Genomic DNA, 114,455 nt, shown 5'->3' with positions numbered 1-114,455 from the left:
CGATATCGAGGACGACGCCGTCGACGTGGCGATCCGCTTCGGTCCCGTGCGCGACGGCGACCCGGCGCTGCTGTTCCACGAACGGCTGGTGCCCGTCTACAGCCCGGACCTGCTCGCGCCGGGCGAGCCGGAACTGGGCCTGGCGGACCTGGCGCGCTTTCCGCTGCTGTGCGAGCGCAGCCCGGAAGCCTGGTTGCAGCTGCTGCAGGAGAACCGCGCGCTGAAGGGCAGATACGACAAGGGCAAATACGATTTCTCGCGCGTGTTCACGCACTGGGGCGTGCTGGCCCAGGCCGCCGTGGCGGGGCAGGGCATCGCGCTGGTCCCGTACGGCATCGCGTTCCAGGACATCCTGGCCGGCAGCCTGCGCGTGCTGCCCTGCCGCAGCGCGCCGTACGGCAGCGGCTACAAGCTGCTCGTCAATCCGCACAAGGAGGCGATGACGAAGGTGCGGTACTTCCGCGACTGGATCCGCGCCGAGATGGACGAGATGCGCCACACGCTGGAACAATGAAAAACGGCAGCCCGCGGGCTGCCGTCGTCGTTTGCGCGAAGCGCGAGGATTACTTCACGCCGTGCATCAGCTTCTGGATCAGCGGCGCGATCAGGAACAGGATCACGCCCGAGCCGATCAGGGCCCAGAAGCCGAAGGTGTAGCCCGACAGCGCGGACGCCGTCGTCATGCCCGACTCGCCCGACACGTGGCTGGCGAAGATGCCGGACAGGTTGTTGCCGATGCCGGTCGACAGGAACCAGCCGCCCATGCCCAGGCCCACCAGGCGCGTCGGCGCCAGCTTGGTCACCATCGACAGGCCGATCGGCGACAGGCACAGTTCGCCGATCGACTGGATCACGTAGACCATGAACAGGGTCCAGAACGGGATCTTGCTGTCCGGTCCCACGAGGCTCGTCAGCGCGAACATCAGCAGCAGGAAGGCCAGGCCGTTGAACAGCAGGCCCAGGCCGAACTTGCGCGGGATCGACGGATTCTTGCGGCCCATCGCGACCCAGACGGCGGCGACGATCGGCGCGCATACGATGATGGCGATCGAGTTCACGGACTGGAACCAGCCGGTCGGGAAGACCCAGCCGCCGAAGTCGCGGCGCACGATGTTCTCGGCCAGGAAGGTGAACGAGCTGCCCGCCTGTTCGAAGAAGCACCAGAACATCACGTTGAAGAAGAAGATGATCAGCATGGCGATGGTCTTGTCGCGCGCGACCTTGCCGTTGCGGATGCCTTCGACCAGCAGCATCAGCGCCAGGCCGATGAACAGCACCGTCAGGATGCCCTGCAGCGTGTTGGCGCCCAGCTTGAGCAGGAAGTACACGACGGGGATCACGACCAGCGAACCGATCACGACGCCCGCGAGGCGCGTCGGGCTGGCCAGCTCGCCGACGGGGGCGCCGATGCCCTTCAGGCCGCGGCGGCCGATCTGGAACCAGACCAGCGACAGGATCATGCCGATGCCGGCGGCGAAGAACACGGCCTTGTAGGCCGGCACGCCGGTGCTGCCGGCCATGCTCTCGGCCAGCCAGCCCGTCAGGATCGGCGCGAAGAAGGCGCCCGTGTTGATGCCCATGTAGAAGATGGTGAAGCCGGAATCGCGGCGCTGGTCGTTGATGCCGTACAGCTGGCCGACCATGGTCGAGATGTTCGGCTTGAACATGCCGTTGCCGACGATGATCGTGGCCAGGCCGAGCTTGAAGACATCCGGGTTCGGCACCGTGATGGCGAACAGACCGGCCGCCATGAACACGGCGCCGACGAGGATCGCGCGCTGGTAGCCGATCACGCGGTCGGCGATGTAGCCGCCGAAGACGGCGCCGGCGTACACCAGCGCGAGGTAGGAACCGTAGGTCAGGTTGGCGTCGGCCTGGCCCACGCCGCTGCCGCCGTAGAACTGGGCGACGATGTAGAGCACGAGGGCCCAGCGGATGCCGTAGAAGGCGAAACGTTCCCAGAACTCCGTCATGAACAGCATCCACAGGGGCGCGGGATGGCCCATGATCTGCTTGAATTCCGGGATCGCCTTTTCCCCGGCGGTTGTCGTAGCTGCACCGCTCATGCGGTTCCTCCCCAAATCGTTTTATAAGAATGGTCTCGTCGGCTCACCCGCCCCGGGTAGGGACGGCTTGCCGATAGCGACGCATTTTAGTGGAAATCACTCAACAGAAGGCAAGTTTTTCCTGCCCAGCCGTATGGGTGCACGCCATGTCCCAAAAGGGGACGCAAACTCGGGCGACTTGTCGTATATTGGTGCGGTAGTTGCTTCTATAGACAGTAGAGAAAGGTACGCAAACCATGAATTACGACGTCGTCGACACCTTAATATCCCCGGAGGGACGCCTCGAGATCCTGTCCAAGGCCGAGGTGGCGAAGCTGCTGGACACGAGCCAGGGCGGCCTGTATCAGATCTTCCGCAAGTGCGCGCTGGCCGTGCTGAATTCGGGCAGCTCGATCGACGACGGCAAGGAACTGCTGGAGCGCTACAAGGATTTCGAGATCCGCGTGATCCAGCGCGAGCGGGGCATCAAGCTCGATATCCGCAGCGCGCCCGCCCACGCCTTCGTCGACGGCAAGATGATCAAGGGTATCCACGAGCACCTGTTCGCCGTCCTGCGCGACATCGTCTACGTGAACTTCGAGGTGACCGACAACCCGCGCTTCGACCTGTCCCGTCCCGAAGGCATCACCGACGCCGTCTTCCACATCCTGCGCAATGCCAACGTGATCCGGCCGCAGAACAACCCGAACCTCGTCGTGTGCTGGGGCGGCCACTCGATCAATTCCGTCGAATACGACTACTCGAAGAAGGTCGGCTACCAGCTCGGCCTGCGCGAACTCGATATCTGCACGGGCTGCGGCCCGGGCGCGATGAAGGGCCCGATGAAGGGCGCCAACATCGGCCACGCCAAGCAGCGCCTGCAGAACGGCCGCTACCTGGGCATCTCGGAACCGGGCATCATCGCGGCCGAGTCGCCGAACCCGATCGTCAACGACCTCGTGATCATGCCGGACATCGAGAAGCGCCTGGAAGCCTTTGTGCGCGTGGGCCACGGCATCGTCGTGTTCCCGGGCGGCGCTGGCACGGCCGAGGAAATCCTGTACATCCTCGGCATCCTGCTCCATCCGGACAACGCCGAGCTGCCGTTCCCGCTCGTGTTCACGGGCCCGTCGACGTCGCGCGAATACTTCGAGCGCATCGATGGCTTCATCCGCGCCACGCTGGGCGAGGCGGCGACCAAGCGCTACCAGATCATCGTCGACGACCCGGCCGAGGTGGCGAAGGTCATGCACACGGGGATCCGCCAGGTGCGCGAATTCCGCAAGTCGCGCAGCGACGCCTACTACTTCAACTGGGGCTTGCGCATCGACCCGGAATTCCAGCGCCCGTTCAAGCCGAGCCACGAGAACATGCGTGGCCTGTCGCTGCACAAGGAACAGCCGGTGCACCTGCTGGCGGCCCAGCTGCGGCGCGCGTTCTCCGGCATCGTGGCCGGCAACGTCAAGGAAGAGGGCATCCGCGCGATCGAGCAGCACGGCAAGTTCGAGATCCACGGCGAGAGCGAGATGATGGCCCACCTCGATGCGCTGCTGCAATCCTTCGTGGAGCAGAGCCGCATGAAGTTGCCGGGCAAGGTGTATGTGCCTTGCTATCGCGTGGTGCGGTAGCAAGGACCACGTCGCCCCCGCGCAGGCGGGGGCCCGATTTGCTCGCGCAGCCGGAACGCGTGCCGAAATCGGTTCCCCGCCTGCGCGAGACGACGCGCATTAAAAAGGGGCGCCGCGGCGCCCCTCGTCACATCCGCGGACGGACGATCAATCTTCCTTGCGCAGGTGCGGGAACAGCAGCACGTCGCGGATGTTCGGCGAGTCGGTGATGATCATCATCAGGCGGTCGATGCCGATGCCGCAGCCGCCGGCCGGCGGCATGCCGTATTCCAGCGCGCGGATGTAGTCGGCGTCGTAGTACATCGCCTCGTCGTCGCCGGCTTCCTTGGCGTCGACCTGGGCCAGGAAGCGGGCCGACTGGTCTTCCGGATCGTTCAGCTCGGAGAAGCCGTTGGCGATCTCGCGGCCGACCATGAACAGCTCGAAGCGCTCGGTGATGCCTTCGCGGGTGTCCGAGGCGCGCGCCAGCGGCGACACTTCGACGGGGTAGTCGATGATGAAGGTCGGTTCCCACAGCTGGGCCTCGGCCGTCTCTTCGAACAGGGCCAGCTGCAGCGCGCCCAGGCCGACGTGGGCCAGCGGCTTGACGCCGAACTTCAGCAGTTCCTCGCGGATGAAGGCGGCGTCGTTCAGCTGCGCTTCCGTGTAGCCCGGCGCGTACTTGTCGATGGCCTGGACGATGGTCAGGCGCTGGAACGGCTTGGACAGGTCCAGCGCGCGGCCGCCGTAGGTCAGTTCGGCGGTGCCGTGGGCGTCCACGGCGGCCTGGCGAATCACGGCTTCCGTGAAGTCCATGATCCACTTGTAGTCGGTATAGGCCGCGTAGAACTCCATCATCGTGAATTCCGGATTGTGGCGGATCGACACGCCCTCGTTGCGGAAGTTACGGTTGATTTCGAACACGCGGTCGAAGCCGCCGACGACGAGGCGCTTCAGGTACAGCTCGGGGGCGATGCGCAGGTACATCTGCATGTCGAGCGCATTGTGGTGCGTGATGAACGGCTTGGCCGCGGCGCCGCCCGGGATCGGGTGCAGCATCGGGGTCTCGACTTCCATGAACTGGTGTTCCTGCATGAAGCGGCGGATCGAGGCCATGGCGGCGGTACGGGCCTTGAACGTGCGGCGCGTCTCTTCGCTGACGATCAGGTCGACGTAGCGCTGGCGGTACTTGGTCTCCTGGTCGGCCAGGCCGTGGAACTTGTCCGGCAGCGGGCGCAGCGACTTGGTGACGAGGCGCAGCCTGGTGACCTTGACGGTCAGCTCGTCCGTCTTGGTCTTGAACAGGGTGCCTTCCACGCCCAGGATGTCGCCCAGGTCGTAGGTGCGCAGCGCTTCCATCGTCTCCTCGCCCGTGTTGTCGAGGGTGACGTAGATCTGGATGCGGCCGTCGGCGCGCGGGCCCGACGAATCCTGCAGCGTGGCGAAGACGGCCTTCTTGCCGGCTTCGCGGCGCAGCATCATGCGGCCGGCGATGACGACGGCCTGCGGCTCGGCTTCCAGCTGCTCGCGGGTCCAGCCCGTGAACTGCTCGGCCAGGTCGGCCGCCTTGTGCTGCGGGACGAAGTCGTTCGGGAACGGCTGGCCTTTTTCGCGCAGGGCTGCCAGCTTGGCGCGGCGCTCGGCGATGATCTTGTTGTCGTCGGCGACGAGGCTGGCGTGCTCTTGCTGGGTGTTACCCTGTTCTTGGTTTTCGGTGCTCATGGTGTCTATTTCAGGTAGGGGGATTACCGGCTGTTGCTGCAGAGGTCATCAACGGACAGGTCGGCGTAATCGTTGACGACGCGGATCACGTTGTCGTACTCGGCGAATGCTTCGGCGGGCAGCGTGGTGGTGATGACGACGGCGCGCATGCCGGCCCGGCGTGCCGCTTCCACGCCCATCGGCGCGTCCTCGAACACGATGCAGTCGGCGGGATCGACGCCGAGGCGCTCAGCCGCCTTCAGGAACACGTCCGGGTGCGGCTTGCCATGGGCGACGTCGGCCGCGCCGACGACCGTGTCGAAGCGCGCGCGCAGGTCCAGTTCGTCGAGCGTGAACACGATGTTCAGCGGCGGCGCCGAGGTGGCGACGGCGAGCTTGATGCCGCGGTTGCGCGCGCCCGTCACCAGCCCGTCCAGGCCTTCGATGGCACGGCGGTAGGGACCATACATCTCGCGGTACAGCGCATCCTTCTCCAGCGCCAGTTCACGGATCTCTTCGTCGGAGACCTCCGGGCCGAGGCGCGCGCGCAGGATCTCGCGGCCCTGGGCGCCGGCCGTCTCGCGGAAGAAGGCATCCGCTTCGTACAGCTTGCCGCGGCGGGCGAAGAATTCCAGCCACGACTTGGTGTGGTAGGCCATGTTGTCGACGATGGTACCGTCCATGTCGAAGATGAATGCGCGCGCGTTCGTGGTCATCGTGTTGCTTTCCTCTGATAGGTGTCGTTTACACGCCCTGTTTCAGGGACGCGGAAATGAAGTCGTCGAGGTCGCCGTCCAGCACGTTCTTGGTGTTGCCCGTCTCGAAGCCGGTGCGCAAGTCCTTGATGCGCGACTGGTCCAGGACGTAGGAACGGATCTGGTGGCCCCAGCCGACGTCGGTCTTGGAGTCTTCCAGCTTCTGCTGCTCGCTCATGCGTTTGCGGAGCTCCAGCTCGTACAGCTTGGCGCGCAGCATGTCGAAGGCCTCGGCCTTGTTGCGGTGCTGCGAGCGGTCGTTCTGGCACTGCACCACGATACCGGAAGGCGCGTGCGTCAGGCGCACGGCGGAGTCGGTCTTGTTGATGTGCTGTCCACCAGCGCCCGATGCGCGGTAGGTGTCGATGCGCACGTCGGCCGGGTTGATCTCGATTTCGATCGATTCGTCGACTTCCGGGTACACGAACAGCGACGTGAACGAGGTGTGGCGGCCGTTGGCCGAGTCGAACGGCGACTTGCGCACCAGGCGGTGCACGCCCGTTTCGGTACGCAGGTGGCCGTAGGCGTACTCGCCCTCGACCTTGATGGTGGCCGTCTTGATGCCGGCAACCTCGCCCTCGGACATTTCCATGACCTCGGCCTTGAAACCCTTGCGTTCGCAGTAGCGCAGGTACTGGCGCATCAGCATCGACGCCCAGTCCTGGGCTTCGGTGCCGCCGGCGCCGGCCTGGATGTCGATGAAGCAGTTCGCATGGTCCATCGGGTTGCTGAACATGCGACGGAATTCCATCGCCTCGATGACCTTCTTGATCTCGTCGGCATCGCCCTCGACGGCCTCGATGGTGGCGTCGTCGCCTTCCTCGCGGGCCATCTCGAACAGGTCGGATGCGTCGGTCAGGTCCGCGCGCGCTTTTTCCAGCGTCAGGACGACGCCTTCCAGGGCTTTCTTTTCGCGGCCCATGTCTTGCGCCCGCTTCTGGTCGTTCCAGATCGCGGGGTCTTCCATTTCCTGATTGACCTGCTCTAGTTTCTCCGACTTCTTATCGAAGTCAAAGATACCTCCGAAGTTCGGCTTCACGGCTGCTCAGGTCATTCAGCAGGGCGGAGAGGGCGTTGATGCGTTCAGCTTCCATGGTTTCTAGCGTATTCTCAGTGGTTGAATCGAACCCTCGATTATACCCGAGAGCGTCCGATCTCCCCATGAAAGCGTGATCGTCCTGCACGCATCGCGTCCGAATCTTGCTCGATTACATCGCACTCCCGTATCATCGGCCCCTGTTTCCACCGTTTTCAGCCATCTTTACGCCTCCATGACGCCTTTTCGCCCGCCACTGCGCCTCGCCCTCATTCCCGCCCTGCTGCTGGCCGCCTCCACCCACGCGGCAGCGCCGAAAGCAGGCAGCACGGCCACGCTGGCGCTGCTGGAGACGACGGACGTGCATCAGAACGTGCTCGGCTACGACTATTTCAAGCTGGCCGACGACGCCTCGCTGGGCCTGGACCGCACGGCGACGCTGATCGCCCAGGCGCGCCGCGACTTCCCGAACACGATGCTTTTCGATAATGGCGACACCATCCAGGGCACGGCGCTGGGCGACTACCAGGCGCAGGTGAAGCCGGTGGCCTGCGGCGAACTGCTGGGCATCTACAAGGTCATGCAGAAGCTGGGCTACGACGGCGCAGGCATCGGCAACCACGATTTCAACTACGGCCTGCAATTCCTCGGCCAGGTCAGCGGCAACGATTTCGGCGCCGACGGCACCAGCACGGGCAAGCACTGCGCCGGGCCGGGCTTCCCGCAGGTGCTGGCGAACGTCTACAGCGTCAAGACGAAGCGGACGATCTTCGCCCCGTACCGCATCCTCGACAAGAAGATCGAGGCCGTCGGTGCCGACGGCAAGCCCGTCGAGGCCACCGTCAGGGTCGGCATCATCGGCTTCACGCCGCCCACGATCCTGTCCTGGGACAAGCGCTGGCTCGAAGGGAAGGTCTACACGGAAGGGCTGGTGGAGACGGCCAAGCGCTACATCCCGGAGATGCGCGCCAAGGGCGCCGATGTCGTCGTCGTGATCTCGCACGGCGGCCTGGACGACAGTCCCTACCGCCCGGACATGGAAAACGGCAACTGGCACCTGGCCCAGGTGCCCGGCATCGACGCCATGCTGCTGGGCCATTCGCACCAGCTGTTCCCGAACCCGGCCAGCACGGTCCCGCAATTCAACCTGCCGCACGTCGACAAGGCGAAGGGCACCGTGTTCGGCGTGCCGACCGTGATGGCCAACCTGTGGGGCAAGAACCTGGGCGTGGTCAAGCTGGCCCTGCGCTACGACGGCAAGCGCTGGGTGTCGCAACGGGAGGCGAGCAGCGTCGAGACCCGCTCCACCCAGCAGGCCGACAAGTCCTTCGTCGCCGCCGATCCGCAGGTGGCCGCGCTGGTAAAGGCAGAGCACGAGGCCACGATCCGGTACGTGAAGACGCCGGTGGGCAGCACCTCGTTCCGCATGTCGACGTATTTCGCCGACGTGGGCGACGTGTCGGCGCTGCAGGTCGTGAACGAGGCGCAGACGGACTACGTGCGCAAGTACGTGGCCGCCAACCTGCCGCAGTACGCCGGCCTGCCCGTGCTGTCGATGACGGCCCCGTTCAAGACGGGCTTCGGCGGCGCCGCCGACTACACGGACGTGGCGCCGGGCAGCCTGGCGCTGAACAACGCGGCCGACCTGTACCTGTACCCGAACGCGCTGTACGTCGTGAAGGTCGACGGCAAGGGTCTCAAGGCCTGGCTGGAAAAGTCGGCCACGCGCTTCAACACCATCGACCCGGCGCGGACGGAAGCACAGGAGCTGATCAACCCGCAGTACCCGGCCTTCAACGTCGACACGCCGACGGCCGCGGAACTGCAGTACGAGATCGACGTGACGCAGCCGCCGGGCCAGCGCATCCGCAACCTGCAGCTGCACGGCAAGCCGGTGGCGGACGGCCAGGAATTCCTCGTCGCCACCAATAACTACCGCGCCAGCGGCGGCGGCAATTTCCCGGGCCTGGACGGCAGCAAGACCGTGTTCGCGTCGCCGGACACCAACCGCGACGTGCTGATCGCGTTCGTCCGCGCGCGCAAGGAATTGTCGCTGAAGGCGGACGGCGCCCAGCGCAGCTGGCGCTTCGTGCCCGTGAAGACGGCCGGTCCCGTCGTGTTCCATTCCGCGCCCGGCAAGATCGCGCTGGCGCGCGCGGCGGGCCTGGACAACGTGACCGAGCTGCGTGCCGACGACGGCCAGGGCAAGGGGTTCGCGCTGTACGGCATCGACCTCGCCAAATGAGGAAAGGCTTGCTGGCCGCGACGCTGCTGGTCGCCGCCTCGCTGGCGCATGCGGCCGACGGCTTGCCGCCGCGGGCGCTGGCCGACTGGGAGCTGGGTCTGAAGCAGCGCAATGGCCTGGGCATGCCGGCGGATGCCGCCGCGGCGCGCGCCGCATTCGCCCGTGCCGCCGCGGGCGGCGTGCCGGCGGCCATGTTCACGCTGGCGCAGATGCAGATGGCGGGCGAGGGCGGGGCGCGCGACGAAGCGGCCGCGCAGCGCTGGATCGCGCTGGCGGCGCAGCTGGAGTATCCGGAAGCCTTGCAGGAACTGGCGCTGTGCGAACCCGATCCCGTGCGCGCGGCCCAGTTGCTGCGCGAAGCGGCGCATGCGCTGCAGCACCGGGTGCGCGAGGGGCGCGGACCGGGTTATTGATCAGGTGGCGGTAAAGGGGGCGGCGGGCATCGCGTGCCCGCCGTCACGGCAAGTTCAAGGACGCTGCTTGCCGGCGCCGGCCGCGATCTCCGCCGCCGCGATATCGGCCAGGTCCATCAGGCTCTGGACTTCGGCGGCGCGCAGGCGGCGCGGTTCACGGTCGATCACGCACAGGCTGCCCAGCGGCTGGCCCGACTTGTCGCGCAACGGAATGCCGGCGTAGAAGCGGATGTGCGGTTCCTGCAGCACGAGGGGGTTGGTGCGGAAGCGCTCGTCCTCGAGCGCATCTTCCACGACGAACAGCTCGTTCTTCAGGATCGTGTGCGAGCAGAACGCCCAGTCGCGCGGCGTCTCGCGCGCCGATAGCCCGACGCGGGCCTTGAACCACTGGCGCGTGGAGGTCAGCAGCGAGATCAGCGCGATCGGCGAGCCGGTCACCATGGCGGCCAGGCGCACCACGCGGTCGAAGCGCGGTTCGTCCTCGGTGTCGACCAGGCCGGATGCCGCGAGCGCCGCCAGGCGGGTACGCTCGTTGGCCGGCATCGGATAGTTCGCCAGCGGGGCCGGCTGGTACTCCTTGTCCGTGCTCGGGTTCGGGGTGGCGCGTGCCTGGTCGTCCCCGTGCATGAGGCCCTGCACCAGGCTCAGGCGCGTACGGCGGTGTCCGCCCGGAGTTTTCCAGGATTCGATCGCCCCGCTTTCCATCCAGATCTGCACCGTGCTCGTCGCCACGCCGAGGAGGCGGGCGACTTCGCTCGTGGTCAGGATCGGATCGTCGTCGTGTAAGTTGCTCAGCATAAACTTCCTCGTATTCCGCCAGTATAACGGATTTGCGCGTCCAGAATCTCTCCAACTATTACATCTTGTTCGATAGTTGCTTTAACAACATTCTCACGAATTGTTGCAAAATGGCACGTTCGAATCTCCCCATGTTCAATCGTGCTTCCTCAAGGAAATATATATGGCAGAATTTCATCAATACTGTCATTTTTGGGGAAATGCTGAATTTTTCCCGCCAACCTGAGGAAAAAGTGAGCAAACATAACAAAGGTCCGGGAATCGCTGCCCGGCTGACCATGGCGTTCGCGCTGGTCGTCGGCGTCACGCTCGTGCTGGCGCTCTTCGCCGTCCTGCGCGTGAACGACATCGAGCGGGCGCTGGCCGGCGCCGACCGCCTGCGCGCGACCCAGCTCGAGCCCCTGTACGAAGTGCGCGAGGCGCTCGACCAGACGGGCATCTCGGCCCGCAACGCCTATGTCTTCAAGGACGGGGCCGAGGTGGCGCGCGAACTGGACCTCATCGACCGCCATGCCGCCACCTATATGGCGGCGCTGGAGCGCCTCGACACCGTCCTCGGCAAGGACGCGCAATACCGCAAGACGCGCGAAGAGCTGGTGGCCATGGCGAACGAGCTGCGCCGTCCGCGCGGCTACCGGGCGTCGGGCGACATGGACGGCTACAGCGCCTTCCTGGCCAACGAATGCACGCCGCTGCGCCGCCGCATCGTCGCCGACATCGACGTCCTGCTGAAGGACCTGCAGGCCGGCAGCGCCAAGGCCAGCGCGGACGCGGAAGCCACGGCCTCGTCGGCGCGCCTGACGATCGGCGCGCTGGCGGTGCTGTGCGTGCTGCTGGCCGCCGGCGTCGGCATCGCCATCGTGCGCCAGCTGGTGCGCCAGCTGGGCGGCGAGCCCGCATATGCGGCGGGGGTCGCGCAGGCGATCGCCCACGGCCAGCTGCACGTCGACGTCGACACGCGCCGCGCGGCGCCGGCCAGCCTGCTGGCGGCGATGAGCGAAATGCGGCGCAGCCTGTCCGGCATCGTCGGCCGGGTGCGCACGGGGACCGAGGCGATCGCGGCGGCGTCGAGCGAAATCGCCACCGGCAACGTCGACCTGTCGCAGCGCACCGAGAGCCAGGCCGCGGAACTGGCGCGCGTGGCGGGCGCGATGAAGGACCTGATCGAGTCGGTGCGCAGCAACGCCGGCTATGCGCAGGAGGCGAGCAAGCTGGCCGCCGACGCGTCGAGCGTATCGCGCCAGGGCGCCACCACGGTGGACGACGTCGTCGCCACGATGACCCTGATCAGCGACGCGTCGGCACGCATCGTGGACATCATTTCCGTCATCGACGGCATCGCCTTCCAGACGAACATCCTGGCCCTGAACGCCGCCGTCGAGGCGGCGCGCGCGGGCGAGCAGGGCCGCGGCTTCGCCGTGGTGGCCGCCGAGGTACGCGGCCTGGCCCAGCGCTCGGCGGCCGCGGCCAAGGAAATCAAGGCATTGATCGAGGATTCCGTCGGCAAGGTCGGCGCCGGGACCCAGCTGGTCGGCCAGGCCGGCGAGACGATGCGCGCCGTGGTCGAGCGGATCGGCCGCGTGACGGCCATCATGGCAGAGATCTCGGCGGCGACCCAGGTCCAGAGCCAGGAGATCGAGCAGGTCGACGGCGCCATCGTCAAGCTGGACGAGATGACGATCCAGAACGCGGCCCTCGTCGAGGAAGCGGCGGCGGCGGCGCAATCGCTGCAGCAGCAGGCCGGCGAGCTGGCGGGGCTGGTGAACGTGTTCCAGCTGGAGGATGCGGGGCAGGCGGCGCGTCGCCCCGGAGCGGGGCAGCCGCGACTGGCGTACGCGGCCTGAATCCTTCGTCGTCCCTGCGCAGGCAGGGACCCGATGTTGCATGCGCGACGGCTGCGCCGGGATTGGACCCCTGCCTGCGCAGGGGCGACGTCGTGTGGCGTTATCTCTTTAATGCAGCTGCTTCTTCTCCGGCTGCACCAGCACGAAGGGGCTGACCACGGACGCCCACAGCTGGGCGCCGGCCGCCTGCCAGGTCTGCGCCTGCAGGTCGGACACCTTGGCCAGCTTGCCTTCGCTCATCCAGCGGCCGATGCTGTCCTTGTCGTCATGGGCCACGCGCAGCGCCACCTCGACCAGGTCGAGTTCCTCGCTCACGTACACCACGACCCCGTGGGCGAAGTGGCGTTCCAGTTCGGACCAGGCGATGCGCGCGGTCTCGCGGTTGATCTTGTCGTGCAGCTCGCTGTCTTTCAGCGGATCCAGTTTTAGTGATTCGTTTGTCATGCTCGTCTATCGGATGGGTTCGACCTGCGGAATCGGCGAACCCGCCCATGTTAACCGATACGCGGGGCCCTTGCGGACATTCCCCACCAGTGCGGGCCGGAAGCAGGCCAGGTTCGTTCCCCCCGCGTGGCGCACGCTGGGGTAGATCACGCCCATCGAGCCGGCATCCAGCAGCCGCGCCGCCAGGCCTTGCGACGCCACGTAGCTGCCCGCGTCCAGGCAGGGCGTCCAGGCGTCGTCGTCGCGCAGGTCGTGAAAGCCCGCGCTGAAGTCCGCCAGCAGCGCCTGATAGGTCACGCTGTCGTCGAAACGGCCGATCTCCTGGTACTCGACGGTCTTGTGGAACGCCACCTCGGCCAGCGCCGTCTCCGCCTCGAAGGCGCAGTACCAGGCGCCGCGCTCGCCATCGTTGAAGCGGCTGCCTTCCGGCCGGGCATAGGTGTAGGCCGCATTGATCATGCGGAAGTTCGGCACGCCGAACACCAGTTCGTCCACGCCGATGCCCGGCAGCAGGCCGGACTCGCCGCGCAGGCGGTCGTTGGTCGCGTTGTCGAGGTCGAACAGGTCGCGCAGCAGCGCATCGTCGCCGCCGGCCAGCGGCGCCAGCACGGAATCCTCGGCATCGGCGAAGCGCGACGGAATCAGGCGGCAGGTGTCGAAGCGGCGCAGCGCCGTCAGGCGCGGCAGCGCGGCCATCTACAGTCCTCCGCGCCGGGCATCGAGCAGCCGGCGCACGGTCTGCATGGCCAGCAGGCCGCCGCCCAGCATCGTCGCCAGCGGCGTGCGCCCCTGGAAGACGGGGTTCGCGTTCGGCAGGTGGACCCACTCGTCGGCCAGCTTGTCTCCATACAAAATGTGCAGGGATTTATAGATGCCCAACAGGTAGGATATGCGCGTGATGCGGTCGACCTCGAGCACCCGTTGCGGTTTCTTCTTCCACTCGTAGAACGAGGACGAGGACAGGCCGCCCAGCAGTTCGCGCGCATCGTCGTCGCGCACGTGCCAGGCATCCATCAGGCGGAAGAAACCGGCGAGGGCGGAGGCCGACAGGCGCTCGCGCTCGGCGCGCGCGTTCAGGTCGACGAGGTGGACGGGTTCGAAACGGCTTTTCGGATAGGCGTAGGCAAGACTCATGGATTCCTCCAGTTCTGGTCTCTTTATACTCCGGTTTCAGATGGCGTGCAAGCGGCCCTGGCGCGAGGGCGGCCCCGGGCGCCCGACGAGCGGGTGGGCGGCCTCCTGCGGCCCGCGATGCGCTTCGCTACAATCGAAGGAGCAATCACAGCACATGCGATGCCGTGACACGATCAATACGCACCGGTAAATACGCCCCAGCGACGTTCCGGCGCGACAAGAACAGGAGTGTTCCATGACCCAGGCCCCCCAGGCGCCATCGCCGCTCGCTACCGTCATCCGCGTCACCAGCGGCAATTTCCTCGAGATGTACGACTTCTTCCTGTACGGCTTCTACGCCACCTATATCGCCAGCACTTTCTTCCCCTCGGGGAACGAGTACGTGTCGCTGATGGCGACCTTCGTCGCATTCGGCGCGGGCTTCCTGATGCGGCCGCTCGGCGCCGTCGTGCTGGGCGGGGTGATCGACCGCATCGGCCGCCGCAAGGGCCTGATCCTGACACTGGTGATCATGTCCTGCGGCACCATCCTGATCGCCTTCGTGCCCGGCTATGCGACCATCGGCATCTTCGCCCCCATCCTGGTCGTGCTCGGGCGCCTGCTGCAGGGCTTCTCGGCGGGCGTCGAGCTGGGCGGCGTCTCCGTGTACCTGGCCGAGATGGCGCCGCCGGGCCGCAAGGGTTTCTACGTGAGCTGGCAGTCGGCCAGCCAGCAGGCCGCCATCATGGCGGCGGCGGCGCTGGGTTTCGCGCTCAACCGCTCGCTCTCGACGGCCGAGGTGAGCGAGTGGGGCTGGCGGATTCCCTTCTTCATCGGCTGCATGATCATCCCGATCGTGTTCGTCATCCGCCGCCACCTGCAGGAAACCGAGGAATTCAAGGCGCGCAAGCACCGTCCGGAATTCCGCGAGATCCTGCATTCGATCGCCGCCAACTGGCGCCTCGTCGTGCTGGGGATGATGCTGGTCGTGATGACGACCGTGTCGTTCTACCTGATCACCGTGTACGCGCCGACGTTCGGCAAGAGCGTATTGAAACTGTCTGCCGCGGACAGCCTGCTGGCCACCTTCTGCGTCGGCCTGTCGAACTTCATCTGGCTGCCCGTCATGGGCGCGCTGTCGGACCGCATCGGGCGCTGGCCGCTGCTGGTGACCTTCACCGTGCTGCCCCTGCTGACGGCGCATCCCGTGCTGTCCTGGCTCGTGCACGACACGACGTTCGCCCACATGCTGGAAGCGGAGCTGTGGCTGTCCTTCATATACGCCAGCTACAACGGCGCGACCGTCGTCGCCCTCACGGAAATCATGCCGGCGCACGTGCGCACGGTGGGGTTCTCGCTGGCCTACAGCCTGGCGACGGCCATCTTCGGCGGCTTCACGCCCGTGATCTCGACCTGGCTGATCCAGGAGACGGGCGACAAGGCGGCGCCGGGGTACTGGATGGCGGCGGCTGCCGCGTGCGGCCTGATCGCGGCGCTGGCGCTGTACCAGCCGTGGAAGGGAAAAAGGGTGGAGGCGCAGGCCGTCTGATACGTCGTCCCTGCGCAGGCAGGGACCCAATGTTTGCTTGCGTCGCCGCAGCACGAGCAAACATTCGGCCCCTGCCTGCGCAGGGGCGACGCTCTGATTTTCTGCGTTATGCCGGTTCAGCGTGCTCCACGAGCAGCTGCACCTTGGTCACGCCGTTGTACTCGTTGGCATCGAGCCGGAACGCCACCCGGGCCTGGTCGCCCAGCGCGTCCGTATGGCCGAACCAGATCGCGTCGTAGCGGCGGCCGTTCCGTTCCAGCAGCAGCTTGAGGTGCTTGTCCTTCAGGATGCGCTGGCTCACCACGCGGAATTCGTCGCAGAACACGGGCGGGGCGAAGCCCTGGCCCCAGACCTGGCCGTCGAGCAGCTCGATGAACTGGGTCGAGTAGAAATCGTCTTCCAGCGGCCCGTCGGTTTCCACCACACGCTCCAGCTGCGCCTCCGTCAGCCAGGCGCGGCCCACGGCCTCGAAGGCCTGGGTGAAGGTGTCGAAGTGCTCGCTGCGGATCGTGAGGCCGGCCGCCATCGCGTGGCCGCCGAACTTGTCGATCAGGCCGGGCACGCGCTTGGACACGAGGTCGAGCGCGTCGCGCAGGTGGAAGCCCGGGATCGAGCGCCCGGAACCCTTGATCCAGCCGTCGCCCGCGGGCGCGAAGGTGATCGTCGGGCGGTAGAATTTTTCCTTCAGGCGCGAGGCGACGATGCCGATCACGCCCTGGTGCCAGCCGTCGTCGAACACGGCGATGGTGCTGGCGTCGGCCGGATTGAACTCGTCCAGGTGCAGCAGGGCCGTCCCCTGCATGTCGGCCTCGATCTCGCGGCGCTTCAGGTTGATGTCGTTGAGCTCCTGGGCGATGGCCCAGGCGCGGCCCTCGTCGTCCGTCGTCAGGCACTCGATCCCGAGCGACATGTCTTCCAGCCTTCCGGCGGCGTTCAGGCGCGGGCCCAGCGCGAAGCCAAGGTCGAACGGCGAGGCATTGCGCGCCTCCCGTCCCGCCACCCGGAATAGCGCCGCCACGCCCGCGTGCATGCGGCCGGCGCGCATCCGCTTCAAGCCCTGCGCCACCAGGATGCGGTTGTTGGTGTCCAGCTTGACCACGTCGGCCACCGTGCCCAGCGCCACCAGGTCGAGCAGGTTGTCGAGCTTGGGCTGGGTCTGGGCGTCGAACACGCCGCGCCGGCGCAGCTCCGCGCGCAGCGCCAGCAGCACGTAGAACACGACGCCCACGCCGGCCAGGTGCTTGCTGGGGAAGCCGCATTCGGGCTGGTTCGGGTTGACGATCACGCGCGCATCCGGCAGCGTGTCGCCCGGCAGGTGGTGGTCGGTGACGACGACGTCGATGCCGCGCCCCTTGGCCGCTTCCACGCCATCGATGCTGGCGATGCCGTTGTCGACGGTGATGATGACGTCGGGGTTCTTCTCGCGCGCCGTCAATTCGACGATCTCGGGGGTGAGGCCGTAGCCGTACTCGAAGCGGTTGGGAACGATGTAGTCGACCGTCGCCCCCATCGCGCGCAGGCCGCGCAGGGCCACGGCGCAGGCGGTGGCGCCGTCGCAGTCGTAGTCGGCGACGATGGTCATCTTCTTGCCCGCGCCAATCGCGTCGGCCAGGTAGACGGCGGCGGCGTCGATGCAGCGCAGCTGGGCGGGCGGCAGCAGGGCCTGCAGTTCGCTGGCCAGCTCGCGCGCGTCGGTCAGGCCGCGCGCGGCGTACACGCGCGCCAGCACGGGGTGGATCCCGCCCTGGCGCAGTATTTCGCTGTTGCGCACGGGGCAGGGGCGGATCGAGATACGGGTCTTCACGTCAGTGCTTCCAGGGTCGGACGGCGCCAGAACTTGCGCTGGGCCATCGGGGTCGTCGTGGTGTCCAGGTGGCCGTCGCGGTGGCTCAGCACCAGGCGCAGGTCCTTGACCGTGCCGGTGCGGACCAGGTCGAGCGCGGGCGCGAACAGTTCGGTTTCCAGCAGCTGCATCTGTTCCAGCCATCCGCCCCAGTCGGCGGCGATGGCGGGTGCTGCCACGTTGCCGCACACGAGCAGCAGCGCGCCATCCTGCTTGCCGAGCACGTCGGCCGGCCGCGCGGGACGCTCGTGCGCCAGCGCGCCCAGCCAGCCGGGCACCGACCATGCGGCTAGGCGCGGCGGATGGAAGCTGCGCAGGCCGGCGTTCGCGACCAGCTTGTGCGCATGCTCGGTGGCCATGCTCGCTTCTCCCCACGGCCAGAAGGAATTGATGGCGGACTGGCCGCGCGCCTCGCGCTCGGCATTGACGGGGTGGGTGTACCAGGTCACCTGCACCTCGTTCTGCAGCTTGCGGAATGCGCGCGCCGGCGGGCCGGACGGCATCCAGTCCGTCAGGTTCATGCCGACGGCCGCGTCCGGGGTCGACGTGCTGATCTCGTCCCAGGCGTCGGCGCGCATGAACCAGGTGTCGGCGGCGCCGTATTCGAGCGCATGGCCCGCTTCCTCGAAGCAGGGGCGGGCGCTGTCGAACAGGGCGCGGCCCTCGTCCTCGCGCAGGTCGAGCTGGCGCATGTCGCCCATCAGCAGGTGGGTGCGGGCGATCTGGATATGCGTGGGATTGACGACGAACCAGCGGCCGTCGTCCGGGTCGAGGCCGTAGCCGCGCATCGCCGCGGCGGCCACGCCGGGCACCAGGCCATCGCTGCCGTGCGACAGCCCCAGCGCGTCGGCGATCCACAGTTCGTGCGGCAGCGCGCGGGCTGTGCCCGGCAACGGCACGCGGCGTGACGACGACGACTTCGATAATAGCGCGGCCAGGGCCGGCGCCTGCAGGGCGCGGACCAGTTCGGGCGCGAATTCGGGAGCGGGGAGGGCGAACGGCAGGACGAGCGTAAGTTGGGCCATACCGCTATTTTAAGCGAAACGGACCGGCAGCGAGCACTCGGCCAAGCGCCGCCACGCTGCGCCCGCCCCATGGTCGGGCAGGCATTTTTGTCAACGTGAAGAAAATGTTATTCCAATTGTGACAAGCCCCCACACGGATGAGCGTTGTGTGGCACACTGCGGGTCCGGAAAGATTTACATGGGCCATGAGCATCATCCACAAATTGCCGTACGAATGGCTGGTCGGGCTGCGCTACACGCGGGCCGGCAAGCGCAGCAGCCGTAACAGCTTCATTTCCTTCATTTCCCTGATCTCGGTGTCCGGCATCGCGCTCGGGGTGGCGGCGCTGATCGTGGTGCTGTCCGTCATGAACGGCTTCCAGAAAGAGGTGACGGACCGCATGCTGTCCGTGCTCGCCCACATCGAGGTGTTCGACGCCAGCGGCGCCATGCCCGACTGGCAGCAGGCCGAGAAGGACGCGCGGCGCAACCCGGCCGTGCGCGGTGCCGCGCCCTTCGTCGAGACCCAGGGCCTGCTGGTGAAGGACGACACGATGAAGCCGGCCGTGATCCGCGGGATCCTGCCGTCCAAGGAAGGCGAGGTGTCGAGCGTCGCGAAGCAGATCCGCCAGGGCAGCATCGAGAGCCTGCAGAGCGGCCGATTCAACATCGTGCTGGGCTATGCGCTGGCGCGCTCGCTGGGCGTGGGCATCGGCGACAAGGTCAACATGCTGCTGGCGCAGGGCACGATGACGCCGGCCGGCCTGGTGCCGCGCTCGCGCCTGTTCACCGTGTCCGGCATCTTCGAGGCGGGCCACTACGAATTCGATTCCAGCATGGCCTTCGTCGACATCGAGGACGCCCAGCGCATGGTGCGCCAGCAGGCGCCGTCCGGGCTGCGCCTGCGCATCGCCGACATGCACCAGGCGCCGCAGGTGGCCCAGCAGCTGAAGGCGTCGATGCCGGGCGACCTCGTGGTGCGCGACTGGTCCAAGCTCAACGCCAACTGGTTCGCGGCCGTGCAGACGGAAAAGCGCATGATGTTCATCATCCTCACGCTGATCATCGCCGTGGCCGCGTTCAACCTCGTCTCGACGCTGGTGATGACGGTGACGGACAAGCAGGCCGACATCGCGATCCTGCGCACGCTCGGCGCATCGCCGCCGTCGATCATGAAGATCTTCATGGTCCAGGGCGCGCTGGTGGGCATCATCGGCACGGTCGTGGGCGTCGCCCTGGGCGTGCTGGTCGCGCTGAACATCGACGTCATCGTGCCCTTCATCGAACACCTGCTCGGCATCCAGTTCCTGTCCAAGGACATCTACTTGATCAGCGAGATCCCGTCGGACATGCGCTGGCCCGACGTCATCAAGATCGGCGGCGTCTCCGTGCTGCTGGCCTTCGTCGCGACGATCTACCCGAGCTTCACGGCATCCCGTGTCAAACCGGCCCAGGCCCTGCGTTATGAGTGAAACCATGAACCAATCGACTGCCGGCATGCCGGTCCTTACCGCCCGCGGCGTGGGCAAGACCTTCCGCCAGGGCGACTATGCCGTCCAGGTGCTGGACCACATCGACTTCTCGATCGCGCGCGGCGAGCGCGTCGCCATCGTCGGGGCGTCCGGCTCGGGCAAGTCGACGCTGCTGCACATCCTGGGCGGCCTGGACACCCCCAGCACGGGCACGGTGGCGCTGCAGGGCGAGGATTTCGCTACGCTGTCGGAAACCCGGCGCGGCGAGCTGCGCAACTCCTCGCTGGGCTTCGTCTACCAGTTCCACCACCTGCTGCCGGAATTCTCGGCGCTCGACAACGTCGCCATGCCCCTGCTGATACGCCGCGTCGAACGCGAGGAAGCGGTGCGCCGCGCCGAGGCGATGCTGGCCCGTGTGGGCCTGACCAAGCGCGCCGTGCACCGTCCGGGCGAACTGTCGGGCGGGGAACGCCAGCGCGTGGCGCTGGCGCGCGCACTGGTGACGGAGCCGGCCTGCGTGCTGGCCGACGAACCGACGGGCAACCTGGACCAGGGCACCGCGCAGGCGATCTTCGACCTGATGCTGGAGCTGTCGAAGACCCTCGGCACCGCCTTCGTCATCGTCACCCACGACCCGGAACTGGCACGCCGCTGCGACCGCATGCTGCGGCTGACGGACCAGGGCCTGCAGCCGGCCCAGGCCTGACCAGCGCGGGACCGCAGGCCATGTGGATTGATACCCACTGCCACCTCGACGCCCATGAATTCGGCGCCGAATCGCTGGACGTCGCGCGCCGTTCGGCCGCGCTGGGCGTCGGGATGATCGTGATCCCGGCGGTGGAGGCGGCCGCGTTCGACGGCGTGCGCGACCTGGCGGCGCAGGCGCCCAACGCCAGCTATGCGCTGGGGATCCATCCGATCTTCGTGCCGCGCGCCACCGACGCGGACCTGGAATTCCTGCGCGAGCGCGTGGAAGCGTCGCTGTCCGACCCGCGCTTCGTGGCGATCGGCGAGATCGGCCTCGACTACTTCATCCCCATGCTGTGCGAACCGGACATGCGCGCCAAGCAGGAGCGCTTCTTCCGCGAGCAGCTGCGCATCGCGCGCGATTTCGGCCTGCCCGTGCTGACCCACGTGCGCCGCTCGCAGGACCAGGTGCTCAAGCACGTGCGCCAGATCCGCCCGCCTGGCGGCATCGCCCACGCGTTCAACGGCAGCTTCCAGCAGGCGCAGAACTTCATCGACCTGGGATTCCACCTCGGCTTCGGCGGCGCCATGACCTTTACGCGCGCGCTGCAAATCCGGCGCCTCGCGGTCGACCTGCCGCTCGAGTCCATCGTGCTCGAGACGGATGCGCCCGACATTGCTCCCGCCTGGGTGCACCCGGGCCGCAACAGCCCGGAGCAGCTGCCCCAGATCGGGCGCACATTGGCCGAACTGCGCGGCATGCCGGAGGACGCCGTGCGCGCCGCGTCGTTCCGCGCCGCGCTGGCCTGCATGCCGCGACTGGTTCCCCTCGTCGGCGCCTGACGCCACCCGGCGCGCATGCGCGCCATCCTGCCCGCATTGGTGAGAGTGCCGAAAGGTGGTTCGGGTTCCGCCGTATTGCGCCGGCGCGAGCGGCGCGGCCGGACGGGGCACCGCTCGCGACCATGCCACACACGTAAAGTTCGCGCCGGAGCCTTCTGAGCCAAGCCAATTCCGCCTCCGGCGAAGCGTGAAAAAATTCCCTCTCGTGCCGCATCGCGGCGAACGGCGAGGAGAGACAGTGGACATCGGCGGCGAATTCCAGCGCGTGTTACAGCACGAGAAATCCCTGAGCACGGCGCACCGGCCGCTGCGCCTGCGCCTGGCCCACGGCAGCGGCCCGCTCGACGACGTGCTGCTGCCGCAGCGCGTGCGGGGCAGCGAAGCCGTGTGCGGCGGCATCGACTACCGCGTCGCCTGCCTGTGCGGCAATCCGGCGCTGCCGCTCAAGGAGCTGATCGCGCTGCCGGCCGAGATCCAGTTCGTCACCGACCGCGGACAGCTGCGCAGCGTGTGCGGCATCGTCACCGAGGCGCGCGCCGGCGACGCCGACGGCGGCCTGGCCGCCTACGAGCTGGTGCTGCGCGACGTGTTCGCCGTCATGGACAAGCGCACCAACAGCCGCGTGTTCCGGTTCCAGAACGAACTGGAGATCGTGCAGGCGCTGTGCGACGAATGGCGCCACGCGAATACGGTGCTGGGCGCCGCCTTCGAACTGGAGCTCGATCCCCTGTTCGACCTGCGCCAGTTCCCGCCGCGCGAACAGACGATGCAGCACAACGAATCGGATGCCGCCTTCGTGCGGCGCCTGCTGCGCCGGCGCGGCATCGCCTGGCTGTTCCGCCCCGGCCGCAGCCGCGACACGGCCGTCGATCCGGCCGGGGACGGCACGCCAGCCCACACGCTGGTGCTGTTCGGCGACGCGAACGGGCTGCCGCGCAGCAGCGCCGGGGGCGTGCGCTACCACCGCGACGCCGCCGCCGGCGGCCGCGACACCATCACTTCCTGGACCGCCGCGCGCCGCCTGCAGCCGGGCGTCACCACGCGCCACAGCTGGGACTACAAGCATCCGGGCGGCCCGCAGTTCATGACGGCCAGCGCCACCAGCAGCGCCGACCAGGGCCCCAGCGGCAACCGCCTCGCGGCCACGCTGGACGACTACCTGGTCGAGATGCCGCATGCGGGCAACGACGTCGACGACCACTGGCGCCTGGGCCAGGTGCGCATGGACCGCCACGCGTTCGAGAGCAAATGCTTCCATGGCGAAGGCAGCGTGCGCGATTTCCGTGCCGGCGAGTACTTTACATTGGAAGACCACCCGGAGATCGACCTGCACCCGGCGCCGGAGCGCGAGTTCGTGATCACGGAGCTGCGCGTCACGGCCGACAGCAACCTGCCGCGCGAACTCGAGATGCGCGCCCGGCGCCTGCTGGCATCGCTGGATGCAGGCGGCGCGTGGCGCCTGGCGCAGCCGGGCCACCCTGGCACGCCGGGCGTCCCGGGGGTCCACATCGCCTTCACGGCGGTGCGGCGCGGCATCCCGATCGTTCCCGCATTCGATCCGCGCACCGACCTGCCGCATCCGCAGCTGCAGAGCGCCATCGTCGTCGGCCCGCCCGGCGAGGACGTCCATTGCGATGCGCTGGGCCGCGTCAAGATCCGCTTTCCCGGCATGCGCGCCGGCGACCACGATCGTGCGCCCGGCGTTGGCGCGGCCGGAGCGGCGTCCGCATGGGCTGGGAATACGGCAGGGAATGTGGCAGGGAATGTGGCAGGGAGCGCGGGGGCGAATATGGCGGCGGATGCGGCGGCGGATTCGGCCTGGGTGCGCGTCGCCTCCAATTGGGCGGGCAACGGCAGCGGCAGCCGCCACCAGTCAGGTGCCATCGGGCTGCCGCGCGTGGGCACCGAGGTGCTCGTCGCCTTCCTGGGCGGCGATCCGGACCGGCCCATCGTGCTGGCCCAGCTCTACAACGGCCGCGCCGCGCCGCCCGCGTTCGCCGGCGCCGGCGATTTGCCGGCCAACCGCTACGTCTCCGGCACGCGCTCGCGCGAGGTGCAGGGAGCACGCGGCAGCCAGCTGCGCTTCGACGATACGCGCGGCGAGATCAGCGCCCAGCTGGCCAGCGACCACGGCAGCTCGGAGCTCAACCTGGGGTGGCTGGCGCAGCCGCGCGGGAGCGCCGGCGCCGTGGCGCGCGGGGAGGGCGCCGAACTGCGCAGCGACCTGTCCGTGGCCGTGCGCGGCGCCCAGGGCGTGCTGATCAGCGCCGAGCCCAGTCCGGGAGCGGCGGGCGGCCAGCTCGACCGTGCCGGTCTCGTGGGGCTGGCCGACGTCCTGCAGGGCATCCTGGACGAGGTCGGCAAGCTCGCGGCCGTCCACGGAGCGAGCGAACGGCCGGACGAGGCGCCGGCCGGAGAACGTCTCGGCCAGCTCGTCGACAAGCTCAAGCGCTGGCATGCGGGCAGCAACGTCGCCGAAGGGCAGGAGGGCGGGGGCCAGCCGATCCTGGCGGCGACGGCGCCCGCCGGCGTCATCGTCGCCAGCAGCGAGAACCTGGCGCTGGGCGCGGCCAGCAAGGTCGACGTCGTCAGCGCCGGCGACACGGACGTGGCGGCGGGGCGCAACCTGTTCCTGCGCGCGGCGCGCAGCGTCGCCCTGTTCGCCCACGAGCTGGGCGTCAAACTGATGGCGGGGCGCGGCGACATCGTCATCCACGCCCACCAGGGCAATATCCAGATCAAGTCATCGGGCCGCATCAGCCTGATCGCCGCCGAGCGCATCGAACTCGACGCGCCCACCGTGCGCGTGGTGGCGCCCGGCGCGCAGACCGACTGGGCCGACGGCACCATCACGCACCAGAGTCACGCCCGCGAAGTGCACAAGGCTTCGGAGTTCGTGCACCTGGGCCCGGACGGCGCCGCGCCGGGCGGCCTCGGCATGCCGGTGTCCCACCTGCACACCGACGAATACGTGGTGCTGACCCACCAGCAGACAGGCCTGCCCGTGCCGAACCAGCGCTACCGCGCCACCTTCGAGGATGGCCGCGTCGTGACCGGCCGCACCGACGCCCAGGGCCGCACCTCCCTCCTCACAGGCGAAGTGATCGGCGAAGTGGACATGGCCTTCCTCCCCGACGACGACACCTGCCGCTGAGGCGGCCCCCTTCCACCCCATACGGAGCGCGCATGGCCGACCCGACCCGCCCCTTGCCCAACCTCGTCCCGCAGCCCGACGGCAGCTGGACCGGCCGCACCGTCCTGACCCCCACCGCGTTCACCACCCGCGGCCGCTTCACGCTGCCGCCGTCGAAGGTGATCCCCGTGATCGTGGTGCCGGGCATCATGGGGAGCAACCTGCGGGCGGCCACCAGTCCGGCGAAGCGGGCGAACAAGGCGCTCGGTCCGGGGGAGGCGGCGTGGCGCGCGCCGAATGGGAAATTCGAGGGACTGAAGACCGCGCGCAAGTGGAAGCACCTCACGCCCGCCACGCGGCAGGATCTGCTGCATCCCGATACGGTGGAAGTGGACGACCGTGGCGACATCCACCTGCCGCTGGAAGCCCGCAGCTATGGCCTGTCGGAAGCCGAAGTGCGGGAGCGGGACTGGGGCGAAGTGCATTGGGACTCGTACGGCAGCCTGCTGTACGGCCTGCACGTGAACCTGAACCATACGTTCGACATGGATCCCCTGGACAACGTGCGCACGATCTGCCGCCACTGGAAGGAAGTCATGGCCTGCGATCCGGCGCGCTGGGGTGTGCGGAACATCGACAGGATCACGGAAGCGGAACTCGAACAGCACGCACGCTTTCACTTTCCCGTGTACGCCTGCGGCTATAACTGGCTCGCATCGTGCGGCGATTCTGCCGGTCTGCTGCGCCGCAAGATCGAGCGCGTCATCGCTTTCTGGAACGAGCGCCGGCGCGAATGCGGCAAGGTGATCCTGGTCACCCACTCGATGGGCGGACTGGTCGCGCGTGCGTGTGCGAAGCAGATACCCGAGCAGATCCTGGGCGTGATCCATGGCGTCATGCCTGCGTTGGGCGCACCCGCATGCTATCGGCGCATTGCATGCGGCACAGAGAGCTGGAGTCCGAGCAATGGCGTCGTGGCCAACAAGACGGCGGAAGCGATCGCCGGCATCCTCGGCGCGACGCCCGCCGCAACGATGCCCGTGATGGCCACGTCGCCCGGCGCCCTGGAGCTGCTGCCGAACCATCTTTATCCGAAGCCCTGGATACACGTCCATACGGTCAGCACGATCAACCATCGCGAGGTCATGCGCGACATCGTGCATCTGCCCAGCGGCGATCCCTACGATTTTTACCGTGACATGCAGTCGTGGTACCGGCTGGTCGACCCCTTGCTGCTCGATCCCGCGCACCGGTACCGGGATGAGGAGGCAGGCAAGGAGGCGGTGCGCCAGGCCATCGCCCGGGCCGAACGCTTTCATCGCGAGATACTCGGTACCTACTACCATCCGAATACCCATGTGTTCTACGGATCGGATCCGGCCCAGCTGTCCTTCGGCGCCGTGCACTGGGTGGCGCGCGATCCCGCCAATGGCGCCGTGTACACGGAGGCCAACCTGCGCGGCGGCGCCATGGCCGGCTACGCGCCCGGCGGCGGGCGGCGGGTGCGTGTCGAAGGGCACAGCAGCCTGCTGTTCGTGCCCGCCCGCCAGGATGCGCCAGGCGACGGCACCGTGCCGCATCAGTCCGGATCGGGGCCGCGCGCGCAAGTCCAGCAATCGTTCGAAGTCCGCGGGTTCGATCATCAGGAGGCATACAAGCACGAGGCCGTCCAGTTGTTGACCCAGCATCTCATTGCCAAACTGGTGCAGAAAATGCCATGACGTTGACGAGGAAGCGTGGATGGCGCGGGCTCATCGTTTTGCTGGCGGCCCTTGTCTGCGCGGGTACCTGGGGCGCCAACCAGGTACGCAGCATGAGGGACAGATCCGAGGTGGCGAAAATGACGGAAGAGATGAAAACGGTATGCGTTGGACGCTTCCTCGTCGATGTGCCGGCTCGGGCAGAGGTGACATTGTCGCGTCAGATGATTGCGGGCTTCGAGATCGACACGGTCGAGGAGAGCGAGCCGGATTTCGTCAAGCGCATGACGGCCCGCGAGGCGGACATCGCCGCGTCCGGCGCCGACGGCGAGCGCGGCGGCATGGTCGAGGCGCGCGACCTGCGTGCTCCCGGCATGCGCGGCCGGACCTTCATCCATGGCCGAAGTCGCGGCTATCTGATGGAGGGAGAACGGCGTGTCCCCATGGAGTCGGTGTCGGTCGAATCGCATGCGCACCTCGACGGGTTCAGCTTCTCGCTGTCCGCGAAGTTCACGAAGGAAAGCAGTGCGGCGGAAGCCGAAGCGCTGCTGGCACGGCTGCGCCTCCGTGGCGAGGACGAGGTGCCGTCTGCACCCGGTTTCTGTATCTGGCGTGGCATCTTCGTGGAACCATTACCGCCGCATAAAACCGAACACATCGCCATGCACATGGGCCTGGCCGATCACCCTGACTTGGCCGTGGGCATGTCGAGCATGCCCGGAGGCGGCGCAGATCCCGATTTGCTGGCCCGGGTCGCCGAGACGGACGCTTCCGCCAGTGCCGACGAACTGCTGCGTGTCACGAAACTGCGTGCGCAACAGCGCGTCATCAACGGTATCGGGGGCGAGGAAGTGCTGGAGAAAGTGCGCGAGCTCAACTTCACGACGGGATACGGCTTCATGTGGGAAGCGCGGGGTACGACGGGCGACCCCATGCGGCCCTCCTTGCTATTGCTCCTGGAAACGGGCACCAGCCCCCGGGCCGGCGGCAAGCCGGTCGACTCCAGCCTGCATGAGGATGCCGTGCTGGCCTTATGGGAGCGGATTTCCTCGACATTGCGCGTGCGCCCGTCGGGGGATCCGCAAGCGAGCAGCGCAGAGTCCGGTCCGCCGACGCTGCCACTGGGCGCGACCGTGCGCGCCGGGGAGCCGTGCCCCCATGCCGGCTGGTGGCGCTGCGGCGAGGGCGGCCCCGGCGTCGATGTGCAGGGGGGAGCCGTACAGTTCATCCGGCAGGGAGAAACGATGCCGCAGGCACTGCTGCTGCCGCGCCAGACGATGTGGCAAAGGCTGCGCAGCGTCCAGCCCAGTGTCGAGCCGACGAGACTGACGACATGGACGCTGGTCGACAAGCGGCAACGGCCAAGGCTGCCATCCATCGTCGCCCTGGCGCCTGCCGGCCTGGCGACCCGCGCCGCGGATGCCGGCGCAGAACCGACGTCGGCGCCTGCGCTGGGAACCGGCCGCAGGACCGGCGACATGTGTCCTGCCAGTGGCTGGTGGCGCTGCGACGAAGCGAATGCGCTGGACGGGACACGCTGGTTCGGACGCGGCAGCGTGCTGCCCGCCGCAACGTTCCTGGTGCCGGCTGGGTTGTTCGGACGCTCCCCCGGACCCGACGTCATCCAGCGCCGCAGTACATGGCGACTGGTACGGCGCGCCGAGTCGGCCCACGCCCAGGCATGATCCGCCGTCCATGGCGAACGTGGCGCCGTGGACCCGACGATCCGACGGTCCGACGATTCGGCGTGCCTGGTCGGGGCAACGGCGGTTGAAGATGCATAAAAGAAATTATAATAATGGCCTCGCTCTCTCTGGCCAGCATCATGATTCTCTCGCACGCGTTACGTATTGCCGATCCGCTTCCCCGACGGGAGCCAAACGGTTCGCACGTCCCGGAGGGGCACGCCGCGGCGTCAGTCCGGGTGGGGCCGGGGCCGACGTGGGGGGCGGGCGCATGACGGTCGTGCAGCGCGCGCTGGCGGCAGTGGACGCCTGGTTCATCCGCCGTACGGGATGGCTGGACCGGCCGCGCGCGGCCGCACTGGCAGCGCTGCTCGTTCCCGTGCTGTTCGGGCTGGCGTCGCTCGTCGCCGGCCAGGACGACAACTGGGACCTGCGCAACTATCACCTGTACAACGTCTACGCGCTGCTGAACGACCGCATCGGCTTCGACCTCGCGCCCGCGCGCTTCCAGACCTATTTCAATCCCACGCTGGACTTGCTGTACTACGGCCTGCACCGGTGGCTGTCGCCGCCCGCGACGGGCTTCGTCATGGGGGCGCTGCACGGCATGAATGTCGTGCTGCTGTTCGGGATCGCACGTGCGCTGGCGGGCACCGGCCCGGGCGTGCGCCTGCCGCTGCTGCTGGCTTGCGCCTGCATCCTGGGGCCGGGCTTCCGCGGCGAACTGGGCAATACCATGGGCGACAATACGACGGCCCTGCTGGTGCTGGGCGCGCTTTACCTGATGCTCGCGCGTTGGGATGTGCTGGCCGACCGCGTGGCGAAGGCGGCGCCCGTCGTGCTGGGTGCCGGCCTGCTGGTGGGGTTGGGCACGGGATTGAAGCTGACCAATGCGCCGTATGCGGTGGCCCTGCTGCTGGCGTGCCTGGCCCTGCCGCTGCCATGGCGCCGGCGGCTGGTGCTGGCCGTCCTGTTCGGGCTCGGGAGCCTGGCCGGGGTGGCACTGACGGGGGGCTGGTGGTTCCACAAGATGTGGCACATGTTCGGCAACCCCTTGTTCCCGCAATTCAACAATATCTTCCACAGCCCGTGGGCGACGGAAAACGGCGTGATCGACGCCTATTTCCTGCCGAAGACGCTGCGCGAATACCTGTTGTGGCCGTTCATCTTCGCCGCCGACTCCGGCCGCGTGACCGAGGTGGCGACGCGGCTCGTCATGTGGCCCGTCGCCTACGGGCTGTTCGCCGCCTGGGGCCTGGCATCGTTATGGCGCCGCTGGCGCGGCGTGCGCCTGCCATCGATGAGTCCGCGCGCGCGCTTCTTCCTGCTGTTCGTCGGCCTGTCCTATCTCGTCTGGATGCGCACGTTCAGCATCTACCGCTACCTGGTGGCGCTGGAGCTGCTGGTGCCGCTGGCGATCTGGCTGCTGTGGCGCGCGATCGTCGTCGAGGAACGGACGGCGCAGCGCCTGGCGGGCATGACGCTCCTCGTGCTGCTGCTGTGCGCCATCCCGACGCCGCGCTGGGGCAATGCGCTGTGGGGCGAGCGGGCCTATAGCGCGGAGGTGCCGGCATTCCCGGCGCCCGCGCAGAGCGTGGTCTTCATCGCCCAGCCCGAGCCGCCGATGGCATGGCTGGCCACCCTGTTGCCGCCACAACTGAAATTCATCGGGGTCGGCACCGGCTTTCCGGAGTCGCCGGCCTGGCGCGAGCGCATGCGCCGGGCAGTGGCCGAACGGGCCGGCCCCCATTACGTGCTGCTGGGGGCGGTCAAGCACGAAAAACTGAACACGCTCGAGAACAAGCTGGCCGTGGTCCGGTGGCTCGGGTTGACGGAGGATGCGGCCGGCTGCGCGCGGCTGGAGCGGCTGGGCCGCGTCGTGCGGCTGCAGGCGCAGGTGGAGCGCCTGCCGGCGGGCGGCTGCACCCTCGCGCTCCCGCCCGAACAGCGCGAAGTCGACCTGGACACGCCCAACCGTGCCATCGTCGCGGCTGCGGCGCAGCACCTGGCGCAGTACGGCATCGGCGTCGATGCCGCCAGTTGCCGGACCTACGGCGCCGCGGTGGCCCGCCGCACCTACCGCTACCAGCTGTGCCTGGCGACGCCAGCCATGAATCAGGAGTAATTGCCCCGAGATCGCCGCGCTGTTGCAGATCATGCGCGGCGCGGCGCGCGGTGCCCGTGACCCTTCAGCCTGCGTAAGATGTCCGCTACCGAGAGTGTATGGTGGAGGGGCCTGCGTCATGCGGATCGTCATCCTGGGCTTTGTCGCCGGCGCCGCCCTGTTGCAATGCCAGCCGGCGCTGCCGCCATGGCCGGCGTGGGTGCCGGGACTTGCCTTGCTGGCTGCTTGCGGCATCATCCGGCGGCGCGGCTGGCGCGTGCCGTGCCTGGCCATCGGCGGTGTGCTGGTCGGCGTCGGCTGGGCGGCATGGGTGGCGGCCGGCGTGCTGGCGGACGGGCTGGCGCCGGACGACGAGGGGCGCGACATCACGCTGGTCGGCACCATCGACAACTTGCCCGTCCGTGTCGACGGCGGCGTGCGTTTCCATCTGGCCGTCGAACGCGTCGTCGGCACCCCGGCCGTGCCGCCACGCGTCGCGCTGTCGTGGTACGGCGGGCGGCGCGACGGGGCGGCACCGGCAGGCGACGTCCAGCCGGGCGAGCGCTGGCAGCTCGCCGTGCGCCTGCAGCGGCCCCATGGCAATGCGAACCCGGGCGGGTTCGACTACGAAGCCTGGCTGCTGGAGCAGGGCGTGCGCGCGACCGGCTACGTGCGGACATCGTCCAGCGCGAACCGGCGCCTGGACCCGTTCGTCCCCGGCGTCGGCAACCTGGTCGAGCGCAGCCGCGCCATGCTGCGCGAGCGCATCCTGCGCGCACTGGATGGCAAGCCGTACGCCGGGGTCATCGTGGCGCTCGTGATCGGCGACCAGCGCGGCATCGACCAGGCCGACTGGCAGGTGTTCAACCGGACGGGCATCGGCCACCTGATCTCGATCTCCGGGCTGCACATCACGATGATCGCGGGGATGGCGGCACTGGCCGCCTCGTCCTTGTGGCGCCGGTCCTTCTTCACCGATGCGCAGCTGCCCCTGCTGCTGCCCGCGCAGAAGGTGGCGGCATTGGCGGGCGCCGTCGTCGCGCTGCTGTACGTGCTGCTGGCGGGCTTCGGCGTGCCGGCCCAGCGCACGCTGTACATGCTGTCGGTGGTGGCGCTGGCGCTGTGGATGGGGCGGATCGGCGCCGTCTCGCACGTGCTGTGCGCGGCGCTGTTCGTCGTCGTCCTGCTCGATCCGTGGGCCGTGCTGTGGCCGGGCTTCTGGCTGTCGTTCGGCGCCGTCGCGATGATCCTGTTCGCCGGCCACGGCCGCATCGCCGCGCGCCATGCCGGCTGGCGGGGTGCGCTGCTGTCTGCCGCCCGCACGCAATGGGCCGTCACGCTCGGACTGGTGCCGCTGACGATGCTGCTGTTCGGCCAGGTGTCGCTGGTGGCGCCGCTGGCGAACGCGTTCGCGATTCCGCTCGTGAGTTTCGTCGTCACGCCGCTGGCGCTGGCCGGCAGCCTGCTGCCCGCGCCCTTGTGCGGCTGGATGCTGACGCTGGCCCATGCGTGCGTGGCGCTGCTCGCCTTCCTGCTGGCGCAACTGGCGGGGCTTCCCGCGGCGGTCTGGCGCGCGCCGTCGCCTTCGGCCTGGATCTTCCTGCTGGCGCTGGGCGGCACGCTGTGGCTGCTGATGCCGCGTGGCTGGCCGCTGCGCTGGACCGGCGCCGTCGCCTGGCTGCCCTTGCTGGCCCAGCTGCCGGACAGTCCCGACCCTGGCACCTTCCGCGTCACCGCGTTCGACGTGGGGCAGGGCATGGCGCTGCTCGTCGAGACGCGCGGACACCGTCTCCTGTACGACACGGGGCCGGCGTACGGGCCGGGAGCGGATGCCGGCAACCGCGTCCTCCTGCCCTACCTGCGCATGCGCGGCATCGGGGCGCTCGATGGCATGGTGGTGAGCCATGGGGACACCGACCACACGGGCGGCGCCGTCGCCGTGCTGCGAGAGGTCGACACGGGCTGGCTGGCCTCGTCGCTGGCGCCGGCGCATCCGGCCGTGCGCGCGGCCCGCCGCCACGTCCCCTGCGCGGCCGGGCAGCGCTGGGACTGGGACGGCATCCGCTTCGAGATGCTGCACCCCGCGCCGGGCAGCACCGCGGAGGCGGGCCTGAAGGCGAACGCGAAGAGCTGCGTGCTGCGGATATCGGACGGCCGCCATGCCGTGTTGCTGGCGGGGGATATCGAGGCGGCCCAGGAAGCAAAGCTGGTAGCGCAGGATCCGGCGGGGCTGCGCGCCGACGTGCTGCTGGCGCCGCACCACGGCAGCGGGACATCGTCGACGCCCGCGTTCCTGGACGCCGTCCGGCCGCGCACGGCGGTGTTCCAGGTCGGCTACCGCAACCGCTACAGGCACCCGAACAAGAGCGTCTACGAACGCTATGGCCAGTTGGGTATCGAGCGCCTGCGCACCGACGAGACGGGCGCGCTGACGCTGGAGTTCGGCGCCGCCGTGCGGGTCGCGGGCTGGCGCAAGGGCCGTCCGCGCTACTGGTACGGTCGCTGAGCTTTCACGCCGCCGGTGCGTAGGCGACGCCGTTCTGCATGACACCGACCAGGGTCGCGACGTTCTCCGCGCTCTGGCTGAAGTTGGCCAGCACCTCTGCCGCGGTGGCGCCCTTGTGCTCCATCGCGTCCACCCAGAAATCGAATCCGGCGGCGTCGGCCGCGCGGTGCAGCACGTTCTGGTAGTAGCGGCCGACGATGTCGGCGCTGCTGGCGTTGGCGCCGTACAGCTGCCTGAACTCGTCCGCGCCGACGAAGGATTTGGCCACGTCGAGCAGGCCGAGGCCGTGGTCCATGCCGTCGATCCAGTAACCCAGGCCCGCCGCGTCGGGGGTGCGGTTGAACGCCGCCTGATACAGGCGGTAGGCCTGGCCGGCGACGCCGTCCAGGCCGACGTCGAGCGCAACCGCACCGTCGCTGAACCGGATGCGTTCGATGCCGCTCAGCGTGTCCGTCCCCGCCGCGTCCCTCAGCGTGAAGCTGCCGTCCGTCTGCCTGGCGATGCTCGCGGACGCGCGGGCGCCTGCATAATCGACCCGATCCAGCCCGTCGCCGCCGGCGATGGTGGCGCCGCGCGGACCGGCGGTGAACAGGTCGTCGTGCGCGCTGCCGGTGAGCGTCTTGTACAGGGCCGAGCCGTACAAGTGCACGCCGGCGCTGGCGTCGATCGAGACGGCGACGGGCGCGCTGTCCAGGAGATGGGTGCCGTCGCGCACCGTGAGCTGGCTGGCTTTCAGCCCGGGGTCGATCACGGCGTCCAGGACCCAGTGTCCGCTGGCGTCGGCCTTGGTCTGCGCCACCACGACGCCGTGCTCCAGGATGCTGGTGGTCGAGCCGGCCAGTGCCGTTCCGCTCAGGTGGACCAGATTGCTGTTCGTGGCGGCGACCACGGCGCCATCCCCGACCGCCGGCGCGACGAGCGCCTTGCCCGTCATGCTGCCGTCCGAAAGCTTGATGCCGTCAAGAAAATTCACGCTGTATCCGAGTCCCTGCAGGATCAGCAAGTCCAGTTCGCTCATCGCATAGTGGTGGCCCCTGTAGAAGTACAGGCCGGTCATCACGTCGTCCAGGTCGCCGCTCTGCAGGTTGGTGGCGTCGCCGAGATGGGTGTAATTCTGGGTGTCGGACGTCGTCGTGACCTGTACCGGGTCGATGCCATGGGCCGCGAAGCCCGGCATGTCCAGCAGCAGTTTGTCCCCCGACGCCGTGCTGTGGGCGTCCCAGCGGGTGCGGTAGGTGCTCGCGTAGGCGCCGGTGGCGTCCCGATACGAGTTGATGCCCATGCCATGCATCACTTCGTGCAGCAGCACGGACATGCCATCCGTCTTCGTGTTCGGGATGGTGCGCGGCGCATCGTAGGCGAGCGTGTCGAAATACAGGGACTTGAAGTAGTCGGTGGTCGGGTCGACCCAGATCGTCAGGTCGGCGCTGCTGCCGTTCAGGTTGGCCCCGGCGGCCAGTTCCTTGGCTGCCGATGCGATCATGTAGTCGAGTCCGTTGTCGACGTGGTCCGGCAGGGTAGCCCCGCCCCCCGCAAAGCGACCGGTGCTGGTGGCGTCGACTTTGACGAGGACGTTCAGCGTGGTGCTGCCGTTCACGAATTTGTTGAGGTAGGTGATGACGGATTGCAGCGATGCGGTGAACAGGTTCTTGTCCGTCAAAAAATTTTGCGGATCATCATACTTGACGTCAACATTCCACATACCGGTCCTCTACTTGCCGAAAGGTACAGGTTACCACAGGGAAACTATTTTGTGGCGGTGCAATGGACCACGAGGACGTCTGATGCGAGGAGAAGCCTGCTTCCCGGGGAGCGCCGGCCGCGCACGGCGCACGTCCCCGCTAGGCGGCACGCGGCTCGGCGCGGCGCTCGGGCTGGCGCTGCGCCAGCGGCAGCGTGATCGTCACCCGCAGACCGCCCGCCTCGCGGTTGGCGGCGGCGATCCGTCCGCCGTGCGTCTCGACCACGCGCTTGGCGATCGCCATGCCCAGGCCGTGGCCGTCGACGTTGTTCGCGGTCGGGTTCGAGCGGAAGAAGGGTTCGAACACGTCGCCCAGGTGTTCCTCGGCGATGCCCGGGCCCTGGTCCAGCACCGCGACGTGGACCTCCGTGCCGTCCGGGTGGACGCCGATCTCGACGCGGCCGCCGGCGCCGTGCTTGACGGCGTTGCGCACGATGTTCTCGACGGCGCTCCACAGCAGGTCGGGCGCGCCGTGCACCGTCACGGGCACCGGCGCATCGACGTCGATCCGGGCGCCGCTCTCGAACCGCGCGTCGTCGGCGATCTGGTCGACCATCTCGACGAGATCGACCGCTTCGCTGGCTGGCAGCTGATTCGACGCCTCCAGGCGCGACAGCGTCAACAGTTCGCCGACGAGGCGGTCCATGCGCACGCTTTCGCGCTCGATGCGTTCCAGCGTCGGCTGGATGCGGTCGGGCTGCTGGTGGGCCAGGCCGATCGCCGCCTGCAGGCGCGCCAGCGGCGAGCGCAGTTCGTGCGAGACGTCGTGCAGCAGGCGCCGCTGGCCGTCCATCAGGGCGCGCAGGCGCGCGCTCATGCGGTCGAAGTCCTGGCCCAGTTCGGCCAGCTCGTCGCCGATCAGGCGCGGACGGCGGGCGGCGAATTTCGGCGCCAGGTCGCCCGCCGCTGCCGCTTCGAAGGCGTTGCGCAGGGCGCGGATGGGGCGCGAGAAGTACCAGGCGAGCAGGGCGGCGAACAGCAGGCTGGCCAGCGTCGCCGCGACGATCGGCAGCCAGCGGCCGACGTGGCGCCCGAATTCCGGCGGCAGGCCGAACCAGCCGCCCCCCGGGCCGCCACGTCCCATGCCAGGGCCGGGCGGCATGCCGGGCGGGGGCATGCCGGGGCCGGACGGCGGCCGGCCCGCGCCCGGCGTAAAGCCCGGACCGATGCCCGGACCGAAGCCCGGACCCTCGATGCCGAAGCCGGGCGGCATGCCCTCCGGTCCCTGCGCCCGCGGGGCGCGCGAAGCGAAGGTGAGGTAGCTGCGGCCGTCGGCGCCGGACAGGCGGGTTACGGCCCAGGTCGGGCCGTCGCCCGTGAGGCTGCGCTCCACTTCCTCGCGCAGGCGCGTCGGCACGGGGCGCCCCAGCAGCTCGCGGCCCTGTTCGTCCAGGACGTACAGCCGCACCCGGCGGCTCGACGCCGCCAGCTCGCGCAGGCCGTCGACACCGCCGTGCCTGAGCGTGGCGCGGGCGGCATCGAGCATGATGGTGGCCGGCGGGCTGGCGTCCAGCGTGGGCTCGCCGTTGCGCTGGCGCGCCTGGTCGCGCAGCCAGATGGTGCCGCCGATGCCGATCGTGGCCGCCACCTGGGCCAGCAGGATCGACAGGAAGAACTTCCAGAACAGCCGGCCCATCGTCACTCGCGGATCAGCTGGTAGCCGAGACGGTAGACGGTCTGCAGGCAGGAACGGCCGTCCGACAGCGTGCCCAGCTTGTGGCGCAGGCTGGACAGGTGGACGTCGATATTGCGGTCGAAGCGGGCCAGCGGCCGGCCCAGGCCCTGTTCGGACAAGTCGTTCTTGCTGACCGGGCGCCCGGCATTGCGCGCCAGGACTTCGAGCAGGTTGAATTCGGTGCTGGTCAGTTCCAGCGGCCGGCCATCCCAGGTGGCGCGGCGCTGTTCGGGCAGCATGGTCAGCTTGCCGACGGTGAGCGTGATCCCGGGGCCCTCGTTGGCCGATCCCTGCGTGCGGCGCAGGATGGCGCGCACGCGCGCCGTCAGTTCGCGCGGGGTGCAGGGCTTGGTGACGTAGTCGTCGGCGCCCAGTTCCAGGCCGAGGATGCGGTCGGCGTCGTCGCCGCGTCCCGTCAGCATCAGGATAGGCAGGCGGCTGGCGGCACGGATGCGGCGCAGCGTCTCGATGCCGTTCATGCGCGGCATCATCACGTCGAGCACGGCGATCGCGTATTGGCCGCTCAACGCTTCGCGCGCGCCGGCCTCGCCGTCGTGGGCGCAGGCGACCCGGAAGCCTTCCTGTTCCATGTATTCGGTGAACATGGCCACCAGTTCGGTATCGTCGTCGATGAGCAGTACGTGGTTCATGCTGCCATCTTAGCAAAGCGCACCCGTGCGGGCGCGGCCGGTGGCGCTTCTTTACCTCGTTTTACAGGGGGTTAACGCCTCTTAACATGGCGGCAACGGAGAATGGACGTTCCGAACCACACAGGGTGCCGACCATGAAATCCACACGCCGACCGCTGGCCGCCGCGCTGCTCGCGACCTCGATCATTACCTCGTTCACGCTTTCCCTTCCTGCCGCCGCCGCCACGCCGGACGCCGCCCCCGCGCCCGGCCCGGATGCCGGCGTGCCCGATGCGCCGCCGGGTGGTCCGGAGGGCCACGGCTTCGGTCCGGGCGGCCGCGGGCCGGGTCCCGGCATGCCGTTCTGGCACTTCCACGGCTTGAACCTGTCGGAAGCCCAGCAGGACAAGGTGTTCAACATCATGCACGCCCAGGCACCGCAGCGCCGCGAACACGAGAAGGCGATCCGCAGGGCCGAGGAGAGCCTGCGCGCACTGCGCCGCGCCGACCGCTTCGACGATGCACGGGCCGCCGCGCTGTCGCGCGACCTCGGCCAGGCGATCGCCGCGGCCGAACTGCTGCGCGTGCGCACGGACGCCCAGCTGCTCGCCGTGCTGACGCCGGAGCAGCGCGCCACGCTGCGCCAGCGCCACGAACACGGTCCGGGCCGTGCTCCCGGCGGCGACGGCGGTCCCGACCGCGCCGACGGTCCCACCCAGCGGGGTGGCGAATGAGGAGGCCGCACGATATGCACGAGCACCTTGGCGACCATGGCGCCGACCATGCGCGCGGCCTGCAGGCCGACCTCGAACGCCTGCTGTCTTCGGCCGCCGACCGCCGCACCTCGCTGCGCTGGCTGTTCGCCGGCGTCGGCGCGGCGGGCCTCCCACTGGCCGGTTGCGGCGGCGGCTCGGACGGTTCGGACGCCGCGAGCGCCGCCTCCAGCACCGTGTCGACGGGCACGACCGGTACGACGGGCAGCACGACGACAGGCAGCACGACCACCGGCAGCACGGGCAGCACGGGCACCGGCTGCGCCGTCATCCCCGAGGAGACGGCCGGTCCGTATCCGGGCGACGGCAGCAACCGCAATGCCGGCGGCGTGGCCAATGCGCTGACGCTGTCCGGCATCGTGCGCCGCGACATCTGCGCGAGCGTGGGCAGCGGGACCGCCACGGCGGCCGGCACTCCGCTCACCGTCAGGCTGCAGCTGGTGAACGTGGGCGCGAGTTGCGCGACGATCCCCGGCTCCGCGCTGTACCTGTGGCACTGCGACCGCGACGGCAACTACTCGATGTACGCGAGCGGCCTGACGAGCGAGAACTACCTGCGCGGCGTGCAGGAGGCGGATGCGGACGGCGTCGTGACCTTCACGACGATCTTCCCCGGCTGCTATGCGGGCCGCATGCCGCACGTGCACTTCGAGGTCTATCGCAGCCTGTCGGCCGCCACCAGCGCCGCCAACAAGATCAAGACCTCGCAGTTCACGTTCCCGCTGGACGTGCTGAATACCGTGTACGCGACCAGCGGCTACGCGTCCAGCGCGCGCAACCTGTCGGGCATCAGCTATGCGACGGACAATGTGTTCAACGACGGCGTCACGCTGCAGATGGGGACGGTGACGGGCTCCGTCACCGAGGGCTACACGGTCACGTTGACGGTAGGTGTTTCCCTCTAATAAAGACGCGGATGCGCGTTGGCAGCATTACAATGGGTGCCCGTGTTTTACGTGCCGAATCATTCGATGACCCGACCGCTGCTGCATTTCGTCCATGGGAACAGTTATCCGTCCGGCGCCTACGGCCGCCTGCTGGACGCGCTGCGCGACCACTACGACGTGCGCACGACGGACATGCTGGGCCACGATCCGCGCTATCCCGTCGACGACAACTGGCACGGCCTGGTCGCGGAACTGAGCGCCCAGCTGGAGGCCTACCCCGAGCCGGCCATCCTCGTCGGCCATTCGCTGGGCGGCGCCGTGGCCATGCTGGCCGCGGCGCGCCGTCCGGCACTGGCGCGCTGCGTCGTGATGCTGGACTCCCCCGTCGTGGGCGGCTGGCGCGCCCTGTTCTGGCGGCTCATCAAGATCCTTGGGCTGGGACGGCGCCTGTCGCCGGGCGGCGTCGCGCTGCGCCGGCGCCACCTGTGGCCGTCGCGCGAGGCGGCCTACGAACACTTCCATGCCAAGCCGCTGTTCCGCGCCTGGGCGCCCGGCGCGCTCGACGACTACCTGGAGCACGGCTTGGTGCCGCACGCGGACGGCGTCCAGCTGCGTTTTTCGCGCGAGGTCGAATCGGCGATCTACAGCACGCTGCCCCACGACATGGACGGCATCCTGCGCGCGCCGTTTCCCGTGCCGATCGGCTTCGTCGCCGGCACGGACTCGCTGGAACTGCGGCGCGCGGGCCTGGAAGCGACGCGGCGCCTGGTCGGCGACAAGCTGGTCACGATTCCCGGCACCCACCTGTACCCGATGGAGTCGCCGAAGCTGACGGCCCGGCTCACGCACGAGATGATCGAGCGCCTGCTCGCCGGTGGACAAACGGGTGGGCAGGGCCGTGGCGGCCGCATGGCGGTTGCCATATAAAAACCGGCGGGAATAGCGTAAAATCGCGGGATTGACATCTTTACCAATTCAGGAAGCGAAGCCCAGCGATGAGTATCAAGAGCGACAAATGGATACGCCGGATGGCGGAACAACAGGGCATGATCGAACCGTTCTCGCCGAACCAGGTGCGCGAGGCCGATGGCCGCAAGATCATCTCGTGGGGCACCTCCTCGTACGGCTACGACATCCGCTGCGCGGACGAATTCAAGGTCTTCACCAACATCAACAGCACGATCGTCGACCCGAAGAACTTCGATTCGAACTCCTTCGTCGACATCAAGAGCGACGTCTGCATCATCCCGCCGAATTCCTTCGCGCTGGCCCGCACCATCGAGTACTTCCGCATCCCGCGCAACGTGCTGACCGTCTGCCTGGGCAAGTCGACCTATGCGCGCTGCGGCATCATCGTCAACGTCACCCCGTTCGAGCCGGAATGGGAAGGCTATGTGACGCTGGAGTTCTCGAACACGACCCCGCTGCCGGCCAAGATCTACGCGGGCGAGGGCTGCGCCCAGGTGCTGTTCTTCGAAAGCGACGAAGTCTGCGAGACCTCGTACAAGGACCGTGGCGGCAAGTACCAGGGCCAGCACGGCGTGACGCTGCCCAAGACCTGAGCGGCCGACCGTTGCGGACAAAAAAAAGGGGCCTCGGCTGCGAGACCTCGTACAAGGACCGTGGCGGCAAGTACCAGGGCCAGCACGGCGTGACGCTGCCCAAGACCTGAGCGGCCGACCGTTGCGGACAAAAAAAAGGGGCCTCGGCCCCTTTTTTTCATGCGCGGGCCCGGTTCGCTCCGGGCCTGCGTCGTGCCTGCCTCAGTCCTGCTTCACGCAGTCGACGAAGTAGCCGCGCTTGCCGTCCACCTCGCGTTTCACCAGGCCGTGCACGTCCGTCTCGAAGCCCGGGAAGCGCTCGTTGAAGTCGCGTGCGAAGCGCAGGTAGTCGACGATGGTCTTGTTGAAGCGTTCGCCCGGGATCAGCAGGGGGATGCCCGGCGGGTACGGGGTCAGCAGGATGGCCGTGATGCGGCCTTCCAGTTCCTCGATCGCCACGCGCTCGATCTCGCGGTGCGCCATCTTGGCGAACGCGTCCGACGGCTTCATCGCCGGGACCATGTCCGACAGGTACATCTCCGTCGTCAGGCGTGCCACGTCGCGCGACTTGTAGAAGTCGTGGATCTGCTGGCACAGGTCGCGCAGGCCCCAGGATTCGTAGCGCGGGTTCGCCGCCGTGAATTCCGGCATGATGCGCCACATCGGCTGGTTGCGGTCGTAGTCGTCCTTGAACTGCTGCAGCGCCGTGACGAGCGTGTTCCAGCGGCCCTTGGTGATGCCGATGGTGAACATGATGAAGAACGAGTACAGGCCGCACTTCTCGATGATGACGCCGTGCTCGGCCAGGTACTTGGTCACGATCGAGGCCGGGATGCCGGACTCGCCGAACGAACCGTCCAGCGACAGGCCCGGCGTCACCACGGTGGCCTTGATCGGGTCCAGCATGTTGAAGCCTTCGGCCAGCTTGCCGAAGCCGTGCCAGTCGTCCTCGGCATGGATCATCCAGTCGGACTGGGTGCCGATGCCTTCCTCGCTGAAGTCCTGCGGACCCCAGACCTTGAACCACCAGTCGTCGCCGTACTCGGCATCGACCTTCTGCATGGCGCGGCGGAAGTCCAGCGCCTCGTAGATCGATTCCTCGACGAGGGCGGTGCCACCCGGCGCTTCCATCATCGCCGCGGCGACGTCGCACGAGGCGATGATCGAGTACTGCGGCGAGGTCGAGGTGTGCATCAGGTAGGCCTCGTTGAAGGCATCCTGGTCCAGCTGCACCGTTTCCGATTCGCGCACCAGCACCTGCGATGCCTGCGACAGGCCCGCGAGCAGCTTGTGCGTCGACTGCGTCGAGAAGATCATCGACTGCTTGGCGCGCGGGCGGTCGCGGCCGATCGCGTGCATGTTCTTGTAGAAGTCGTGGAAGGTCGCGTGCGGCAGCCAGGCTTCGTCGAAGTGCAGCGTGTCGATCTCGCCGTCCAGCAGTTCGCGCAGCGTCTCGACGTTGTACACGACGCCGTCGTAGGTCGACTGCGTGATCGTCAGGATGCGCGGCTTCTTGTTCTTGGCGTCGCGGGCGAACGGGTTCGCTTCGATCTTGCGGCGGATCGACTCGGGCGAGAACTCTTCCAGCGGGATCGGACCGATGATGCCCAGGTTGTTCCGGGTCGGCATCAGGAACACGGGGATCGCGCCGCACATGATGATCGAGTGCAGGATCGACTTGTGGCAGTTGCGGTCGACGACGACGATGTCGCCCGGCGCCACGGTCGAGTGCCAGACCATCTTGTTCGAGGTCGAGGTGCCGTTGGTGACGAAGTAGCAGTGGTCGGCGTTGTAGATGCGCGCGGCATTGCGTTCCGACTTGGCGACGGGGCCCGTGTGGTCCAGCAGCTGGCCCAGTTCCTCGACGGCGTTGCAGACGTCGGCGCGCAGCATGTTCTCGCCGAAGAACTGGTGGAACATCTGGCCGATCGGCGACTTCAGGAACGCCACGCCGCCCGAGTGGCCGGGGCAGTGCCAGGAATAGGAGCCGTCGTTGGCGTAGTTCACCAGCGCGCGGAAGAACGGCGGCGCCAGCGAATCCAGGTAGGCCTTGGCTTCGCGGATGATGTGGCGCGCGACGAATTCCGGCGTGTCCTCGAACATGTGGATGAAGCCGTGCAGCTCCTTCAGGATGTCGTTCGGGATGTGGCGGCTGGTGCGGGTCTCGCCGTAGATGTAGATGGGGATGTCCGAGTTCTTGTGGCGGATCTCCTGGACGAAGGCGCGCAGGCCGGCCAGGGCGATCTCCGCTTCCTCGTGGGTGCCGCCGCCGAATTCCTCATCGTCGATCGACAGCACGAAGGCCGAGGCACGCGACTGCTGCTGGGCGAACTGGGCCAGGTCGCCGTAGCTGGTCAGGCCCAGGACTTCCATGCCTTCCTTCTCCATTGCCGCGGCGAGTGCGCGAATGCCGAGACCCGACGTGTTCTCGGAACGGAAATCCTCGTCAATGATGACGATGGGGAAACGAAATTTCATGGACAGCTCCAAAACGAAGCGCCGTGCACGCCGCCTTCCAGGTCATGGAAGGGGCCGGGCACGGCACCGGAAAAAAAGAGAAGCGGATTTTCGCAGAAATCGGCCAACCCCGTGCAAAAAATTTTTGTCAGGATAGCCAGAGCGCCCATATTGTGGCGCACTCTTGTTTAATCAAGATGACGCGTACGTCAATGCGCCGCGCCCCCGCCCGCCAGCAGCGCGCCGATCGGATCGACGTGCAGCCACGCGAAGGCACCCAGCAGCAGGCCGACGGCCGCCACCGCATACGTGGCGCCCAGCAGCCAGCGGCGGCGCGTCAGCAGCGTGATCGCCGCCAGCGAGATGGCGATCTGTTCGGCCGTGGTGGCCAGCGCCCATTGGTGGTGGGTGTGCAGCGCGCGTTCCGACTGGGCGTTGTACTTCTCCGCTTCGGCCTCGTGCTTCTCGGCTTCCTTCTTGATCTCGGCCTTCTGGGCCTCGTAGCGGGCGGCATCGGCCTTGTACTTGGCGCCGTCGACGCCGGGCAGCGTGGCCGCCAGCTCGGCCAGGTTCTGGCGGCTGGACTTGGCCTGGTAGTAGTTCCAGGCGTTCGCCGCCGTCGTCTTGGCGATCGCGGCGTCGTTCTTGTAGAGGGCCGCGTCGTTCTGCGTGGCGCCGCCGAGGTAGCCGAACAGGGCGCCGACCGTGGCCAGCACGGCCGTCATCACGGCGATCTTGTTGGAAAAGCCGTCGCCGGCGTGCTGCGCGACGTGTTCGACTGCATGGTCGTGCGGACCATGGACGTGGAAACCGTGTCCTGACATGGGATGCTCGTGCGTGTGAACGGGTATTACGGGACTTTGTCGTAGGTGACGAAGGAGAACTCGACCCCCTCGGCCTCGGAGCGCTGCGGCTCGCTTGCCACGGCCGTCCAGCGCGCCGTGTCGATTTCCGGGAAGAAGGTGTCGCACGCGTACTGCTTGTCGATGTGGGTGACGATCATGCGGTCGGCCACCTCCAGCGCTTCGGCGAAGATCTGGGCGCCGCCGATGATGCTGGCGGATTCGATGCCGGCCAGCGCCACCGCTTCCTGCAGCGAGTGGGCGACCTCGACGCCGTCATGGCGCCACTGCGCATTGCGCGTGACGACGATATTGCGCCGTCCCGGCAGCGGCCGGCCGATCGAATCGAAGGTCTTGCGCCCCATGATGATCGGGTGGCCGAGGGTGACGCGCTTGAAGTGCGCGAGGTCTTCCGGCAGGTGCCAGGGAAGCTGGTTGTCGATGCCGATGCCGCGCCGGGCATCCATGGCGACGACGATGGTCAGGTGCTGGGCCATGGTCGTTCCCTCAGACGGCGACCGGCGCCTTGATGGCCGGGTGCGGATCGTAGCCGACGACCTCGAAGTCGTCGAAGGTGTAGTCGAACAGCGAGTCCGGCTTGCGCTTGATGACCAGCTTGGGCAGCGGACGCTCCTCGCGCGACAGCTGCAGCTGCACCTGCTCCAGGTGGTTCGAATACAGGTGGCAATCGCCTCCGGTCCACACGAAGTCGCCCACTTCCAGGCCGGCCTGCTGGGCCACCATGTGCGTCAGCAGCGCGTACGAGGCGATGTTGAAGGGCACGCCCAGGAAGATGTCGGCGCTGCGCTGGTACAGCTGGCACGACAGCTTGCCGTCGGCCACGTAGAACTGGAAGAACGCGTGGCAGGGGGGCAGCTTCATCTGCGGGATGTCGGCCACGTTCCAGGCGGAGACGATCATGCGGCGCGAGTCCGGCGTGTGTTTGATCTGTTCCAGCACCTGGCTGATCTGGTCGATGTGTTCGCCGGAGGGCGCCGGCCAGTTGCGCCACTGGTAGCCGTAGATGGGGCCCAGGTCGCCGTTCGCATCGGCCCACTCGTCCCAGATCGAGACGCCGTTTTCCTTCAGGTAGGCGATGTTGGTGGAACCGGCCAGAAACCAGATCAGTTCGTGGATGATCGACTTCAGGTGCACCTTCTTGGTGGTGACGAGCGGGAAGCCTTCCTGCAGGTCGAAGCGCATCTGGTGGCCGAAGACGGAACGCGTGCCGGTGCCGGTGCGGTCGGTTTTGACAGCGCCATGCTCGAGCACGTGGCGCATCAGGTCGAGGTATTGACGCATCGGTGGTATCGCTAATGACAAAAGCGCATTTTAACCGATCCGCTCGCCGCCTTGCAGGGCGGCGTCGAGGAGATCGATCGCTTCGCGCACGCGCTCGTCCGGCGCGTCGAGCAGGTTGTCGCCCACGTACAGCTCGAAGTACGAAGTGTCGGGCAGCACGCCGTGGTTGATGCGGTGGAAGAGCCAGGTACCGTGGCTGCGCGCGATCTCGCGCCGGAGCTCCAGCGCGCGCTCGCGGCCCACGGGCAGGTGCACGTGCAGCATGTTGGCCTGCGGCCGCGCCGGATTGACCTTGATGCGCGGATGGTCGCGCAAGACCTCGTACAGCCATTCGGTGCGGCGGAAGCAGGCGGGCATCGCCGCCAGGCGCGCATCGAACTGCATGGCCGCGGCCACCACGTAGGGGGAGCGATGGATCACGTTGCCGCCTTCGCGCCGGAACCATTCCGCCGCGCGCGCGACGAACTCGCCCGTCCCGCACAGCATGGCGCCGCCGAGTCCACCGATGCCCTTGTACAGCGAGACGTAGACGGAATCGAAGCCCTGCGCGATCTCGGCCACGGACCGGCCGTAGCCGGCCGCCGCTTCCCACAGGCGCGCCCCGTCCATGTGCAGGTGGATGCCGCGCGCGCGGCAATGCGTCTTGATGCCCTCCAGCTCGTCCCACGTTGACAGCTGGCCGCCGATCTCGCGCATGGGGATCTCGAGTCCGACGGCGGACAGGCGGTCGGGTACGGCGATGATGTCGGCAGCCGTCCATGGGCGGTGGCGATCGCCGACGGACAGCGCGTCGAAGTGGCCGAGCAGCTGGTAGTTCGAGCGCTCGTGGACGAAGATGTGCGAGGTGGGATGCAGGGCGACCGGGGCGCGCCCGCGGTCCATGGACGCGAGGCGCAGCGCCGTCACCTGGGCCATCGTGCCGCTGATGCAGAACACGGCCGCCTCGAAGCCGAGCAGGCTGGCGACCTTGCGTTCGAATTCCTGGATCAGGGCGCCTTCGCCGTAGACGTCGTGGGCGATGCCGTGCGTCTCGCACCAGGCGGCCATGGCGGCGTAGGTGGCGGCGGGCGTGCGGGCGCGGTGGCCCGGGAGGATGGTGGTGCAGGCGGCAAGCAGTTCGGTGTCAGACAAGGGAGGCTCCGTGGGGGCGGCCGGGATGGCCGCCGCTACTCTACACCGCGCCGCCGGCGCTGTCAGTATTGCGACAGGGCGCGGCGCTCGTCCGTGGCGACGGCGGCCAGCGCCACCGCCTGGTCCAGCTTGAACAGGCGTACGGAGCGGGCCAGGGCGGCCGCCTGTTCCTGCATCGCCTGGGCGGCGGCGCTGGCTTCCTCGACGAGGGCCGCGTTCTGCTGCGTGACCTCGTCCATTTCGCCGATCGAGCGGTTGATGTGCTCGATGCCCGAGCTCTGGTCCGTGCTGGCGGCGCTGATGCGCGACATGATGGCCGTGACCTGCTCGGTGCTGGCGAGCACGTCGTTCATGGTGGAACCGGCTTCCTGCACGAGGCGGCTGCCCGCGTCCACTTCCGCGGTCGAGGCCTGGATCAGCGACTTGATCTCCTTGGCCGCCGCGGCGCTACGCTGGGCCAGGTTACGCACCTCGCTGGCGACGACCGCGAAGCCGCGGCCCTGTTCGCCGGCGCGGGCCGCTTCCACGGCCGCGTTCAGCGCCAGGATATTGGTCTGGAAGGCGATGCCGTCGATGACGCCGATGATGTCGTTGATCTTGCCCGAGGACTGCTTGATCGTGTCCATTGTGTCGATCACCTGGCGCACCATGCGGCCGCCTTCCTGTGCGACCAGCGAGGTGTTCACGGCCAGCTGGTTGGCCTGCTGGGCGTCGCCGGCGTTGCGGCGCACGGTCTCGGTCAGGTCCTGCATCGAGTTCGCCGTGGATGCGAGGCTCGCCGCCTGCTGTTCGGTGCGGGTGCACAGGTCGAGGTTGCCCGTCGAGATCTCGCTCGAGGCATTGGCGATCTGCTCGGCGCCGTGGCGCACCTGGCCCACGACGGACGACAGGCCGCTGCTGATGTTGTTCATGGCCTCGGCCAGCAGGCCGATCTCGTCGCGGTTGGCGACCTGCATGGACGCGGTCAGGTCACCCTGGGCGATGCGCACGGCGGTGTCGCGCGCCTGCTCCAGCGGACGGGGGACGATCTTGCTGACGACGGCGTACAGGATCGCGGCGAACAGGGCCAGCGCGACCAGGCCGATGACGATGTAGCGGTTGCGCAGGCTGTCCGCTTCGCGGGTGATCTCGTCCTCGTAGGTGCCGCCGGCGATGACCCAGTTCCAGTCCTTGAACAGGGTGAAGGCGACGACCTTCGTGCGTGCGCTCGTCTCGCCCGCTTCGGCGTTCTGCCACGGGTAGGTGATCAGGCCGTCCTTCTTTTCCAGCATCTCCTTGATGAACTCGCGGCCGTCGGCGTCGCGGCTGGCCAGGATGTTCTGGCCTTCCTTGGCCGGGTGCACGATCAGGTCGCCCTGGGTCTTGCCCGGGGTCGCATTGAGCACGTAGTAGTAGCCCGTCTCGCCGACCTTCATCTTCTTGATGCGGTTCTTCAGCGAGGCGATGTCGGCGTCGACGTCCAGGCCGATGTACAGGATGCCGATGATGCGGCCCGCCGCGTCGCGGATCGGTTCGTAGTCGGTGACGTACTGCTTGCCGAACAGCTTGGCCAGGCCGACGTAGGGCTTGCCGGCGCGGATCGCGGCGTATGCGGGGCTGCTACGGTCCAGGACCGTGCCCACGGCGCGCTCGCCGTTTTCCTTCTTGACCGAGGTGCTGATGCGCACGAAGTCCTCGCCGCTGGCCACGAAGATGGTGGCATTGCCGCGGGTCTGGCGCGTGAAGCGGTCGGGGATCGTGAAGTCGAGGTTCAGCGGGCGGCCGCCTTCGCGCAGCGTCGGCACGCTCTTGTCGCCGACGGTGACCATGGTGCCTTCGTCGAGCGTGAACCCGCCCTCGAAGTTGGTGGCGAAGATGCGACCGAAGCTGGTCGCCTGGCTCGTCATGGCCTGGTTGAACAGTTCGACGGCGTTGACCACGCTGCGCAGTTCCGTCTGTACGCTGGCCACGGCGCGGTCATGCAGCATGTGCGAGGTGGTCCAGCTGATGACGAAGACCAGGCCGGCGAGGATCACGCTGAGCAGGCCGAACGTGAATGCCGTGATCTTGGACCCGACGGTCCAGTTCTTGAAACTGAACGAAGTGTTAGTCATGGGGGAATCGATAAATTCAGTAAAGTCCCCATGGTAACGCTAAGTGTCCTGACGGAAACGAAAAATGGTCTTATCCGACGCGTCCATACAACAAAAAGTTATCGAACAATGCTGTTTAGTGATTTATATTTCGTGTTTTACATGAATGTTGTGAAATTGCAAAGCGGCCAGATTCGCATAGATCCCTCCCAGGGCGACGAGCGAGGCGTGCGTGCCCGTCTCGACGATGCGGCCGTCCTCCATCACGATGATGCGGTCGGCGCGCTGCACGGTGGCCAGGCGGTGCGCGATGATCAGCGTGGTGCGGCCCACCATCGCCGCTTCCAGCGCGCCTTGCACGAGGCGTTCCGATTCCGCGTCCAGAGCGCTGGTCGCTTCGTCCAGTAGCAGCAGCGGCGGATTCTTCAGCAGCGCGCGCGCAATGGCGATGCGCTGGCGCTGGCCGCCGGACAGGCGCACGCCGCGCTCGCCCAGGAAGGACGCGTAGCCCTCGGGCAGGCGTTCGATGAATTCGTGGGCGGCGGCCAGCTTCGCCGCCGCGATGACGTCGGCGTCGCTGGCGTCGGCGCGGCCGTAGCGGATGTTTTCCATCGCATTGGCGGAGAAGATCACCGTGTCTTGCGGGACGATGCCGATCGCGCCGCGCAGCGTGTGCAGCGACAGGTCGCGGATGTCGACGCCGTCCAGCCGGATCGCGCCCGATTGGGGGTCGTAGAAGCGCAGCAGCAGCTGGAACAGCGTGGTCTTGCCGGCGCCGGACGGGCCGACGACGGCCACCGTCTCGCCCGGCCGCACGTCCAGCGCGACGTTGGCCAGCGCCGCGCTTTCCGGACGCGACGGATAGGAGAAATTGACGCGGTCCAGCTGCAGGGCAGCGCCGCCGGCGCTGCGCGCGGGCAGGGTGCGGGGCTGGGCCGGGTCGTGGATGCTGGAGCGCACGGCCAGCAGTTCCATCAGGCGCTCGGCGGCGCCGGCCGCGCGCTGGGCCTCGCCCATGACCTCGGACAGCGCGCCGATGGCGCCCGAGACGATCGAGGCGTACAGGATGAACTGGCCCAGGTCGCCGCCCGTCATGCTGCCTTCCAGCACGGCGTGCGCGCCGAGCCACAGCACGAACACGATGGCGCCGAACACGAGCACGATGGCGAGCATCGTCAGCACGGAACGGGCGCGGATGCGGCGCATGGCGGTGGCGAACGCACCCTCGACGGAGGCGCCGAAGCGCTGCGACTCGATGGCCTCGTGGGTGAAGGCCTGCACCGTGGGCATGGCGTTGAGGATCTCGCCGGCCAGCGCGGAGGCGTCGGCGATGCGGTCCTGGGAGTCGCGCGACAGCGTGCGCACGCGCCGGCCGTACAGCACGATCGGCACGACGGTCAGCACCAGCAGGCCGAGGATGATCGAGGTGAGCTTGACGCTGGTGACGAACAGCATGACCAGGCCGCCCGCGAACAGCAGCGTGTTGCGCAGCGCCAGCGAGATGCTGGTGCCCACCACGGTCTGGATCAGCGTGGTGTCGGTGGTCAGGCGCGACAGCACTTCGCCGGTGCGCGTCGTCTCGAAGAATTCGGGGCTCTGCACGACCACGTGGCGGTACACGGCGCTGCGGATGTCGGCCGTGACGCGCTCGCCCAGCCACGACACCATGTAGAAGCGCGCCGCCGTGGCGAGACCCAGTACGGTGGCGACGCCGAACAGCGCGAGGAAGGTGGCGTTGACGTTCTGCGGGTTCGCCCCGCCCGCGCCGGCGCCGAAGCCGTGGTCGATCATCTGCTTGAACGCGTACGGGATCGCCAGCGTGGCGCCCGCGGCGACCAGCAGCGCGACGGCGGCCAGCAGGAACTGGCGCCGGTACGGGCGCAGGAAGGGCAGCAGGCCTTTCAGGGCGGCGAGGGCGCCCTTGCGGGCGGCGGTAGGGGTGTCGGGCGGGGTGGTGCGGGTGGTGCCGTTGCTCATGGTCTGGTGGTTCGTTTGGTCTTCTGCTTATAACTTCATGGCCGCCACGTAGCCGGTCAGCTCGAGGTAGCCGCGTCCCACGGGGCGGCCGTCGCGGCTGGCCGTGACGGCGCCTTCCCAGTACACGGCGCCCGTCGAGCGGCGCGAATCCAGTTCCTGGTCCGGTTGCAGCGCGTCGATGCGCCACGCGCTGCCGTCCAGCGTGAGCACGGCCGCCACCGGGTAGGTCGCCCCGGTGCGCGGCGACGTCCAGGTCTGCTGCGGCGTGAACTTGACCTGGTCGGGTCCGTACTGCGTGACGCGTCCCTGCGCGTCGCGCAGCGCCGCGTGGGCCCACAGTGTAGCACCGCTCCTGCTGCGGATTCGGAAGGCCATGAGGGCGCCGCCGTCGTCGAGGTTGATGCCGGTCCAGTCCCAGCCCGCGGCGTCCGGGTCCAGCACCTGGCTGGACCACTCGTGGTCGAGCCAGGCCGTTCCCGTGACGGCCTGGGGCCGGCCCTTGCTGCCGGCCCAGGCGACGCTGCCTTCGACCCGGAGATGCGGCTCACTGTAGTAGTAGCTGGCGTGGTCCGCCAGGCGGCCCTTGCGCGAGTAGCCGTTCTCGCCCTGCAGCATGGGCTTCTGCGTGGGCGTCAGGGTCAGCGTGTAGGACAGTTCGCCCGAACGCACGGCCACGCGGTAGCGGCCGTCGGGGCCGCGGCGCATGCTCCAGTCGTCCAGCTTGACGTCGGTGTCGCCCGTCTGCGCGTACGCCAGGCCGAAGCCGGCGCGCGCGCTCCTCTGGTCGTGCACGAGGTGGCCCAGGGCAGGGTCGGACAGCGCCGCATGGCCGATGATCAGCTGGGTGGGCGCGAAGGCGCTCGGATTGGCCGGGTCGTGTTCGCTCCGGCTGCGGAAGAACGTGACCTGGAAGCCCAGCGGCTTGCCGCCGGGCGCCTGCAGCCAGCCCGTCACGTACCACCATTCCGTGCGGTGATCGGGGTGGGCACCGAAGTCGGCGGGGAAGGTCAACGCGCGGCCGGGTAAGACGGGCGCGAACGCCGGCGGCGCGGCGAACGCGTTGGCGGCGAGGGCCAGCAGCAGGAGCACGGTGCGCAAGAGGGACATGACGCGCATCACCAGTCCTCCCGGACGGCGCGCACCGGTCCGCCGGACAATGCGTAGCGCCCCGACACCAGCGCCGTCGCCACCGAGGCCGCGACCAGCACGGCGGCCACGCCGCCGATCAGGGGCCAGGGCAGGTGCAGCTGCATGGTCCAGTGGAACGATTGCGGGTTGACGACGTAGACGAGGATCAGGCTGATCGCCAGGCCCAGCACGAAGCCGGTGAGCACGCCCAGCAGCGTCAGTGCCCCGCCTTCGATGGCGAGCACGCCCAGCACCTGGCGGCGGGTGACGCCCACGTGGCGCAGCATGCCGAATTCCTTGGCCCTTGCCAGCGTCTGCGCCGAGAACGTCGCGGCCACGCCGGACAGGCCGATGGCGATGGCGATCGCCTCCAGCAGGTAGGTGACGGCGAAGCTCCGGTCGAAGATGCGCAGGCTGATGGCGCGGATGTCGCCCGGCCGCGCCAGCGTCAGCGCGGCGCCGAACGGCAGGGCGCGCACCAGCGCCTCGACGCGCTCGACGGGCGTGCCCGGCGCCGCGTACACGGCGGCATCGGTGACGTCGGCGTCGCCCGACAGCTGGCGGTAGTCGCCGCGCAGCACGATCACGGAACCCGTCTGGTTGGCATAGTCGCGCCACACGCCGGCGACGAAGAAGGGCTGCGGCTTGCCGCCCAGCGGCAGTGTCAGCACCTGGCCGGGCTGCACGCCGTACAGGTCCGTCATCGCCTCGGACACCCAGGCCGGCCGGGCGCCGGGCGGCGGCGTGGCGGACGCGCCGACGAGGGCCAGCAGGCGGCCCGGGTCGCGCGGGTCGATGTCGCGCGCGACGAGCGTGACGGCCGGGCGGGCTGGATCGAGCGACAGGGGGCGGGTACGCAGGAACTGCACTTCCTTCACGCCCGGCAGGCGCGCGAGCGCCGCCTGTTCGCCGGGGCCCAGCGCGCCGGTGCCGCCGCCGCTGCGCACGTACAGGTCGGCCGGCAGGATGTGCAGCATCCAGTCGTCCACCGACACGCGGAAGCTCGCCACCATGATGCCCATCGCGACCATCAGGCTGAAGCTGGCCAGCACGCCGCCCAGCGCGATCGACGCCTGGCCCGGCGCGTTGGCCAGGCGCGCCAGCGTCAGCGCCAGTACGGGCGAGTGGCGCGCGCGCAGCCCCGGCGAGCGCTCCAGCGCGCGGAAGGCGACGGCGGCCAGGCGCGGCATCAGGCCGATGCCGCCGACCAGCAGCAGCGCCACGGCGACGTAGCCGAACAGCGGCAGGCCGCCCACCGGCGGCGCGAACGCGCAGGCGGCGGCCAGCCCGAGGCAGAGCAGCGCGGGCCAGATGCGGGCCAGTCCGGCCAGCGCCGTCTCGTCGTTGCCGGACTTGAGGGCGATGGCGGGGCGGGCGCGGGCCGCCTCGAGCGCCGGCGCCGCGCAGCCCAGCAGCGCCACGCCCAGGCCCAGCGCGAAGAACACGCAGGCCGCGACGGGCGTGAACTGCACGCGCGGCTGCACGCCCGTGAAATAGCCGGCGCCGAGGTCGCCGCCGAACAGCGCCAGCGCGGCCGCCGCCAGCGCATAGCCGCCGAGGATGCCCAGCAGGGCGCCGATCACGCCCAGGCTGGCGCCCTCCAGCAGCACCTGGCGCAGCAGCGCGCGGCGCGGCAGACCCAGCGTGCGCAATAGCGCGAACTGGCTGCGCCGGCGCAGCACGGACAGCGCCTGCGTGGAAAACACGAGGAAGGCGCCGGTGAAGAGGGCGACGAGCGCCAGCACGGTCAGGTTCACGCGGTAGGCGCGGCTGAGGTTCTCGTTGCGGCTCTCCTGGTTGGCGTCGTTCGGCTGTCCCACCGTGAAGCGGCCCGGGTAGTCTCGGTCCAGGTCCGCCTGCAGCTGACGGCGGAACGCGGCGCGGTCGACGCCGTCGCGCAGCTTCAGGTCCACGCGCGTGAGCTTGCCCAGCTGGTGCAGGCGCCACTGGGCGGCGCCAATGTCCATGACGCCGATGCGCTGGCCGCTGCGGGCGCGCAGCACGGGGCCGGCCACGCGCAGCACCACGTCGCCGGTGCCGGCACGCACAGTGACGGTGCCACCCGCGGTGCCGCCCGGCGCGACGCCCAGCCAGGCCTGGGCCGCGGGCGACAGGAACAGGGCGTCGTCGGCCAGCACGTCGAACGGGCGCTCGGCGGCAGGCACGCCGGCCAGGTCGGGCGAGATGAAGCCGGCACGCAGCGCGTCGAGGCCGACGATCTTCAGCGTGCCCTTGGCGGACGGGATGGCGGCATCGATCTCGAGTACGGGGGACGCGACCGCCACGCCGTCGCGGGTGGCCAGGCGCGGATAGATGCCTTCGTCGAACTGCGCTTCGCGCCCCGCGACCTGCACGTCGGCCTGGCCCGCGAGGCTTTGCACGGCGCTGGAGAATTCGTTGAATGCGGCGGCGTTGATCAGGTGGATGGCGAAGCCCATGGCGACGCCCACGGCGATCGCGACGACGGCCAGCAGCGCGCGCATGGGGTGTGCGCGCCACTCGCCGAACAGCAGCCAGCGCGCAAGCAGGCCCGAACCGCCTTGGCCCGAATCTAGCTGGCCCCCAGTGCGCCGGTCCCCGCTGCGCTGGTTCAGGCCGGGCATTCCACCGCCAGCGTCTCGGCCTGGCGCCGCGCCTTGCGCAATGCCGTTTCCCGTTGCGGGCTCGGCGCGCGCGCCGCGTCCTCGGCCGCCCATTTGCTGCGCAGCCTGAGCTTGTCGCACTGCCTGCGCCGGTTGGCGGCCAGGCGCTCGCCCCGTTCGGCCTGCTGTTGTTCCTGGTACTCCCGCTTCAGGCGCGCCTGGCGCAGGCGTTCCGCCTCCTTTTCCTGCGCGATGCGCAGCTTCTCGATCTTGAGCAGCGTGCGCGCGTCGTTGGTGGCGGGCGTGTTCTTGCCGGGCAGGTCGACGCCGATGGTCAGCGGCGGCATGGCGATCTGTTCGCCTTCGCTGCACGGGCGGTCGCTATAGGTGGTCTTGCCGTCGAACTGGCATTTGTAGACGGGGTCGGCCGCCGTGGCGGCGGGCGATGCGGCGGCCGCGACGAGGAGCGCGGCCAGCAGGGGGAGGAAGCGGATCGTGGTCATGGGCTTGTCCTGGTCAGAGTATTTTGCCAGGGTTCATGATGCCGAGCGGGTCGAGCGCGGCCTTGAGCGCACGCATCAGGCCCAGCGCGACGGGCGATGTATAGCGCGCCAGCTCCTCGCGCTTGAGGGCGCCGATGCCGTGTTCGGCCGAGATCGAGCCGCCGTACGCCGCCACGCTGTCGTGCACGATGCGGTTGACGGCGCCCTGCTGCGCGAGGAAGGCTTCGTGGGCGATGCCGGGCGGCGGGGCGATGTTGTAGTGCAGGTTGCCGTCGCCCAGGTGGCCGAAGCACACCACCTGCACGCCGGGCCAGGCCGCGTCCAGCCGGGCATCGGTGGCGGCGATGAAGTCGGCGATGCGCGAGATCGGCAGCGAGATGTCGTGCTTGATGTTCTTGCCCGCCTTGGCCTGGGCCGGCGAGATGCGTTCGCGCAGCGCCCACAGCGTGCGCGACTGGGCGATGGAGGATGCCACCACGGCGTCGCGCGCGATGCCGTCGTCCAGCGCCTTGCCGATGGCGCGCTCGAGCAGGGCGACGCCGTGGGCCTCGGACTCGTGGCTGGAGACTTCCAGCAGCGCATACTGCGGATGGCGCGCGGGGAAGGGACGCGGCAGTTCCGGGAAATGCGTCGTCACGAGCTGCAGGCAGGTGTCGCTCATCAGCTCGAAGCCCGTCAGCGCCGGTCCGCAGGCGGCGTCGGCCAGCGCCAGGAGGGCCAGCGCAGCGGCGGGCGAGCCCAGGGCCACGAAGGCCGTGATGGCCGCCTTCGGCTGCGGGAACAGCTTCAGCACGGCGCCCGTGATGATGCCCAGCGTGCCTTCGGCGCCCACGTACAGGTCGCGCAGGTCGTAGCCGGTATTGTCCTTGCGCAGGCCGCGCAAGCCATCCCAGGTCTCGCCCTGGGCGGTAACGGTTTCCAGGCCCAGGCACAGCTCGCGCGCGTTCCCGTAGCGCAGCACGCCGGTGCCGCCGGCATTCGTGGCCAGGTTGCCGCCCACGGTGCAGCTGCCTTCCGAGGCGAGCGACAGCGGGAACAGCAGGCCCGCGTCCGCGGCGGCCTGCTGGACGTCGTGCAGGATGCAGCCGGCGTCCACGGTGATCGTGCGGTTGGCGACATCGATGGCGCGGATGCGCTGCATGCGCCGCAGCGACAGCACGATCGCGCTGCCGGAGGCATCCGGCACGCTGCCCAGCACCAGGCCCGTGCGCCCGCCCTGCGGCACGACCGGCACGCGGTGCGCGATGCAGGCCTGCACGACGGCGGCCACCTGGGCCGTGTCGGCCGGCAGCACGACGGCGCGCGCGCGGCCCGTGAAGCGGCCACGCCAGTCGGTGAGGAAGGGTTCGGCGTCAGGGCCGGCGAGGACGTGGTCGGGCCCGACGATGGCGCGGCAGCGGTCGAGGAAGGGATCGCGCGCGGACCCGCTCGGTGGTTTGGCCCGATCCTCAGTCATGCGGCACTTTGACCTTGTCGAGCAACTCCTTGGCAAGCTGCTGGGCTTTTTTCTTGTAGGGGCGCAGGTACAGCAGGGCGAACACGAAATACGCGCATACGAGCAGCGCTTCGCCCAGCGCCATGAGGCGCGAGAGTTCCGACTGGTCGCTCCAGGCGCGCACGACGCCTTCGATGAAATAGATGAGGATGACCATCGACGACCATTGCAGCGTGTACAGGTCGCGCTTGATCACCCCGCGCAGCGGCAGCAGCAGCGGCAGCGCCTTCAGCGCCAGCAGCGAGCCGCCCGGGTGCAGCGGGGCGACGACGATTTCCCAGGCCAGCAGCCAGGCGCCCAGCAGCACCAGGCTGGTCACGGCGCCCGTATGGAACAACCGATGCAATTGCATTGCCTACTCCATCCCATCCAGTTTGCGGCCCGCCAGCGCGAGGCGCCGGCCGAGCGCGATCGCGAGCCGCTTTTCGTCTTCCGTCAGCGCCCGGTTGCCGTCCACGCCCGACCAGTGGGTCGCGCCGTAGGGACTGCCGCCGCTGGACGTGGTCATCAGCTCCGGCTGCGTGTAGGGCAGGCCCATCACCAGCATGCCGTGGTGCAGCAGCGGAATCATCATGGACAGCAGCGTCGACTCCTGGCCGCCGTGCAGGCTGCCGGTGGAGGTGAACACCGCGGCCGGCTTGCCGGCCAGGGTGCCGGACAGCCACTGCGCGGACGTGCCATCGAGGAAGTACTTCATCGCTGCCGCCATATTGCCGAAACGCGTGGGCGAACCCAGTGCCAGCCCCGCGCATTCGGCCAGGTCGTCCAACTCGACGTAGGGGGCGCCGCTGGCCGGGATGTCCGGCGCGGTCGCTTCCGCCACCGTCGATACCGCCGGCACGGTGCGCAGCCGCGCCTCCATGCCGGGCACGCTTTCCACGCCCTGGGCGATCAGTTCGGCCAGGCGGCGCGTCTTGCCGTGCCGCGAGTAGTACAAAATGAGGATAATCGGGTTGGTTGGGTTCATCGTTGGTATTATAGGGCGCTTTACATTGTGACACGCCTGCGCTGCACCATTTTTGCCACGGCGCGGCGCCTTGCGATCCGATCGATGCCGTCCAAAATCATGCAACCGCTGCCAGGCAGGGGAATCGAGCCCGCCGGCACCCCCATCGACCGCGTGCGCGGCCTCACCTGGGCCGAAATGCGCGACCTCGTGCGCTTCGCCCGGCGCCGCCTGACCGAGGAAAAACTGCCGCAGGTGGCCGGCAGCCTGACGTTCACCACTACCTTGTCGATCGTGCCGCTGCTCACCATCGTGCTGGCGATCTTCACGACCTTCCCCGTCTTCGGCCAGCTGCGTACGGCGCTGGACGAGTATTTCGTGCAGATGCTGATGCCCCGCGCGATCGCCAACACGATCATGGCCAACCTGACCCAGTTCGCCAGCAAGGCGACGGGGCTGTCGGCGGTCGGCGCCGTGGCGCTGCTGCTGACGTCGGCCGCGCTGATCGGCACCATCGAGCGTGCCTTCAACCAGATCTGGGACGTCAAGGAGCCGCGCCCGCTGGTGCAGCGCGTCCTCGTCTACTGGGCGCTGGTCACGCTCGGGCCGCTCGCCTTCGGCATCTCGCTGACCATCACCTCGCAGCTGTTCACGGCCACCAACGGCCTGACCAACGCCGTGCCGCTGCTCGGCGCGCTGTTCTACACCTTCGTGTCGCTGGCGCTGACGACGGCCGCCTATGCGCTGCTGTACATGACGGTGCCGAACCGCGCCGTGTACTGGCGCGACGCCGTGTGGGGCGGCCTGGTCGCGGCGATCGCGTTCGAGGTCGCCAAGCGCGTGTTCGCCGTGTTCATCCGCCAGTTCCCGACCTACGCGATCATCTACGGCGCGCTGGCGGCGCTGCCGCTGTTCCTGCTCTGGTTGTACCTGTCGTGGATGATCACGCTGGTCGGCGCGCTGCTGACGGCGGCGCTGCCCGTCGTGAAGTACGAGCGCTGGTGGTACGAGCCCGTCCCGGGCGGCGCCTTCGTCGACGCGATGGCGATCCTGAAGGTCCTGCACGGCAGCGCCCACCTGACCGGCACGGCGCTGGTGACGCCGGCGCAGATCCGCGCCCACACGCGCATCGGCTACGACGAGACGCGCGCGCTGATCCAGCAGATGGTGGCGGCCGGCTGGGTCGGCAGGGTGCAGCAGGAGACGCGGACGGCGGCGCGCTGGAACATGCGCCAGCTGCGCAGCGCGCGCCTGGCGATGGACAACTGGGTGCTGCTGCTGGACCCGAACCTGATCCGCCTGTCCGACGTGTACCGCATGTTCGCGTTCGGCGGCGCCGGCGGCGTGGACGCCGGGCCCGCCGGCGAAGGCGTGCCGGACACGCCGCTGGCGCTGGACGCCGGCGCGCTGGCGCGCCAGGTCGAGGCGGCCGTGGAAGCGGGCCTGGACCAGACGCTGGCCGACCACTTCGCCTCCGTGCGGGGCGCCGCGGCCACCGTGGCGGCCGAACGCGTCTGACGGCGGCGCTCGCCGCTCGTTCGATCCGATCAGTCGACCCGCTCATTCGACCCGATAGCGACTGACGCCGCCTTGGAACTGTCCCGGCCCGGATGGATCACAGCTACGTGGATCCAAGGGAGGCCGCCATGAACACGTATATCGGGGACATGCCCGTCCGGGACATGCCCGTCCGGGACACGCCCGTCCGGGACATCCAGGAGGCGCTCGTGCGCGCCGGGTTCGACCCGGGGCCCATCGACGGCGTCTGGGGCCGCGCCACGCTCGCCGCCGTCAAGGCGTTCCAGGCGCGCGAAGGACTCGCGGTCGACGGCATCGTCGGACCGCAGACGATGGCGGCGCTGCAGCGGGTAGCGGGCGGCAAGCCGCTGGCGCAGCCGCTGCCGTGGATGACGGAGGCCACGCGCCTCGTGAACACGCGCGAGCTGGCCGGCCCCGGCAGCAACCCCGGCATCCTGGACTGGGCCGAGCGGCTCGACCTAGCGTATGCGGGCGACGACATCCCGTGGTGCGGCCTGTTCGTCGGCCACTGCATCGGCGCGACGCTGCCGGGCGAGCTGCTGCCGAACGGCCTGCTGCTGGCGCAGTCGTGGCGCCGTTTCGGCGATGCGACCACGCCGCGGCGGGGCGCCGTGATGGTGTTCTGGCGAGAGTCGCGCGAATCGGGCCTGGGCCACGTCGGCTTCTACGTCGGCGAAAGCCCGAGCGCCTACTACGTCCTGGGCGGGAACCAGGGCGACAGCGTCTTCACCATCTGGATGCCGCGCCAGCGCCTGCTGGAGGCGCGCTGGCCGAAGACGGCCAGGTCGCTGCTGGCCGTGGCCGGCAAGGTCGAGATGGCGCAGAGCGGGCGCATGTCGGAGAAAAGAGACCTAGGTTGCCGGCGTGGCTACCAACTGAGCTTCCCGGTCAGCATCTGCCAGTACATGACCCAGTCGGCGCGGAACGAGTACCACGGGTGGCCGAACGTGGCGGGGCGGTTCTTCTCGTAGAAGAAGTGGCCGATCCAGGCCCCGCCGTAGCCGCTCACGAGCGCTACCAGCAGCCACCAGGGGTTCAGGCTGTCGATGTACTGGGCGATGCCGGCGATGGCCGACGAGGTGCCGATGAAGTGGGCGCGCCGGCACAGGCGGTGCTCGTGCTGGGCCAGGTAGTAGGGATAGAAATCGGCAAAGTTGTCGTAGCGGACGGCTGCCATGGCTTGTCTCCGGGCGTCATCGTGCGTCGGTCCCGGCCACCTCGGCGGCGAATGCCGCAAGCGCCGCCAGGACCGCGTCGGATTGCTCGGCCATCAGCGCGTGGCCGGCATCCACGGTGACGATTCTGCCATGGGACACGGCATCCGTCAGGTTTTTCGCCTTGCGTGGTGGCGTCATGCGGTCCTGGCTGCCCTGGATGAACAGCACCGGACACGTCACGGCGGCGGCCGCCGCCGCGCCGTTCGCATACGCGTTGCAGGCCTGCAGGTCGGTGTGCAGCAGCGCGGCGCCCGGCGCGCCCCGCGACAGCCCGTGCATCAGGGCGCGCGTGGCGTCCGCGGCCGCGGAGCCGCCGTCCGCGTGCGACCACTGCGCCACCATCTCGATGGCGGCCGCCTCGTCGTCGCGGGCCGTGGCGAGCAGCGCGTCGGAGACGGCCATCGGCCAGGTGCTGCCCAGCAGCGCGAGGCCGGCGACGCGTTGCGGTGCACGGTGGGCCGCCTCCAGCGCGATCAGGGATCCCATGCTGTGGCCGGCGAGCAGCGCGCGGTCGATGCCATCGGCCTCGAGCCGGACCAGCAGCCAGGCAGCCATGTCCTCGACGCTGGCCAGCGCGGGACCGGGGGCGGCGCCGTGGCCTGGCAGGTCCGGCGCAAGCACCTGCCAGCCGCGCGCGGCGAGGCCGGGGACGATGGGCGCCCAGACGGTATGGTCGTTCAGGGCGCCGTGCAGCAGAACGAGGGTCGGTGCGCGCATTTTTCGCTCATCCATGCAGGGGAAATGGCGGCATGCTAGCATCCGTTAGCGCTAACCGTACCAATTAATCATCACTGCTTGAAAAAAAATCGCGCACAGGCGCACCGGCGTGGGGCGTAACGCTGGATTTTTTGGGGAGCATGGGCTAGAGTCCGCATTATGAGTAATACAACGCCGCAATCCTCTCCTATCAAGGGGGTCAACATGAAGGTTTCCGAGATCCTGCAGGTCAAGGGCGACATTCTGTACACCGTGTCTCCGGACACGGCGTTGGCCGATGCCGTCAACACGATGTCCGAACGGGACATCGGCTCGCTCGTCGTGATGGAATACGGCGACCTGGTCGGCATGCTCACCTTCCGCGAAGTGATCCAGGCCGTGAACGCCAATGGCGGCACGGTCGGCGCGGGCACGGTGCGCAAGCACATGGACGAAGCCCCGATCACCGTCACGCCGGACACCGAAGTCAACGAGGTGCGCCGCATCATGCTGGAGAAGCATGCGCGCTACCTGCCGGTCATGAACGCGCGCACGCTGCTGGGCGTGATTTCGTTCTACGACGTGGCCAAGGCGGTGCTGGAAGCGCAGAGCTTCGAGAACCGCATGCTCAAGGCCTATATCCGCGACTGGCCGTCCGAGCAGGTAGCGGAAGACTGATTCGCTTGCCGTAGCCGGCTGCCGTAGCACCGTCGCCCCTGACCCCGCCAACCGCCTGGCAGGGGCCCAATGTTGCGCGCCTCTTGTCGACGCGAGCGACATGAGGCCCTTGCCTGCGCAGCAGGGGCGACGTCGTTCGCGGGTATCGGTCGTTCAGGCCGCGCGCGTCAGCGCATCGTTCCCCAGCCACTCCAGCAGCGCCTGCGGCGCCAGCGGGCGCGCGAACAGGTAGCCCTGCGCCAGCGGACAGCCGAGCGACAGCAGGATCTGCGCTTGCCGCTCGTCCTCGACGCCCTCGGCGATGATCGACAGGCCCAGGTTGCGACCTAGCTCGATGACCATCTCGGCGATGCTGCTGCCGCGCGCCGATCCCGTGATCTCGGTGACGAAGGCGCGGTCGATCTTGAGACGGTCCACCTGCAGGCGCTGCAGGTAGGACAGCGAGGAAAACCCCGTGCCGAAGTCGTCGATCGCGATCGATACGCCGGTGCGCTTGATCTCGGCGAGGCGTTCGATCAGCAGGTCCGGCTCTTCCATCGCCATCGATTCCGTGATTTCCAGCTCGACCCGTTCCGGCGGGGCACCCGTCTCCTTCAGGGCGCGGCGCAGCATGTCGATGAAATGCGGATGGCGGAACTGCACCTGCGACACGTTGATCGACATGGTGAAGTCGACGTGGCCGGCCGCGCGCAGGCGCATCAGTTCGGCGCAGGCTTCGCGCAGCACCCAGGCGCCGATCTCGATGATCAGGCCCGAATACTCGGCGATGGGGATGAAGCGGTCCGGCGGCACGAAGCGGCCGTCCTCGGTGCGCCAGCGCAGCAGGGCCTCGGCGCCGAACGCGCGGCGCGCGCCCAGCTCCACCTGCGGCTGGTAGGCGAGGAACAGTTCGCCGCGCGCGAAGCCGCTGCGCAGCGCATGCATCAGGCGCACGCGCTCGCGCGTCTCCACGCCCATCGCCCGCGAAAAATAGAAGTGGCCGCCGCGCTGCTTGGTCTTGGCGCGCTTGAGCGCGATGTCGGCGTCCTTCAGCGCATCGGCACCGTTGCCGTCGTGCTCGCGCAGGCGCACGAGGCCCAGCGTGGCCGAGACCTGCACATCCTGTCCCTCGATGGAGAAGGGCGCGTCGAACTGGGCGTGCAGGCGGGCCGGATCGAGCTGGTCGGACGGCCCCAGCACGCAGAAGATGTCGCCGCCGATCCGCGCCAGCGCCAGCCGCGCGTCCAGGCGCGTGCGCAGGCGCTGCGCGACGGCCACCAGCAGCGCGTCGCCGAACTGGTGGCCGAGCGCGTCGTTGGTCTCGGCGAAATGGTCGATGTCGACCAGGCACAGCGTGGCGTCGGTTTCCTGGCGGCGGCGCAGGCCATCGTCGATCAGCTCGACGAGGCGGGTGCGGTTGGGCAGGCCGGTGAGGCCGTCGTAGAAGGCGGCGCGCTGCAGGTCCGTCATCAGCGCCACGTTGTCTAGGCCGACGGCGAGGCTGCTGGCGAACACGTCGAGCAGGCCGCGCTGCAGCGCATCGACGGGACGTTCCAGGCGCAGGTAGGCGGCGAAGTCCGCGTGCGACTTGCCGCGGAAATACAAGGTCAGTTCGTGCGTGTCGTAGACGTTGGCCCGCCGTTCGAGCGTGCGCGCGATGGCGGCGGCAGGGCCCTGGGCCGCGCGCGCCAGCATGCCCTCGGCCACCAGGCACGTGCAGTCGCCGCAGCTGGCCAGCACGTGCCAGGCTTCGGGACGGTCGCCGGGCGCGCTGGCGCACAGCAGGCCGTGCGCGCTCTGGCCCAGCAGCAGGGCCGCTTCGCGCAGGATGCCCTGGGTCATTTCGCTGATCGAATGCAGCGCCATCAGTTCGGTGTTCGCGCGCACCACATGGGCCAGGCCGGCGCGGCTGTCCGCGAGCGCGTGGATCTGCTGGTAGGCGCGGATCGCCGCCGCCACGCTGGTGTACAGTTTGGTGCGGGTCAGTTCGGACTTGGTACGGTAGTCGTTGATGTCGTAGCCGCGGATCGCATCCATCTCCGGCGCGTAGCCGGGCTGGCCCGTGCGCAGCAGGATGCGCACGTCGTGCATGCCCAGTTCGTCGCGGATGTGGCGCACCAGCTGCAGGCCGGCGTCGGCCTGTTCCATGACGACGTCGAGCAGGATGACGGCGATGTCGCGCTCGTGCTCGAGCAGGCGCTCGGCCTGGGCGCGCGAATAGGCGTGCAGGAATTCCAGAGGGCGCCCGTGCAGCTCGAGGCTGCCGAGGGCGAAGGTCGTGGTCGAGTGGACGTCGGCATCGTCGTCCACGATCAGCACCCGCCATGCGCCTGCTGCGCCAGGTTCCGGCGCGGCAGGCGTTTCGTCGACGAATACCAGATCGTCGTCCTGCGCAGCGCCCGAGGGCGCGTTCGGTGCGGGCATGTGCTACTTCTCCAGTGAGCGCGGTTCTTTGAACCTAGTATATATGCAATACTCAAGGCTCAGGAAAAAATTCTTTAGGGCAACAGTTGTTTGACTGTCAGGTGTTGTCAAATGACTGCGCCCGGTGCGATGCTGTAGAATCTTCCTTTCCCTCCTTACAAGTCCAGAGTTCTCAATGTCCGGCAACACATTTGGCAAGCTGTTTTCCGTTACCACCTTCGGCGAGTCGCACGGTCCCGCGATCGGCTGCGTGATCGACGGCTGTCCCCCGGGGATGGCGCTGTCCGAGGCCGACATCCAGCCCGAGCTGGACCGCCGCAAGCCGGGCACGTCGCGCCACGTGACGCAGCGCCAGGAAGCGGACCGCGTGCAGATCCTGTCGGGCGTGTACGAGGGTGTCACGACGGGCACGCCGATCGCGCTGCTGATCCCGAACGAAGACCAGCGCAGCAAGGACTACGGCAACATCACCGAGACCTTCCGCCCGGGCCACGCCGACTACACCTACTGGCACAAGTACGGCGTGCGCGACCCGCGCGGCGGCGGCCGTTCCTCGGCGCGCCTGACCGCGCCCGTGGTGGGCGCCGGCGCCATCGCCAAGAAATGGCTGCGTGAGCGCTTCGGCACCGAATTCATGGGCTGCATGGGCGCGCTGGGCGACATCGACGTCCCGTTCCAGGGCTGGGAGCACGTGCATGCGAATCCGTTCTTCGCCGCGACCGGCGACGCCGCCCTCATCGCGCGCATGGAAGCGGCGATGGACGAGCTGCGCCGCGCCGGCGATTCGATCGGCGCGCGCATCGACGTGGTGGCGAAGAACGTCCCCGTCGGCCTGGGCCAGCCGCTGTACGACAAGCTCGACGCCGACATCGCGTATGCGATGATGGGAATTAACGCGGTCAAGGGCGTGGAAATCGGCGCCGGTTTCGCATCGGTGGCGCAGAAGGGTTCCGAGCATGGCGACGAACTGACGCCGCAGGGCTTCGTCGGCAATAACGCCGGCGGCGTGCTGGGCGGGATCTCGACGGGCCAGGACATCACGGTGTCCATCGCGATCAAGCCGACGTCGTCGATCCGCACGCCGCGCCGCTCGATCGACAAGGCCGGCAATCCGGTGGAAGTCGAGACCTTCGGCCGCCACGACCCGTGCGTGGGCATCCGCGCCACGCCGATCGCCGAGGCGATGCTGGCGCTGGTGCTGATCGATCATGCCTTGATGCACCGGGCGCAGTGCGGGGATGTCAGGGTCGATACTCCGAAGCTGGCGTAAACAAACGGTATGAACCAGCGTCGCCCCTGCGCAGGCAGGGGCCTAATTTGAGCATGCGTGTCGCAGCGCGTAGAAAATTGAGTCCCTGCCTGCGCAGGGACGACGTGCCTGGGCGGAGGGACGACGTCGTTGACGTTCAGCTCCTCAGCGCCGCCGCTTCCGCCTGCTGCCTGCGTTCCACCGTCTTGACGACCAGTCCGCGCAAATCGTTCAGCAGCGCGAACTCGGTCTGGCTCAGGTACACGGACGGATAGCGGTCGTCCCAGTCGCCGTAGATGAAGCCGACCGGCTCGCCATGCGTGCACAGGGGGACGATGACGAAGCAGCGCGCCTCCTGCAGCGAGGCCTTCCACCAGTCGGGCAGCTTGCTCGAGAACTTGGGATCGCGCGCGTTCTCGATGAAGATCACGCGGTCGCTGCCGAGCGCCGCGAAGAACACGTTCGGTTCGTAGGCATCGTCGAAGGCCAGTTGCGGCAGCAGCGCCTTGGCATGGTCGCCCAGGCCGATCTTGGCCGTGTACTTGCCGTCGCGGCGGCTGCGCAGGAAGCCGAAGGCGCGCGTGAACGACAGGCCGTGGTAGGCCGTCTCGATCGCCATCGACATCATCTGCCCCGGCGTGGCGCCGGCAGCCGCGTCGCGCATGTCGGCCACGCCGCTCATCAGGATCCTGTTGCCGGCCTCGCGCATGCGGGTGGCGGCCGCTTCGCGCGCGCGCTTCTCGGGCGGGTTGGCGAGCGGCGCGATCGACAGGTCGGCCGCCGCCTCTTCCTTGGCCTTCTCGATGGCGCCGACGATGCAGTCCGGCTCGATGCCGATCATGGGCGCGAAGCTGGCCGCGATCTTCTGCACCTCGTCGGCGCCCGTGTCCTCGTCGTGCCACAGGGAGTCCGCCGTCTGCGCCGCCATGGTGCCCAGCGCGGCCAGCCAGTCGTCGTGGCCGAACTGTTCGCCGCGCTCGCCCGGGTCGACGTGACGCATGCCGGCGATCAGGTTGCGCGGCAGGCCCCAGTGCTCGGCCGTCGCGCGTCCGATCTGTTCCAGCGACAGGCCCAGCTGGGCATGCGCCGCCTTGTCCTCGCCGCCGGCGCCGCCGGCCTGCTGCAGCAGCACCCACTGTTCCGGCAGGTAGAAGGTGACCATCATGCGGCCCAGCGAGTGCAGGATCGAGCACACCACGGCTTCCTCGGCGTCCTTCACGCGGGCCTGGGCCGCGACCTGGTGCGCGACCATGCCGGCCAGGACCGCCTTTTCCATCTCGATATGGGCCTGCAGCGAATCCGGGGTCGACTTGCTCAGTTCCTCGATCAGCTTCAGGCCCAGCGCCAGGTGGCCGATGGCCTCGGTGCCCAGTACCAGGATGGCCTTCGAGACCGTGTTGATGCGCTGGCCGAACGCCGAGTACATGCCGCTGTTCGCCAGGCGCAGCACCTTCTGCGTGAGCACGGGGTCGGAGAGCACCGTCTCGGCCATCGAGAAATCGCGCTCGTCCTCGCCGCGCATGGAAGCGAGGATGGCGTTGATCGCGCGGGTGAAGCCGGGCATGTCGCCGCGCCGGCGGATGCGCTCCCACAGCAGCGCGAGGGTGGCGTCGGCCTTGGGCGACCGTTCGAAGTTCAGTTGATTCATGATTTGCCCACCCGTAGTTCGTCCGGCAGCAGTTCGGCGTACAGGTTTTCCCTGAGCGCGGCCAGGGCCACGTGGGCCGGCATCGGCTTGCCGGTCAGGTAGCCCTGCACGTAATCGCAGCCGCGCGATTCGACATACGCGAGTTGTTCTTCCGTTTCCACGCCCTCGGCCACGACCGACAGGTCGAGGTGCTTGGCCAGGTCGAGCACGGCGTTGCAGATGGCCGCGTCCTTGGTCGACGCGGGCAGGTCCTTGATGAAGGCGCGGTCGATCTTCAGCACGGAGATCGGGAAGCGCTTCAGGTAGGCCAGGCTGGAATAGCCGGTGCCGAAGTCGTCGATCGCGATGCGCGCGCGCCGCTCCGTCATCTTGGCCAGGATGGCCTCGGCGTGCACCGGGTCGACCATCAGCGTGCCTTCAGTGATCTCGAGCACCAGCTTGTCGCCCGGCGTGCCGGAGAAGGCCAGCGCATCGTCCAGCACGGACAGGAATTTGTCGTTGCGGAACTGGCGCGGGCTGATGTTGACGGAGATGTACAGCGCGCGCTTGGCCACTTCCTCGAACTGGCGCAGCTGCACCAGCGCCGCCTTCAGCGCCCAGGCGCCCAGCAGGTTGATCAGGCCGTTGGTCTCGGCGATCGGGATGAAGCGCACCGGCGGCACCATGCCCAGCACCGGGTGCTTCCAGCGCATCAGCGTCTCGAAGCCCTCGATCTGGCGCGAGGCGCTGCTGACGATGGGTTGGTAGTACAGCAGGAATTCGCCTTCGCGCACGGCCTGGAACATCGCCGCTTCCAGCGAGATGTCGTGCTGCGGCGGGCCGCTGTCCTTGAGGTCGTAGACGACGCTCCGGCCGCCGCCCGTTTCCTTGCAGCGGCCCATGGCGGCGTCGGCCATCGCCAGCAGGCGCACTTCGTCTTCCGCATGTTCCGGATAGATCGACACGCCGACCGAAGCGCCCAGGTATATCGTGTGGCTGTCGATCTCGAACGGCGATTGCAGGGCGGCCAGCAGGCGGCCCGTCACGAGCTTGATCTGGGCTGCGGTATAGGTGCCGGGCAGGACGGCGACGAACTCGTCGCCGCCGACGCGGGCCAGCGTGTCGCTGTCGCGCAGCGTCTTGCGCAGGCGGGCCGCGGCCTGGCGCAGGATGGCGTCGCCGACCGGGTGGCCCAGGCCGTCGTTGACCTTCTTGAAGCCGTCCAGGCCGATGGTGGCGACCGAGAAGCCCTGGCCGGAGCGGCGCGCGTTGGCGATCACCATGCGGATGCGGTCGGACAGCAGCAGGCGGTTGGGCAGTTCCGTCAGCGTGTCGTGGGTGGCCATGTGGCGCAGGCGCTGCTCGGTGGCGCGCTGGCCCGACATGTCGCGCCCGACGGCCAGCAGTTCATGGCTGCCCGGCAGGCTGCTGATGCGCAGCTCGTACCAGGTTTCCTTGTCGCCCATGTCCTTGTCGGCCGCGCGCAGCCGCGCCTCGACCAGCACGGGATCGGCGATGGCGAGCGCGCAGGCGTCGATGATGGCGTTGCGCAGGACCGGCTGGTCCGCTTCCGGGGCCAGCGCCAAGAGCGGCATGCCGACCAGCGGCGCAGCGCCGCCGCTGCCCAGCGTGCGCACGGTGCGCTGGCTGGCGAACTGGATCAATCCTCCCGGATCGAGTCGGAATACGACGTCGCCCACCGCCTCCATGAAGCCGTCCAGGCTGGCGGCAGGGACGGCATCGCGCGGCTCCTCGTGCGGTACTGCGGGTGAACTGGCACGCATTGTTGAAATATCTGCTTTCTGTTAGCTGGGCAGGAGCCTGGATGTCCGTGCAGCCGCACGAGTGTACCAAATCGACAAACAATGTATCACTGTAAAATTCCGTGAAGCATTAAAAATCCCATTTTCTCCGTGCCGCGTTCACACTGCTTGATGCATCGCAGCCGGGGTTTTGGGACTGCCATGCTTGCCCGGCATGTGGGTTTGCGCTAGCCTTGTTGCCTTATCGTTAAGGCGTGACCAGCGCGGAACGAGTGCATTGTCGCCCATATAGTGCAAATAGGAAACTTTTTCCTGTTCAACATGATGCTACATTGCAACAAATGCAGCCTCGTCCCCCGATCGATGGAGGAGACCAATGAACCGTTTCGACACCCACGACGTGATCAACCAGGCGCCCCCGTTCGGCGACGTCAATCTGTTCCGCTGCGACGCGGCGCTGCGCGAAGGGCTGGAGCGCGAGGGCGGCGGCTGGGCCGCGGAGGCGCTCGACCGGCTCGGCGAGCGGCTGGGCGCCCGCGCGCTGCAGGACCTCGCGCGGCTGGCCAACGAGCACGGACCGCGCCTCGTCGCCTACGACCGCCAGGGCCGCCGCATCGACGAGATCGAGTTCCACCCGGCCTGGCATGCGCTGATGACGCTGCTGGTCGAGAACGGCGCCCATTCGCTGCCGTGGGAGGCGCCGCGTGCCGGCGCCCAGGTCGCGCGGGCCGCGGCCTACCTGATGTTCGGCCAGGTGGAGAACGGCAGCCAGTGCCCGGTGACGATGACCTACGCGGCCGTGCCGGCGCTGCGCCAGGCGCCGGCACTGGCCGCCCGCTGGCTGCCGAAGATCCTGTCGCGCGAGTACGATCCCCGTTCCCTGCCCATCGAGCAAAAGCGCGGCGCGCTGGTCGGCATGGGCATGACGGAAAAGCAGGGCGGATCGGACGTGCGCGCCAACACGACGCGCGCCGTGCCCATCGATCCGGCGCAGGCAGGCGCGCGCTTCGGCGGCGAGCACGCGCAGGCCTGGAGCATCGTCGGCCACAAGTGGTTCTTTTCGGCGCCGCAGGCCGACGCCCACCTGATCCTGGCGCAGACCGATGCGGGCGCCGACGGCGCGCCGGCCGGCTTGTCCTGTTTCTTCGTGCCGCGCTTCCTGCCCGACGGCAGCCGCAACGCCGTGCGCGTGCAGCGTTTGAAGGACAAGCTGGGCAACCGTTCGAACGCATCGTCGGAGGTCGAGTTCTGCGACGCCGTCGGCTGGATGATCGGCAAGCAGGGACGGGGTATTCCGACGATCCTCGAGATGGGCAGCCACACGCGCCTCGATTGCGTGCTGGGCAGCGCCGGCACCATGCGCGCCGCGCTGGCGCACGCGCTGCATCATGCGCGCGGCCGCGTCGCGTTCGGCCGGCCGCTGGCCGAGCAGCCGCTGATGCAGAACGTGCTGGCCGACCTGGCGCTCGAGTCGGAAGCGGCGACGGCGTTCGCGCTGCGCCTGGCGCGCTGCTTCGACCACGCGGACGATCCGCACGAGGCGCTGCTGGCACGCGTACTGACGCCCGCCGGCAAGTACTGGATCTGCAAGCGCGGCCCCGCGTTCGGCGCCGAGGCGATGGAAGTCATGGGCGGCAACGGCTACGTCGAGGACGGTCCGCTGGCGCGCCTGTACCGCGAATTTCCCGTCAACTCGATCTGGGAAGGGTCGGGCAACGTGATGTGCCTGGACGTGCTGCGCGCGCTGTCGAAGGGGCCGGACGTGCGCGAGGCGCTCGCTGCCGAACTGGCGCCGGCGGCCGGGCGCGACGGCCGCTACGATGCCTACTGCGCCGACCTGCTGGAAGCGCTGGCGCGGGCTGCCGGAGACGAGGGAGGGGCGCGGCGCCTGGCAGAGCGCCTCGTGGTGGCCGTGCAGGCGGGCCTGCTGCTGCGCCATGCGCCCGCGAGCGTGGCGGAAGCCTTCCTGGCGTCGCGCATCGCGCGCGACGCGGGCGGGGCGTTCGGACGCCTGCCGGCGGGCGTCGATTGCGCGGCGATCCTGGCGCGGGCGCTGCCCGCCTGAACCCGGCCCGGCCGGCCCGCCGGACGATATCGCATCGACAAAAATCGTCGACAAAACGCGGGACAAACGGGCGCGTGGCTGGGATAATGGCGCCCTTCGTACCAACCAAGATTCCCATGTCGACAATGAAACAAGATCCGCGTTTTCCGAACCTGTTCATCACGAACCATCCCCTGATCCAGCATAAGCTGTCGCACATGCGCGACCGCGGCACGTCGACCCGTACGTTCCGCGAGCTGCTCAAGGAGATCACGCTGCTGATGGGCTACGAGATCACGCGCGATCTGCCGCTGACGACCCGCCAGATCGACACGCCGCTCGAAACCATCGACGCGCCCGTCATCGCGGGCAAGAAGCTGGCCATCGTCCCGATCCTGCGCGCCGGCGTCGGCATGAGCGACGGGCTGCTGGAACTGGTGCCGTCCGCGCGCGTCGGCCACATCGGCGTGTTCCGCGACCCGGCCACGCACCAGCCGGTCGAATACCTGGTGCGCCTGCCGGACACCAACGAACGCACCTTCATCCTGTGCGACCCGATGGTCGCGACGGGCAACTCGGCCGTGTACGCGGTGGACGTGCTCAAGAAGCGCGGCGTGCCCGACGACCAGATCATCTTCCTGGCGCTGGTGGCAGCGCCGGAAGGGGTGGAGGTGTTCCACAAGGCGCATCCTGGCGTGAAGCTGTACGTCGCCTCGCTGGACAGCCACCTGAACGAGCACGCCTACATCATCCCCGGCCTGGGCGATGCCGGCGACCGCATCTTCGGCACCAAGTAAGCCATGAGCAACGGCGCGGATGCGGAATTCTTCGCCCGGCTGGCGGAGCTGAACGGCAAGTTTGCCGCCAGCCTGCCGCAGACGCTGGGGCGGCTGTCGGAAGCGCGCCATGCGTTCGACGTGGCGCAGCCCCAGGAGGCCTTGATCGCGCAGTTGCAGGCGGTGCTGCACACGCTGGCCGGCTCGTCGGCCACGTTCGGCTTCCGCAGCCTGGGCCTGCAGGCGCGCACGCTCGAGCAGCGCCTGCGCGTGCTGGCCACCTTCGACTCCGTCAGCCCGACGGAATGGCGCGCCTGGCTGGCCGAACTCGATGCCTTCGTCGCGTGGGGATTGCGCGATCCGAAGGGGGCCTATCCTGACGATGAGTCCGCCATTTAGATCCTGAACAAAAATGCTGTCCGGGAGTCGTTTGATCCAAGACAAACTTGGCAACCATCGATGACCTATATTTTGCGTACTGCCGAAGCAAAAAGAGCGCGTGAAAGTTGGCTTTAGGAATGTCACGGGCTTGGGGTTTTATTTTGCGAAAACTGTATACATCCGGTTTTATTCGGTATAATGCGGGATCGTTGGATTCGAGGTAGCAGTGCAGTTAGTCTGTCATTTGTTTCTTGCTTCTTCAAACGATCATAAACGGACGTTAAGTCCACTTTAACTGAAATAGGAAATTGTAATGGCAACTGGCATCGTAAAATGGTTCAATGACTCCAAGGGCTTCGGCTTCATCACCCCGGACGAAGGTGGCGAAGACCTGTTCGCTCACTTCTCGGCGATCCAAACCCAGGGCTTCAAGTCGCTGCAAGAAAACCAGCGCGTGTCGTTCGACGTGACCTCCGGTCCGAAGGGCAAGCAAGCATCGAACATCCAGCCGCTGTAATGCGCTGAATGACATGCAAAAAAATCCTCGGAATTTCCGGGGATTTTTTTTGTCCAGAGTGTGTAAATTTCCGCGCTGAAATATGTTGATTTGCGGATTTTGATTATTTTTCAGGCGGCAGCGGTCTTGCGCCAATAGTCGGGCTCGGCATAAGCCCGCCGCAGGAAATCGACGAATAAGCGTATGCGCAGCGGCAAGTGACGGCGCTGCGCAAACACCGCATAGATGTCGTTGCCCGGTGCGGCGTATTCCTCCAGCACGGGCACCAGCAGTCCCGACTCGATCGCGACGCCCACTTCCCACAGCGAGCGCCAGGCCAGGCCGCGCCCGTCCAGCGCCCAGTCGTGCAGCACCTCGCCGTCGTTGCATTCCATATTCCCCGCGACCTTCACCGTGATCGTCTGGCCGTTGTCGCGGAAATTCCAGCCGCGCTGGCTGCCTTCGCTGCTGATCGCCAGGCAATTGTGGCGCACCAGGTCGTCCGGGGTGCGCGGCGTACCGTGGCGTTTCAGGTACGCCGGTGCCGCCACGACGACGCGGCGGTTATCTGCTAGTTTGACGCCAATCAAATTGGAATCCGTCAGGCTCGCTATACGCACGGCCACGTCGACGCCTTCGCCGACCACATCGACGACGCGATCGTTGAGGTTCAGGTTCACCGTGACGTCGCGGTGCTCGGCCAGGAAGGAGGGCAGGAGGGGTGCGACGTGCTGGCGTCCGAAGCCGGCCGGCGCCGACACCAGCAGGTGGCCGCTGGCGCGCGCACTGCGCTCCGAGACGGCGCTCTCCGCTTCTTCCAGCTCGGCCAGGATGCGCTGGCAATCCTCGAGGAAGGCCGCGCCCTCGTCGGTCAGCGCCAGGCGCCGCGTCGTACGCTGCAGCAGCTTCACGCCGAGCCGCGCTTCCAGCGCATCGAGGCGGCGCCCGATCATCGCGGGGGCGATGCCCTCGGCGCGCGCGGCGGCCGACAGGCTGCCCCGGGCGACGACCTCGACGAAGGTGGAAATCTGGCGGAACTGTCCCATTCGTTCTCCTCGATCTGTGATAAAAACGCACAGATGAATGTATTTTTTGTCTCGTTTAGGTGAGCTGAAGTGAATATACTTGACCGTATTGCAAACGCCAAGACGCGTCGAACGATTTCACTACTACAGAGGAGTACGCCATGACCATCGCCACCCCCGCCGGAATGGAAATCCGCGCCGAGATCAAGCCCGGATACGAGCAGGTCCTGACCCCGGAAGCGCTCGCGCTGGTAGCCAAGCTGAGCCGTGAATTCGAGCCGCGCCGCCAGCAACTGCTGGCCGCCCGCGTGGAGCGCGCCAAGCGCCTGGATGCCGGCGAGCGCCCCGATTTCCTGGCCGAGACGGCCGCCATCCGCAGCGGCGACTGGAAGATCGCGCCGATCCCCAAGGCCCTGGAATGCCGCCGCGTCGAGATCACGGGCCCGGTCGAGCGCAAGATGGTCATCAATGCGCTGAACTCGGGCGCGGACAGCTACATGACCGACTTCGAGGATTCCAACACGCCCAACTGGGACAACCAGATCACGGGCCAGCTGAACATGCGCGATGCCGTGCGCGGCACCATTTCGCTGGAACAGAACGGCAAGCAGTACAAGCTCAACGACAAGGTCGCCACGCTCGTCGTGCGTCCGCGCGGCTGGCACCTGGACGAGAAGCACGTGCTGGTCGACGGCAAGCGCGTCTCGGGCGGCATCTTCGACTTCGCCCTGTTCATGTTCCACAACGCCAAGGAGCAGCTGGCGCGCGGCGCCGGCCCCTACTTCTACCTGCCGAAGATGGAATCGCACCTCGAGGCCCGCCTGTGGAACGACATCTTCGTCATGACGCAGCGCGAGCTGGGCCTGCCGCAGGGCACCATCAAGGCCACCGTGCTGATCGAGACGATCCTGGCCGCCTTCGAGATGGACGAGATCCTGTACGAACTGCGCGAACACAGCGCCGGCCTGAACGCGGGCCGCTGGGACTACATCTTCTCGTGCATCAAGAAGTTCAAGCTGGACAAGGACTTCTGCCTGGCCGACCGCCCGAAGGTGACGATGACGGCACCATTCATGCGCGCCTATGCCTTGCTGCTGCTGCAGACCTGCCACAAGCGCGGCGCGCCGGCGATCGGCGGCATGTCGGCGCTGATTCCCATCAAGAACGATCCGGAAAAAAATGCGGTCGCGATGGCTGGCGTCATCGGCGACAAGTCGCGCGATGCGACCGACGGCTACGACGGCGGCTGGGTCGCGCACCCGGGCCTCGTCGAGCCGGCGATGACGGAATTCAAGAAGGTGCTGGGCGACCGCCCGAACCAGATCGACAAGCTGCGTCCGGACGTGGACGTGTCCGCCGCCGACCTGCTGGACTTCAAGCCCGAGGCGCCGATCACGGAAGCGGGCCTCCGCTACAACATCAATGTCGGCATCCACTACCTGGGCGCCTGGCTGGCCGGCAATGGCTGCGTGCCGATCCACAACCTGATGGAAGACGCGGCCACGGCGGAGATCAGCCGCTCCCAGGTGTGGCAATGGATCCGTACGCCGAAGGGCGTGCTGGACGACGGCCGCAAGGTCACGGCGGACATGGTGCGCGCAATGATCCCGGAAGAACTGGCCAAGGTGAAGGAAGTCGCGCCGAACGGCGACAACCCCAGCTATGCGCGCGCAGCCGAGATCTTCGAGCAGATGTCGACGTCGGAAGAATTCGCGGAATTCCTGACGCTGCCGCTGTACGAGGAGATCTGACGGTTTGTCGAAAGGTGGGCGCGTGGCGCCCACCCTGCGCATGCCGGGTGTGGTGAAACAGCGGGCATGTCATGCCCGCCGCGCGGGTACCGGTACGGTCGAATTCACCACGTAGGTGGGCATCAGTTGCCCACTCAGTTGCCCACCCATTTGCCCACCATTCGCATCAAAACACGTTCTTCCACTCGCGCAGCGCCGCGAATGCGCTGACGGCATCCGGCGCCGCGTCCGCACCCGCCGGCAGGCGTCCCGCCGCGACCAGGCTGGCCAGGATCGCCGGCTCCGTCGCGCGCAGGAAGGGGTTCGTCGCCTTTTCGATGGCGATGTTCGATGGCACCGTCGGGAGGTGGGTGCCGCGCAGCTTGCTGTCGTTCTCCACGCGCATCTGCAAGGCCTTGTTGGCCGGTTCCACGGCCTGGGCGAAGCGCAGGTTCGACAGCGTGTATTCATGGGCGCAATACACGAGCGTGTCGTCGGGCAGCGCGGCGAGCTTGTCCAGCGACGACTTCATCTGCGCCGGCGTGCCTTCGAACAGGCGCCCGCAGCCGGCGCCGAACAGCGTATCCCCGCAGAACAGCCAATGCTCCCCCGGCGTTTCCCGTACGTAGGCGATGTGGCCCAGCGTGTGGCCGGGCACGTCCAGCACCGTGCATGCCAGTTCCAGTCCCGGCACCGCGACGCGGTCGCCTTCGCCCAGCGGGTGCGTGACGGCGCCGATGCCGTCGTTGCGCGGGCCGAACACGGGCACCTGATACGCTTGCAGCAGACGCGGCACGCCGCCGATGTGGTCAGCGTGATGATGGGTGAGTAGAATGGCGGTCAGGGTGAGTCCATGCGTGCGCAGGGCCGCGAGGATCGGCTCGGCGTCGCCCGGGTCGACGACCGCCGCATTGACGCCGTCGTGGATGAGCCAGAGGTAATTGTCCTGGAATGCAGGAACCGTCAGTACGGCAAGTTCAGCACGCAATGGAGTCATCGTCTGGGTCATATGAGGGATCGAAAAGGGTTAGTCATGGATAGCGCGTCATCCGAAAAATCCATTATAGCGCTCGACCACTGGCTGCAATCGCCGGCGGGAGCCTATGTGCGCGCCTGGGAGCAGGCCTGCCTGGACGAGTTGACGGTCGATATCTTCGGCTTCAATGCGGTGCAGATCGGCCTGCCGCAGATCGACGCCCTGGCGGCCAGCCGCATGCCCAACAAATGGGTGGCGGCCACGCGCACGTCCACGGAGGACGAGCTGGCCATCGCCGCCAGCGGGAAGCAGATCTCGGTGGCGCTGGACTTCGCCGATTTGCCGTTCGCGTCGCAAAGCCTGGACCTGGTCGTCCTGCCGCACGTGCTCGAGTTCGCCGAAGAGCCGCACCAGGTCTTGCGCGAAGTGGAGCGCGTGCTGATCCCGGAAGGGCAATTGATCATCTGCGGCTTCAACCCGGCCAGCATGTGGGGCATGCGCCAGGGGATGGGGCGGATCACGAGCAGCGACTACCTGCCGGCGGCGGGCGAGTTCATTTCTTTGCCCCGCCTCAAAGACTGGTTAAAATTGCTCAATCTCGGGGCCACGCGCAGCCATTTCGGCTGCTACGCGCCGCCGTTCCGCACCGCGCAATGGCTGAACCGCTTCGCCTTCGTCGAAGGGGCGGGGCAGCGCTGGTGGCCCTACCTGGGCGCCGTCTACATCGTCCACGCGATCAAGCGCGTCAAGGGCATGCACTTGATCGGTCCGGCCTGGAACAAGAAAAAGGCCAAGGCACCGCAGGCGGTGCCGGCCACGAATCGCAACGAACGACATAAGTAAAAGTCAACACGAGGGAAACGAACAGCATGACCAAAGTAGAAATCTTCACCGACGGCGCCTGCAAGGGAAATCCGGGCACCGGCGGCTGGGGCGCGCTGTTGACGGCCGAAGGCGGCCACCAGAAGGAAATCTATGGTGGCGAGGCGAACACCACCAACAACCGCATGGAATTGCGGGCCGTGATCGAGGCGCTGACCACGCTCAACCGTCCCTGCCAGGTCGTCCTGCACACGGACAGCCAGTACGTGCAGAAGGGCATCTCGGAGTGGATCCACGGCTGGAAGGCGCGCGGCTGGAAGACCTCGACCAAGGAACCGGTCAAGAACGATGACCTCTGGAAGGCGCTCGACGCCGCCCAGCAGCAGCACGCCGTCGAATGGCGCTGGGTGCGCGGCCACAACGGCCATCCCGGCAACGAGCGGGCCGACGTGCTGGCCAACATGGGCTGCGCGTCCGTCAAGCGCTGAGCGCCGCCGGCCGCCGGCCTGCGCCTACCCGACCCCTTTGGTATACTGAGGGGTCTTTCTTTCCACGTTTGAGATCCCCACGCGCATGCGCCAAATCGTCCTCGATACCGAAACCACGGGCCTGAATCCACGCACCGGCGACCGCCTGGTCGAAATCGGCTGCGTCGAAATCGTCGACCGCAAGCTGACCGGTAATAACTACCACCGCTACGTCAATCCCGAACGCGATTCGGACGAGGGCGCGCTCGCGGTGCATGGCTTGACCACCGAATTCCTGAGTGACAAACCGAAGTTCCACGAAATCGCCGAAGAACTGCGCGACTTCGTCAAGGGCGCGGAAATCATCATCCATAACGCGCCATTCGACCTGGGCTTCCTGAACCACGAGTTCCAGCGCATCGGCATGCCGCCGTTCGTCGACCATTGCGGCAACGTGATCGACACCCTGGTCCAGGCCAAGGAACTGCACCCCGGCAAGCGCAACTCGCTGGACGCCCTGTGCGACCGCTACGGCATCTCGAACGCCCACCGCAAGCTGCACGGCGCACTGCTGGACTCGGAGCTGCTGGCCGACGTCTACCTGGCCATGACGCGCGGCCAGAACACGCTGTCGATGGACGTCGAGGTCGAGACGAGCGCCGGCGGCATCGTGCTGGAAGCGGGTCCGCTGGGCGAGATCATCGTCGTGGCGGCAGCGTCGGACGAGCTCGCCGAGCACGAGAATGTGCTCGCCGCACTCGACAAGGGCGTGAAGGGAGAGTGTGTTTGGAGAAAATATTCTCCGCAGGGGTGACAGAACGCAAATTTCCCCCTATAATGCTCGTCATTGCAGCGATGCATTCGCAGCAAAGCAGGAAAAGTAGGGCGGTTAGCTCAGGGGTAGAGCACAGCATTCACACTGCTGGGGTCGCAAGTTCGAAACTTGCACCGCCCACCAGGATTCAGACAAAAAGGCCAGCTTCTCAGCTGGCCTTTTTGCATCGGCGCGTGACGGTCGGCATTAAGGCGCGCGACGTGATGCGTAGCGGAAACTGCTACCGCCGGTCGCGGGGTGTTCGACGCGGCATCCATTCCTTGCCACCAATCCACATTTGCAAAATCATGGCCACTCTTACAACGGAGATCGCCATGCTGCCCACCATTTTCCTCGTCTTTGCCGCCTGCTTCGTCCTCGAGCGCCTCACGCCCGGCTGGCGCTTGCCCCATGTACGCACCTGGCCCGTGCGCGTCCTGCTGGTGAATGCCGTGCAGCTGGGCGTGGTACTGCTCGCCGGACTCACCTGGGAGCGCTGGCTATCGTCGGCGTCCGTGCTGCACCTGTCGCGCCATGTCGGCCCCGTGGCCGGCGGACTGGGCGCGTATTTCATCGCCACGTTCGTGTTCTACTGGTGGCACCGGGCACGCCACGAATCGGACCTGCTGTGGCGCGTATTCCACCAGATCCACCACAGCCCGCAACGGATCGAGGTCATCACCTCGTTCTACAAGCACCCCGTCGAGATGATCGTCAATTCGATCATCGGCAGCCTGCTCGTGTACGCGCTGCTCGGCCTGTCGCCGGAAGCGGGCGCCGTCTATACCTTGTGTACCGCATTGGGGGAGTTCTTCTACCACACGAGCGTGCGCACGCCGCGCTGGGTCGGCTGGTTCTTCCAGCGTCCGGATGCACCGCGTGCACCACCAGCACGGCCGCCATCGCAACAACTACGGCGACATCGTGTGGTGGGACTGGCTGTTCGGCACCTACGAGAATCCGGCGACGTTCGACGCCGGCTGCGGCTTCGATGCGGACAAGGAGGAGCAGCTGCCGGCCATGCTCGCGTGGCGCGACGTGCACCGGGACGCGGGCTGAGGCCGGCCAGGAAGGGCCGGCCCGCCGATGCTGCGGTCAGCGGAAGGAGTAGGTCGCGCTGGCGTAGAAGCGCCGTCCACGCGGATCCGTATAGCTCGGATCGTAGCCGGACAGGAAGTAATACGCCTGGTTCGAATACGGCGGGCTGCGGTCGAACATGTTCTGGATGCCCAGGCGCAGCTTCAGCTGCGGGTTGAACACGTAGGCGCCGGACAGGTCCCACAGCGAGTACGACTTGACGTGGTTCTTCGCCACGACGCTGCCGTCGTCGATGTTGATGGCCGTGTTCTGGTCCTCGTAGCCGCTCGAGAACGTGTTCGACAGGCTGGCCGAGAACGGGCCGCGGTCCCAGTCGAACGTGATCGTGTGGCGCCAGCGCTGGACCACGCCGTCCGTGACGAAGTGGTTCAGGTTGCTGACATAGGGGTCGCCCGGCGCATTCTGGATCTTCGACGACAGCACGTAGGTGCCGTTCAGGCGGCCGCCGAAACGGCCGACCGGCGTGTCCACGCCGCGCACGGTGACGGCCAGGTCCAGGCCCTTGGCCAGCTGGGCGCCGCGGTTTTCCTTGCGCAGGTCGATGTAGTCGATCAGGCCGTCCTCGTCGCGGTGCACCAGGTCGCCGTACTTGTCGAGGTTCGACAGGATGATGTCGTCGCCGATCTCGCTGATCAAGTCGGTGCGCTTGATGTTCCAGTAGTCGAGCGAGGCGTTGACGTGGGTGCCGATGGCGGCCACGGCGCCCAGCGAGAACTGGCGGCTGCGTTCCGGCTTCAGGTCCGGGTTGCTGTAGCGGCGCGTGTCCCAGTTGTCCGCGCAGTCAGCGTAGTTGTTCTCGACCGTCGCGCAATACACGGGGTCGGGCAGGGTGGCCGTGCTGCTGTAGACGGTGGGGCGGTGCAGCTCCGTCATCGACGGCGCGCGGAAGCCGCGGCCGGCCGAGCCGCGCAGCAGCACGCCGGCTGCGGGGCGGTAGGACAGGCCGATCTTCGGGCTGGCCGCGCCACCCACCTGCTGGTAGTGGTCGTAGCGGGCCGAGAGCTGCGCTTCCCATTGCTTGGCGAAGGGCACCAGCATCTCGCCATAGACGGCGCCGATGGTGCGGCTGTCGTGGGTGGCGCGGCCGCCTTCGGGCGCGGCGTCGTTGTTGATGTTGTCGCTCAGCAGGAGCGCGGATGGCGTGAAGTCGTTGCGCTCGCGCCGCGCCTCGCCGCCGATGGCCAGCGCGAGGTCGCCGCCGGCCATCGGGGCCAGGGCGCGCGAGAACTTGAAGTCCCACGAATCCATCGTGCCGCGCGCATGGCGCACGTCGTCGTTGACCTGGATGCTGTCGATCAGCGCGCGGCCTTCGGCGCTGGACGGGCCGAACGGATTGATGCGGCCGTCGGCGATGCCCGCCAGCAGCTGGTCGTACAGCAGGTAGCCGTGCGTGTCCTTGTCCTTGACGGTGTTGACGCTGTGGTTCAGCGCCGTGTCGTAGTCCCAGCCCGCCACGGTGCCCGTCAGGCCCACGACGATGCGCACGCCTTCGCTCGTGAGGCTGCTGGTGCGCTGCCCCGCTTCGTTCAGGCGCATGCGCAGTTCGAGTTCGCCGGGGACGTCGTCGTCGAGCTGGTCCAGGCCCGTGCCGGCCAGCTGCGGCACGCGGCTGTAGTCGATGTAGCCCGTCACGCGCGCCGACGAACCCGTGTAGTCGGTCTTCGAGCGCGACAGGGCCACCTCGGCATAGGCCTGGTGGCCGCCGCCCAGTTTCACCACGCCGCGGCTCAGGATGCTGGCCTTTTCCGACTTCGGATACAGCTCCGTGTCGCCCATGTAGTTGTAGGTGCACGCATCGACGCCGCCCGTGCCGGCGGGCAGGTAGACGTTGGCCGGCGGCGCGCAGTTCGGCACGGACAGGTTGATCAGGCGGTTCGTGATCGGCTGGCCGTTGATGGTGAAGCCGATCTCCTGCAAGTGGTCGCGCTGGGCGGAAGTCAGGCGGATGTTGGCCGGGCTGGTGTAGCCGGACAGCAGGTGGCCGAGGCGCTGTTCGACCTGCAGGCCGGGGATGAAGCTGCGCTGCGCCGTGCTCAGCGCATTGGTGCGCTGGAAGTCGGCCACGGCGAACACGTTGTAGCCGTCCCGTTCGATGTCGCCCTTGCCGACGCCGATGCTGGCCGTGCGCTTGCCGGCTCCGCCTTCGCGGGTCTTGCCGCCATAGACGTTCAGCTCCAGGCCCTGGAAGTCCTTGCGCGTGATGAAGTTGATGACGCCGCCGATGGCGTCCGTGCCGTAGAGGGCGGAGGCGCCGTCGAGCAGCACCTCGACGCGCTCGAGCGCGGCGGCCGGGATGTTGTTCAGGTCGACGCCCGTGTCGTCGCCGGGAGAAGCGAAGTTGGCCATGCGCCGGCCGTTGAGTAGCACCAGCGTGGACGAGGTGCCGATGCCGCGCAGGTTGGCGCTGTTGAAGCCGCGCTGGTCGCCGCCGACGTTGATGCTGGCACCGTCCGTCAGGCCGTTGACGTTGGCGGAGATGCGCGTCATGAGTTCCGACGCCGTCGTCACGCCGGCCTTTTCGATCTCCGCGCGGGTCACCGTCTGCACGGGCAATGCCGTTTCCGCCTGCACGCGCCGGATCGCCGATCCCGTGATTTCCACGGTGGGCATCGGCACCCCCGCATCGACCGCCCGTTCCGCCGTCGTCGTCCCGTCCTGGGCCGCCGCCGGGTTGGCCAGTGCGCCGGCCGCCATCCATCCACCTGCCAGCAGCACGCCCCGCACGGCGCGTGCCGCCACCTTCATCCTCGTGTTCATTCACTCTCCTTTTTATGGTCCGGTTTTGCCATGCTCTTGGCCGGACGCCGTGGGTTCCGATCATAGTGGAGAGCGTAAGTACTTTGTCATTTTTGACACTGTTCCTTATAACTGTGCAGCAATTTAACAACGCTTCGCCGGACGACAAACATTGTTTATCGCAGCAGCACGGCCAGCTCCTGCGCGCCCCGCTGTAGCACGGGCAGGAATTCCTCCACCATCCGCTCGTGCGACACCCGCGCGGCCTGCGCGCCCACGTTCAGCGCGGCCAGCACCCGCCCCGACGCGCCGCGCACCGGCACGGCGATCGAACGCAGGCCCAGTTCCAGTTCCTGGTCGTTGACGGCGTAGCCGTCGCGGCGCACCTCGTCCAGCACGGCGCGCAGGCGCACGGGATCGGTGATCGTGCGTTCGGTGCGCGGCAGCAGCGCGGTGCGGGCCAGGTAGGCATCCAGTTCCCCGTCCGGCAGGTGCGCGAGCAGCACGCGGCCCAGCGACGTGCAGTAGGCCGGCAGGCGGCTGCCGGCGCTGAGCGACACCGACATCACGCGCGACGTCGCCGCGCGCGCCACGTACAGCACCTGGTCTTCTTCCAGCACCGCGAGCGAACTCGATTCGCCCAGCGTCTTGCTGACGCCGTCCAGGCAGGGCTGCGCGGCCAGCGTCAGCGGCGTGGAGGACAGGTAGGAATAGCCCAGGGTCAGCACCTTCGGGCGCAGGCTGAAGTTGTTCAGCTGCGCATCGACGTAGCCGAGCTGGCGCAGCGTATGCAGGCAGCGCCGCACGGCAGCGCGGGGAATGCCCGTCCGCTGGCTGATCTGGGCGATGGTCTGCGGCTGGCGCGAATCGGCGAAGGCGCGGATGACGGCCAGTCCGCGCGCGAACGAGATCATGAAGTCCGGGTCGGTCAGCGCGTCGATCTCGTCGGCGATGGTGGGGGCACCTGGCCCAGCGGGAGTGGTGTCGTTGGTCGATGGCATGGTCGAATTGTAAGCGAATGGGGGTACCCGACTGGAGACATGCTTGACCGCCGGCCGGGACGGGCGTAGACTTTTTGTGCGGTTAGCGAATATGTGTTCGATAATCGCACAACTCGGGCGAATGCGCCACTATGGAAGGCACACCATGATCGACAAGACATTCGAATCGCTCCAGCAGGCCGTCGCCGACATCCCGGACGGGGCCACCGTCATGATAGGCGGCTTCGGCAACGCCGGCATGCCGTCGGCGCTGATCGATGCGCTGCTGGCGCAAGGCGCCCGCGAGCTTACCATCGTCAACAACAATGCCGGCAATGGCGAGACGGGCCTGGCGGCGCTGATCAAGGCCAAGCGCGTGCGCAAGATCGTCTGCTCGTTCCCGCGCCAGGCCGACTCCTGGCACTTCGACGCGGCCTACCGCGCCGGCGAGATCGAGCTGGAACTGACCCCGCAGGGCAACCTGGCCGAGCGCATCCGCGCCGCCGGCGCCGGCATCGGGGGCTTCTTCTCGCCCACCGGCTACGGCACGCTGCTGGCAGAGGGCAAGGAAACCCGCGTCATCGACGGCAAGCACTACGTGTTCGAGACGCCGATCCATGCGGATTTCGCGCTCGTCAAGGCGCTGCGCGGCGACCGCTGGGGCAACCTCGTGTACCGCAAGACGGCGCGCAACTTCGGCCCGATCATGGCGATGGCCGCGAAGACGACCATCGCGCAGGTGGCCGAGATCGTCCCGCTGGGCGAGCTCGATCCGGAAGCGATCGTCACGCCCGGCATCTTCGTACAACGCGTCGTCAAGGAGGCAGCATGAACAACGCGAGCAGATTCACCCGCGACCAGATGGCCGAACGGGTCGCCCAGGACATCCCGGAAGGCGCCTATGTCAACCTGGGCATCGGCCTGCCGACCAAGGTGGCGAACTACCTGCCGCCCGAGCGCGAAGTCTTCCTGCACAGCGAGAACGGCGTGCTGGGCATGGGCCCCGCCCCCGCGCCCGGCGAGGAAGACGAGGACCTGATCAACGCCGGCAAGCAGCCGGTGACGCTGCTCACGGGCGGCGCCTACTTCCACCACGCGGACTCGTTCGCGATGATGCGCGGCGGCCACCTGGACATCTGCGTGCTGGGCGCGTTCCAGGTATCGCAGAAAGGCGACCTGGCCAACTGGCACACGGGGGCGCCGGATGCGATTCCCGCCGTGGGCGGCGCCATGGACCTGGCGATCGGCGCCAAGCAGGTGTTCGTCATGATGGAACACCAGACCAAGACGGGCGAGAGCAAGATCGTCGAGGCGTGCACCTATCCGCTCACGGGCATCGGCTGCGTGAGCCGTATCTACACCGACCTGGCCGTGCTCGACGTGACGCCGGACGGCCTGCGCGTGCGCGAGCTGGCCCCGGGCCTGACGCTGGCCGACGTGCAGGCCGTGACGGCCGCGCCGCTGCTGCCCGCCACCAACTGAACAAGGAGATCACCATGCAAGATGCTTTCATCGTCGACGCAGTGCGTACCCCGATCGGCCGCTACGGCGGCGCCCTGAAGGACGTGCGCGCGGACGACCTCGGCGCCATTCCCATCCGCGAACTGGTGCGCCGCAATCCGGACGTCGACTGGAAGGCCGTCGACGACGTCCTCTACGGCTGCGCCAACCAGTCCGGCGAAGACAACCGCAACGTCGCGCGCATGGCGCTGCTGCTGGCCGGCCTGCCGCAGGAAGTGCCGGGCACCACCATCAACCGCCTGTGCGGCTCGGGCCTGGATGCCGTCGGCAGCGCCGCGCGCGCCATCCGTACCGGCGAGGCGCGCCTTGTCATCGCCGGCGGCGTCGAGTCGATGACGCGCGCGCCGTTCGTGATGGGCAAGGCGGAATCCGCGTTCTCGCGCAACGCCGCCATCTACGACACGACGATGGGCTGGCGCTTCCCGAACCCGCTGATGGAGCAGCTGTACGGTACCGATTCGATGCCGGAGACGGCTGAGAACGTGGCGGACGACTACGGCGTCAGCCGCGCGGACCAGGATGCCTTTGCCTTCCGCAGCCAGGCCAAGGCCGCGCGCGCCCAGGCCGACGGCACCTTCGACCAGGAGATCGTGCCCGTCATGATCCCGCAGAAGAAGGGCGAGCCGGTGCGCTTCGCAAAGGACGAGCATCCGCGCGAGACGAGCCTGGAGGTGCTGGCCAAGCTCAAGCCCGTCGTGCGTCCGGGCGGTACGGTCACCGCGGGCAATGCCTCGGGCATCAACGACGGCGCCTGCGCGCTGCTGCTGGCGAACGCCGAGGCGGCCGCCCAGTACGGCCTGACGCCGCGTGCCCGCATCCTCGGCATGGCGACCGCCGGCGTGGCGCCGCGCGTGATGGGCGTGGGGCCCGTGCCGGCCGTGCAGAAGCTGCTGCGCCAGCTCGACATGCGCCTGGACCAGTTCGACGTCATCGAGCTGAACGAAGCGTTCGCGTCCCAGGGCCTGGCGGTGCTGCGCCAGCTCGGCATCGCCGACGACGATCCGCGCGTCAATCCGAACGGCGGCGCCATTTCGCTGGGACACCCGCTGGGCATGAGCGGCGCGCGCCTGGCCACCGCCGCGACCTGGCAGCTGCAGCGCACGGGCGGCCGCTATGCGCTGTGCACGATGTGCATCGGCGTGGGGCAGGGCATTGCCGTCGCCATCGAGCGGGTTTGAACGACCGCCCGGGAGCCGCGCGGCATCGCCGCGACGGGCTTCCCGGGGCGTCGCGGGGAGCGGCGGATGTCTGCTCTTCCGCTCATTGTTGTGAATGATTCTCATTCGCGCTATCATGCGGGGGTTGTCCACCATCGATCCGCTCCCCGTCCATGCCTGCCAGTCCCTTCCTGCGTCCCTCGCTACTCGTCCTTGCCCTGTCTTCTGTCTATCCCGCCATCGGCCTGGCCCAGGAAGGCGACGAGGGAGCGATGCAGGCCGTGCGCATCACGGCGGCGCGGGCTCAGGGCTTTGCGCCGAACACGGTGGAGGCGGGGAGTTTTCGGGGCGCCGACGTCATGGACGTGCCGTCGACGGTCAATGTGGTGACACGCGACGTGCTGGAGCTGCAGGCGGCCGGCGGCCTGTACGATGCGCTGCGCAACACGGCCGGCGTCACGCGCCAGCAGAACGGCGGAGACACCTGGGACCAGCTGGTCATCCGCGGCCTGCCCGTGGAGAACCGCACCAACTACCGGCTGAACGGCACCCTGCCGATCATGAACTTCTCTCAGGTCGCCCTGGAAAACAAGGAGCGCGTGGAGGTGCTCAAGGGCGCGACGGCGCTGTACTACGGCTTCACGTCGCCAGCCGGCGTCGTCAACTTCGTGACTAAGCGGGCCGGCAGCGTGCCGGTGACGTCGTTCGGTCTCACGCTCGACGACAACGGCTCCGCCGTGGCCACCGCCGACGTGGCGCGCCGCTTTGGCGCGCGCCAGGAATTCGGCGTGCGCATCAACGCGGCCGGTGGCACGCTGGGCTCGCACCTGGACGGCGTCGGCAACGGCAACCGTGGTTTCGGCTCGGCCGCGCTGGACTGGCGCGTGGGTCCGCGGCTGCGCCTGCGCGCTGACCTCGAATACGACCGCCGCCGCGTGACGGAACAGGTGGGCATCACCCTCCCCACGGCCGTCAACGGCGTCATCACGCTGCCCCGCGCCGTCGATCCGCGCAAGCTCGTGGGGCCCAGCTGGGCGACGTTCGACGCGGAATCGAAGAACGTCCAGCTGCGCGCCGACTATGCGCTGAACGACGACTGGGCCGTCACCGTGGAGGCGGGCCACGCCGAGACGGAGCGCGACCGGCGCTTGCCGATCTTCCGCTTCAACAGCAACGCGGCCGTCGCCACGGGCGCGGGACGGATCACGGGCAATATCCAGTACTTGGCCGTCGACTCGGACATGGTGCGCGCCGAATTGGCCGGCGGCTTCGCCACCGGTGCGCTGCGCCACGACCTGACCATCGGCGCGAGCGCCACGGACAAGGGCCAGGACCCCGTCTACCAGGCCAACTACACGATTCCCGCGCAAAATTTGTACGACCCGATCCCGATCGTCAACTATACCGTCGGCCCCAGGTCCGCCACGCCGACCAGCGCCGCGCTGGACAGCCGCGATAAGGGCCTGTACGCGATCGACCGCGTGACGCTGGGCCAGTGGCAGGCCATCGCGGGCGTACGCCGCGTGCAGTACCGCAGCGACCAGGGCAGCAATCACTACGACGTCAGCAAGACGACGCCGATGGCCGCGCTGGTGTGGCGGCCGGACGCGGCCGTCTCGCTGTACGCCTCCACGGCCCAGGGGCTGGAAGAGGGCGAGACGGCGCCGACGGGCAGCGCCAACCAGAACGAGCGCATGGCGCCGGGCGTCAGTCGCCAGAAGGAAGTGGGCGCGCGTTGGCGTGCGCCATCCGGCCTGCTGCTGCAGGCGGCGCTGTTCGACATCACGCGCCCCGGTTACTACACGAACGCGGCGAACGTGTTTACCGCGGACGGCGAGCAACGCTACCGCGGCGTCGAGCTGGCGGCCCAGGGCCGCTTGACGCGCCAACTGTCCTGGCAGGGTTCGGCCCAGGTGCTTGATCCGGCGTTCCGCCACATTGGCCCCGCCTACGACGGCAAGGCGCCGGAAAACGCTTCACGCCGCACGGCCAGCAGCTTCCTGTCCTGGGACCTCGACGCCGTGCCCGGCCTGTCGCTGAACGCTGGCGCGTATTTCACGGGTCGCCGCCCCGTCAACGACCTCGACCAGGCTTTCCTCGGCGGGAACACGCTGTTCTCCGTGGGCGGGCGCTACGTCGGCCAGGTGGCGGGCCTGCGCACGACCTGGCAGCTCAACGTCGACAACGCGGCGGACAAACGCTACTGGGCCGGCGCCGGCACGCGCCTGTCGGCCGGCCTGCCGCGCCTCGTCAAGCTGACGATGAAGGTGGATCTCTGATGCGCCGCCCCACGCTGCGCTCGATCTGGTTCCAGCTGCACTGGCTGGTCGGGATCACGGCCGGCACGCTGCTGATGCTCATCGGGCTTACCGGGGCATTGCTCGCCTTCCGCGACGAGCTGCTCGATGCCTTCAATCCCGGCGTGCGCAGCGTCGCCGTGCGTCACGTGCCGGTGCTCGACCCCGATGCATTGATAAACGCCGCCCGGGCCGCGTATCCGCACGAGCGCATCGCGGGCATCGCGGTTTCCGCCACGCCCGGCGCAGCGGCGCGCGTGACCTTCGCGCCGGCGTCCGGCCAGCGCCGCGGGGAGACCGTGTACGTCGATCCCTATAGCGGCGCCATGCTGCCGCCGCTGCGCGGGGACGCCGGGTTCGAGTGGATCGAGTCGCTGCACCGCTGGCTGCTGCTGCCGCGCGAGCCGGGCCGCGCGGTGCTGGGCACGCTGGCCCTGTGCCTGGCGGGACTCGCGCTGACGGGCCTTTACCTGCGCTGGCCGCGCCGCCTGGCCGACTGGCGCGCCTGGTTCGTCGTGAACCGGAAACTCGAGGGACGCTCGTTCCTGTGGAACCTGCATGCGGTGGCGGGGACGTTCGCCTTGCCGCTCTACCTCGTGTTCGCGCTCACGGGTGCCTACTGGAGCTTCGACATCGTGCGCGACACCGTCGACGGCTGGGCAGACACGCGGCGCGCGCCGCGCATGGTCGCACCGGAGCGCGCCGGCAAGGCCAAGCGCATGCAGATTGCCGCGCGCCCGCTCCCGCGGCTCGCGCCGAGCTGGGATGCTTTCGTGCGCCGCGCCCCTACGTGGTCCACGGCGAGCCTCCGCTTGCCCGAGAAGCCGGGACAGCCGGTGCAGGTGACCTGGCTGGCGTCCGACGCGCCGCACGTGCGCGCTCGCAACCGCATGACGCTGGGCCTGGACGGGTCCATCGTCAAGGACGAGCCCTACGGCGCGCTGAGCGCCGCCCAGCGGGCCGTGACGACGATCTACCCGCTGCACATGGGCAGCTACTTCGGCATGCCGGGCCGCATCGTCATGATGCTCGCCGCGCTGGCCTTGCCCGCCTTCGGCATCACCGGATGGATGCTGTACCTGGGGCGGCGCCGCGCGGCGCGGGCAGTCGCGCGCGAGCGCGCCCTGCTGGACGCCATCGATGCGCCGGCAGGCGCGGGCGGTAGCCCGACCTTGCTCGCGTTTGCCACGCAGAGCGGCCAGGCGGAACGCATCGCGCTGCACACGGCGGCGGCGCTGCGCCGCGCCGGCATGACGGTGCAGGTGCAGCCGCTGGCCGAATTGGCGCTGGCGGAGCTTGGCCGCTACGACACGGCGCTGTTCGTGGCGAGCAGCTACGGCGAGGGCGAACCGCCCGATGCGGCGCGCCGCTTCAGCCAGCAGCTGCACGCGGCGACGAACACGTCGCTGCCGTTGCCGAACCTGCGCTACGCCGTGCTGGGCCTGGGCGACCGCAACTACGCCAGCTTCTGCGGCTTCGGCCATGCGCTCGACCGGCGCCTGCATGCGCTCGGCGCCCGGCCGCTGTTTCCCATCATCGAAGTCGACCAGGGCGACGGCGCCGCGCTGGCGCGCTGGGCCCGCGCCATCGATGCGGGTGACCCGGGCGGGGAGGGTGGCTGGACACTGCCCGATGCGCCGTTCCCGGCATGGCGGCTGGCGGCGCGCACGGAACTGAACCGGGGCAGCCTGGGTGCGCCGCTGTTCGAGATCACGCTGGAACCCACCGCGGATGTCGCCTGGCGTGCCGGCGACCTGGTCGAGATCCTGCCGTGCCATGCGCCGGCCGTGGTCGCGGCCTACCTGGCCGGAAGCGGCCTGCGCGGCGATGCCGCCGTCGCCTGGCATGGCGAGAAGTGTACGCTGGCCGAGGTGCTGGCCAGCAGCGAGCTGCCGAATGCGGGGCACCGCTTCGGCTCGGATCAGGAATGCGCGGATGCCTTGAAGGCGCTGGTGCCGCGTCGCTATTCGATCGCCAGCATCGCGGCCGACGGTGTTGTGCAGCTGCTCGTGCGCCAGCAGCGCCATGAGCAGGGATTGGGCCTCGCGTCCGGCTGGCTGACGGAGCACGTGCCCATCGGCGGCACGGTGCGTGCCCGCCTGGCCGCGAATCCCGGCTTCCACGGGCCGGCCGAGGACGTTCCCTGCATCTATATCGGCAACGGTTCCGGCATGGCGGGTCTGCGCGGCCACCTGCGCGAACGGGCGCACGCCGGCAGGGGGCGCAACTGGTTGCTGTTCGGCGAGCGCCAACGCGCGTTCGACTGCCTGTGCGCCGACGAGATAGCGGCGTGGCAGGCAGCCGGCATGCTGGCGGAACTGGACCTGGTGTTCTCGCGCGACTCCGGCGAAGCCGCGTACGTGCAGGACCGCTTGCGCGCGCGGGCAAACCAGCTGCGCGCCTGGGTAGCGCAGGGCGCCGTCATCCATGTATGCGGCAGCCTGCAGGGCATGGCGGGCGGCGTCGACGCGGCGCTGGGCGAGATCCTCGGTGCCGATGGGCGCGATGCGCTGATGGCGCAGGGACGCTACCGGCGCGACGTGTACTGACCCGCTCACCGATGTGCGCGCGCGCGTGTGCGCACGCGGCGGCGCGCTCCGCCCTATAATTGTTGTTTCACTGCATCACGGTTCCGTCCTCCAGGCGGCGGACGCGGGGGCTCCACGCCATGTTCTTGCGCTTTTTCATCGCCATGTTTCTCGCGTCGACCGTCGGCATGACGGCCTTCGGCTTCGGCCTGCATTACCTCGACAACCGGCGCACGCGCGCGACGCTCGCCTCCGAAGAATTCATGGACCATGCGCGCCAGGCGTTCGATGCCGCTGCGCCGCTGCTGCGCTTCGCCGCCGCGCATCCCGCCACCTGCGAGGACGCGCTGCGCCTGTTCATGGCCGACCTGTTCCCGCAAGGGAGCCTGCCCAACGCGGGCGCGAATGCGCTGCCTTCCCTGCTGGCCGATGGGCGCGCGGCGTTCTCGTATGCGAATGGGGACGGCGTCGGCTGCAGCTATCCGCATGGCGCCAAGGTAGACGCCTCGGCCGCGCGGGTCGACGGCGTCGCCCAGCCTGCCAAGCGCAACTACCAGGTGCTGCTGGGCGCCGGCGGCGACCGCCTGGCGCTGCGCCTGCACGGGCCGCTGGGGGCGCTCGCGCACTCGCCCACCTCGGCCTGGACCGTCGGCTTCTCCCTGATCGTCGTGCTGAACCTGGCCTGCGCGGCGACGCTGGTGCCGCTGCTGGTGCGGCGCATCCGCCGCGCTCAGCGCGCCGCCCGGGCCTGGACCCAGGGCGACACGCGCATGCGCATCGTCGACACGACCAACGACGAATTCGGCGACCTGGCCCGTTCCTTCAACCGCCTGGCCGATTCCTTTGCGGAAGTCATCCGTGTCAAGCAGCACCTCGCCGCCGCGGACGAGCGCAACCGCCTGGCGCGCGAACTGCACGACACGGCCAAGCAGCGCGCCTTCGCGCTCAGCCTGCAGTTGACGGCGTTGAAGTCGAAGGCCGCGCAGGATCCGGAGCGGCGCGAACGCATCGTCGCCACGTCAGTGACGCTGGTGCGCCAGCTGCAGAGCGACCTGGCCGGCGTGATCCAGCGCCTGTCCGGCTCCACGCTGGCCGAGGCGGGCGTGCGCGCGGTGCTGGCGGAAGAGGTGCCGGCGCTGCTGGACGGCTCCGGGATCGGCTGGACCGTCGACATCGCCGACGACGTCGATGCGGCCCTGCGCGAAGCGCCCGAGATCTCCCAGCAGGTGCTGCTGATCGCCATCGAGGCCGTCGCCAACGCCAGGGAGCATGCGCGCGCGCGGCGGGTGACGATCGGGCTGGCCGGCGGTGCGTCGGGCTTCGTGCTCGACGTCGGCGACGACGGCGAAGGCTTCGACGTGCGCAATCCGGCGCGCGTGGGCATGGGGCTGGTGAACATGCGGGCCCGCGCGCGCGCCCTGCCGCACGGGACGTTCGAGATCGCCAGCGCGCCGACCTCGGGCACACGGGTATCGGTCGCGTTCCGGCTGCATCACGAAACGGCACCGGAACACACGAAGGAAGGAACCCCGGCATGAAGCCTAGCGTCCTGCTGGTCGACGACCATGCCGTCGTGCGCGACGGCCTGGCCAGCCTGCTCACCATCGCCGGCAACTACGGCGACATCTTCCATGCGGCCGATGGCGACGCCGCCATCGTTGTCGCCCAGGACACGAAGCCGGACATCGTCGTCATCGACCTCCTGATGCCGAACATGCCGACGGCGGGCGCCATCCGCATCCTGCGCACGGTGGCGCCGGACGCCGCCATCGTCGTGCTGACGTCGAGCCAGGACGAGAAGGCCGCGTTCGCCGCGCTGGAGGCGGGCGCCCATTCCTTCCTGCTCAAGTCGATGTCGGGCGACGAGATCCTGGAAGCGATGGAGCGGATCGCGGCCGGCACGCCCGTCATCCACCCCGCCGTGACGTCGCGCATGGTGGACATGCTGCGCACGCGCGGCAGCACGCGCCAGGACCCGTTCCATGCGCTGACGGCGCGCGAGCTGGACGTCCTGGTCGAACTGGCCAAGGGCGCCAGCAACGTCAAGATCGCCGCGACGCTGGACATCACGGAACGCACCGTCAAGGCCCACATCAGCAGCGTTTTTTCCAAGCTGGGATTGAACGACCGCACGGAAGCCGTCGCATTCGCGTGGCGCCATCGCCTCATCACCCCGTCCGACGTCGACTAGGCGACACGGCGGTACTGCGGCGCGCGGCTGCCGCGCCAGGCGATCCGGCGCGCATGGGCCGCACGACCGAGGCCGCATTGTACTTTCGTACAAGGCCGCGTCCAATCGTGCGCATTAACATAATGTCATCAATTCCGCATCGACCTGGATCCATGCGGTGTGTCGACTTAACCTAGAGGCTGATCAATCATGACGCGCACCAGCGGTACCCCATCCGTTTCCCCCACCTTCCGCATCCTTCCCGTGGCCCTGGCCATCGCTTCGGCCGCCCTGAGCCTGGCCAGCGGCTCGGCCGCCGCCCAGGCTTCGCCGGCCCTGGACCGCATCAGCGTGTCCGCCGGCGGCTTCTATGTCGAGCCGAAGGTGCGCGCCGAGGGCGACACCGACTATGGCCGCGTGCGCACGCCCGAAGGCGAAGACGGCCACACCACGCTGCCGCGCGTGAAGGCCGACCTGCTGATCGGCGACTCGCACGGCCTGTCGTTCGACTACTTCCGCTACCACAAATCGTATTCGCCGGAATTCGCCGGCAGCACCGTGGTCAACGGCCAGAACGTCTCGGCCACCGCCCGTGCGGACGCCAAGCTGGAACTGGACCTGGCCAAGCTCGCGTATAAATTCTGGATGGGCAAGGGCAACGACGTGTTCGGCGTGGGCCTGGGCGCTGCCTACTACCGCGCCGCCATCAAGGGCAACGGCACCGTGACCGCCAGCGCCACCGGCGTGCCGGCGCAAACCGTGGACTTCCGCGGCGACGAGAGCGAAAGCGCGTTCGCGCCGCTGGTCGAAGTCGCGTGGCGCCACGCGTTCTCGCCCGAGTGGCGCATGTACGCGGAAGCGTCGGGCATCAAGAAGAACGGCGGCAACGTCAACGGCCATATCTACGGCGGCTCGATCGGCGCCGAGTGGTTCCCGGCCAAGAACGTGGGCCTGGCGCTCGACTACGGCATCCAGAAGATCTCGCTGAACCACGATTCCGAGCACGACGCCAGCGTCGACGTGCGCCTGAAAGGTCCGTCGGCCTACCTCAAAGTGCGCTTCTGAAGCGCGCGCTCCCGGCCCCATGCCGGGAGCGGTTTTTCTCCTGTGTTCTAAATCCTGTCTCCTTGCTGCGCACCCGCCATACGGCAGATGCGCGCTACCCCTCCATCTGCTGTAATCCCGGTTGCCGACGCGACCGCGCCCCTGTCGCACTCCCGCTTCGGCCGTATCCACCGTCGAGGCAGAACATGCGCAGGTCCGAACACTCCCTTTCCATGCTCGTCGTGGCCGCCCTGTTGGGCGGCTGCGCGGGCATGGGCCCGCAAACGCCTCGCGCCGCGCTGGCCGACACGGCGGCGCTGCCGGTCGCCGGCGCGATCGGCGACACGCGCCTGCCGGCCGCCGCCTGGCCCGGCCAGGACTGGTGGCGTGCCTATGGCGACCCGCAACTGGACCGGCTGGTCGAGCAGGCCCGCGCCGACAGCCCGACGGTGGCGGCGGCCCTGGCCCGCGTGCGCCAGGCCGCCGCGCTCGAGGGCGTGGCCGAGTCCGCGCTGGGCCCGCAGGCGAACCTCGCGGCGCGCAGCAGCCGCCAGCATTTCAGCGCCAACAGCAATATCCCGAAGCCGCTGGCCGGTTCCTGGCGCTGGTTCAACGACGCCAGCGTGGGCCTGGGCTACGAGGTCGATTTCTGGGACAAGAACAAGTCCGCCGTGCGCGCCGCCGCCGGCCGGGTGAATGCCCAGGCGGCCGAGGCGCAGTCGGCCACGCTGGCGCTGTCGGTCGCCGTCGTGCAGGCCTACCTGCGCCTGGACCAGCTCTACGCCCAGCGCGACCTGGCCGAACGGGCGCTGCGCCAGCGCGAGCAGACGCGCGACCTGGTCGCGCAGCGCGTCGCCGCCCAGCTGGACGCGCGTGCCGACCTGAAGCAGGCGGAGATCGCTGTGCCGCAGGCGCGCGGCCAGCTGGCCGCCCTCGACGAGGCCATCGCGCTCACGCGCGGCCAGCTGGCGGCGCTCGCCGCGCAGGGCCCGGACGCGGGCCTGGTGCTGGACCGTCCGCGCATCGTCCTGCAGCGCGTGCCCGGCGTGCCGGCGGACCTGCCGGCGTCGCTGCTGGGACGCCGGCCCGACCTGGTGGCACTGCGCTGGCGCGTGGAGGCGGCCAGCGGCGACATCGACGTCGCCAGGGCGCAGTTCTACCCGAGCGTGAACCTGAGCGCGCTGGTCGGCGTGCAGAGCCTCGGCTTCGACCGCCTGTTGGAAGGCAGCAGCCGCTCGCTCGCGGCCGGCCCGCTCGTCACGCTGCCCCTGTTCGACAGCGGCCGCCTGCGCGGCAACCTGCAGGGGCGCGCGGCGGACTACGACCTGGCCGTACAGCAGTACAACGGCGCCGTCATCGAGGCGCTGCGCGACGTGGTCGCGCAACTGACGTCCTTGCACTGGCTGGAAGCGCGCATGCGCGAGCAGGACGAAGCGCTGGCTGCGGCCGAGCAGGCGTGGCAGCTGGCCGATGCGCGCTATCGCGCGGGCCTGGGCAACTTCCTGCAGGTGCTGGTGGCCGACGCGCAGGTGATCGCCGAGCGGCGCAACCGCACCGACCTGGCCGCCCGCGCCAATGAACTGGACCTGAACCTGGTGCGCGCCCTGGGCGGCGGCTACGGCGCGCCCGATCCCGCGCCGGCCGCCGCCGGCGCACCGTAATCGAGGAGCACGATGGAACCGAAGCCGCAACAAGGACCCGCACCCGCACCCGCCGATTCCCCTCCAGCGCCAGCGCCGGGGCGTGCGCGGCGCTACGCGGGCCTGGCACTGAAGGCGGCGCTGCCGCTCGTCGTGGTCGGCGTTGCCCTGTCCGCGCCCGGCCTGCTGCACTGGCAGCCGCACGCCGAGTCGACCGAGGATGCCTACGTCGAGGGCAACCTGGTGCAGGTCACGCCGCAGGTGGCCGGCACCGTGGTGCGCATTGGCGCCGACGATACCGACTACGTACGCGCTGGCGACCCGCTCGTGCAACTGAACCCGCTCGACGCCCGTCTGGCGCTGGAACGCGCGGAGGCGGGGTTGTCGAAGACGGCGCGCCAGGTGCGCGCCCAGTTCGCCAACGTGGAGCAGTGGCGCGCCACCGTGGCGCTGCGCGCGAGCGACCTGGCCCGCGCCGAGAGCGACGTGGGGCGCCGCCATGGCCTCGTCGACAGCGGCGCCGTGTCGGGCGAAGACCTGCGCCACGCGAACGACGCCACGGCGGCCGCCCGCGCCGCGCTCGCGGCCGCGCGCCAGCAGGAGCAGGCGGCGAGGGTGCTCGTCGACGGGACGACGGTCGAGGACCATCCCGAGGTGGCGGCGGCGATCGCCCAGGTGCGCGACGCCGCCGTGGCGCTGGCGCGCACCGCGCTGGCCGCCCCCGTAGGCGGCATCGTGGCGCGCCGCAACGTCCAGATCGGGCAGCGCGTCGGCCAGGGCACCCCGCTGATGGCGATCGTGCCGCTGGACCAGATGTGGGTCACGGCCAACCTCAAGGAAAACCAGCTGGCCGGCGTGCGCATCGGCCAGCCGGCGACCATGACGGCCGACGTCTACGGCAGCGAGGTGGTGTTCCACGGACGCGTGGTCGGCCAGGAAGCCGGGACGGGCAGCGCCTTCGCCGCCGTGCCGGCCCAGAACGCCACCGGGAACTGGATCAAGGTGGTCCAGCGGGTGCCCGTGCGGATCGCGCTGGACCCGGACGAGTTGCGCAGCCATCCGCTGCGCCTGGGCCTGTCGATGCGGGTGGAGGTCGATACGCGCGACCGCAGCGGGCCGGCCCTGCTGCAGGCGGGCGTGCAGCGCAAGGAGTATGCGACGGCCGTGTTCGCGGGCGAGGATGCGGGCGCCGAGGCGATCATCGCGCGCGCCCTCGGCAAGCCGCAGCCGCGCGCCGTGGCCGCGCGCTGAGCCGGCCATGCGCGCGCAAGCGATCCCGCGGCCGGCACTGCTGGCCACGATCTTCGTGTTCAACTTCATCGAGTTCCTGCAATCGGGGATGGTCGTGTTCTCCGCTTCCGCGACGATGGGATACATCGGCGCCGGGCCCGAGGAGTACGCGCTGGCGACGGCGCTGTACGCTGCCGTCGCCGTCGTCGCGATCTCGCAGATGACGGCCTGCATCCAGCGTTTCGGCTGGCGCGACTACATGCTGGGGGCGGCCCTGGTGTCGGCGGTGGGGGCGTGGACGTGCGCCGCCAGCACCTCGCTGTTCGGGTTCGCGGGCGGGCGCGTGCTGATGGCGGCGGGCGGCGGCGTCTTCATGACCGCGGCACGGATGATGGTGAACTTCATTCCGCCGTCGCCGGCGCGCATCATCGGCATCGCGTCGTTCGGCGGCGCGCTGTCCGGCGGGCTGGCACTGGCCTCGCTCGTGGCGGGCACCCTGGTCGGGATCGAGGCATGGAGCGGCATCTTCCTGCTGCTCGCGATGCTGGCGCTGCTGGGCGGCGCGCTGGCGTGGCGCTGGCTGCCGGAAGGGGCCGACACGCTCGACGTGTCGCCCAGCCGCTTCGACGCGGGCGACAGCCTGGCGCTGGGCTGCGCCGCCTTCCTGCTGCTGTACGGACTGCAGCACCTCGTCTACGACTGGCACCGGGAACGCGCCGAGGCGCTGGCGCTCGTCGGCGGCGGCCTGCTGCTGGCCGCGCTGTTCTACACGGGCCACCGGCGCCGCACGGCGCCGTTCCTGCGCCTCGAGATGCTGGGCAGCCCGCGCTACCGCACCGGCCTCCTGATCTTCGCCAGCTGCTACACGCTGCTGGGCATCTTCAACACGGTCCTGCCGCAGCTGGTGCAGCGCGTGCTGGGCATTCCGCTGCAACAGGCGGGCGAGCTGCAGGCGGCCGGGATGGGGCTGGCCATTCCTGTGTTCGCGGGCATGCTGCTGGTCGTGCGCAAGCATCCGCACGCGACCAAGTTCTACGTCACCGGCTTCCTGTCGCTGGCGGCGTTCGGCTGGCACTTCGCCCATCTCGATCCGGCCGCGCAGCCCTGGCGCAGCGTGGCGCCGTGGATCGGGCTGTTCGGCACCTTCGTCATCCTCGCGATGGCGACGACGGCGCTGCACTCGTTCACGGACTTCCAGCGCGACAACGTCCTGTTCTCCAACGCCCAGCAGCTCAAGAACATGCTGGGCCAGGTCGGCACGGCGCTGGGGGCGGGCTGCGCGGGCGTGCTGCTGCAGGACCGCGGCGCGCTGCACGGCGCGCGCCTGGCCGAGCGCGCGTCCGTCGGCGGCGCCGTGCTGCTGGAGCAGGGCAGCCTGCTGGCCGGCCTCGACGTGTTCCTGCTGCTGGCCGCGACGGGCGTCGCTGGCGCCGTCCTGCTGGCCGTCCAGCGCCGCTTCGACTGAATCGGCGGCGGGTGCGCGTCGCGGCCTTGCCGAAGCGGCGATGTTTGCGCAGAATAGGTGCGGGGACACCAGGGACGGCCGCAGCGCCGTCCATACGATAACGACGCCAAGCGAGACGCCGCGCCACGCCATGATCATTTCTTCCGCCACCGACTACCGCGAGGCGGCACGCCGCAAGCTGCCGCCCTTCCTTTTCCACTACCTCGACGGCGGCGCCGGTACCGAGACGACGCTGCGCGCGAACGTCGACGACCTGCAGCGGGTGGCGCTGCGCCAGCGCGTCCTGAAGGGCTCCGAGCAGCTCGACCTGTCGACCGAGTGGTTCGGCACCCCGCACCGGCTGCCGGTGGCCCTGGCGCCGATCGGCCTGGCCGGCATGTATGCGCGGCGCGGCGAGGTGCAGGCGGCGCGCGTGGCGGCCGAGCGTGGCATTCCCTTCATCCAGTCGACCGTGTCGGTGTGCGCGCTGAAGGAGGTGGCCGGCCGCTGCGACCAGCCGATCTGGTGCCAGCTGTACGTGCTCAAGGACCGCGGCTTCATGCGCGACTACCTGCAGCGCGCCCGCGCGCTGGGCATCCGGACGCTCGTGTTCACCGTCGACATGCCGGTGCCCGGCGCGCGCTACCGCGACGCCCATTCCGGCATGAGCGGCAGGAACGGTCCGCTGCGGCGCGTCGTGCAGGCCATGCTGCACCCGCGCTGGGCGCTGGACGTGGGCCTGCTGGGCCGCCCGCACGACCTGGGCAATATCTCGGCCTACCGCGGCAACCCGACGGGCCTGGCCGACTACATCGGCTGGCTGGGGGCCAATTTCGATCCCGGCATCGACTGGGCCGACCTGCAGTGGATCCGCGACGAGTGGGAAGGCCCGATGGTCATCAAGGGGATCCTCGATGCCGACGATGCGCGCGACGCCAGGGCCTTCGGCGCGGATGGCATCGTCGTATCGAACCATGGCGGACGCCAGCTCGACGGCGCGCTGTCGACGGCCAGGGCGCTGCCGGCCATCGCCGCCGCCATCAAGGGCGACATGACGATCTTCGCCGACGGCGGCGTGCGCACGGGCCTGGACGTGGTGCGCATGCTGGCGCTGGGGGCCGACGGCGTGCTGCTGGGCCGTGCCTTCATCTATGCGCTGGCCGTCGCCGGCGGGGCGGGCGTACGCAATATGCTGGACATCTTCGAGAAGGATATCCGGACCAGCATGGTGCTGACGGGCGTGAAGTCCGTGCGCGAGATCGGGCCGGAGATTCTCGCCGCGCGTCCATCCGACTGATCGTGGCGCCGAGCGTCATTCGGCGAAACGCTCGACGCCGACCTGGCCTCCTTCGAAACGCTCCGCCTTCCGTTCGATCCTGGCCAGCTGGTCCAGCGCCGAGGAACAGGCGAAGCCATACTTTGCCCGCACCCGTTCGCTGGCGATGTGCAAGGCGTCGCGGCTGCGCCGCACGAAGTCGTCGACGGCGTAGCTGCCGCCCACCGCGAGGTAATCCTTGATGACCAGCGAGGGCGAGTAGCAGTCGTCGACGGTGCCGTCCGGCCAGCGGACGGTAAAGCGCATTTCAGGCATGGGGTGCTCCATGGGATGGGGTTGCGAGGAAGGCACGATAGATCGCCAGGTGGCGCACGGCCGAACGGTGCCAGCCGTGCTCGGCGCAGACGGCGGCGCCGCGCGCGCGCAGCCGTGCTGCCGTGGACGGATCGCAGGCCGCGAGGAGTGCGGCGGCGATCGACGCCGGATCGCCCGGTTCGGCCCAGGCGCAGGCGTCCGCCGGGAGGTAGTCGGTGAAGGGTGCGATGCGGGGGACGACGACCGGCGTGCCGCTCGCCATCGCCTCCAGCACGACGAGGCCGAAGCCTTCGCGCAGCGAGGGGAAAGCGAGTACGTCGGCGCAGCGCAGCAGGGCCGGCATGTCCATGTCGTCGACCCGGCCCAGCACCTGCAGGGCCCGGCCCGGTCCGCGCGCCAGGCCCGCCGCGGCGGCTTGCGCCTCGAATTCCTCGACATAGGCGCCGTGGTCGAGCAGGCTGGCGCCGCCCGCGATCACGAGCTGGGCATGCGGCAGGCGGGCACGCAACAGCAGGAATGCCTGCAGGATGCGCAGCGTGTTCTTGCGCGGCTCGACGCCGCCGACGGCCAGCACGACGGGTCCCGGGCCCAGGCCAAGCGCCAGGCGCAGGGCCGGATCGCGCTCGTTCGGCGTTGGCGTCCAGCGCGCGAGGTCGACGCCGTTCGCTACCTGCAAGGCCGCGATGCCGTGTTCGCGCGCGAGCGTCTCGTGCCACAGGCGGCTCACGCACAGCACGCGGTCGGCGTCGCGGTAGCCGCGTTCCTGCCAGGCCGCCAGTTGCGGATCGTCGAAGTCGTCGAGGTGGTGCACGGTGCGCACGAAGCCCGGGATGACGCCGCGCGTCCGCAGCACGGCGAGCGCGTTGGCGCTGATCGAATCCTGCGCATGGTAGATGTCGAAGCGCGGCGTATCGGCCCGCTCGAACCAGGCCACGTAGTCGTCGATGGCCTGGCGCACGCGCGCGACGAGGCTCCCGTTCACCGCATGCGCCGGCACGCCCGTCCAGCCGCAGCGCGGCTCGCGGAACAGGCCGCGCCCGTGCGGATCGGGCGCCAGCACCGTCGCCAGCTGGCCCAGCGCGTGCAGCGCGTCGCCCAGCTCGATGGCGTGCACGACCCCGCCGCGCGGATTCGTCGAGTGGGTCAGCAGGGCGATGCGCAGCGCCGCGTCCACGTCAGGCTCCCGGCGCCGCGCAGCCGATGAAGCCTTGTTCGGCGAAGTCCCACAGCAGCGCGCTGGCGCCTTCGTGGTGCAGCGTGACGCGGGTCCCGGCCGTGACGCGCCCGAACGGCGCGCAGGCGATGCCGCGCGCCGCGAAGCGCTCCTGCACCGCCGCCAGGTGCGCATCGGCGACGCCGAACAGGAAGCCGTAGCTGGGAAAGGCGGTGAGCCACCGTTCCAGCGGCACGCCGCTCGGCCGCGGCACGCGCGCCGGTTCGATCTCGGCGCCCACGCCGGAGCATTCCAGCAGCATCAGCGCCGTACCCACGACGCCAGCCATGCTGATGTCCTTGCCGGCCGCGCACAGGCCGTCCTCGGCCAGGCCGGGCAGGATCTCCAGGTCCGCGCGCAGGCGCTCAGGAGGCGCTTCGGTGCTGGCGTTCCAGTACGCGTAGGGCTCCTGGAAGCGGCCGCGCAGGTCGATGGCCGCCACCAGGTGGTCGCCAGGCCGCGCATCGAAGCTGGTCAGCAGCTTGCTCGCACGTCCCACGATGGCCACCGAGAGCTGCTCGCGGTCGCTGCGGCGGTTGCTGTGGCCGCCCACGATGGGCACGCCGTACACGCGCGAGGCCGCGGCCAGGCCTTCCAGCACGGGCGCCGCGGCCGCGCCCCCCCGGCTCCACAGGGCGTCGACGACGGCCGTGGGCCGGCCGCCCATCGCATAGATGTCGCTGACGTTGACCATCACGCCGCAGTAGCCGGCGAACCAGGGCTCGCGTTCGACGAATTCGTTGAGGAAGCCTTCGATGGCGAACAGCAGCCAGCCGTCGCCGTCGGGAATCGCCGCGCAGTCGTCGCCCACGAGGACGGCGCTGGGCGCGCCGCCGGCCAGCATGGGCAGCACGCCGTCGATGTCGCGCTTGTGGGCGAAGCCGCGGCTGTCGCGCAGGAAGCGCGCGAGGGTGTCGGCCGGCTCCAGCAGGAGGTTCGGGCAAGGCGCGTTCATGCGGGCCGCTTCTCGTAGGTCGACAGCGTGGAGCAGGCGCCGCAGCGCCCGCAGCCGGCCTTGATCTCGCCCGAGCGCATGCCGCCTGCGGCCAGCATGCCGGCCAGCGGTTCGAGCACGCCGCGCATGAAGGCGGCGTCGGGCGCCGGATGGTCTTCCAGCGGCGTGCCCGTGACGGGGACGAAGGGTACGACGAACGGGTAGACGCCCATCTCGACCAGGCGCCGTGATGTGTCCAGGATCGCTTGCCGGGTGTCGCCCAGGCCCGCGAGGATGTAGGTGCTGACCTGGCCGCGGCCGAACACGGCGACGGCGGCCTCGAAGGCATCGAAGTAGCGTTCCAGGGGCACGCCGGCCTTGCCGGGCATGATGCGTGCGCGCACCTCCGGGGTGACGGCTTCCAGGTGCATCCCGAGCGAATCGATGCCGGCATCGCGCATGCGCGTGAACCAGGCGTCGTCGTCGGGCGGTTCGCACTGGCCCTGGATCGGCAGGTCGACCGCCGCTTTGACCCCTGCGGCGCTCTCGCACAGGATCTGCGCGCCGCGGTCGGTGGCGTTCGGGGTGCCCGTCGTCATGACCATGTGCTTGACGCCGTCCAGCTCCACGGCGGCGCGCGCCACCTCGGCCAGCTGCTGCGGGGTCTTGCGCGCGATGGTGCGGCCGGCGGCGAGCGATTGGCCGATGGCGCAGAACTGGCAGGTCTTGCGCCGGCTTTCGTAGCGGATGCAGGTCTGCAGCACGGTCGTCGCCAGCACGTCGGCGCCATGCAGCGTGGCGATCTTGGCATACGGGATGCCGTCCGCGGTCTGGAGCTTGTAGAACCTGGGCTGGCGCGGGAAGGAGACGACGGCCAGCTCGACGCCGTCGCGCACGATGCGGCTGGTGCCGTCGGCCTGCGGCGCCTGGGCGACGTAGGGCGAGCTCCAGGAGCCGGCCGTGTGCACGGGGATCATGACGGTGTGCCCGTCGATGGTGACGGCCTTGTGGTCGGTGGGGCCGGCGCCGCCGCGGCGGCTGGGCGCGCCGGCGCCGGGGTCGGCCAGGCGCAGGCCCACGGACTGCAGCTCGGCGATCAGCTGGCTGTTCGTGGCGGGTTGCAGGGCGAGATCGAGGGGGGCGTTCATGGCTGCTCCACGGTTTGGCGTTGTGCGGGTTGGCTTTGCAGGGATTGGCGTTCTGCCGAGGCGGGTTCGGTGCGGGCCTCTGCGCTCTGCTCGCGCAGCGGATGCATCGGCGCCGCCGCGCGCGCATCGATGGCGAGGCTGAGGAGTTCGGGGCGCGCGTAGTGGCCCACCGAGTCCATCATGCGCTTGCGCTTGGTGATCAGCGACATGTCGAGGTCGGCGACGACGATGCCTTCGCCGCTCCTCAGGGGCTCGGCCAGCAGCTTGCCTTCGGGGCTGACGATGGCCGTGCAGCAGCCGCCGCGCAGGGCGTTCTGGACGGCGCCGTCCGGCGTGATGGACTGGATCTGCGCGTCGTCGAGCCAGCCGGTGGCGTTGACGACGAAGCAGCCCGATTCCAGCGCATGGTGGCGGATCGTCGCTTCCATCTGGTCGGCGAAGATCTGGCCGACCATCGATCCGGGAAACTGGGCGCAGTGGATTTCCTCGTGCTGGGCCATCAGCGCATAGCGCGCCAGCGGATTGTAGTGCTCCCAGCAGGCGAGGGCGCCGATGCGGCCGACGGCCGAATCGACGACGCGCAGGCCGCTGCCGTCGCCCTGGCCCCAGACCATGCGCTCGTGGTAGGTGGGGGTGATCTTGCGGCGCTTCAGGATCAGCGTGCCGTCGGCGTCGAACACGAGCTGGGTGTTGTACAGCGACCCGTGGTCGCGCTCGTTGACCCCGAGGACGACCACGACGCCCTGGCTGCGCGCGGCGGCCGCGACGGCGTCCGTCACGGGACCCGGCACGACGACGGCGCGCTCGTACAGCAGCAGGTGCTCCGGACCCTGCTGGAACGGCGGGCGGATGAACGAAAAGTAGGGATAGTAGGGGACGAAGGTCTCCGGGAATACCACCAGCTCGGCGCCGCGCGCCGCGGCGTCGGCGATCGCTTCGCACACCTTCGCCACGGTGCCGTCGCTGCTCTCCAGGTCCGGCGCGATCTGCACCGCCGCCGCCCGTACCACGTTCTTCCTTGCATTCATGGCCGCCCTCCGGTCTCACATGGTCCAGGTGTCGATGATCACCGCGTTGTCGCGGATGTGCAGCAGCTTGATGTCCAGCACGTCGAGGGGGCTGATCGGGCGGATGCCTTCGATCAGCGAGGACTCGCCGTGGCCGTACAGCGCCTGCAGCGCGAAGCGGCACGCATACACCTTGCCGCCTTCGGCCATGAACTTCATGATCTGGTTGCCGTAGTTCTGGTGGCCGGGGAAAGCGTCGTCGCCGATCGTCGGGAAGCCGCGCTGCACGCCCAGCTGCACGCCGGGGCCATACAGCAGCACGGAGGTCTCGTAGCCCTTGCGTTGCAGCCGGGTGGCCTGCAGCAGGTTGACGAAGCCGATCGAACCTTCGAACGCGACCGTGTGGAACGTCACCAGCGCCTTCTCGCCGGGCCGGGCCTTGACATCCTCGAACACCTTCTCTTCGTAGTCCACGAAAAAGTCGCCTTTCTTGTGCAAGGGTTGGTTCACTGCTGGCATGGTCGTGCTCCTGTTGGGTGGTTGGAAAACATCGGTACTGCATCCTGATTGATTGCATGCCGCGTGCCAGTCAATGCATGGCTGCCGCGGGATTGAATGGATCGTCGTCCATTCAAGGGGGCCGTCCCGCAAGGGAAAGCGTCGGCCGGTTTCTGCTGCTGCATACAAGTCATCCATTCAATCCGCGGCGGCGCGGCGGCGGGGCGCTGCCGCTGCCCGCATTGGCGCGGTGCGTGGCGACGGTGCGCGCACGGCCACTGTGCACCGTCGCTGCACCGTCGCCGTGCAGCGCGCCGCGCCTCACGCGCTCGCCAGCGCCGGCGTGGCGTGCCGCGTGCCCGCCAGTGCCGTCGCGATGTGCCCGGCGAGATGCTGCGCATCGCGCGCCACGCCGGAAAAGCGGCCCGAGCCCCAGGTGTGCAGCCATGGCAGGCCCAGGAAATACAGGCCCGGCTGCTCGCTGACGCCGCGCAGGTGCACGGGATGGCCGCGGCCGTCGAACACGGGCGCGTCGATCCAGCCGAAGTCCGGGCGCAGGCCGATGCACCAGACGATGGCGCCGATCCCCTCAGCCGCGAGGTCCAGGCTGGTACGCTCCGCATCCGGCCGCCACACGGGCGCGTACACCGAGGGCGGCGGCGCGTCGATGCCGCGCTCGTCGATGTGCTTGTCGATGGCGGCATTGATGCCGTTGTAGACCTTGTCGGCGGCGTCCAGGTTGGCCTGCAGGTCCGGCGCGAACGCCAGCCGTCCGTCCTCGATGCCCGTGAGCGCCCCGTACAGCTGCATGCCCTCGCGCGCGAAGGCGCGCAGGTCGATGTCGCGGCCGCCGTCGCGGCCCGTCACGTAGTGGTTCGTGTTGTCGCGCACGCCCTCGCGCAGCGGGTGTTCGAGCACCGATTTCTCGTAGTAGCCCATGTCGGCCAGCCAGTCGACGACGTCGCGGCCGCGGTAGAAGCGCGCGCAGCGGGGCGCGTTCCCCGTCGCCAGGTGGACGCGGCGGCCGGCCAGGTGCAGGTCTTCCGCGATCTGGGCGCCGGACTGGCCGGAACCGACGACGAGCACCGCGCCGTCCGGCAGCGCTTGCGGATTGCGGTAGTCGGCCGAATGGATCTGCGCGACCCCGGCCGGGATCGCATCGGCATAGTCGGGGACGATCGGGTCCTGGTAGCAGCCCGACGCCACGACGACCTGGCGCGCCGTGGTCGCGCCGAGCGACGTCAGCACGGAAAACCGGCCATCGGCCAGCGGCACGACCCGGCGCACCTCGACGCCTTCGCGCACGGGGGCGGCCACCTTGGCGACGAAGCGCGCCAGGTAGGCGACGATCTCGTCCTTCTTCATGAAGCCGTGCGGATCGTCGCCGTCGTACGGGTGACCGGGCAGCTGGCACTGCCAGTTGGGGGTGACGAGCGAGAACGCATCCCAGCGCTGCGTGCGCCAGGCGTGCACCTGCGCATGCTTCTCGAACACGATGTGCTCGATACCGGCCTGCTGCAGGTACCAGCTCATCGACAGGCCCGCCTGGCCGCCGCCGACGATGACGACGTCGTAGTGCGGCTTCAGCGGCGCGGGCGCGGCGGGCGTGGCGGACAGGGGGGCGGCGGTGCTCATTGCGGTTCTCCTTGGCGTTTGGATGGGTTGGCGAGGCCGCTGAAGCCGGCTTGCGGGTCGCGGCAGGGCGGATAGCTGGCGAGGTTGGCCTGCATCAGGTGATGCGGGCGGCCCAGCAGGGATTCGGCATGCAGCACGTGCCAGTCGAGGCGCTCGAACAGGGGCACGTTCTGGCTCTGGACGTGGGCGCGGAAGGTGCGGCAGCCCAGCGCGTGGGCACTGCACACGGCCAGGCGGATCAGGGTGACGCCCAGGCGCGCGTGCTTGCGCCAGGCCGGGTCCACCGCCAGGCGCGAGCCGAACCACAGGCCGTCGCCCGCGTCCTCCTCCGCATGGATACGCACCGTACCCACCACCTGGTCCGGCAGGCCGGCCACGCAGGACAGGGCGACGAGCAGCTGGGCGCGCTCGTCGACGGCGTCGCGGTCGTCGCCCGCGAAAATGCCCTGTTCCTCGCAGAACACGGCGCGGCGCAGCGCATGCGCCTGCGTCGCTTCCCAGGGCAGCGTCACCCACTTGACGCGGAATTCGCTGGGCAGGAAGGCCAGCGGCAAGTCACTCATCATGGCGGTACTCCTCGGTGCACATGCCGGGATTGAATGCATGGGACGTGCCAATCAATGGGCCGCGCACCGCCATTTGTATGGAGGCGCTTGCGGTCAATCGGCGGGGAGCGGCGCATCCGGCACTGGCACGCCCCTTGCATCGATCCAGGGGCGTGCTGCGGTTTTCGGGCCGCGCTGCGGCCTCCAGTCAATCGCTGCAGTCAATCGCCATTCGTCATCCGCACTGCACGCATCACGGCGGTGCATTCCGTGCACTACAACGTATCGATACGACCCGGAGCGCTGCATGAGCAAGAAGCACGAAGGCTGGATTCCCAAGCTGAAGAAGGGGTCGACCCCGGTGTACCAGCAGATCGCCGGCGCGATCGCGGACGACATCACGACGGGACGCCTGCTGCCCGAACAGCGCCTGCCGCCGCAGCGCAAGCTGGCCGCGCTGCTCGGCATCGACTTCACGACGGTGGCCCGTGCCTACGTCGAGGCGCAGCGCCGCGGCCTGGTCGATTCCACCGTGGGCCGCGGGACCTTCGTGTGCGGCCGGCGTCGTCCGGCGATCCCGCGCGCCGTCGAGGGCCGGCCCAGCATCGACCTGTCGATGAACATGCCGCCCGAACCGGACGCGCCGGAGCTGGCGCAACTGATGCAGGAGGGGTTTGCCCAGGTCGGCACGCGGCTGCGCGACCTGATGCGCTACCAGGACTTCTGCGGCTCGACCGAGGATCGCGCGGCCGGCGTGCTGTGGCTGCGCCGGCGCGGCCTGGTGGTGCCGCCCGAGCGCATGCTGGTCACGGCCGGCGCCCAGTGCGCGCTGCTGGCGGTGCTGGCCGCGCTGGCGCCGCCCGGGTCCGTCATCTGCTGCGAGGAGCTGACCTATCCGGGCCTGCGCGCGCTGGCGGGACAGCTGGGCCTGAAGCTTGTCGGGCTGCCGATGGACGGCCAGGGCATCGACGCCGTCGCCTTCGCCGCCGCCTGCGCCCAGTACGCGCCCAAGGCACTGTACTGCAACCCGACGCTGCTGAACCCCACGACCTGCGTGATCTCGGCCGAGCGCAGGCGCGCGCTGGTCGAGGTGGCGCGCTTTCACGGGGTGGCGATCATCGAGGACGATGCCTACGGCTTCCTGCCGCGCTCCGGACCGCCGCCCATGGCCAGCATCGGCCCCGACATCACCTTCTATATCGCGGGCCTGGCCAAGTGCGTGGGCGCCGGCCTGCGCGTGGCGTTCCTGGTGGCGCCGGACGCGCCGCAGGCGGCACGGCTGACCGCGTCGATCCGGGCGACGACGATGATGGTCTCGCCCATCACGGCGGCGCTGGCCACGCGCTGGATCCGTGACGGCACGGCGGACCTGCTGCTGGGCGCGATCCGCAAGGAATCCGCCGTGCGCCTGAAGATCGCGGCCAGGGCGCTGCCGGCGGGCAGCTACGATGCCGCGCCCGAGGGCTTCCACCTGTGGCTGCGCCTGCCCGCGCCCTGGGACCGGCGCGAGTTCGCCGCCGCCATGGCGGCGGCCGGCGTCACCGTCGTCACGAGCGACGCGTTCACCGTGGGCCAGGGCGCGGGGCCCGATGCGGTACGGGTCTGCCTGGGCGGCACCGCCGACCGCTACGAAGTCCAGCACGCGCTGGAGCTGATGGGCAACGCGCTGCGCCATGCGCCGCCGGTCGCCGCACATGGGGTATAAATAGGCTGAAACGTGCTCGGACGATCATGATCGTGAGCAATATTTTTTTTGGCGCCAGGCGCCGACGCGGGTGGAAAGGCTGCAGGCCAGCGGTAACGTCGTCGCATCTGGCGCGCCGGCGTGGCCGCCAGCCGTCGCGCCACCTGTGTAATATGGCGACCTCGGATGTGCCCGCCGCACCCGCGGGCGCAGCCGCCGGTCCATTCGCAAGAGATCAAGGAGACACATGTTCAACCCATCAGACCACCCGCATCGGCGCTTCAACCCCCTGACGGGCGAGTACGTGCTGGTATCGCCCCATCGCGCCAAGCGTCCCTGGCAGGGCCAGCAGGAAAAGGTCGACGACAGCCCGCGCCCCGCGCACGATCCGACCTGCTACCTGTGCGCCGGCAATACGCGCGTGAACGGCGTGCACAACCCGGACTACAAGGGCACCTACGTATTCGAGAACGACTTCGCGGCGCTGCTGCCGGACACCCCGGACGCGCCGCCGCCCGCCGATCCGCTGTTCCAGGCCGAGAGCGCGCGCGGCACCAGCCGCGTGATCTGCTTCTCGCCGGACCACGGCAAGACGCTGCCGGAACTGGAACTGCCCGCGATCGAACAGGTGGTGGACACCTGGTGCGACCAGGCGCAGGAGCTGGGGCAGCGCTACCGCTGGGTGCAGGTGTTCGAGAACAAGGGCACCGTGATGGGCTGCTCGAACCCGCACCCGCACGGCCAGATCTGGGCGTCGAGCTTCGTGCCGAACCTGCCCGCCGCCGAGGACCGCAACCAGCGCGCCTATTTCGCCGAGCAGGGCCGCCCGATGCTGCTCGACTATGCCGAGCGCGAAGCGGCGGCCGGCGAGCGCGTGGTGGTGCAGACGGCGCACTGGCTGGCCGTCGTCCCCTACTGGGCCGCCTGGCCGTTCGAGACGCTGCTGCTGCCGCGCTTCGCCGTGCGCCGCCTGGAGGAGCTGACGCAGGAACAGCGCGCCGACCTGGCGCAGGCCCTGAAACTCCTGACGATCAAGTACGACAACCTGTTCCAGACCTCGTTCCCGTATTCGATGGGCTGGCACGGCGCCCCGTACGACGGCAGCGACGGCACGCCCTGGCAGCTGCATGCGCACTTCTATCCGCCGCTGCTGCGCTCGGCCACCGTGCGCAAATTCATGGTCGGCTTCGAGATGCTGGCCGAGGCCCAGCGCGACCTGACCGCCGAACAGGCGGCCGAGCGCCTGCGCGCGCTGCCGGACGTGCACTACCTCCATCCTTCGAACCCGACGCAACCTTGAAGCCAGCCATGAGCGAAACCCTGATTTCCCGTACCCGTGCCGCATTCGAATCCGCGTTCGGCGCCGCCCCGGCGCTGGTCGTGCAGGCGCCGGGCCGGGTCAACCTGATCGGCGAGCATACCGACTACAACGGCGGCTTCGTGCTGCCGTGCGCCATCGACTACCGCACCGTGATCGCGGCCCGTCCGCGCGCCGACCGCATCGTGCGCGTGGCGGCCGCCGACTACGGCGGCGCGATCGACGAGTACGCGCTCGACGCCCCGATCGAACGGCGCGACGACGCCATGTGGGCCAACTACGTGCGCGGCGTCGTGCGCGAACTGCAGCGCCGCGGACTGCCGCTGTCCGGCATGGACATGGCCATCGCGGGCGACGTGCCGCAGGGGGCCGGCCTGTCGTCGTCGGCCTCGCTGACGGTGGCCGTCGGCCGCCTGTTCGCCACGCTGCCGGGCATGGATGCGCTGACGCCCATCGAGACGGCGCTCGCGGCCCAGCATTCGGAGAACGACTTCGTCGGCACCCAGTGCGGCAACATGGACCAGATCATCTCGGCCTGCGGCGTCGAGGGGCACGCGCTGCTGATCGACTGCCGTTCGCTGGAAACCCGTCCGGTCGAGATTCCCGCCGGCGCCGCGATCATGATCCTGCACTCGCACGTCAAGCGCGGCCTGGTCGACAGCGAATACAACACCCGCCGCCAGCAGTGCGAGGCGGCCGCGCGCCACTTCGGCGTGCCGGCGCTGCGCGACGTCGATCCCGCCATGCTCGCCGAGCGCGGCGCCGGCCTGGACGAGGTGACGTTCAAGCGCGCCCGCCACGTGGTGACGGAGGACGCGCGCGTGCTGCAGGCTACGGAGGCGCTGGCCGCCGGCGACCTGGCGCGCATGGGCCGCCTGATGGCCGAGTCGCATGCGTCGATGCGCGACGACTTCGAGATCACCGTGCCGCCCGTCGACCGCCTGGTCGAGATCGTCGCGGGCGTGGTCGGGGAGCGTGGCGGCGTGCGCATGACGGGCGGCGGCTTCGGCGGCTGCATCGTCGCCGTGGTGCCGGAAGACCTGGTCGAGCCGGTGCGGGAAACCGTGCTGCGCGACTACCGGGCCCCGGGCGGCGAGCAGTCGACGATCTACGTCTGCCGCGCGGCTGCCGGCGCGGGCGTGGTGTCGCAGCAGGCGTCGCCGGGGCCGGCCGACGCCTAGTTGATGTTGCGCCCGCGGCGCTCGCGCGGCACGCCGACGGCGCAGGGAACGGCGGGCGCACCCGGCACCCCGGCCAGGTGGAACGTGGTGCGCGGCAGCGCTTCCAGGCGCGCCCCGAGCGGGTCGGCCCGGGAGCCGGGCTGCGCTTCCGATCCAAGTATCCAGACGAGCGGCAGGTCCAGCGTGGCGGGCAGCACGGTGTCGAGCATGGCCGCCGTGCTCCAGTCGGCGCACTGGACATCGTCGACGACGAGTGCCAGCGGCTGGCGCCGGGCGCGCTGGTGGATCAGCGCGACGAGCGTGGCGGCCTGCACGGCCTGGGCGCCCGGCAGCGGCCAGGTCGCGGGCGCAGACAGCATGCCGAGGCAGGCGTCGACGTGTTGCGCGCCCAGGTCGAGCGCGCGGCAGCGGCTGCGCACCAGTTCGGCCATGTCGGACCCATCCCCGCCGGGGCCGATGTACAGCAGCGCGCGCACCAGCTGGGCCAGCGGGTGCAAGGCCTGCGCCTCGGTCCGCGCCAGCTTGACGGCGACTGCGGAAAAGCCGCGCTGGCGTGCGTCTTCCGTGCACTCGGCCAGCATCGCCGACTTGTCCGAGCCGGGCGCGCCCCGTACGTCGGCCAGGCGCCCCTGGCCCGTGGCCAGCACGGCGTCGCACAGCGCCGCGCATTGCAGCCGCTCGACCGCGAACGCGCCGGCCGTCGCCGCCGGCAGGGTGCTGCGCGTGGCCGGCGCGATCAGGGCTTCGACACCGATCCCGTAGAACGCCGCCAGGTGGCGCACCGTGCGAAAGCGCACGGGCCGGCCGGACGCGGCGCGCTTCAATGCGGCCTGGGTCAGGCAGCGGCGGCGGTCCAGAAATTTCTCGGAGACGGCCGCGGCGCCGTCGGCGGGCCGCTGGCGCAGCAGGTTCAGGCGCTGGACGTCGAGGGTGACACGGACGTCTGGGGCCAGCATGGTGGGGAAAGATTCGGGCTTGTGCATGATCGTGTGTGGCAGGGTGCAGCGGGGCAGGGGCGGCACGCCAGGTATTGCAAGCCGCATGCCATGCCCGTGTGCCCCGTGAAATCGGGCTGCCCGCACCCGGCGGACGCCGCAGCGTGTAAAATTGCCACGTTTTTTTACATGTCAACACTCCGTCGCGGCCCACCATGCACGATTCCGATTTCACGCTGACTTCGCCGCTGTCCGATCCCGGCGTGTCCGAACGGCCGCTGCTCGCGCTCACGATCGTCTGGCACCCCGACCCCGAGCGCATAGGCGAGCAGTACGTGGGCGACGCCGGCAGGCTGGAGCTGAACCGCTACGCGCCGCAGTTCGGCCATCCCGGGCGCGCCGGCCTGCCGCTGGGCCATGGCGCCATCTCGCGCGCGCCGCTGCGCTTCGCGCGCAGCCGCGACGACGAGGTGACGATCGCGCTGCCGGCAAGCCGCATGACGGTCGACCTGAACGGCCGGGCCGTGGAAGGCAGCGTGCGCCTCGACGCCGATGCCGTGGCCGCCGGCCAGATCCTCACGCTGGGCCGCGCCGTCGTGCTGTGCCTGCACTGGATGAACTGCCTGCCGAAGGACAATCCGGTTCCCGGCCTCGCGGGCGTGGGCAGCGCGGCGATCGCGCTGCGCGACCAGATCCGCATGGTCGCGCCGACCGACCTGACGGTGCTGCTGCTGGGCGAGACGGGCACCGGCAAGGAGATCGCCGCGCGCGGCATCCATGCGCTGGGCCGGCGCAGTGCCGACCGCCTGGTGGCCGTGAACATGGCGGCGCTGAACGAAGCGCTGGCGGCGGCCGACCTGTTCGGCGCCGTGAAGGGCGCCTACACGGGCGCGCAGGCCGAGCGCCACGGCCTGTTCGCGGAAGCCGACGGCGCCACGCTGTTCATGGACGAAATCGGCAACGCGCCGCCGAGCGTGCAACCGATGCTGCTGCGCGTGCTCGAAGGCGGCGACTACCGTCCGCTGGGCGCGGCGCAGGACCGGCATTCGTCGGCGCGCCTGATCGCCGCCACCGACCAGGACCTGGACAGCGCCTCGTTCAACCATGCGCTGCTGCGCCGCCTGGAAGGATTCACGATCCAGCTGCCGCCGCTGCGCGCGCGGCGCGAGGACATCGGCGTCCTGATCGTGCACCTGCTGGGCAGGCAGGGACCGCTGCCGCCGCTGCCGGCGCGCCTGGTGACGGAGATCGCCTGCTACGACTGGCCCGGCAACATCCGCCAGCTGGGCCACACGCTCAAGCGCATCGCGCTGCTGGTCGAAAACGGCGGCACGCCGCAGCTGGAACAACTGGTGCGCATGGCGCCCGTCCCGCCGAGCAGCGTCGCCCGGCTGGTGGCCGAAGCGGCGCCGGCGGCATCCGCAGCGCCGCCGGGACCGCGCCGCAAGCCTTCGCAGTTGACCGACCAGGACGTGCTGGAGGCGATGGTCGCCGGCGACTGGAACATCCAGGCGGCGTCGCGCATGCTGGGGATTTCGCGTCCGAGCCTGTACAAGCTGCTCGACACGCACGGCGAGATCCGCTGGGCCGAGAAGATCCCGGCCGAGGAGATCGCGCGCGCCATGGCCGCCCACGGGGACGACGTGACGCGCGCGGCGTCCGCGCTCAGGACGCCGACGGAGTCCTTGCGCAGGGAGGTGAGGAGGTCAGTCGTCTGAGCCGGGGCGGCTGCGAATGATCACTTCCGGATCCGGCAGGTAGTAGAAGGAGCTCGTGCCGTCGGCATTGCGGGTGCTGAATGCGAGCGAAAACCCCCAGCGGCCAAGGTTCTTGCCGACCTGGAGGGTCGGCGTCCTGGTGACGTCGATCTGGTTGCCCTGGACGAACGGAGACGAGATTTTTTCATCACCCATCTGGCCGCACAGCATGACGGCCTGGCTGACGTCGCCCGGACCGTCGAACAGGATATCGATGAAATCGCCCGGATGCGCCCCGCAGCACTCTGCGCGGTCCACGTTGTCGTAGGACCAGGTCGCCAGTTCCTTGCCAAGGTCGTAGGTGATGGTGAGCGTATAGCTAGCTTGCATGGTTGTTCTCGCTGGTGAGGGAGGAAGGTGGGCTTGCTGCCCGTCGTGGGATGCCGTCATTCGGTGTGGTATCCGCGGTCCCGGCGCAATGCCGCGAGATCCGGCTCAGCGTCGATGAAGTTCGCCGGGTAACCCAGGCGTCTGGCTTCATTGATCGCGGCCAGTGCCAGCGGACGCTCGCCGAGCAGTTCGTAGGCCATGCCTGCGCGAAACTGGACCATGGGATCGTTGGGGGCCAATGCCAGTGCACGCCGGATGTACGGCCCCGCCTCGGCGGCCAAGCCTGCGCGTACCGAATACAGCCCCATGCGCGATACCAGCGCCGGATCGTCGGGTGCGCGGGCGAGCTTCGGGGCCAGCAGCCGGCGGGCCTTGTCGTAGGCTTGCTTTGCCTGGCGCTCCCGCCCGGGGAGCCACAGGAGCGTGTCCGCCAGGTTTGCCCAATTCAGATAATCGCCGGGCGAGCCGTGCGTCGGGGAGGCTGCCTGTTCGAACGCTTTCGCGGCGCCGAGGAAGTCGCCGCGCAGGAATAATGCATTGCCCAGATTGGCGTACAAATGGGCGCTCGGACGGATCTGCAGGCCCTCCTGTAGCACGCGCAAGGCCTCGTCGTGACGGTCCTGCATCAGCAGCACGCCGTTCAGGTTCGCATACGAGAACACGGCATCGGGTTGCAATGCGATGCATCGTCTGAAGGCGCGCTCGGCAGCGACATAATCCTGTTGCGCGGTCTTCAGGGTCCCCAGTTCCGAATAGAAGATGGCTTCAGCAGGGAATTTCCGCAGGGCTTCCTCGATGGCGGACAGTGCCTGCGGGTCCAGGCGCGCATTGCGCAGCGACTCCACCTTGCCGCGCCACGCGAAATAATTTCCGGGATCCAGGCGCAATGCCCTGTCGTAGGCCTCCACGGCCAAGGCGAAGCGGTTCTGACGGTCGAGCAAGGCGCCTCGCGCGACGTGGGCCAAGGCCAGCTGATCATTGAGCTTGAGCGCTAGCTGTGCGGCTGCGTCCGCCTTCTGCAACCAGACTTCATCTTTGTCGTCCGTCGCATAACGCTGGCTGTGGATGAGGGAGATGCCAGCCACGGCCGCGGCGTTGTCCGGGCTGCGTGAAAGGATACGGTTGAAGTGCGCCTCTGCATCCTGGAGATCGCCCGTGAGATCGCTTAGCTTCAGGGCGGCGAGCGCCTGCTGCATTTCCCGCGCTTCGGAGTAAGGCGTGAGCGCGCTCCGAAGCGCGCCGCTACCAGGGCCGAACTGCCACCAGGCGGTGCCGGAGAGCAGTGCCAGCAACACGGCAAGGGTGCCGATACGGGCCGCGCGCGGCACGCGGGCAAATGACATCGATGCCGCAGCGCGCGATGGAGCGGATTGCGCCGGCGCGGCCCGTGGCAGCACGGTCTTCTGGCCGATGCGGCTCGCGACCTCGGCCATCGTCGCGATGCGATGCTCGGGAACACGCGCCGTCATCGCCCGGATCAGTGCGATCAAGGCCGTGTCGAGCTGGTTAGGATAGTCCCAGCTATCCGACGATGACTGTACGTGCGCCGCAGCCAGTGCGAGGCCGTTCAACAGGGAGAACGGCCGCCCGCCGGCGGCCATTTCGTAGAGCATCGCGCCGAGCGAATAGATGTCGCCACGCGCATCCGGTAGCGCGCCCAGCAGGCGCTCCGGCGCCATGTACGCGATCGTTCCCTGCGGTTCCGTTTGCGTGATCGTGGTCGTCGCCAGCATGTCCTCGCGCAGCGCCAGGCCGAAATCGAGGATGCGTACCGTGCCGCCCGGTTCGATCATGATGTTCGAGGGCTTCAGGTCGCCGTGGACGAGGCCGGAAGCATGCGCGTCCTGCATCGCTTCGGACAACTGGCGCGTCCAGTCCAGGGCATCGGCCAGGGCCGGTGTGCCGTCCACCAGCACCTGCTTC

At 68.8% G+C, this 114,455-nt stretch carries 93 protein-coding genes, 1 tRNA gene and 2 pseudogenes (2 of these 96 running past the window's edge); 50 read left to right on the top strand and 46 right to left on the bottom strand.

What is annotated here, in order from left to right; all coding sequences use genetic code 11:
* A protein-coding gene (locus ACI1V7_RS09180; protein ID WP_404531442.1) for a LysR substrate-binding domain-containing protein crosses the window boundary here: on the top strand, positions 1-514 show its 3' portion. It extends 398 nt beyond the left edge of the window; 514 of the gene's 912 nt are visible here — the last part of the coding sequence; its start codon lies beyond the left edge, outside the window; its stop codon occupies positions 512-514.
* A gap of 49 nt (positions 515-563) precedes the next feature.
* Here the strand turns inward: ACI1V7_RS09180 and ACI1V7_RS09175 are convergent, their stop codons facing one another.
* Positions 564-2,066 carry a peptide MFS transporter gene (locus tag ACI1V7_RS09175; RefSeq protein WP_404531441.1) on the bottom strand — a complete coding sequence of 501 codons (1,503 nt, stop codon included), beginning with the start codon at positions 2,064-2,066 and terminating at the stop codon, positions 564-566.
* A gap of 236 nt (positions 2,067-2,302) precedes the next feature.
* Here ACI1V7_RS09175 and ppnN point away from each other — a divergent pair, with 236 nt between their 5' ends.
* A complete protein-coding gene (gene ppnN / locus ACI1V7_RS09170) occupies positions 2,303-3,673 on the top strand; it encodes a nucleotide 5'-monophosphate nucleosidase PpnN (protein WP_404531440.1) in 1,371 nt (456 codons plus the stop codon).
* Between the two features lie 147 nt (positions 3,674-3,820).
* Here the strand turns inward: ppnN and lysS are convergent, their stop codons facing one another.
* From lysS to prfB, 3 genes are all read right to left on the bottom strand, one after another.
* Positions 3,821-5,374: a lysine--tRNA ligase gene (gene lysS, locus ACI1V7_RS09165; RefSeq protein ID WP_404531439.1), complete on the bottom strand. Its 1,554-nt coding sequence runs from the start codon at positions 5,372-5,374 to the stop codon at positions 3,821-3,823.
* A 23-nt stretch (positions 5,375-5,397) separates the two neighbouring features.
* On the bottom strand, positions 5,398-6,069 hold the full coding sequence (locus tag ACI1V7_RS09160) for an HAD family hydrolase (RefSeq protein ID WP_404531438.1): 672 nt from the start codon (positions 6,067-6,069) through the stop codon (positions 5,398-5,400).
* Between the two features lie 28 nt (positions 6,070-6,097).
* Positions 6,098-7,202 (bottom strand): peptide chain release factor 2 gene (gene prfB, locus ACI1V7_RS09155; RefSeq protein ID WP_404531437.1). Its coding sequence is split into 2 segments (ribosomal slippage): positions 6,098-7,120 and positions 7,122-7,202, totalling 1,104 coding nucleotides; the frame shifts between segments, so codons are not numbered across the junction.
* A 177-nt stretch (positions 7,203-7,379) separates the two neighbouring features.
* Between prfB and ACI1V7_RS09150 the strand changes: the two genes are divergently transcribed.
* Positions 7,380-9,389, top strand: coding sequence for a bifunctional 2',3'-cyclic-nucleotide 2'-phosphodiesterase/3'-nucleotidase (locus ACI1V7_RS09150; RefSeq protein ID WP_404531436.1), 2,010 nt, complete (start codon positions 7,380-7,382; stop codon positions 9,387-9,389).
* A complete protein-coding gene (locus ACI1V7_RS09145; RefSeq protein WP_404531435.1) occupies positions 9,386-9,802 on the top strand; it encodes an SEL1-like repeat protein in 417 nt (138 codons plus the stop codon). The genes ACI1V7_RS09150 and ACI1V7_RS09145 overlap by 4 nt, the downstream gene beginning before the upstream one ends.
* A gap of 54 nt (positions 9,803-9,856) precedes the next feature.
* Here the strand turns inward: ACI1V7_RS09145 and ACI1V7_RS09140 are convergent, their stop codons facing one another.
* Positions 9,857-10,600 carry a GAF domain-containing protein gene (locus ACI1V7_RS09140; RefSeq protein ID WP_404531434.1) on the bottom strand — a complete coding sequence of 248 codons (744 nt, stop codon included), beginning with the start codon at positions 10,598-10,600 and terminating at the stop codon, positions 9,857-9,859.
* Positions 10,601-10,833: 233 nt separating this feature from the next.
* On the opposite strand from ACI1V7_RS09140, the gene ACI1V7_RS09135 reads away from it, so the two are divergent.
* Positions 10,834-12,444, top strand: coding sequence for a methyl-accepting chemotaxis protein (locus tag ACI1V7_RS09135; protein WP_404531433.1), 1,611 nt, complete (start codon positions 10,834-10,836; stop codon positions 12,442-12,444).
* Positions 12,445-12,552: 108 nt separating this feature from the next.
* Here ACI1V7_RS09135 and ACI1V7_RS09130 read toward each other — a convergent pair whose 3' ends face one another.
* The 3 genes from ACI1V7_RS09130 to ACI1V7_RS09120 are packed head-to-tail and all read right to left on the bottom strand — an operon-like array spanning position 12,553 to position 14,022.
* Positions 12,553-12,888 carry a DUF2288 domain-containing protein gene (locus tag ACI1V7_RS09130; RefSeq protein ID WP_404531432.1) on the bottom strand — a complete coding sequence of 112 codons (336 nt, stop codon included), beginning with the start codon at positions 12,886-12,888 and terminating at the stop codon, positions 12,553-12,555.
* Between the two features lie 6 nt (positions 12,889-12,894).
* Positions 12,895-13,584, bottom strand: coding sequence for an RES family NAD+ phosphorylase (locus tag ACI1V7_RS09125; protein WP_404531431.1), 690 nt, complete (start codon positions 13,582-13,584; stop codon positions 12,895-12,897).
* Positions 13,585-14,022 (bottom strand): antitoxin Xre/MbcA/ParS toxin-binding domain-containing protein, encoded by a 438-nt coding sequence (locus ACI1V7_RS09120; RefSeq protein WP_404531430.1) that lies wholly within the window; start codon positions 14,020-14,022, stop codon positions 13,585-13,587.
* 235 nt (positions 14,023-14,257) lie between these two features.
* Here ACI1V7_RS09120 and ACI1V7_RS09115 point away from each other — a divergent pair, with 235 nt between their 5' ends.
* Positions 14,258-15,550, top strand: coding sequence for an MFS transporter (locus ACI1V7_RS09115; protein ID WP_404531429.1), 1,293 nt, complete (start codon positions 14,258-14,260; stop codon positions 15,548-15,550).
* 106 nt (positions 15,551-15,656) lie between these two features.
* Here the strand turns inward: ACI1V7_RS09115 and recJ are convergent, their stop codons facing one another.
* Both recJ and ACI1V7_RS09105 read right to left on the bottom strand, forming a co-directional pair.
* Positions 15,657-17,354, bottom strand: a complete 1,698-nt coding sequence (gene recJ / locus ACI1V7_RS09110) for a single-stranded-DNA-specific exonuclease RecJ (protein ID WP_404531428.1) — start codon at positions 17,352-17,354, stop codon at positions 15,657-15,659.
* A complete protein-coding gene (locus ACI1V7_RS09105) occupies positions 17,351-18,418 on the bottom strand; it encodes a hypothetical protein (RefSeq protein WP_404531427.1) in 1,068 nt (355 codons plus the stop codon). Before ACI1V7_RS09105 ends, recJ begins: the two co-directional genes overlap by 4 nt.
* Before the next feature lie 185 nt (positions 18,419-18,603).
* Here ACI1V7_RS09105 and ACI1V7_RS09100 point away from each other — a divergent pair, with 185 nt between their 5' ends.
* From ACI1V7_RS09100 to ACI1V7_RS09065, 8 genes are all read left to right on the top strand, one after another.
* A complete protein-coding gene (locus tag ACI1V7_RS09100; RefSeq protein WP_404531426.1) occupies positions 18,604-19,869 on the top strand; it encodes a lipoprotein-releasing ABC transporter permease subunit in 1,266 nt (421 codons plus the stop codon).
* Between the two features lie 4 nt (positions 19,870-19,873).
* Positions 19,874-20,575 (top strand): lipoprotein-releasing ABC transporter ATP-binding protein LolD, encoded by a 702-nt coding sequence (lolD, locus tag ACI1V7_RS09095; RefSeq protein WP_404531425.1) that lies wholly within the window; start codon positions 19,874-19,876, stop codon positions 20,573-20,575.
* 20 nt (positions 20,576-20,595) lie between these two features.
* Entirely contained in the window at positions 20,596-21,399 is an 804-nt protein-coding gene (locus ACI1V7_RS09090; RefSeq protein ID WP_404531424.1) for a TatD family hydrolase, read from the top strand.
* A 238-nt stretch (positions 21,400-21,637) separates the two neighbouring features.
* The gene (locus ACI1V7_RS09085) at positions 21,638-24,553 is read left to right on the top strand and encodes a type VI secretion system Vgr family protein (RefSeq protein WP_404531423.1); all 2,916 of its coding nucleotides are present in this window, start codon (positions 21,638-21,640) and stop codon (positions 24,551-24,553) included.
* 32 nt (positions 24,554-24,585) lie between these two features.
* Complete coding sequence (locus tag ACI1V7_RS09080; protein WP_404531422.1) at positions 24,586-26,253, top strand: esterase/lipase family protein; 1,668 nt, start codon at positions 24,586-24,588, stop codon at positions 26,251-26,253.
* Entirely contained in the window at positions 26,250-27,917 is a 1,668-nt protein-coding gene (locus ACI1V7_RS09075) for a T6SS immunity protein Tli4 family protein (RefSeq protein ID WP_404531421.1), read from the top strand. The genes ACI1V7_RS09080 and ACI1V7_RS09075 overlap by 4 nt, the downstream gene beginning before the upstream one ends.
* Before the next feature lie 271 nt (positions 27,918-28,188).
* Positions 28,189-30,042: a hypothetical protein gene (locus tag ACI1V7_RS09070; RefSeq protein ID WP_404531420.1), complete on the top strand. Its 1,854-nt coding sequence runs from the start codon at positions 28,189-28,191 to the stop codon at positions 30,040-30,042.
* A 118-nt stretch (positions 30,043-30,160) separates the two neighbouring features.
* A complete protein-coding gene (locus tag ACI1V7_RS09065; RefSeq protein WP_404531419.1) occupies positions 30,161-32,527 on the top strand; it encodes a DNA internalization-related competence protein ComEC/Rec2 in 2,367 nt (788 codons plus the stop codon).
* A 4-nt stretch (positions 32,528-32,531) separates the two neighbouring features.
* Here the strand turns inward: ACI1V7_RS09065 and ACI1V7_RS09060 are convergent, their stop codons facing one another.
* From ACI1V7_RS09060 to ACI1V7_RS09050, 3 genes are all read right to left on the bottom strand, one after another.
* Positions 32,532-34,187, bottom strand: a complete 1,656-nt coding sequence (locus ACI1V7_RS09060) for a DUF4214 domain-containing protein (protein ID WP_404531418.1) — start codon at positions 34,185-34,187, stop codon at positions 32,532-32,534.
* A 181-nt stretch (positions 34,188-34,368) separates the two neighbouring features.
* Positions 34,369-35,904, bottom strand: a complete 1,536-nt coding sequence (locus ACI1V7_RS09055; RefSeq protein ID WP_404531417.1) for a sensor histidine kinase — start codon at positions 35,902-35,904, stop codon at positions 34,369-34,371.
* 2 nt (positions 35,905-35,906) lie between these two features.
* Positions 35,907-36,593 carry a response regulator gene (locus tag ACI1V7_RS09050; RefSeq protein ID WP_404531416.1) on the bottom strand — a complete coding sequence of 229 codons (687 nt, stop codon included), beginning with the start codon at positions 36,591-36,593 and terminating at the stop codon, positions 35,907-35,909.
* Between the two features lie 134 nt (positions 36,594-36,727).
* Here ACI1V7_RS09050 and ACI1V7_RS09045 point away from each other — a divergent pair, with 134 nt between their 5' ends.
* The 5 genes and pseudogenes from ACI1V7_RS09045 to dcd (ACI1V7_RS09025) form a co-directional block, all read left to right on the top strand.
* Positions 36,728-37,306, top strand: coding sequence for a Spy/CpxP family protein refolding chaperone (locus ACI1V7_RS09045; RefSeq protein ID WP_404531415.1), 579 nt, complete (start codon positions 36,728-36,730; stop codon positions 37,304-37,306).
* Between the two features lie 14 nt (positions 37,307-37,320).
* Positions 37,321-38,250, top strand: a complete 930-nt coding sequence (locus ACI1V7_RS09040) for a dioxygenase family protein (protein ID WP_404531414.1) — start codon at positions 37,321-37,323, stop codon at positions 38,248-38,250.
* 66 nt (positions 38,251-38,316) lie between these two features.
* Entirely contained in the window at positions 38,317-39,159 is an 843-nt protein-coding gene (locus ACI1V7_RS09035; RefSeq protein WP_404531413.1) for an alpha/beta hydrolase, read from the top strand.
* A 68-nt stretch (positions 39,160-39,227) separates the two neighbouring features.
* On the top strand, positions 39,228-39,794 hold the full coding sequence (gene dcd / locus ACI1V7_RS09030) for a dCTP deaminase (protein ID WP_404531412.1): 567 nt from the start codon (positions 39,228-39,230) through the stop codon (positions 39,792-39,794).
* Positions 39,795-39,832: 38 nt separating this feature from the next.
* Positions 39,833-39,904, top strand: a pseudogene (dcd, locus tag ACI1V7_RS09025) (dCTP deaminase); the annotation flags it as partial.
* Between the two features lie 91 nt (positions 39,905-39,995).
* Here dcd (ACI1V7_RS09025) and ACI1V7_RS09020 read toward each other — a convergent pair.
* From ACI1V7_RS09020 to wrbA, 13 genes are all read right to left on the bottom strand, one after another.
* Positions 39,996-42,251, bottom strand: a complete 2,256-nt coding sequence (locus ACI1V7_RS09020; protein WP_404531411.1) for an Orn/Lys/Arg family decarboxylase — start codon at positions 42,249-42,251, stop codon at positions 39,996-39,998.
* Between the two features lie 188 nt (positions 42,252-42,439).
* Positions 42,440-43,054, bottom strand: a complete 615-nt coding sequence (locus ACI1V7_RS09015) for a DUF4337 domain-containing protein (RefSeq protein ID WP_404531410.1) — start codon at positions 43,052-43,054, stop codon at positions 42,440-42,442.
* A 26-nt stretch (positions 43,055-43,080) separates the two neighbouring features.
* Complete coding sequence (locus tag ACI1V7_RS09010; protein ID WP_404531409.1) at positions 43,081-43,569, bottom strand: dihydrofolate reductase; 489 nt, start codon at positions 43,567-43,569, stop codon at positions 43,081-43,083.
* 10 nt (positions 43,570-43,579) lie between these two features.
* On the bottom strand, positions 43,580-44,374 hold the full coding sequence (thyA, locus tag ACI1V7_RS09005; protein ID WP_404531408.1) for a thymidylate synthase: 795 nt from the start codon (positions 44,372-44,374) through the stop codon (positions 43,580-43,582).
* Positions 44,375-44,404: 30 nt separating this feature from the next.
* Positions 44,405-45,505 (bottom strand): threonine aldolase family protein, encoded by a 1,101-nt coding sequence (locus ACI1V7_RS09000; protein ID WP_404531407.1) that lies wholly within the window; start codon positions 45,503-45,505, stop codon positions 44,405-44,407.
* Positions 45,506-45,567: 62 nt separating this feature from the next.
* Positions 45,568-47,598, bottom strand: a complete 2,031-nt coding sequence (locus ACI1V7_RS08995; protein ID WP_404531406.1) for a methyl-accepting chemotaxis protein — start codon at positions 47,596-47,598, stop codon at positions 45,568-45,570.
* A 123-nt stretch (positions 47,599-47,721) separates the two neighbouring features.
* Positions 47,722-49,554: an ABC transporter transmembrane domain-containing protein gene (locus ACI1V7_RS08990; protein ID WP_404531405.1), complete on the bottom strand. Its 1,833-nt coding sequence runs from the start codon at positions 49,552-49,554 to the stop codon at positions 47,722-47,724.
* Positions 49,555-49,581: 27 nt separating this feature from the next.
* Positions 49,582-50,661, bottom strand: a complete 1,080-nt coding sequence (locus ACI1V7_RS08985; protein ID WP_404531404.1) for a lipocalin-like domain-containing protein — start codon at positions 50,659-50,661, stop codon at positions 49,582-49,584.
* Positions 50,662-50,669: 8 nt separating this feature from the next.
* A complete protein-coding gene (locus ACI1V7_RS08980; RefSeq protein WP_404531570.1) occupies positions 50,670-53,165 on the bottom strand; it encodes an FtsX-like permease family protein in 2,496 nt (831 codons plus the stop codon).
* A 107-nt stretch (positions 53,166-53,272) separates the two neighbouring features.
* The gene (locus ACI1V7_RS08975; RefSeq protein WP_404531403.1) at positions 53,273-53,767 is read right to left on the bottom strand and encodes a cell envelope integrity TolA family protein; all 495 of its coding nucleotides are present in this window, start codon (positions 53,765-53,767) and stop codon (positions 53,273-53,275) included.
* A 13-nt stretch (positions 53,768-53,780) separates the two neighbouring features.
* Positions 53,781-55,223 carry an FAD-binding oxidoreductase gene (locus tag ACI1V7_RS08970; RefSeq protein ID WP_404531402.1) on the bottom strand — a complete coding sequence of 481 codons (1,443 nt, stop codon included), beginning with the start codon at positions 55,221-55,223 and terminating at the stop codon, positions 53,781-53,783.
* Complete coding sequence (locus tag ACI1V7_RS08965) at positions 55,216-55,614, bottom strand: DUF2069 domain-containing protein (RefSeq protein WP_404531401.1); 399 nt, start codon at positions 55,612-55,614, stop codon at positions 55,216-55,218. The genes ACI1V7_RS08970 and ACI1V7_RS08965 overlap by 8 nt, the downstream gene beginning before the upstream one ends.
* A gap of 3 nt (positions 55,615-55,617) precedes the next feature.
* Positions 55,618-56,229, bottom strand: coding sequence for an NAD(P)H:quinone oxidoreductase (gene wrbA, locus ACI1V7_RS08960; RefSeq protein ID WP_404531400.1), 612 nt, complete (start codon positions 56,227-56,229; stop codon positions 55,618-55,620).
* Between the two features lie 99 nt (positions 56,230-56,328).
* Here wrbA and ACI1V7_RS08955 point away from each other — a divergent pair, with 99 nt between their 5' ends.
* Together ACI1V7_RS08955 and ACI1V7_RS08950 are read left to right on the top strand one after the other, a co-directional pair.
* Entirely contained in the window at positions 56,329-57,726 is a 1,398-nt protein-coding gene (locus ACI1V7_RS08955; RefSeq protein ID WP_404531399.1) for a YihY family inner membrane protein, read from the top strand.
* Positions 57,727-57,854: 128 nt separating this feature from the next.
* Positions 57,855-58,718 (top strand): NlpC/P60 family protein, encoded by an 864-nt coding sequence (locus ACI1V7_RS08950; RefSeq protein WP_404531398.1) that lies wholly within the window; start codon positions 57,855-57,857, stop codon positions 58,716-58,718.
* Here ACI1V7_RS08950 and ACI1V7_RS08945 read toward each other — a convergent pair.
* Positions 58,616-58,924, bottom strand: a complete 309-nt coding sequence (locus ACI1V7_RS08945; RefSeq protein WP_404531397.1) for an Mpo1-like protein — start codon at positions 58,922-58,924, stop codon at positions 58,616-58,618. The genes ACI1V7_RS08950 and ACI1V7_RS08945 overlap by 103 nt on opposite strands.
* A gap of 16 nt (positions 58,925-58,940) precedes the next feature.
* Positions 58,941-59,681 (bottom strand): alpha/beta fold hydrolase, encoded by a 741-nt coding sequence (locus tag ACI1V7_RS08940; protein WP_404531396.1) that lies wholly within the window; start codon positions 59,679-59,681, stop codon positions 58,941-58,943.
* 204 nt (positions 59,682-59,885) lie between these two features.
* Here ACI1V7_RS08940 and ACI1V7_RS08935 point away from each other — a divergent pair, with 204 nt between their 5' ends.
* A complete protein-coding gene (locus ACI1V7_RS08935) occupies positions 59,886-60,338 on the top strand; it encodes a CBS domain-containing protein (protein WP_404531395.1) in 453 nt (150 codons plus the stop codon).
* 153 nt (positions 60,339-60,491) lie between these two features.
* Here the strand turns inward: ACI1V7_RS08935 and ACI1V7_RS08930 are convergent, their stop codons facing one another.
* Positions 60,492-62,741: an EAL domain-containing response regulator gene (locus ACI1V7_RS08930; RefSeq protein ID WP_404531394.1), complete on the bottom strand. Its 2,250-nt coding sequence runs from the start codon at positions 62,739-62,741 to the stop codon at positions 60,492-60,494.
* A 175-nt stretch (positions 62,742-62,916) separates the two neighbouring features.
* Between ACI1V7_RS08930 and aroC the strand changes: the two genes are divergently transcribed.
* Complete coding sequence (gene aroC / locus ACI1V7_RS08925; RefSeq protein ID WP_404531393.1) at positions 62,917-64,011, top strand: chorismate synthase; 1,095 nt, start codon at positions 62,917-62,919, stop codon at positions 64,009-64,011.
* Positions 64,012-64,147: 136 nt separating this feature from the next.
* Here the strand turns inward: aroC and ACI1V7_RS08920 are convergent, their stop codons facing one another.
* Both ACI1V7_RS08920 and ACI1V7_RS08915 read right to left on the bottom strand, forming a co-directional pair.
* Complete coding sequence (locus ACI1V7_RS08920; RefSeq protein ID WP_404531392.1) at positions 64,148-65,638, bottom strand: HDOD domain-containing protein; 1,491 nt, start codon at positions 65,636-65,638, stop codon at positions 64,148-64,150.
* On the bottom strand, positions 65,635-67,401 hold the full coding sequence (locus ACI1V7_RS08915) for a putative bifunctional diguanylate cyclase/phosphodiesterase (protein WP_404531391.1): 1,767 nt from the start codon (positions 67,399-67,401) through the stop codon (positions 65,635-65,637). The genes ACI1V7_RS08920 and ACI1V7_RS08915 overlap by 4 nt, the downstream gene beginning before the upstream one ends.
* 355 nt (positions 67,402-67,756) lie before the next feature.
* Between ACI1V7_RS08915 and ACI1V7_RS08910 the strand changes: the two genes are divergently transcribed.
* The 4 genes from ACI1V7_RS08910 (at position 67,757) to ACI1V7_RS08895 (ending at position 71,098) form a co-directional block, all read left to right on the top strand.
* Positions 67,757-69,445 carry an isovaleryl-CoA dehydrogenase gene (locus tag ACI1V7_RS08910; RefSeq protein ID WP_404531390.1) on the top strand — a complete coding sequence of 563 codons (1,689 nt, stop codon included), beginning with the start codon at positions 67,757-67,759 and terminating at the stop codon, positions 69,443-69,445.
* A 125-nt stretch (positions 69,446-69,570) separates the two neighbouring features.
* Complete coding sequence (gene upp, locus ACI1V7_RS08905) at positions 69,571-70,221, top strand: uracil phosphoribosyltransferase (protein WP_404531389.1); 651 nt, start codon at positions 69,571-69,573, stop codon at positions 70,219-70,221.
* Positions 70,222-70,224: 3 nt separating this feature from the next.
* A complete protein-coding gene (locus ACI1V7_RS08900) occupies positions 70,225-70,599 on the top strand; it encodes an Hpt domain-containing protein (protein WP_404531388.1) in 375 nt (124 codons plus the stop codon).
* 295 nt (positions 70,600-70,894) lie between these two features.
* Positions 70,895-71,098, top strand: a complete 204-nt coding sequence (locus ACI1V7_RS08895) for a cold-shock protein (RefSeq protein WP_036231758.1) — start codon at positions 70,895-70,897, stop codon at positions 71,096-71,098.
* Positions 71,099-71,208: 110 nt separating this feature from the next.
* Here the strand turns inward: ACI1V7_RS08895 and ACI1V7_RS08890 are convergent, their stop codons facing one another.
* The gene (locus tag ACI1V7_RS08890; protein ID WP_404531387.1) at positions 71,209-72,123 is read right to left on the bottom strand and encodes a LysR family transcriptional regulator; all 915 of its coding nucleotides are present in this window, start codon (positions 72,121-72,123) and stop codon (positions 71,209-71,211) included.
* Positions 72,124-72,263: 140 nt separating this feature from the next.
* Here ACI1V7_RS08890 and aceB point away from each other — a divergent pair, with 140 nt between their 5' ends.
* Complete coding sequence (aceB, locus tag ACI1V7_RS08885) at positions 72,264-73,853, top strand: malate synthase A (RefSeq protein ID WP_404531386.1); 1,590 nt, start codon at positions 72,264-72,266, stop codon at positions 73,851-73,853.
* 166 nt (positions 73,854-74,019) lie between these two features.
* Here the strand turns inward: aceB and gloB are convergent, their stop codons facing one another.
* A complete protein-coding gene (gene gloB / locus ACI1V7_RS08880; RefSeq protein WP_404531385.1) occupies positions 74,020-74,829 on the bottom strand; it encodes a hydroxyacylglutathione hydrolase in 810 nt (269 codons plus the stop codon).
* Between the two features lie 36 nt (positions 74,830-74,865).
* Here gloB and ACI1V7_RS08875 point away from each other — a divergent pair, with 36 nt between their 5' ends.
* The 6 genes and pseudogenes from ACI1V7_RS08875 (at position 74,866) to ACI1V7_RS08850 (ending at position 77,970) form a co-directional block, all read left to right on the top strand.
* Positions 74,866-75,651: a class I SAM-dependent methyltransferase gene (locus ACI1V7_RS08875; RefSeq protein ID WP_404531384.1), complete on the top strand. Its 786-nt coding sequence runs from the start codon at positions 74,866-74,868 to the stop codon at positions 75,649-75,651.
* A 26-nt stretch (positions 75,652-75,677) separates the two neighbouring features.
* A complete protein-coding gene (gene rnhA, locus ACI1V7_RS08870) occupies positions 75,678-76,118 on the top strand; it encodes a ribonuclease HI (protein ID WP_290414046.1) in 441 nt (146 codons plus the stop codon).
* An 85-nt stretch (positions 76,119-76,203) separates the two neighbouring features.
* Complete coding sequence (gene dnaQ, locus ACI1V7_RS08865; protein WP_404531383.1) at positions 76,204-76,911, top strand: DNA polymerase III subunit epsilon; 708 nt, start codon at positions 76,204-76,206, stop codon at positions 76,909-76,911.
* A 69-nt stretch (positions 76,912-76,980) separates the two neighbouring features.
* Positions 76,981-77,055 (top strand) — tRNA-Val (locus ACI1V7_RS08860).
* Between the two features lie 80 nt (positions 77,056-77,135).
* A pseudogene (locus ACI1V7_RS08855) lies at positions 77,136-77,720 on the top strand (sterol desaturase family protein); the annotation flags it as partial.
* A gap of 70 nt (positions 77,721-77,790) precedes the next feature.
* On the top strand, positions 77,791-77,970 hold the full coding sequence (locus ACI1V7_RS08850; RefSeq protein ID WP_404531577.1) for a sterol desaturase family protein: 180 nt from the start codon (positions 77,791-77,793) through the stop codon (positions 77,968-77,970).
* Positions 77,971-78,006: 36 nt separating this feature from the next.
* On the opposite strand, the gene ACI1V7_RS08845 is transcribed toward ACI1V7_RS08850, so the two are convergent.
* Positions 78,007-80,766, bottom strand: a complete 2,760-nt coding sequence (locus tag ACI1V7_RS08845; RefSeq protein WP_404531382.1) for a TonB-dependent receptor — start codon at positions 80,764-80,766, stop codon at positions 78,007-78,009.
* Between the two features lie 155 nt (positions 80,767-80,921).
* A complete protein-coding gene (locus ACI1V7_RS08840; RefSeq protein WP_404531381.1) occupies positions 80,922-81,746 on the bottom strand; it encodes an IclR family transcriptional regulator domain-containing protein in 825 nt (274 codons plus the stop codon).
* A 145-nt stretch (positions 81,747-81,891) separates the two neighbouring features.
* Between ACI1V7_RS08840 and ACI1V7_RS08835 the strand changes: the two genes are divergently transcribed.
* The 12 genes from ACI1V7_RS08835 to lldD all read left to right on the top strand — a co-directional run bounded on the left by ACI1V7_RS08835 (position 81,892) and on the right by lldD (position 98,053).
* Entirely contained in the window at positions 81,892-82,557 is a 666-nt protein-coding gene (locus ACI1V7_RS08835) for a 3-oxoacid CoA-transferase subunit A (RefSeq protein ID WP_404531380.1), read from the top strand.
* Entirely contained in the window at positions 82,554-83,207 is a 654-nt protein-coding gene (locus ACI1V7_RS08830; RefSeq protein ID WP_404531379.1) for a CoA transferase subunit B, read from the top strand. The genes ACI1V7_RS08835 and ACI1V7_RS08830 overlap by 4 nt, the downstream gene beginning before the upstream one ends.
* Before the next feature lie 14 nt (positions 83,208-83,221).
* Positions 83,222-84,424 carry a 3-oxoadipyl-CoA thiolase gene (gene pcaF / locus ACI1V7_RS08825; RefSeq protein ID WP_404531378.1) on the top strand — a complete coding sequence of 401 codons (1,203 nt, stop codon included), beginning with the start codon at positions 83,222-83,224 and terminating at the stop codon, positions 84,422-84,424.
* 152 nt (positions 84,425-84,576) lie between these two features.
* On the top strand, positions 84,577-86,682 hold the full coding sequence (locus ACI1V7_RS08820) for a TonB-dependent siderophore receptor (protein ID WP_404531377.1): 2,106 nt from the start codon (positions 84,577-84,579) through the stop codon (positions 86,680-86,682).
* Positions 86,682-89,249 carry a PepSY domain-containing protein gene (locus tag ACI1V7_RS08815; RefSeq protein ID WP_404531376.1) on the top strand — a complete coding sequence of 856 codons (2,568 nt, stop codon included), beginning with the start codon at positions 86,682-86,684 and terminating at the stop codon, positions 89,247-89,249. Before ACI1V7_RS08820 ends, ACI1V7_RS08815 begins: the two co-directional genes overlap by 1 nt.
* A 119-nt stretch (positions 89,250-89,368) precedes the next feature.
* Entirely contained in the window at positions 89,369-90,766 is a 1,398-nt protein-coding gene (locus ACI1V7_RS08810; RefSeq protein ID WP_404531375.1) for a HAMP domain-containing sensor histidine kinase, read from the top strand.
* Entirely contained in the window at positions 90,763-91,419 is a 657-nt protein-coding gene (locus tag ACI1V7_RS08805) for a response regulator (protein WP_404531374.1), read from the top strand. Before ACI1V7_RS08810 ends, ACI1V7_RS08805 begins: the two co-directional genes overlap by 4 nt.
* Before the next feature lie 189 nt (positions 91,420-91,608).
* The gene (locus tag ACI1V7_RS08800; RefSeq protein ID WP_404531373.1) at positions 91,609-92,463 is read left to right on the top strand and encodes a porin family protein; all 855 of its coding nucleotides are present in this window, start codon (positions 91,609-91,611) and stop codon (positions 92,461-92,463) included.
* Positions 92,464-92,648: 185 nt separating this feature from the next.
* On the top strand, positions 92,649-94,103 hold the full coding sequence (locus tag ACI1V7_RS08795; RefSeq protein ID WP_404531372.1) for an efflux transporter outer membrane subunit: 1,455 nt from the start codon (positions 92,649-92,651) through the stop codon (positions 94,101-94,103).
* 12 nt (positions 94,104-94,115) lie between these two features.
* Positions 94,116-95,333, top strand: coding sequence for an efflux RND transporter periplasmic adaptor subunit (locus ACI1V7_RS08790; protein ID WP_404531371.1), 1,218 nt, complete (start codon positions 94,116-94,118; stop codon positions 95,331-95,333).
* A 7-nt stretch (positions 95,334-95,340) separates the two neighbouring features.
* Complete coding sequence (locus ACI1V7_RS08785) at positions 95,341-96,777, top strand: MFS transporter (protein ID WP_404531370.1); 1,437 nt, start codon at positions 95,341-95,343, stop codon at positions 96,775-96,777.
* 130 nt (positions 96,778-96,907) lie between these two features.
* Positions 96,908-98,053, top strand: a complete 1,146-nt coding sequence (lldD, locus tag ACI1V7_RS08780; protein ID WP_404531369.1) for an FMN-dependent L-lactate dehydrogenase LldD — start codon at positions 96,908-96,910, stop codon at positions 98,051-98,053.
* Between the two features lie 15 nt (positions 98,054-98,068).
* Here the strand turns inward: lldD and ACI1V7_RS08775 are convergent, their stop codons facing one another.
* From ACI1V7_RS08775 to ACI1V7_RS08740, 8 genes are all read right to left on the bottom strand, one after another.
* Positions 98,069-98,347: an MSMEG_0570 family nitrogen starvation response protein gene (locus tag ACI1V7_RS08775; RefSeq protein WP_404531368.1), complete on the bottom strand. Its 279-nt coding sequence runs from the start codon at positions 98,345-98,347 to the stop codon at positions 98,069-98,071.
* Entirely contained in the window at positions 98,340-99,521 is a 1,182-nt protein-coding gene (locus ACI1V7_RS08770; protein WP_404531367.1) for an MSMEG_0565 family glycosyltransferase, read from the bottom strand. Before ACI1V7_RS08770 ends, ACI1V7_RS08775 begins: the two co-directional genes overlap by 8 nt.
* Before the next feature lies 1 nt (position 99,522).
* The gene (locus ACI1V7_RS08765) at positions 99,523-100,515 is read right to left on the bottom strand and encodes a sll0787 family AIR synthase-like protein (protein ID WP_404531366.1); all 993 of its coding nucleotides are present in this window, start codon (positions 100,513-100,515) and stop codon (positions 99,523-99,525) included.
* Positions 100,512-101,642: an MSMEG_0568 family radical SAM protein gene (locus tag ACI1V7_RS08760; RefSeq protein ID WP_404531365.1), complete on the bottom strand. Its 1,131-nt coding sequence runs from the start codon at positions 101,640-101,642 to the stop codon at positions 100,512-100,514. Before ACI1V7_RS08760 ends, ACI1V7_RS08765 begins: the two co-directional genes overlap by 4 nt.
* On the bottom strand, positions 101,639-102,670 hold the full coding sequence (locus ACI1V7_RS08755) for a Nit6803 family nitrilase (protein WP_404531364.1): 1,032 nt from the start codon (positions 102,668-102,670) through the stop codon (positions 101,639-101,641). Before ACI1V7_RS08755 ends, ACI1V7_RS08760 begins: the two co-directional genes overlap by 4 nt.
* Positions 102,671-102,685: 15 nt before the next feature.
* A complete protein-coding gene (locus ACI1V7_RS08750) occupies positions 102,686-103,168 on the bottom strand; it encodes an MSMEG_0572/Sll0783 family nitrogen starvation response protein (RefSeq protein ID WP_290414066.1) in 483 nt (160 codons plus the stop codon).
* A gap of 300 nt (positions 103,169-103,468) precedes the next feature.
* The gene (locus tag ACI1V7_RS08745) at positions 103,469-104,782 is read right to left on the bottom strand and encodes an MSMEG_0569 family flavin-dependent oxidoreductase (RefSeq protein WP_404531363.1); all 1,314 of its coding nucleotides are present in this window, start codon (positions 104,780-104,782) and stop codon (positions 103,469-103,471) included.
* Positions 104,779-105,348: an MSMEG_0567/Sll0786 family nitrogen starvation N-acetyltransferase gene (locus ACI1V7_RS08740; RefSeq protein WP_404531362.1), complete on the bottom strand. Its 570-nt coding sequence runs from the start codon at positions 105,346-105,348 to the stop codon at positions 104,779-104,781. The genes ACI1V7_RS08745 and ACI1V7_RS08740 overlap by 4 nt, the downstream gene beginning before the upstream one ends.
* 286 nt (positions 105,349-105,634) lie before the next feature.
* Here ACI1V7_RS08740 and ACI1V7_RS08735 point away from each other — a divergent pair, with 286 nt between their 5' ends.
* The 3 genes from ACI1V7_RS08735 to galK all read left to right on the top strand — a co-directional run bounded on the left by ACI1V7_RS08735 (position 105,635) and on the right by galK (position 109,510).
* Positions 105,635-107,032, top strand: a complete 1,398-nt coding sequence (locus ACI1V7_RS08735; protein WP_404531361.1) for an aminotransferase-like domain-containing protein — start codon at positions 105,635-105,637, stop codon at positions 107,030-107,032.
* Between the two features lie 226 nt (positions 107,033-107,258).
* Complete coding sequence (locus ACI1V7_RS08730) at positions 107,259-108,311, top strand: UDP-glucose--hexose-1-phosphate uridylyltransferase (protein WP_404531360.1); 1,053 nt, start codon at positions 107,259-107,261, stop codon at positions 108,309-108,311.
* Positions 108,312-108,319: 8 nt separating this feature from the next.
* Positions 108,320-109,510, top strand: coding sequence for a galactokinase (gene galK / locus ACI1V7_RS08725; protein WP_404531359.1), 1,191 nt, complete (start codon positions 108,320-108,322; stop codon positions 109,508-109,510).
* On the opposite strand, the gene ACI1V7_RS08720 is transcribed toward galK, so the two are convergent.
* On the bottom strand, positions 109,507-110,466 hold the full coding sequence (locus ACI1V7_RS08720; protein WP_404531358.1) for an AAA family ATPase: 960 nt from the start codon (positions 110,464-110,466) through the stop codon (positions 109,507-109,509). The genes galK and ACI1V7_RS08720 overlap by 4 nt on opposite strands.
* Before the next feature lie 194 nt (positions 110,467-110,660).
* On the opposite strand from ACI1V7_RS08720, the gene ACI1V7_RS08715 reads away from it, so the two are divergent.
* Positions 110,661-112,163: a sigma-54-dependent transcriptional regulator gene (locus ACI1V7_RS08715; protein WP_404531357.1), complete on the top strand. Its 1,503-nt coding sequence runs from the start codon at positions 110,661-110,663 to the stop codon at positions 112,161-112,163.
* On the opposite strand, the gene ACI1V7_RS08710 is transcribed toward ACI1V7_RS08715, so the two are convergent.
* Positions 112,152-112,532 (bottom strand): hypothetical protein, encoded by a 381-nt coding sequence (locus ACI1V7_RS08710; RefSeq protein ID WP_404531356.1) that lies wholly within the window; start codon positions 112,530-112,532, stop codon positions 112,152-112,154. The two genes, ACI1V7_RS08715 and ACI1V7_RS08710, sit on opposite strands and share 12 nt — an antisense overlap.
* A gap of 56 nt (positions 112,533-112,588) precedes the next feature.
* On the bottom strand, positions 112,589-114,455 hold the 3' portion of the coding sequence (locus ACI1V7_RS08705; protein ID WP_404531355.1) for a protein kinase domain-containing protein. 320 nt of this gene lie beyond the right edge of the window; 1,867 of the gene's 2,187 nt are visible here — the last part of the coding sequence; its start codon lies off the right edge, out of view — the gene reads right to left on this strand; the stop codon is at positions 112,589-112,591.

It is taken from the genome of Massilia paldalensis, assembly GCF_044901715.1.
Classification (GTDB): Bacteria; Pseudomonadota; Gammaproteobacteria; order Burkholderiales; family Burkholderiaceae_D; genus Telluria; species Telluria paldalensis.
Note: the sequence above shows the minus strand (reverse complement) of the source record. Positions and strands in the feature narration are given on the sequence as shown.

Excerpts from the sequence above, each read along its gene's own strand:
- ACI1V7_RS09175 (WP_404531441.1), bottom strand. The coding sequence starts at position 2,066 with ATGAGCGGTGCAGCTACGACAACCGCCGGGGAAAAGGCGATCCCGGAA.
- ppnN (WP_404531440.1), top strand. The coding sequence starts at position 2,303 with ATGAATTACGACGTCGTCGACACCTTAATATCCCCGGAGGGACGCCTC.
- lysS (WP_404531439.1), bottom strand. The coding sequence starts at position 5,374 with ATGAGCACCGAAAACCAAGAACAGGGTAACACCCAGCAAGAGCACGCC.
- ACI1V7_RS09160 (WP_404531438.1), bottom strand. The coding sequence starts at position 6,069 with ATGACCACGAACGCGCGCGCATTCATCTTCGACATGGACGGTACCATC.
- ACI1V7_RS09150 (WP_404531436.1), top strand. The coding sequence starts at position 7,380 with ATGACGCCTTTTCGCCCGCCACTGCGCCTCGCCCTCATTCCCGCCCTG.
- ACI1V7_RS09145 (WP_404531435.1), top strand. The coding sequence starts at position 9,386 with ATGAGGAAAGGCTTGCTGGCCGCGACGCTGCTGGTCGCCGCCTCGCTG.
- ACI1V7_RS09140 (WP_404531434.1), bottom strand. The coding sequence starts at position 10,600 with ATGCTGAGCAACTTACACGACGACGATCCGATCCTGACCACGAGCGAA.
- ACI1V7_RS09130 (WP_404531432.1), bottom strand. The coding sequence starts at position 12,888 with ATGACAAACGAATCACTAAAACTGGATCCGCTGAAAGACAGCGAGCTG.
- ACI1V7_RS09125 (WP_404531431.1), bottom strand. The coding sequence starts at position 13,584 with ATGGCCGCGCTGCCGCGCCTGACGGCGCTGCGCCGCTTCGACACCTGC.
- ACI1V7_RS09120 (WP_404531430.1), bottom strand. The coding sequence starts at position 14,022 with ATGAGTCTTGCCTACGCCTATCCGAAAAGCCGTTTCGAACCCGTCCAC.
- ACI1V7_RS09115 (WP_404531429.1), top strand. The coding sequence starts at position 14,258 with ATGACCCAGGCCCCCCAGGCGCCATCGCCGCTCGCTACCGTCATCCGC.
- ACI1V7_RS09105 (WP_404531427.1), bottom strand. The coding sequence starts at position 18,418 with ATGGCCCAACTTACGCTCGTCCTGCCGTTCGCCCTCCCCGCTCCCGAA.
- ACI1V7_RS09100 (WP_404531426.1), top strand. The coding sequence starts at position 18,604 with ATGAGCATCATCCACAAATTGCCGTACGAATGGCTGGTCGGGCTGCGC.
- lolD (WP_404531425.1), top strand. The coding sequence starts at position 19,874 with ATGAACCAATCGACTGCCGGCATGCCGGTCCTTACCGCCCGCGGCGTG.
- ACI1V7_RS09090 (WP_404531424.1), top strand. The coding sequence starts at position 20,596 with ATGTGGATTGATACCCACTGCCACCTCGACGCCCATGAATTCGGCGCC.
- ACI1V7_RS09080 (WP_404531422.1), top strand. The coding sequence starts at position 24,586 with ATGGCCGACCCGACCCGCCCCTTGCCCAACCTCGTCCCGCAGCCCGAC.
- ACI1V7_RS09075 (WP_404531421.1), top strand. The coding sequence starts at position 26,250 with ATGACGTTGACGAGGAAGCGTGGATGGCGCGGGCTCATCGTTTTGCTG.
- ACI1V7_RS09070 (WP_404531420.1), top strand. The coding sequence starts at position 28,189 with ATGACGGTCGTGCAGCGCGCGCTGGCGGCAGTGGACGCCTGGTTCATC.
- ACI1V7_RS09065 (WP_404531419.1), top strand. The coding sequence starts at position 30,161 with ATGCGGATCGTCATCCTGGGCTTTGTCGCCGGCGCCGCCCTGTTGCAA.
- ACI1V7_RS09055 (WP_404531417.1), bottom strand. The coding sequence starts at position 35,904 with ATGGGCCGGCTGTTCTGGAAGTTCTTCCTGTCGATCCTGCTGGCCCAG.
- ACI1V7_RS09050 (WP_404531416.1), bottom strand. The coding sequence starts at position 36,593 with ATGAACCACGTACTGCTCATCGACGACGATACCGAACTGGTGGCCATG.
- ACI1V7_RS09045 (WP_404531415.1), top strand. The coding sequence starts at position 36,728 with ATGAAATCCACACGCCGACCGCTGGCCGCCGCGCTGCTCGCGACCTCG.
- ACI1V7_RS09040 (WP_404531414.1), top strand. The coding sequence starts at position 37,321 with ATGCACGAGCACCTTGGCGACCATGGCGCCGACCATGCGCGCGGCCTG.
- ACI1V7_RS09035 (WP_404531413.1), top strand. The coding sequence starts at position 38,317 with ATGACCCGACCGCTGCTGCATTTCGTCCATGGGAACAGTTATCCGTCC.
- dcd (WP_404531412.1), top strand. The coding sequence starts at position 39,228 with ATGAGTATCAAGAGCGACAAATGGATACGCCGGATGGCGGAACAACAG.
- ACI1V7_RS09020 (WP_404531411.1), bottom strand. The coding sequence starts at position 42,251 with ATGAAATTTCGTTTCCCCATCGTCATCATTGACGAGGATTTCCGTTCC.
- ACI1V7_RS09015 (WP_404531410.1), bottom strand. The coding sequence starts at position 43,054 with ATGTCAGGACACGGTTTCCACGTCCATGGTCCGCACGACCATGCAGTC.
- ACI1V7_RS09010 (WP_404531409.1), bottom strand. The coding sequence starts at position 43,569 with ATGGCCCAGCACCTGACCATCGTCGTCGCCATGGATGCCCGGCGCGGC.
- thyA (WP_404531408.1), bottom strand. The coding sequence starts at position 44,374 with ATGCGTCAATACCTCGACCTGATGCGCCACGTGCTCGAGCATGGCGCT.
- ACI1V7_RS08995 (WP_404531406.1), bottom strand. The coding sequence starts at position 47,598 with ATGACTAACACTTCGTTCAGTTTCAAGAACTGGACCGTCGGGTCCAAG.
- ACI1V7_RS08990 (WP_404531405.1), bottom strand. The coding sequence starts at position 49,554 with ATGAGCAACGGCACCACCCGCACCACCCCGCCCGACACCCCTACCGCC.
- ACI1V7_RS08985 (WP_404531404.1), bottom strand. The coding sequence starts at position 50,661 with ATGTCCCTCTTGCGCACCGTGCTCCTGCTGCTGGCCCTCGCCGCCAAC.
- ACI1V7_RS08980 (WP_404531570.1), bottom strand. The coding sequence starts at position 53,165 with ATGCGCGCGCTGCTGGCCGTCGTCGCGATCGCCGTGGGCGTCGCCATG.
- ACI1V7_RS08975 (WP_404531403.1), bottom strand. The coding sequence starts at position 53,767 with ATGACCACGATCCGCTTCCTCCCCCTGCTGGCCGCGCTCCTCGTCGCG.
- ACI1V7_RS08970 (WP_404531402.1), bottom strand. The coding sequence starts at position 55,223 with ATGACTGAGGATCGGGCCAAACCACCGAGCGGGTCCGCGCGCGATCCC.
- ACI1V7_RS08965 (WP_404531401.1), bottom strand. The coding sequence starts at position 55,614 with ATGCAATTGCATCGGTTGTTCCATACGGGCGCCGTGACCAGCCTGGTG.
- wrbA (WP_404531400.1), bottom strand. The coding sequence starts at position 56,229 with ATGAACCCAACCAACCCGATTATCCTCATTTTGTACTACTCGCGGCAC.
- ACI1V7_RS08955 (WP_404531399.1), top strand. The coding sequence starts at position 56,329 with ATGCAACCGCTGCCAGGCAGGGGAATCGAGCCCGCCGGCACCCCCATC.
- ACI1V7_RS08950 (WP_404531398.1), top strand. The coding sequence starts at position 57,855 with ATGAACACGTATATCGGGGACATGCCCGTCCGGGACATGCCCGTCCGG.
- ACI1V7_RS08945 (WP_404531397.1), bottom strand. The coding sequence starts at position 58,924 with ATGGCAGCCGTCCGCTACGACAACTTTGCCGATTTCTATCCCTACTAC.
- ACI1V7_RS08940 (WP_404531396.1), bottom strand. The coding sequence starts at position 59,681 with ATGCGCGCACCGACCCTCGTTCTGCTGCACGGCGCCCTGAACGACCAT.
- ACI1V7_RS08935 (WP_404531395.1), top strand. The coding sequence starts at position 59,886 with ATGAAGGTTTCCGAGATCCTGCAGGTCAAGGGCGACATTCTGTACACC.
- ACI1V7_RS08930 (WP_404531394.1), bottom strand. The coding sequence starts at position 62,741 with ATGCCCGCACCGAACGCGCCCTCGGGCGCTGCGCAGGACGACGATCTG.
- aroC (WP_404531393.1), top strand. The coding sequence starts at position 62,917 with ATGTCCGGCAACACATTTGGCAAGCTGTTTTCCGTTACCACCTTCGGC.
- ACI1V7_RS08920 (WP_404531392.1), bottom strand. The coding sequence starts at position 65,638 with ATGAATCAACTGAACTTCGAACGGTCGCCCAAGGCCGACGCCACCCTC.
- ACI1V7_RS08915 (WP_404531391.1), bottom strand. The coding sequence starts at position 67,401 with ATGCGTGCCAGTTCACCCGCAGTACCGCACGAGGAGCCGCGCGATGCC.
- ACI1V7_RS08910 (WP_404531390.1), top strand. The coding sequence starts at position 67,757 with ATGAACCGTTTCGACACCCACGACGTGATCAACCAGGCGCCCCCGTTC.
- upp (WP_404531389.1), top strand. The coding sequence starts at position 69,571 with ATGAAACAAGATCCGCGTTTTCCGAACCTGTTCATCACGAACCATCCC.
- ACI1V7_RS08900 (WP_404531388.1), top strand. The coding sequence starts at position 70,225 with ATGAGCAACGGCGCGGATGCGGAATTCTTCGCCCGGCTGGCGGAGCTG.
- ACI1V7_RS08895 (WP_036231758.1), top strand. The coding sequence starts at position 70,895 with ATGGCAACTGGCATCGTAAAATGGTTCAATGACTCCAAGGGCTTCGGC.
- ACI1V7_RS08890 (WP_404531387.1), bottom strand. The coding sequence starts at position 72,123 with ATGGGACAGTTCCGCCAGATTTCCACCTTCGTCGAGGTCGTCGCCCGG.
- aceB (WP_404531386.1), top strand. The coding sequence starts at position 72,264 with ATGACCATCGCCACCCCCGCCGGAATGGAAATCCGCGCCGAGATCAAG.
- gloB (WP_404531385.1), bottom strand. The coding sequence starts at position 74,829 with ATGACTCCATTGCGTGCTGAACTTGCCGTACTGACGGTTCCTGCATTC.
- ACI1V7_RS08875 (WP_404531384.1), top strand. The coding sequence starts at position 74,866 with ATGGATAGCGCGTCATCCGAAAAATCCATTATAGCGCTCGACCACTGG.
- rnhA (WP_290414046.1), top strand. The coding sequence starts at position 75,678 with ATGACCAAAGTAGAAATCTTCACCGACGGCGCCTGCAAGGGAAATCCG.
- dnaQ (WP_404531383.1), top strand. The coding sequence starts at position 76,204 with ATGCGCCAAATCGTCCTCGATACCGAAACCACGGGCCTGAATCCACGC.
- ACI1V7_RS08845 (WP_404531382.1), bottom strand. The coding sequence starts at position 80,766 with ATGAACACGAGGATGAAGGTGGCGGCACGCGCCGTGCGGGGCGTGCTG.
- ACI1V7_RS08840 (WP_404531381.1), bottom strand. The coding sequence starts at position 81,746 with ATGCCATCGACCAACGACACCACTCCCGCTGGGCCAGGTGCCCCCACC.
- ACI1V7_RS08835 (WP_404531380.1), top strand. The coding sequence starts at position 81,892 with ATGATCGACAAGACATTCGAATCGCTCCAGCAGGCCGTCGCCGACATC.
- ACI1V7_RS08830 (WP_404531379.1), top strand. The coding sequence starts at position 82,554 with ATGAACAACGCGAGCAGATTCACCCGCGACCAGATGGCCGAACGGGTC.
- pcaF (WP_404531378.1), top strand. The coding sequence starts at position 83,222 with ATGCAAGATGCTTTCATCGTCGACGCAGTGCGTACCCCGATCGGCCGC.
- ACI1V7_RS08820 (WP_404531377.1), top strand. The coding sequence starts at position 84,577 with ATGCCTGCCAGTCCCTTCCTGCGTCCCTCGCTACTCGTCCTTGCCCTG.
- ACI1V7_RS08815 (WP_404531376.1), top strand. The coding sequence starts at position 86,682 with ATGCGCCGCCCCACGCTGCGCTCGATCTGGTTCCAGCTGCACTGGCTG.
- ACI1V7_RS08810 (WP_404531375.1), top strand. The coding sequence starts at position 89,369 with ATGTTCTTGCGCTTTTTCATCGCCATGTTTCTCGCGTCGACCGTCGGC.
- ACI1V7_RS08805 (WP_404531374.1), top strand. The coding sequence starts at position 90,763 with ATGAAGCCTAGCGTCCTGCTGGTCGACGACCATGCCGTCGTGCGCGAC.
- ACI1V7_RS08800 (WP_404531373.1), top strand. The coding sequence starts at position 91,609 with ATGACGCGCACCAGCGGTACCCCATCCGTTTCCCCCACCTTCCGCATC.
- ACI1V7_RS08795 (WP_404531372.1), top strand. The coding sequence starts at position 92,649 with ATGCGCAGGTCCGAACACTCCCTTTCCATGCTCGTCGTGGCCGCCCTG.
- ACI1V7_RS08790 (WP_404531371.1), top strand. The coding sequence starts at position 94,116 with ATGGAACCGAAGCCGCAACAAGGACCCGCACCCGCACCCGCCGATTCC.
- ACI1V7_RS08785 (WP_404531370.1), top strand. The coding sequence starts at position 95,341 with ATGCGCGCGCAAGCGATCCCGCGGCCGGCACTGCTGGCCACGATCTTC.
- lldD (WP_404531369.1), top strand. The coding sequence starts at position 96,908 with ATGATCATTTCTTCCGCCACCGACTACCGCGAGGCGGCACGCCGCAAG.
- ACI1V7_RS08775 (WP_404531368.1), bottom strand. The coding sequence starts at position 98,347 with ATGCCTGAAATGCGCTTTACCGTCCGCTGGCCGGACGGCACCGTCGAC.
- ACI1V7_RS08765 (WP_404531366.1), bottom strand. The coding sequence starts at position 100,515 with ATGAACGCGCCTTGCCCGAACCTCCTGCTGGAGCCGGCCGACACCCTC.
- ACI1V7_RS08760 (WP_404531365.1), bottom strand. The coding sequence starts at position 101,642 with ATGAACGCCCCCCTCGATCTCGCCCTGCAACCCGCCACGAACAGCCAG.
- ACI1V7_RS08755 (WP_404531364.1), bottom strand. The coding sequence starts at position 102,670 with ATGAATGCAAGGAAGAACGTGGTACGGGCGGCGGCGGTGCAGATCGCG.
- ACI1V7_RS08750 (WP_290414066.1), bottom strand. The coding sequence starts at position 103,168 with ATGCCAGCAGTGAACCAACCCTTGCACAAGAAAGGCGACTTTTTCGTG.
- ACI1V7_RS08745 (WP_404531363.1), bottom strand. The coding sequence starts at position 104,782 with ATGAGCACCGCCGCCCCCCTGTCCGCCACGCCCGCCGCGCCCGCGCCG.
- ACI1V7_RS08740 (WP_404531362.1), bottom strand. The coding sequence starts at position 105,348 with ATGATGAGTGACTTGCCGCTGGCCTTCCTGCCCAGCGAATTCCGCGTC.
- ACI1V7_RS08735 (WP_404531361.1), top strand. The coding sequence starts at position 105,635 with ATGAGCAAGAAGCACGAAGGCTGGATTCCCAAGCTGAAGAAGGGGTCG.
- ACI1V7_RS08730 (WP_404531360.1), top strand. The coding sequence starts at position 107,259 with ATGTTCAACCCATCAGACCACCCGCATCGGCGCTTCAACCCCCTGACG.
- galK (WP_404531359.1), top strand. The coding sequence starts at position 108,320 with ATGAGCGAAACCCTGATTTCCCGTACCCGTGCCGCATTCGAATCCGCG.
- ACI1V7_RS08720 (WP_404531358.1), bottom strand. The coding sequence starts at position 110,466 with ATGCTGGCCCCAGACGTCCGTGTCACCCTCGACGTCCAGCGCCTGAAC.
- ACI1V7_RS08715 (WP_404531357.1), top strand. The coding sequence starts at position 110,661 with ATGCACGATTCCGATTTCACGCTGACTTCGCCGCTGTCCGATCCCGGC.
- ACI1V7_RS08710 (WP_404531356.1), bottom strand. The coding sequence starts at position 112,532 with ATGCAAGCTAGCTATACGCTCACCATCACCTACGACCTTGGCAAGGAA.